Genomic DNA, 115,343 nt, shown 5'->3' with positions numbered 1-115,343 from the left:
CAGTGGGCGCGCGAGGCCGTGCCGCTCGGCACCATCCTGCGCGCCTACCACGAGGGCCTGCGGATCGCGTTCGGCCTGGTCACGGCCGGTGCGAAGGCCGACGACGTGGGTGAGGTCATCGTGGCCACCGACCTGATGCTGGAACTGCTCGAGGTGATCACCGCCGCGGTGTCCGACGCGTACGTGGACGAGCAGCATCTGGTGGCCCGCGAGCACCAGACCGCCGCGCAGACGCTGGCCTCGGCGCTGCTCAGCGGGCGCGGCAGCTCCGCCCTGGCCCGGCAGGCGGGGATCCCGGTCGCCGACACCTACCAGGTGGTGGCGCTGAGCGTCCCCGAGCACGCCGACGAGCGCGACCCGCGGGTGGACACGCACGTCGCGGCCCGGCGCAAACTGCGCCGCCTCCAGTCCGCGCTCGCCACCACCTTCCGCTCCCGCGCGCTCGCCCTGCTCTCCACCAAGGGCGGCACGCTGCTGCTGCCGCTCACCGAGGGCGTCCCCGCGCTCACCCCGGACCTGCTCGGCGAACTCGCCACCGCCGCCGAGGTGCCGCTCACCGCCACCGTGATCACCGGCGACACCGACCGCATCCCCGAATCCGCCGACCAGGCCCACGAACTGCTCAACCTGGTCCGCGTCGCCGGACGCGCCCCCGGCCTCTACGAGATGGCCGACCTGGCGGTCGAATACCAGCTCACCCGCGGCGGCCCCGCCACCCGGCGCCTGGCGACCCTGCTGGACCCGCTGGACGCGCACACCGAACTCTTCGACACCATGCGCGCCTACCTCGCCAACGATATGAATCGCCAGCTCACCGCCCGTCAGCTCTACGTGCACCCCAACACCGTGGACTACCGGTTGCGCCGCATCGCCCAGCTCACCGGCATCGACCTGGCCACCTCCGCCGGCATATCCCAAGCGGCCATCGCGCTGCTGGCCCGGGACCTGGACCGGACCGTCGCACGCCGCCTGTAACGCCGACCGATGCGGATTCGTGCTGGTCACGAGACCGCGAACTTGCGATCCTGGAACCCCGTGAGTTCTGGATGGTGAAAAGTATGCGAATCGCGGAGATCTTGCGCAGTAAGGGCAGCGACGTCGCCACGGTCGCGCCCGAGACAACGGTGCGGGCCCTGTTGGCCGTGCTCGCCGAACACAACATCGGCGCGGTGGTCGTGTCCCCGGACGGCACCACGATCGCCGGGATCGTCTCCGAGCGCGATGTCGTGCGCAGCCTGCACCGGCACGGCGCCGCGCTGTTCGACACCCCGGTCGCGGAGATCATGACCGCCGAGGTGCGCACCTGCGACCTCGACGACCACGTCGACAGGTTGCGTCGCGTCATGACCGAACACCGCGTCCGGCACCTGCCCGTGGTGCACGGGGGCGCGCTGGTCGGCATCGTCAGCATCGGCGACGTCGTCAAGAGCGCCATCGCCGAACTGGCCACCGAACGCCAGCACCTCGTCGACTACGTGCAGGGCCGGTACTGATCCTCAGCCCAGATCGGCCGAGATCCACCGCCGCGGGCGGGCGTGCACGGTGACCATCGGGCCGAAGCCCTCGGCCTGCACCAAGTACGGCTCGACCGCCTCGGGCGGCAGGTACCGCGCGGCCATCACCCGGTGCTCGTCCACGGTCATCGGCGTGATCCCGGTGACCTCGACCTCCACCCCGACATAGCGGATGGTGGGTTCGACGCGCTGCACCAACAGGCTGAAACGGCCGGACGCGCGGATGTGGCGCAGCTTCACCGAATCCTCGGGCGTGACCACCCAGACGTCGTCGGCATCGGGCTCGTACTCGTACCAGATGGGCACGTTCAGCGGGGCGCGCTCGGCCCCCGCGGCCACCGCGAGCGCGGCGACGTGGGGCTGCGCGAGGAATTCCTGTTTCTCTTCCTTGGTCAATGGCATGCGGGCAGCGTATCCCCGGGGTCCGACAAGTTGGCGCGGCCGCGAAACACGTTGTCCACGTGAAAGCTTCGATCGCGCCCGGAAAAGTGCGTATCGTTGATCGATGTTCCGAGCGCATCCGCGTGAAGGGAGCGTCACTTGGGGTCACCCGCACCGGGCCCGCCCGCCCTCCGGCGCTCGGCCGCGCGCCCGAACCCCTACGCACCACCCCCGCCCGGCAGCGTCCGCGCCCTGTTCCCGGCGCTGGCCGAGGGACCCGAGGTCTATCTCGACAGCGCCTCCACCACCCAGAAACCGCGACCTGTCATCGAGGCCGTGCACCGGTACCACTCGTCGCGCACCGCCAACGCCGGGCGCGGCACCTACCGGTGGGCGACCGGGCTGACCACCCGGATCGCCGAAGTGCGTGCGCACACCGCGGAATTCCTCGGCGCGGCCCACGCCGACGAGATCGTCTTCGCCTCGGGCGCCACCGCCGCCCTCAACGCCGTGGCCCTGTCGTGGGGACTGGCGAATCTCGCCGACGGCGACGAAATCCTCTACAACCCGCGCGATCACGCCGCCAACGTGCACCCCTGGTTCCATCTGCGCGACCTGCTCGCCCGCTTCGGCCGTCGCATCACGCTGATCCCCTACGCCACCACGGCGCTCGGCGAGGCCGACACCGCCGATATCCTCGCCAAGACCACGCCGCACACCCGCCTGCTCACCGCCTCGCACCTGCACCACGTCTACGGCGGGCTCACCACGCTCGAGGAGTTGCGCGGCCGCCTCGACCCCGGCGTCCTGGTGTGCCTGGATTGCAGTCAGAGCGGCGGGCATCTGCCGGTCGATGTCACCGCGCTCGGCGCGGATTTCGCGGTCTTCGCCGCGCACAAGATGTTCGGCGCGCCCGGCACCGGGATCCTGTTCTGCCGCCGGGCAATCCACGATCGGCTGCTGCCGTTCCTGCCCGGCGGCAACTCCGGCGTGACGCTCACCGACGCCGGTCTGGTCCCCGGGAAGATGCCGGAGCTGCTCGAGGGCGGCACCCACAACATCCCCGGCATTCTCGCGCTGGGCGCCGCGCTCGAGGTGCTGGAGTCGTTCGGCCTGGACGAGATCGCCGAGCACGACCGCGTGCTCACGCGCCGGCTGATCGACGGCCTGCGCGACGCTCCCGGCCTCGAATTCCTGCCCGGCCCCGCGTACGCGCCGTGCGCGACGGGACACGGCATCGTGTCGTTCACCCTCGCCGGAATCAGCGCGGCCGACCTGGGTTTCGTGCTCGGGGAGGCGGGCTTCCTGGTCCGCACAGGACTGCACTGCGCGCCGGGCGCCGATCCCGATCCGGATTCGGTGCGGGTGAGCACCCACCTCTACACCACCCTCGACGAGATCGACCGGTTCACCGACTGCGTCACGACGATTGCCGAGGAGGTCACGTGACCATCGATACCCCGCGTTACGACCGGAGGGCGGCCTCCCGCATTCTGGCGACCCTCGCCCGCGACGGCCTGTTCGACGGCGAGACCACTCCGCCCGCGCCGCGCGTGCTCGAATACTCCTGCGCCACCATGCGTCCGGAGCCCGGCAGCCATCTGAACTACTCGCAGCGGCTGTATCTGGAGCGGTTCATGCGGCCGTGCCAGCCGTACCAGGTCACCACGGCGACGCACCGGATGGCGTGGACCGACAGCGACGGGGTGCCCAACACCGGGCACTACCGCGCCGACGGACTCGGCCCGGTCGTGCCGATCGCGGCGCGGGAAACCGTGCTGGCGCTGTGGCATTCGCTGCGCGACAACGCCGACCTGGCCGAGCGGGCGGCCGCGCTCGGGTCGCGGGATCGCGCGGTCCTCGAGGGCACCACCACCGACCACGAACCCTTGGAGATCTTCCGTGTAGGCCTCGAGGCCACCGGCCGGGCCCTGGCCCAGCACGCCCTGCTGGCGCGCCAGACCCCGTATCGCGAACCCGTCGAATTCGCCAAGGGGATGGCTGATTCCGGCATCTTCGCCGCCGTGGCGACCCGGTGGTTCTGGGAGTTGCAGGCCTCCACCTACCGGCGCGGCATGATCCCGGTGACGCTGGCGACCCAGCCCGACGGCACGGTGCGCTACACCGCCGAATCGGTCGCGACGCTGCGGGCCATGAAGGACGCCACCATCGCCGAGGCGCACACCGTGATGCGGCGCGCCACCACGGTGGAAGGGCTCGACGTGGCGGCCGCCCTCGCCAAGTATCACGAGGATCTGGACCTCATCTCCCGCCAGTACGCCCTGCTGCCGCCGAGCACCCGGCCCGCGTGCCTGGCCGCCATGCCGCACCGGCTCGACGGCGAGCACTACAGCATCCTGCCCGAGGTGGTGGACCGATTCGTGGCGGTGTTCGCGGCCGTCGTCGCGGCGGTGCGGGTGCGCGAGATTCCCGTCGAGCAGCAGCCGAACGCCGACGCGCCGGGCGCGGCGGCGGACGAGGTGTTCTACGTCCCCGACATGAACTGCAAGCACTGCGTGCGCACCATCACCGGCATCCTCACCGGCATGGGCCTCGACGTGCTCGACATCGACCTGCTGAGCAAGCGGGTGGTGACCGAGTTCCGCAGCCCGCGCAACCGGGCCCGCGCATTCGAGGCGTTGCGCGACGGCGGCTACAACCCGGTGGCGGAGCGTCCCGACCCGGCCGCCGCGGAAGCCGAAGTCCCGCAAGCGGAATCCGCGGTATGACGGCGCCGCACCCGGCGCTCCCCGCGAAGATCCATCCGCTGGTGCGCGCCTTCCTGGATTCGCGCGACGACGTCGACCGGGCGGTGCGGCGCGCGGGCACACCGACCCACCTGGTGTTCCCGCAGGTGTTCGCCGAGAACGTGGCCCGGCTGCGCGACGTGCTCACGCCGAGATCACCGCGCTACCGGATCTGCTACGCGCACAAGGTGAATCGTTCGCGCGCGTTCGTCGCGGCGGCGCACGCGGCGGGGATCGGGATCGATGTGGCCTCACCGTGGGAACTCCACGGCGCGCTGGCGGCGGGATTCGCGCCCTCCCGCATCGAGGTGACCGGACCGAAAGGCGAAGCGTTCCTGCGGGAGTTGGTGCGGTGCGGCGTCACCGTCAACGTGGACAATATGTGGGAGCTCACCCGCCTCACGGAATTGGCGGAGGACGGCGCGCAGGTGCCGGTCCTGTTGCGGATCTCCGGATTCGCGAGCACTCCGGTCAGCCGGTTCGGCATCCCGGTCGACCACGCGGCCGACGCGCTGAACCTGGCGGCCACGCACCGCGGCCGGATCACCTTCCGCGGCTTCGCCTTCCACCTCGACTCCGGTGAGATCGCCGAACGGGTGCGCGCGATCGACGCCTGCCTCACGCTGGTGGAATCCGCCTACGCGGCGGGTCTGTCCCCCACGGTGTTGAACATCGGCGGCGGGTTGCGTCAGGTGTTCACCGCCGATGCCGACCGTTTCGACGCCTACGTCCACGCGCTGCGCGACTCCCTGCTCGGCCGGGGCGAGCGAATGAGCTGGGCCGACAACACCTTCGGCTATCACGTGGACGACGCGGCGGTGCACGGCACGCCCGTGTTCCACAAGTACGCGAACACCGTGCCCGCCGACCGCATGCTCGCCGACCTGCTCGACGCGCCCTTGGACCGGCACGCCGGCCGCCCGGTGGCGGCCGTCGCCGCCGACAACCTCCTGGACCTGTGGCTCGAACCGGGCAAGGCGCTGGTCGACCACGCGGGAATCACGGTGGCGCGCGTGGAATTCACCAAGGAGCTCGCCGACGGCACTGTCCTCGTCCACGTCGACCTCAGCCGCGACGCGGTCACCCCGGCCGATCAGGAGGTGATGGTCGACCCGCTGCTGCTCGCCACCGCACCCGCCGACCCCGGGCCGGTGGGAGTGTTCCTCGCCGGACGGCTCTGCCTCGAACGCGATCTGATCACCCAGCGCAAGGTGTGGTTGCCGCATCGACCAGGCCCGGGTGACCTGCTGGTCTTCCCGAACACCGCCGCCTACCACTCGGACCTGTCGGCCGCCTCGGCCTCCCGGTGGCCCGCCGCCGCGAAGTTCGCCGTCGTCCACCGCGGCGGCGAATTCGAGATCTGCCCCGACGACGAGTACTCCCCTGTCGCGGCCCGCAACGGCGCCGAGGTGATGTGATGCGCTACGACCACATCACCGACCTCATCGGCAACACGCCGCTGCTGCGCCTCGACCCGCGCGGGCACGGGCTGGCGGGGGTGGAACTGTACGCGAAGCTGGAGTCGCACAACCCTTTCGGCTCGGTCAAGGACCGGGTGGCGTGGGGCATGATCCGCGACGAGATCGACGGGCTCGCCGCCGAAGGACGCACGCTCATCGAGGCGTCCAGCGGCAACACCGCCAAGGCGCTGCGTGTGCTCGGCGGGTTGTCGGGGGTCGGGTTGCGGGCGGTGACCAATCGCATCAAGGTCACCGAGGTCCGGGATCTGCTCCACCTGCTCGGCACCGACATCGTCGAACTGCCCGGCCTGTCCGAATGCCCCGACCCCACCACCCCCAACGACGTGTACGCGGTCATCGAGCAGACGATGGCGAAAGATCCTGGCGCCTACCACCATCCGTCGCAGTACACGAACGAGAAGAACGTCGAGGCGCACTATCTCGGCACCGGGCGCGAGATCCACGACGATCTCGCCGCCGACGGCATCACCCGGGTGGACTACCTGATCGGGGGCCTCGGCACCACCGGCTCCACGCGCGGCGCGGCCACCTATCTCCGCAAACACAATCCGGAGTTGCGCACGGTGGCCGTGGTGTCGGAGCGGTCCGACTTCATCCCCGGCATCCGGTCGGAGACCGAGATGTGGGACGTCGGGCTGTTCCAGCCGGAGTTCTACGACCGCATCGTCACCGTCGATTCCGGCGCCGCCGTGGACGCGACCCTGCGCCTGGCCACCGGCTTCGGCGTCCTCGCCGGGCCCACCAGCGGCGCGGCTTACGCCGCCGCACTGGAAACCCTTGGCGCGCTGGAACGTTCGCGCAGCGACGATCCGATCGTCGCGGTGATCATCGTGTGCGACCGCCTCGAGCCATACCTCTCCTACATCAAGAAGCGCCGACCCGAACTGTTCGGCAAACCCGGCCGCCACCGGCCCACCGAGGCCGAGCTCGCCGCCACCCCGCGCCTGTCTCCCGCCGAACTCACCGAGCTCGACCGCGACGCCCGCCCCACCATCGTGGACACGCGCGGCGCGATGGCCTACCGCATCGGCCACGTCCCCGGCGCGATCAACCTCCGCGACGACCAGCTCGACGACATGCTCACCCACGGCATACCGTTCCCCCGCTCCCGGCCCGTCGTGTTCGTCTGCCCCGTCGGGGAGATCTCGCTGCGGTTCGCCGCGCTGGCCCGCCGCGTCGGCCACGACGCCGCGAGCCTGGACGGCGGGGTCGTCGCGTGGCGCGATGCCGGTCAGCCCTTGGAAAGCAGCGCCTGACCCGGTGCCGCGCGGGCTCGGACGCGGCACGAATTAAGGTGGTTCGGTGCAGACAGGGCAGGAAGCAGGGGACGGTGTGCCCCGGATCTGGGGTGGAACGACGCTCACCGAGCGCCGCGAGGCGCGCCGCGTCGCCCTGCTCGAGGCCGCCCTCGACCTCATCGGTGAGGCGGGCGCCGCGGGGGTCACCATGCGCGCGGTGTGCCGCCGCGCCGGTCTCACCGACCGCTACTTCTACGAGAGCTTCGCCAGCCGCGACGAATTGCTCGACGTGCTGTACCGGCAGATCGCCGACGAATTCCTGGAGCCGATGACCGCGTTCGCCGCGGGCGACGACCCCTCGCGCGACCGCGCCCTCGCCGAGATCCTGGTGGACAAGGTGCTCGAGGACCCGCGCAAATCGCGGTTGTTCCTCGTCGAGCCGTATTCGAGCACCGGGCTCGGCCAGACCACCATCGCGGTGATGCCCGCGTTCACCCGCCTCATCCAGGACCACCTGTTCACCCACATCCAGGACCCGGTGCGGCGCAGGCTGGCCGCGCTCACCATGGCCAGCGGCAACGCGGGCATGTTCTCGGCCTGGCTGAACGGCTCGCTGCGGGCCACGCGCGAACAGATCGTCGACCACTGCGTCGCCACGCTCACCGCCTACCGCACCATCTACCGCGACTGACCCCGCGCGGGTGTGCTCGGCCACAACCCGGTTGCCCCCGGTATGTCCGCGGGGTTTACTGGCTGGCGCACGGGTGCCGAATCGTGCGGCTCAGCCGCGTTCAGCACCGACGATCTCCACGATGCGAAGGAGGTGAGCCGGATGCCCGGCGGTAACAGTCCGATATCCCTGTCAGCCGACCATTCGTCCAGCGACACCTCCCCCGCCGGACCGGTGGCCCCGCGTCCCCGGTGAACCGGCCCTCGACGGTGCGCTGACCTTTCCGTGAGGAGTGCGCCATGTCGATGGTGGAAATGATCCTGCGGCTGCTCACCGGCGTCGGTCTCGGCGCGGTGATCGGTTTCGAACGTCAGTACCGGGCCCGCATGGCGGGTCTGCGCACCAACGCCCTCGTGGCGGCCGGCGCGACGCTGTTCGTGCTGTTGTCCGCCAACGGTTTCGAGGGCGCCGTGGCCGACCCCACCCGGGTGGCCGCCCAAATCGTCTCCGGCATCGGGTTTCTCGGCGCCGGTGTCATCATCCGCGACGGGTTGAGCGTGCGCGGGCTCAATACCGCGGCGACACTGTGGTGTTCGGCCGCCGTCGGGGCGCTCGCCGGCGCGGGGATGTTCGCCACCGCGCTGGCGGGCACCGTCGCCATCGTGACGGTGAACATCGCGCTGCGGGCGGTCGGGCGCGCCGTCGACCGCCGCCCCGAGGCGCGCGACGAGGAGCCGGTCGGCTACGAACTCGCCGCCGTCACCGACGACGCGCACGAGGCGCACGTGCGCGCGCTGCTGGTGCAGGCGCTGACCCGCTCGGACTTCCGGCTGGTCGCGGTGTCCAGCGCCGACACCGGCGACGGCCGCGTGCAGGTGCGCGCCGATCTGCTCGGCGACCAGCGCGACGACCGGCAGATGGAATCCGCCGTCAGCCGGATCGGGCTGGAGCCCTCGGTCACCAGCGTCGGCTGGCGGGTCGCCGCCCCCGATCCGGCCGGCGCCTGACAGCGTCGCGAACTCGTTACCGAAAAACGATCGGGCGCAAGTAAGCTGACCACGCCCGACGACGACCGGAGGAGTTCCGAGGCGATGACCGATCCCGTGCAGGGTTTGACGGGGACGATCAGCACGCCCATCCGCGGCGCCGGGGCACTGGGAGAGGTGTTGGTCGCGATTCGCGGGGGGACGGAGTTGTATATCGCGCGGGCCACCGAGCCGATCGAGGTGGGCGCCACCGTATTGATCGTCGCGGTGCATCCCGGGCGCATCGTCGACGTCGTGCCTTGGATTCCGCTGACATCGGAATAGTCGCCAGAACATTTCCGAACGAACGAAAAAGGGAGACACCCGTGCTGGGTTATCACGTGCCGAGGCCGGACGAAGCGATGCTGGTGAGCGGCGGATCGGCGAAGGACAACGCGCCGTTCCGCGTCATCATCGGCCGCGGCGCCTGGGTGGTGCCGTTCTTCCGCAAGGTCAGCTACCTGTCGCTGGCCATGTACGAGGCCGAGATCCGGGAGCGCTGCGTCACCAAACAGGCCATCCAGCTCGACGTGCGCGCGGTGATCGCCTTCAAGATCGCCAACGATACCGCCTCGATCGTGAACGCGGCGCAGCGCTTCCTCTCCGAGCAGGAGCAGGAGATGTCGATCCTGACCGGGCGCATCTTCTCCGGCCACCTGCGCTCCATCGTCGGCTCGATGACGGTCGAGGAGATCATCCGCGAACGCCAGCGCCTGGCCGACGAGGTCCTGCTGGCCTCGAAGGTGGAGATGGGCAATATCGGTCTCTCGGTCGACTCGTTCCAGATCCAGTCCATCGACGACGGCGACCTCGGCTACATCAACGCGCTCGCCGCCCCGCACAACGCGGCCGTGCAGCGCGACGCGCAGATCGCGCAGGCCCAGGCCGCGCAGCGTGCCGCCGAGGCCGAACAGGAATCACTGCGCAAGCAGGCCGAATACCAGCGCGAGACCGCGGTGCTCACCGCGCAGTACCAGCACGATATCGACAAGGCGAATGCCGAAGCGGCACAAGCCGGCCCGCTCGCCGAGGCGATCGCCAAACAGGAAGTGCTCACCGCGCAGGCCGAACAGGCGCGCAAGGAGGCCGACCTGCGCGAGCAGCAGTTGCAGTCCGAGGTGGTGAAACCCGCTCAGGCCGAAGCGGATCGGGTGCGCATCCTGGCCGAGGCCGAGGCCGACCGCACCAGGATCCAGGCCGAGGCCGCGGCCTCGCACAACCGGATCGCGTTGGACCAGCTGCTGATCGAACAGCTGCCCGAAATCGTCAAGCAGGCCTCCCAAGGCCTGCACGGCGCCAATCTCACCGTGCTGAACGGACCCGAAGGCGTCGGTGAATTGGTGAACGGAATGGTGGGACAGGGTTTGACGGTGTTCAACTCGCTTCAGAAGGCGCTTTCGAACAACACGGACGATAATGCGGGCTAAAGTGGCCGAGGTAGCGACGGCGGCGAGGAGCGGGTGTTGGTGTCCATCGGAAAATTGGTGTCGTTCGACAGTTCCCGGGGGTTCGGATTCATTCGCCCGGAGGACGGCGGACCGGATGTGTTCGTCCACGTGAACGACATCGGGCTCGACGAGGACGAACTGCGCCAGGGCCGGGTATTCGAGTTCGACGTCACCGAGGGTGATCGCGGCCCGAAAGCTGTCAATCTCAGCGCCGTCGGCGGCGCGCCCGTCGCGGCGCCGCGCGCCAAGAAGGAACGATCCGGCACCGGCCAGCTCACCGCCGAGGAGCACCGCCGCCTGATCACCGAACTGCTGCTCGACGCCAGTCCCGCGCTCACCGCGGGCGAGATCCTCACCATCCGGGAACGTCTCACCGCCTTCGCCGACCAGCGCGGCTGGCTGGACTGACCTCCGCGCGGCGCGCCCGCCGCTGTCGGTGGGCGCGCATACCATCGGTGCGACGCCGTCTCGCGTCCGGACCGATGAAATCCGCGCGCTCGCGGCGTCGGTACGGGTGTGGGTACCGACGACCCGAGGAGGACCGCGTGGACCTACCGGTGATGCCGCCCGTGCCGCCGATGCTCGCCAAAGCGGTGCACGAGGTGCCGCGCGATCCCGGGCTCGCCTACGAGCCGAAGTGGGACGGCTTCCGCTGCGTGGTGTTCCGCGACGGCGACGAGGTGGAGCTCGGCTCCCGCAACGACCGCCCACTCACCCGCTACTTCCCCGAGGTCGCCGACCTGCTGCGCGCCGCGCTGCCGCCGCGCTGCGTGGTGGACGGCGAGATCGTGGTGGTCACCGAGCACGGGCTGGATTTCGACACGCTCCAGAACCGGCTGCACCCGGCCGCCTCGCGGGTGAACAAGCTGGCGGTGGAGACGCCCGCCAGTTTCGTGGCGTTCGACCTGCTCGCCCTCGGCGACGAGGACCTCACCGGGGAGCCGTTCGCCGAGCGCAGGCGCCGGCTCGAGGCCATTCTCGACACCGCGCTCGCGCGCGTGCACCTCACCCCGCTCACCCGTGATCCGGATGTCGCGCACGACTGGTTCACCCGGTTCGAGGGCGCCGGGTTCGACGGCGTGATGGTCAAGGCCGACGCCGAGCCGTACCGGCAGGACAAACGGGTGATGCTCAAGGTCAAACACGAGCGCACCGCCGACTGCGTGGTGGCCGGATTCCGCTGGCACAAGGACGGCGAGGGCGTCGGCTCGCTGCTGCTCGGGCTCTACGACGACGAGGGCCACCTGCATCACGTGGGCGTGGCCAGCAGCTTCACCGCGGCCCGGCGCAAGGAGCTGGTCGAGGAGCTGAAACCGTTGCGCGAGAACGCCCTCGAGCACCACCCGTGGCGGGAGTGGGCCGACGCCGCCGCGCAGGCCTCGGCCGAGGGCAAGATGCCGGGCGGGCTGAGCCGCTGGTCCGGCGGCAAGGACCTCTCGTGGGAGGCGGTGCGCACCGAACTGGTCGCCGAGGTGCGCTACGAGCACGTGCAGTCGGGGCGGTTGCGCCACGGCGGCAGGCTGGTGCGGTTCCGCCCGGACCGCACCCCCGAATCCTGTACGTACGCGCAGTTGGACGAGGCGCCGCCCGCCGAGTTGAGCGCGATCTTCGCCGAGGCGGAGGGCGCGCGGTGAGCGAGTCGGTGGAGGTCGAGACCGACGGGCGCACGGTCACCATCAGCAATCCCGGCAAGGTGTACTTCACCAAGCGGGGTGAGACCAAGCTCGATCTGGTGCGCTACTACCAAGCGGTGGCCGAGCCGTTTCTCGGCGTGGTGCGCGACCGGCCGCTGTTGCTCGAGCGCTACCCCGACGGCGCGTCGGGCAAGTCCTGGTTCCAGAAGCGGGTGCCCAAGTCCGCGCCGGACTGGCTGCACACCGTCGAGGTGTCCACGCCCAACGGCACCACCAGCGACGCGCTGGTCGCCCACGACCTGGCGCACATCCTGTGGGCGGTCAACCAGGGCTGCCTCGGCTTCCACGTATGGCCCAACCACGTCGGCGATCTGCGCATCGCCGACGAGCTGCGCATCGACCTCGATCCCTCGCCCGGCATCACCTTCGAGGACCTGAAGCAGGCCGCCGTGCTCACCCGCGACCTGTGCGCCGAACTCGGCATCGACTCGCGCGTGAAGACCTCCGGTTCGCGCGGCCTGCACATCTACGTGGCGCTGCGCGAGGAGTGGGACGGGTACCAGGTCCGGGCCGCGGCCGTGGCGCTGGCCAGGGAGCTGGAGCGCAGGCACCCCGACCTGATCACCGCGCACTGGTGGAAGGAGGAGCGCGGACAGCGGGTGTTCATCGACTACAACCAGAACGCCCCGCACAAGACCGTGTTCGGCGCGTGGTGCGTGCGCCCGAAGGTGGGCGCGCAGGTCTCGACGCCGATCTCCTGGAACGAACTCGACACCGTCGTGCCCGACGAGCTCACCCTCGCCACCGTGCCCGCCCGGCTCGCCGAACGCGGCGACCCGTGGGCCGACCGGGAGCCGCAGTCGATCGCGCCGCTGCTGGAGATGTCCGAGCGCGATATGGCCGCGGGACTCATGGACGCGCCCTGGCCGCCGCAGTACCCGAAGATGCCGAACGAACCGCCGCGCGTGCAGCCCAGCCGGGCCCGCAAGACCGCCGACTAGGACGTCCACTCCGTCCAGGTCTGCCCGCCGGTCCCGGATTCGCAGACCAGCGCGCGGTTCTCCGCCGTGCGGCCGGTCCTGGCGATCGACGGATCGCAGCGCTCGCCGGGCTCGAACAAGCCGGTGCCCACGTGGTATGGGCCCGACCACTGGTAGCCGCCCCGCGCGCCGGAGGTCTCCAGGCACAGCAAGGTGCCACCGTCCTCGGCCGTGCCGATGGCGCCCACATCGTCGGCGTCGCAGCTCGCGCCCTTGCGTACGGTGGGCACGGCGGCGGTGGGTGCGGGGGCCGCGGGCGGCGCCGCCGTGGGAGTCGCCGTCACGACGGACGTGACGACCACCGTCGAAGGCGGCGGCGGCGTCGAACCGCCGGACAGGAAGTCCGTCTCGGGCAGCAGCGAGCCCGGCAGCAGGAAGAACGCCGCGACGGCCGCGACCTGCGCCGCGCCGAGCAACAGGGCGAAGGTCGCCATCACCCGCCCGCGCGGATGGCTGAACGCGATCAACCCGAACACCAGGGCGACCGGGAACACCAGTAGCAGCGCCGCCACCAGCGCGATCACCGCGTACGGGTTCACGATCGGCCGCGCGGGGCCGTGGTCCTCCTGGTAGTAGTACTCCTCCCCCTCCTGCTCCTCCGGCCATGCGTGCGGCCAACGCTCGCGTTCCTGCCCTTGCGTGCGTGCCATCCAGGTCCCTCTCGCATCCAACTCTCGCGCAGGCCCCGGTAACCCGATCCCGCCCCGATAACGCCACCGCACGGCCGGGCCACGCGGGCCCGATCGGGCGGCTTCGACACCCGCCCGGACAGCACATCCCGCGGCGGCGCACTGTCACCGCGGAGGGCCCCGGACGGGCGAAATCAGCTACAGAATACGGAGGAAACCGCTGCGCACCACCTGTTTGTCCGATCGGCCGCCGGATAACGAACTCGGCACAACGCTCGCGATCACGCGGGCGCGAGGCGCATGCTGGGCACCAGATGGCGTCGCTGATCGTGCGCTGACGAGGTCAGGAGGAATGTGATGCTCGGACAGAACGAGTCACCGGCCGCGGACGACCGGCCCTGGCACGCCCAAGCGGGTGATCTGCTGGGAGATAACTACAACATGCCCGGCATCGTGCTCTGCGCCGTCGGGGTGGCCGCGATGGCCTGCACCCTGACCGCCGCCGGGTACGGCTTCACCGGGTGGGCGCAGGTCGGGGCGGTCGTCACCGCCCTGCTGTGGATCCTCGGCATCGGCGCGCTGGTCGTCGAGCACCGGCGCGAGGAAGTGATCGAACGCAAGTACGGCCGCCACGGGCACGCGCCCGGCCACGTGGGCACCGTGCGCTACAGCATGGAACCCGTGCGGTCGGACACCCCGCCGCAGCTGCCCGCCTGACCGGGATCAGCGCTTCCGGCCGACCTTCGGCATGGTCTCGGTGACCAGCGTCAGCAGGGCGTCGGCCAGCAGCTCGTGCACCTGCTCACGGGTGAGGTTGCCGCGGGTGATCCATTCGCGTCCGGCCACTTTCACCATGCCGCCGTAGGCGCGGACCATCGCGCGCAACTCCGCTTGATGCGCGGAACCGGCGAGCCCGATCATCAGCAGCGTGCGCTCGGCGGCGGCGTCATCGGCCTCGTCCAGGATCTGCTGCACCTCCGGATCGTCGCCGACCCCTTCGTGCGAGGTGACCTTCACCCAGGTGCTGCCGTGTTCGGCGATGGTGTCCAGCAGCCAGGCGACGCTGGCGTCGACGCGTTCGCGGTCGGTGCCCGTGGGCACGGTCATATCGGCGAGCTTGGGCAGCGTCACCATGCGGCGCACCACCGCGAGGTAGAGATCGCGCTTGTTGCCGAAATAGTGGTTGATCAGACCGCGCGCCACCCCGGCGCGCTGCGCCAGCTCGGCCGTGGAGACCGCCGCGTACGGGCGTTCGCCGAACATATCGATGGCGCACGCCAGGATCTGGGCGCGCCGTTCGTCCGGTTCCAGGCGACGACGGCGGGGCGAGCCGTCGGACGGCGCCGCCCCGTTCTCGGGTCGGGTGTCAGAGAGACCGCGCAATGAGATCCTTCATCACCTCGTTGCTGCCCGCGAGGATGCGCAGGACGCGGGCACCGGTGTAGAGCTGGGAAATCGGGTACTCCGTCATGTAGCCGTAGCCGCCGAACAGTTGCAGGCAGCGATCCACCACGATACCCAGCTGGTCGGTGATCCAGTACTTCGACATGGCGGCGGTGCGGATGTCGAGTTCGCCGCGCAGGTGCTTGACGATCGCGTCGTCGAGGAAGGTGCGGCACACTTGGGCCAGCGTGGCGCATTCGGCCAGCTCGAATTTGGTGTTCTGCATCGCGAACAGCGGTTTGCCGAACGCCTCGCGGCCCTTGGTGTAGTCGACGGTCAGCTCGACCGCCTTCTCCATCATGGCGGTGGCGATCACGGCGGTGACCAGCCGCTCCTGCGCCAGCAGCCGCATCATCTGGTAGAAGCCCTGGCCCTCGGCCTCGCCGAGGAGATTCGACGCGGGCACGCGCAGCCCGTCGAAGAACAGTTCGGCGGTGTCCTGGGCCTTGCCGCCGATCTTGTTCAGGATGCGGCCGCGGGTGAAGCCGGGGGTGTCGTCGGAGACCTCGGCGAAGATCAGCGAGACGCCCGCCGCGCCCTTGGTGGGGTCGGTCTTGACGGCCAGGATGATGCCGTCACAGAGCCAGCCGTTGGTGATGAAGATCTTCGAGCCGGTGATCACGTACTCGTCGCCCTCGCGCACCGCGCGGGTCTTGATGTTCTGCAGGTCCGAGCCGGTGCCGGGTTCGGTCATGCCGATGGAGAGCACCATCTCGCCCGACGCGGCCTTGGGCAGCACCCGGCGCTTGAGCTCCTCGGAGCCGAACTCCGCGAGGTAGGGCGCGATGATCGCGCTGTGCACCGACATGCCGAGCGAGCCGTCGCCGGCGAACGCCTGCTCCTCGATGATCGCCGCCTCGTGGGCGAAAGTGCCGCCGCCCCCGCCGTATTCGGCGGGAATGGCCGCACAGAGCAGCCCCAGCTCCCCGGCCCGGTTGTACAGGGGGCGGTCGGGGTGGCCCTGCGCGACGAACTTCTCCTCGTGCGGGACCACCTCCTTCTCGAAGAAGGTCCTCGCGAGTTCGCGTACCGCCTCGACCTCGTCGTCACTCCACGCCGCGCGCGCCATGTCACCGATCCTTCGTTCCCGGCCGGCCTCGGCGCCGGTCCGTGGCACCAGGGTCCAGCACTATTGGCACGATGTCAACAATGCGGGCCCGGCGGTGTCCCGATCGGGCGAACGAGAGCGCTCAGTCGGCGGGGCGGTCGGCCTCGACGGCCGCGAGCGTGGTGAAGATGGGCGTGTCCGGATCGGCGTCGATCCCCTGGCGGCGCAGGAATCCGTCGATCAGCCCCCACACGAATTCGGTGGCCTGGTCGACGAATTCGGCGGTGCGTTCCGGATCGGGCCGGCCCGAGTCCCCCAGCCACAGATCGGTGACCGCCACGACCACGCCGACCACGGCGCGCGCCAGGTAGTCGATGCCGTCGGCCTCGATGGGCAGCGCGTCGACGATCGCGCGCGCTTGCTTGGCGAAACGTCCGGCGGCGGCGCGGCCCAGATCGAACTGCAATACCGAACCGTCGGCCTGCTGGCTGACCTGCGCCTGCCCCAGGAAGCGAAAGACGTTGGGGTGCGCCAGGATACTGTCGGCGTATCCGGTCAGCACGCGGTGCAGCGCGGCACGCGGCGGTTGCAGGACCAGCGTGAGGTCGTTGCCCGCGGCGGCGGCCGCCGAGCGCGCCATCCGGTCGCCGATCTCGGTGTAGAGGTCGGCCTTGTCGGCGAACTGCCGGTACAGGCGGGGTTTGGTGATGCGCGCCTCGCGGGCGATGTCGTCCATGCTCGGGCGGGGACCGTCGCGGTCGATCACCCGGATCGCGGCGTCGACGATCTCCTCGCGGGTGATCGTCGTGCGCGCGGGGCGGACATTGGTGCGGGCCACGCCGGAGAGCATACATGTACCGGCGGTACGGTCACTGCCGTCGATCGGCGGCAAATGTCACGGAGGGTGACTCAGTTCATACCTGTCCGAGACGGCCGGACCATTGCCAGCGGCGTGACGTACTGTCAGTATCGTTGAACGTACCGACAGTACGATCCGGGTACCTCCGATCAGCCAGGGACCGACCGAGGCGAGCAGATGACCGATTCCTCCGACACCACCGACTCCGCCGGCGCGCGCAGGCCGGTCCGCAGCCGCCGCGTCGCGGGCCCCGGCGGCGATCTGGCCGTCTACGAGTGGGGCGAGCCCGCCGCGCCGCCGTTCGTGCTGGTGCACGGACTCACCGACACCCACCGGGCGTGGGCCGAGGTGGCCGTGCTGCTGGCCGACGGCTTCCGCGTGATCGCCTACGACGTGCGCGGTCACGGCGGCTCCCGGGTGCGCGCCACCGCGGACCTGCGCCTCGAGAGCCTGGCCGACGATCTGTTCACCGTGCTCGACGCCGTCAGCCCACACACTCCCGCGCACATCTGCGGGCACGGCTGGGGCGCGACCCAGGTGTGGGAGGCGTTGAGCGATCCGCGGGCCAACACCAGGATCGCGTCGTTCACAGCGATCTCCGGTCCCAACCTCGACCACCTCGGCGCGCAACTGCGCGAGCTGGCGCTGCGCCCGCGGCTGCTCGCGCGACTCGTGACAGATCGGAAGTTCTTGCGCCACAGCGCCGAATCCGTGCGCACCGCCGCCGGACGCGTCGTCTACCCGCCGCGCGTGCGCACGCTGCTGATCGAACGACTCGGCGGCATCGCGCCCGCCCGCGCCGCGTGCGCGCCCACCTGGCGCCGTGACCTGCGCACCGGCGCGCGCATCGCCGCAGCCAACCTGCCGCGCAGACTGCTGCGCCCGCGTCCGCGCACCACCGCCGTGCCCGTGCAGTTGCTGGTCGATACCACCGACGTGCTGGTGCCGCCGTTCCTCTACTACGGCAGCGGCCGCTGGGTGGACCGGCTGTGGCGCTGCGCCGTCCCCGGCGACCACTGGCTGCCGGTGACCGAACCGCTGCTGGTGGCCGAGGCGCTGGCGAACTTCGCCGAGGACCTGGCCGCCACCGACCCCAGCATCCCGCGCGGATGACCGACCGAGACAGAGCGCCCATGTCCGACGCCGCCACCACGCTGAGCCGCACGCTCGGCGCGCCCCTGCCCGAGGAGTTCACCGCGCTCCCCGAGGCCGACCTGGCCGAGTTGGACCGGTTGCTGCGCACCGCTCTCCACGGCCGCGCCGAACGGCTCGGCGCGGCCGTGGAATCGTCGCTGGGCCTGATCCCCCGGCTCCTGCGCCCGGCCGTGAAGAAGGTGCTCGGCCTGTGACCACCCACCTGCTCACGCGCGCCGAGATCACGAAACTCGCTCGGCTGCTGGAGATTCCGGACGAATCCGCGCTCGACTTCCTGAGTGCGCTCTCCCCCGAGGCCCTGCGCGCCTTCCGGGAGCGCGCCACCGATCTGCTCTTCGACCGGGATTCGAAACGCCTGCAACGCGTCGCCGCCGCCTCGGCACTCGTGCCGACCGCGATCAGCGCGAAGGCCGCCGAGCGGGCGTTCGGACCGGTGCTGTGCGCGGCCGTCGCGGGGTCGGTCGAGCCGGAGCGCGCGGTGGCGATCGCGCGGGCGCTGCCCGCGCCGTTCCTCGGTGCCGCCGCCGCGCAACTGGATCCGCGCCGCACCGGACCGCTGCTGGCCGCGGTGCCCGCGTCGCTGGCCGCCGAGGTGGCGCGGGTGCTGATCCGCGCGGGCGATCACGTCACGCTCAGCCGTTTCGTCGGCGCGGTGCCGGAGCAGGTGCTGCGCGCGGCGCTGCCGCTCGCCGAGGACACCGATCTGCTGCGCGTCGGGTTCCTGCTCGAGGACAAGTCCGGCACCGACCGGCTGGTGGACCTCGTCGCCGACCGAATCCCCGGCCTCGTGCGCGCGGCCGCCGACCACGGGCTGTGGGCCGAGGCGATCGACCTGCTCGACACCGTCTCGCCCGCCAACCGGGCCCGGATCGGCGATATCGCCGCCGGGCTCGGGCCCGAGGTCCTCGACGGTCTGCTCGCCGCCGTCCACGCCCTCGACGCGTGGGCCACGCTGCTGCCCGTGACGGCCGGGATGAGCCCGGACGGGTTGCGCGCCTTGGCCGCTCGGCCCGGCGTGCACGATCCGGCCGCGCTGGGCGCCGTCATGGACGCCGCGCTGGACGGCGGGCTCTGGCTCGAATTGCTGCCCCTGGCCGAACATCTCGACGACGAGCAGCGCGCCTTCCTGGCCGCGCGGCTCGCGGCGAAACCGGACGGCGAACTCGCCGACCTGGTCCGCCGGGCCGACGAGGCGGGGCTGTGGGCGGCCATGCTGCCGATCGCGCTGGCCATGGACGCCGGTGATCGGGCGCGCGTCGCGGCGCTGCCCGTGCTGCACGAACGGCCCGTGCTACGGACCGTCCTCGGGGTGATCGCCGAACACGACCTGTGGGGGCAGGGTTTCGCGCTGGTGGGCGCGTTACCCGAAGCGGCGCAGCGCATTCTGGCCTCCTGCCTGGGAGAGCTGACCCGCGGGCAGCTGCTGGCCGCCATCCGGGCCGCGGCGGCGAGCGAACACATCGACACGCTGGTCGCCGTCGCGCTCGCCCAGGACGCCGACGGGCGCGCCCGCGTCCTCGACATCCTCGACGGCCTGGACGATCTGGACGAATTCCTCGCCGCCCTCACCGCGGACACCGCGCCCGTGGTGTGGGACGCGCTGGTGGAGGTGCGCGAGGAGATCCCACCCGTCCTGCGCGCCCGCCTCGCCGATCGTGCCGATGCGTGCGGACATCCCGAGACCGCCGCCGGGCTGCGCCCGGCGGACGCCGTCGGGGCGGCGTGATATTTTGCCGCCATGACAACACCGGGGGAGAATCAGCCGCGTCCGTCCGCCGACGACTGGTGGACGAATCAGTCGAATCAGCAGCATCCCGCGCCGCCGTATCCGGCGACGGATCCGACCGTGCTGGGCGCGCAGACACCCGTGGCGCCCGCCGATCCCACCGTGCTCGGGCAGCCGGGCGGGTTCGGCGCGCCGTCGCAGCCGAGCCTTCCGCAGGCCGGCCCGCCGGCGGGTAGTTCGGCGCTGGATCTCCCCGGGCAGGCGTCCTCGCCGGGGCAGCCGACCGCCGGGGTTCCGTTCAACGCCGGTGGTCCCGGGTACGGGAGTGCGCCGAATCCTGTTCCGGCGCAAGAGAGTTACGGGCAGCCGCCGCAGTCCGGACAGGGTCCCGGTTTCCCGGTGGACGGACCTGGGGCGCAGCCGGGATTCGCAGCGGCCGGGCAGCCCGGTTTCGGGCCGGGCGCTCAGCCCGGCGCGGGTTCCGGGTTCGCCGGTTACGCGCAACCGGGCCAGCCGGGCGGGCCGTCCGCGTACGCGCAGCCAGGCGCTCCGCAGGCCGGGCAGCCCCCACAGCCGGCGCAGTCCGGCTACGGCCCCCAACCCGGCTTTCCTCCCGCGGGCCAGCAGTCGTTCGGCCAGCCCCAGGGTCCCGCCGGTCAGCAGTTCGCCCCGCAGGGTCCGGGCGGCCAGCCGCCGTTCGGTCCCGGTGCGCCCGCGTCGTCGGGTGGCGGCGGCAAAGGCTGGTTGTGGGCCGTCGGCGCGGCTGCGGTCACCTCGGCCGTGTGGGCGGTCGGCGTGTTCGCGTTCGGCGGGTCCGGCGGGAACGGCGGCGCGAGTGCCGACGCCGATCTGCGTGGATACTCGGCCGTAGACGATCTGTGCGCGGAGACCGACACGTCTTCGTTCACCGACGACGGATTCAAGAAGGCGACCACCGACTCGTCCGGGAACAAGTACCCGAAGAGCGAGGTCCGCAAGCACGCCGTGATCGACGAGATGGGCTGCACCATCCGCTTCGAGGTGCCCGGCTCCACCGAGAAGTACGAGTACGCGGCGATCTACACCAGCCTGACCGTGCACAAGAGCACCGACCCCGGACCCGAGTTCACCGCCACCTACGAGACGTGGCAGCAGTCCGAGTACGGCAAGGACGCCACCGTCGACAAGGTGAGCGGGCTCGGCGATGTGGCGTTCCTGATCACCGACAAGCCCGCGTCCGACGACCCCGCCGCCGACGTCTCGCTCGCGGTGCGCGACGGCTGGGTGACCTACCACATCAGCTGGTCGCAGTACGTGACGGACTCGAGCCGCTCGGCGAAGGTCCCCTCGGCCACCGAGGTCGCCGAGATGCTGAAGGAGACGGCGAAACAGACGATGGCGAACGTGCGCGGGTAGCGACCGGGCGGCAACCGCCCGGCGCGCGTTTGCGACAATGGGTCGTTCGATCGCCCAGTTCACGAAGGATGTCGCCGCACCCGATGGCCGAGAGCAGTATCGACCCCGACGAGCTGGCCACCTGTCTGCGGGTCCTCGACCAGGCAGGCCGGCTGGACAAGGAACACCCCGATTCGGTGGCCGTGCAGCGCGCCGTCGGGCACATGTTCAAGAAGCTCAAGCAGCGCCGCCGCGTGGAGGCCCGCGACCGCGTGGCCTCGGCCGACCGCGCCGTGGTCGCCGCCACCGCCACCGGCTCCCCCACGCGCATCGACGACGAGACCGCGGGCATCCCGATCTCCTCGTCGGCCGAGGGCGCGAGCGCGGGCACGCTGATCCGGGCGCGGCCCTGCTACATCTGCAAGCAGCGCTACACCCGGGTGGACGCGTTCTACCACCAGCTGTGCCCCGAGTGCGCGGCGAGCAGCCACGCCAAACGCGACGCGCGCACCGACCTCACCGGCCGCCGCGCGCTGCTCACCGGCGGGCGCGCCAAGATCGGCATGTACATCGCGCTGCGCCTGCTGCGCGACGGCGCGCACACCACCCTCACCACCCGCTTCCCGAACGACGCGATCCGCCGGTTCAGCGCGATGGAGGACAGCGCCGACTGGCTGCATCGGCTGCGTATCGTCGGCATCGATCTGCGCGATCCGGCCCAGGTGGTGGCGCTGGCCGACGACGTCGCCGCCCACGGCCCGCTCGACATCCTCATCAATAACGCCGCGCAGACCGTCCGCCGCTCGGCGGGCGCCTACAGCGCGCTGGTGGAGGCGGAGTCCGCGCCGCTGCCCGCGGGCGCGCTGCCCGATGTGGTGACGTTCGGCAAGACCATGCAGCAGCACCCCACCGCGCTCACCGCCTCGCTGACGCCCTCGCTCACCGCGGCCGATGTCGCGGAGCTGGCATTGGTCGCGGGATCGGCCACGCCCGAACGCATTTCGCGCGGTGTCGCGATCGACGCGGGCGGTCTGGTGCCCGATCTGGCGCACACCAACAGCTGGGTGCAGACGGTCGGCGAGGTCGATCCGACCGAGCTGCTCGAGGTGCAGCTGTGCAATTCGGTGGCGCCGTTCATCCTGGTGTCGCGGTTGCGCCCGGCCATGGCGGCCGCGCAGGCCCGGCGCAAGTACATCGTCAACGTGTCGGCGATGGAGGGACAGTTCAGCCGCGCCTACAAGGGGGCGGGCCACCCGCACACCAATATGGCCAAGGCCGCGCTGAACATGCTCACCCGCACCTCCGCCAAGGAGATGTTCGACACCGACGGCATCCTCATGACCGCCGTGGACACCGGGTGGATCACCGACGAACGCCCGCACTACACGAAAGTCCGCCTGGCCGAAGAGGGTTTCCACGCCCCGCTGGACCTGGTCGACGGCGCCGCCCGCGTCTACGACCCGATCGTGCAAGGCGAGGACGGCAACGATCTCTACGGCGTCTTCCTGAAGGACTACCGCCCGTCCCCCTGGTAGGGGTTCCCTCGCGCCCGCCGGGGGCGCAGAACGCACGCCATCGGCGGACGCGGATCCCGGAGGGCGCATGGCGGACAGCGGTGACAGGCGACGACTCGGCGCGCGCGTGCGCGACAAGGCGCCGCTCCTGCGATGGTCGACGATCCGGTTCGTGCTCGGCGCGCCCAGCCTGAACCGCACCGGGCGGGTCGGGGACGGTCGCGAGGCGGCGCTGCGCGCGTTCGTGCTGCACGGTCGAGTTGTCAGCTCCCGGAAAGCTTTCCGACGCCGTTCCAGCGGGCCGTGACGAAGGCCGCGACCTTCTCGACGTGATCGTCCAGGTAGAAGTGCCCGCCCGGGAACGTCGCGCGCTCGAACGCGCCGCGCGTGAACTCGCCCCACCTGTCGGCCTGCTCGGGGGTCGTGGTGGGGTCCTCGGTGGAGACGAGGGCGGCGATATCGCAGGGCAGCGGGTCGTCCGAGCGGTGGGTGTAGGTCTCCACGGCCTGGTAATCGGCGCGGACGGCGGGGAGCACCAGGTCGGCCAGGGACGGGTCGGCGCGCAGGATCGCCACCGACGACGGGTCCGTGGCGAGGCGTTCCAGCTCGGTGATGAGCGCGTCGTCCGGGCCCAGGTGCAGGCGGCCCGGTTCGGCGTAATCCGGTGTGGGACGGCCGGAGACGAACAGTGCCGCGACGGGCTGCCCGCCACGCGTCAGCCGCTGCGCCGTCTCGTAGGCCAGGGTGGCGCCCATGCTGTGCCCGAACAGCGCGAGCGGGGTGCGGCGGCGCGTCAGCAACTCCGCGGCGATCGCGTCGGCCATGCGGTGCAGATCGGGTACCTGCGGCTCGCCCAAACGATCTTGTCGACCCGGATACTGCACGGCGAGCACCTCGGCGCCCGGTCCGATCGCCCGCACGAGAGCCCGGTAGGCACCGGCCGAACCGCCGCCGGGCGGGAAACAGACCAGGTAGTGCCGTGGGTCCGGGTCGGTGCGCAGGGTGCGCAGCCAGCCGCCGCCGTCGATCGGTCCCGCCACGTGATCCTCCACTCTCTCCGGTGCCGCTAGTCTCGATCTGGTGAATGCGCACGCACCGCTGGTCCACGACTACGAAGCCGGAATCGGAGTACCCGCTTCCTCCATTACGCACTCGCCCGATCCCGGCAGCAATCTCGCCGCGACGTTGCCGGTCTGGTCGCTGGCCGCCGGGTCGGTGGCCGCCGTGGCCGCGGCGGCGAATCGGTTGCGTGACGCGCATCATCTTGCCCCCGTGCCGCACCGGATCGACCCCGCGCGCGTCACGGCGGCCTTCTCCAGCGACCGCCTGCTGCGCGTGGACGGACGTACCGTACCGACCTTCTCCGACCTGTCCGGATTCTTCCCCACTTTCGACGGCTGGGTGCGCACCCACGCGAACTATCAGCACCACCGGATCCGCCTCTACCAGGCGCTGGGTCTGCCCGACGACGCGCCGCTGGATCTGGCGGTCGCCCAGATCGCCATGAGCCGCGCTTCCGATATCGAGGACAACGCCGCCGCGACCGGCGCGATCGCCGTGCGCGTGCGCACCGAGGAGGAATGGGCCGAGACGCCGCAGGCCGTGGCCGCCGCGTCGGGCCCGCTGGTGGCCGTGGAGCAGCGTGAGGATCGCGCCGGGGTGCAGTTCCGTTCCGATGCGACGCCTTTCCAGCCACTGCGCGGTGTGCGGGTGCTCGACCTCACCCGGGTGATCGCCGGACCGGTCGCCACCAGGACGCTGGCCCTGCTCGGCGCCGAGGTGCTGCGCGTGGATCCGCCGTGGCTACCGGAGATCCCCTGGCAGTACGCCGACACCTGCCAGGGCAAGCACTCCACGCTGCTCGACATCCGGGAGCACTCCCCCGCCTTCCACGAGCTACTGTCCTCCGCCGACGTGCTCGTCACCGGGTACCGGCCCCGCTCGCTCGAATACGCGGGTCTCACCACGGCGGTGCGACCCGGGTTGGTGCACGCGCGGGTGAGCGCGTGGGGCGAGACCGGGCCGTGGGGTTCCCGGCGCGGTTTCGACAGCATCGTTCAAGCGGCGACCGGCATCTCCATCCTGGAGGGCGCGCCCTCGGTGCCGGGCGCGCTGCCCGCCCAGGCGCTCGACCACGCCTCCGGCTACCTCATGGCGGCGGGTGTGATCGACGCCCTCGCGGCCCGCACCGCCGACGGGATCGGCCGCGACGTGCGAGTCTCATTGGCTCGCACCGCGTCCTGGTTGCTCACAGCGCCCGGCCGCACGGCCAAGCACGCCAATCCCACGATTCCCGTCGCCGACGTGACGGTCGCGCACGGCCCGCTGGTGACCGCCGTCCCCGCGCTGGCCGAGTATCCCGACTACGCGTGGCCGGCTCCTCGGCAGGGTTCCGGCGCACCCGCCTGGCCCGTCCGCACCCGCTGACCGGCTCCCGCCGCCCGGTCGGCTGTGGGCAGCGGAAGCCCGGCGCTGGTCGCCGTGCCTCAGCGCTGATCGGCGCGCACTCGGAGCTGCTGGACTCCGGATGCCAGGCGCGGGTCGCTGAGTGCGCTCATCCTTGGGCGAGGTCGGCCGGGTCCGGTATCGAGGTGGACTCCCACCACGGGCGGGGCCTTCGGGGCGAGACTGCAACGCGCGATCGGAGCGCGGCCGTGGTGACCGGAGCTGAATTCGGCCGGGCGCGCGATGAATCCCGTGATCAATCGGACGGTGCGGGGGCAGGCGCTCCTGTCTCGCGTTCCCGGCCCAGCTGCGCTGCGGCGGCCCGCTCTCCGATCGGCTCCGCGCCGGTCAGGGATTCGCCGGTAGCGCGGCGCGGGTGAGGCCGGGGACGACTCGGACGTAGATGACCATCCCGACCAGTTCGACCAAGGTCTGGGTGAGGACGATGACGGGGGTGAGGGCGTAGCCGTCGGGCAGGGCGAGCGCCAGGGGCAGCACGACGAGGGAGTTGCGGGTGGCGCCGGAGAAGAGCAACGCGATACCGGGGCCGGTGCCGAGCCGGGCCAGGCGGGCGACGGCCAGGCCGAGCACCGGCATGACGATCAGGAACGCGGCGTAGATCGGGACGACGCGGGCGACCTGATCGAACTCCCCGGTGATCTTCGGGAACTGGCTCGCCACGACGACCAGGAGCGTCGCCGCCATCAGCGGAACCATCGCGGTGCTCATGGCTCCGGTGAGCACCTCGCCCGCGCGGTGGCGCCGGGCCAGTAGCTGGGTGCCCCAGGCCAGCGCCAAGGGCAGCGCGATCAGCAGGAGGAACGCCTCGAGGAACGGGCCCGCCTCCACGACGTCGGCGAGGTCGGCGCCGACGAACAACCACAGGCACACCGGCAGCAGCAGCATCTGGGCCAGCATCAGCAGCGGCGCGGCGGCCAGCAGGCGCTGACTATCACCGCCCGCCAATCCGCTGAAGACAATGACGTAGTCGATGCACGGCGTCAGCAACGTGAGCAGCACACCGAGCAGCACCGCCTGCGGCAGCGACAGGAACATCGTCAGCACCGCCACCACCGGCGGCACCACGACGAAGTTGACGACGAGCACCGTCGCCAGGAACCGCACATCCCGGAATGCCGCGCCGAACGCGGTGAACGGCACCTGGAGGAACGTCGCGTAGAGCAGGGCGCCGAGCACCGGATAGATGCTCACCTCCAGACCGTGCCCGGCCCCGGGCCACACGAAACCGACGAGCGCTCCGACTGCGAGGGCGGCCGAGTACACCGGAATCTGGTGGCGCTCCAGCCACGCCGTCATCGATGTGCGCACCGGTCCCTCTCCCCGAACGTGCGCTGCCGGTCGGCAACGCCCACGGCGGGCGACCCCGCCGAACACACCTCCGTGCTCCGCCCACGAAGGTCCGCCGCCCAGTCTCACATCGCGAGCCGGCAGCGTGGCGGCGAGGGCGGTGAACGCGGACCCACACCCTGACGTCTCCCGCCGCACTTGCGATGGCGAACCGACAGCGCCCCGTGCACGCACCGCGACGCATTCGGAGCCGGATGAAACCGACGGCTTCCCGCCCTGAGCGTGCTCCGACTCGACGGACAGCGAAACCGACTGCGCCCGTGCCCGCACCACTGTGGCACGAACACGGACGCACCCGTTGTCCCGGAGGGCGTTCCCCCCGCCTACTCCCCGCGCGCGAAGTCCGCGATCACCCCGGGCACGGCGGCGTCGAACCCGGCGACGTCGAGCATGCCCGCGTCGGACGGGTCGGCGATGCTGAACCCGGTGGAGGTCATGCCGACCACCACCAGCTTCGCCTCCGGGTTCACCTCGCGGCGGTAGCGGGCCAGAGCCTGGTGCGGGTGCACCGAACCTGCCCACGTCTCGCTGTCGGTGTACACCGAGAACACGTCCACCTCGAGGCCCTTCTCCAGCGCGTACAGCATCGGCAGCGCGCAGTCGGTGCCGCCGAACGGCAGGTGCTCGATCGTGCGCAGCACGTCGTCGAGCCGCTGCCGCGGGCTGATCGCGAGCGGGGACACGGCGGCGCCCCACCCGCTCCCACCGGTGAAGCCGAGGAGGTGGGGCGAGTCCTCCGTGCTCGCGGTGACCAGCGCCAGCGCCGCGCTCGCCTCCCGCGCCGAGAGCGGCAGACCGGAGATCCGGACGGTCATCGAACCCGACACGTCCAGCGCCAGCAGGTGCCGCTTGCCGGTCGGGTCCACCGCCTCGAACGCCGCGTAGAACGCGGCGTCCAGCGCGTCCACGATCGGCCCCGACGGCGTCCAGGTGCCGTCGCCGCGCACCGACCGCCCCGACGCGTAGGTCCGCAGCGCCAGCAGCACGCTCACCGGGTGCACGCGCGCCTTGCGCAGCCGCGTCCGGTCACCGAGCTGCGCGGTGACCGCGCCGGTGCGCGCGCTCCCCGGCCCGAGCAGACCCAGCCGGGTCAGGCGCGGCAGCTGCCGCAGTAGTGCCGTCTGCGGAAGTCCGTTGTCCAGCAACGCCTCCCACACCGCGGGCGAGTCGACCGCGGCGTCGGGCAGCATCTCCCAGGACAGCCGGTACTCGCGCACCAGCTCCGGGATCCGCGCGAGCGGGGCGCGCTGGGCGCGCTCGTAGCCCTCGACCATCCGCAGCCCGTCGTGGGCGACCTCGCGACCGCAGATCCAGTCGAACAGTCGCTTGCGGTCGGGCTCGACGGTGCCCGGGTGCGCCAGGCGCAGCAGGTCGCGGTGGGTCCAGCCCTCCCGCTGCCGGTACTTCACGGCCTGATACGCCAAGTCGTCGACCGGGGTGCGCAGGTACCAGTCGCCGACCGCGCGCCGCAGCCCGCGACCCCAGCCGCGGAACTGCTCGACGTAACCGGCGAACAGGAACAGGTGCGTCCCCGTGCGCGCCACCAGCGGCAGCGCCGCCAGCGCGGTGCGCCGGCCCTCGACGTCGCCGAGGGAGGCGGCCGCGGCCAGCGCGAACAGCGCGGGGTTCTGCTTCGGCGCGCGGCCCGCCGTGGACACGGCGACGATCTCGGCCACCAGCTCGGCCGTGCGGTGCCGCGCGAAATCCAGGACCACCTCGGCGTTCTCGCGCGTCAGCGCCTGGGCGCGCACGTAGAAGGTGCCGCCCTCGGTGCCGAGGGTGAGAAAGCGGCGCAGCCGCACCAGCGGGGTGACCTCGAAAGTGAATCCCCCGGCATTGTTGCGGACCTGACGCGAGTCGGCGGCGAACCGCTGCGGAGTCGCGCGCGTACCGATGCCCTGCAATGCGTCCATGTCTACCTCGTTTCCGGCCCCCCACCCGGGGCATTCGATGTCCTGGACGCGACCGGCGGGCGATCCTCCTCGTCGGAGAATGCGCCCGCCGCGTGCGTCCGGGTCCGGCGTGCGGGACGGTCGTGGTGTGCCGACCGGAGACACCCCGAAGGGTGTTCAGGAGTCGAACCTGTGGGATACCGATAACCGATCGGCTCCGGCCCGCCCATACGCCGGGCACATCGTGGGAGCGGTCGTGGTGTGCCGACCGATGTAATAGCGCTCTGACCCCTGAGCTACACCGGCTCGCGCCGGTGGCGGGATTCGAACCCGCGACCTCTCCATTAGGAAAGTGGATAACCGACCGACTCCGGCCCGCTCCGTTGATGTGCTGTGAAAGACAGTAGCGAGCCGAATCCGGTGTGCGCCACCGAATTAATTCGCGGCGCGACGCGACATCCGAAAGCCGCGCTGCCGACACGGGTTCCCGGCGTCGGTCTCGGAAAGTCGTGAGCCGACGGCCCGCGCGCCCGAAAAATCCTTTGCGTCCGTCCCCGGCCGAGCGATGAAATGGGGCCTCTCAGGGCGTCAGCACTCGTATGACTGCCATCGACATGGGTATGCCGGAAGGAACTCGCACCGTGGACATCGTCGACGAGGACGCGGGGATCGAGAGCGCGCGGCGGGCCGGGCGCGCCGAATGGGTGGGCCTCGCCGTGCTCGCGCTGGCGTGCCTGGTGTACGCGATGGACCTCACCGTGCTGCACCTCGCGGTGCCGATGATCAGCGCCGATCTGGCGCCGACCGGCGCGCAACTGCTCTGGATCATCGACGTCTACGGGTTCATGGTGGCGGGCCTGCTCATCACCATGGGCACGCTCGGCGACCGGATCGGGCGGCGGCGGATGCTGATGACCGGCGCGGCGCTGTTCGCGCTGGTCTCGGTGCTCGCGGCGTTCGCGCCCACCGCCGAGACGCTGATCCTGTGCCGCGCGCTGCTGGGAATCGCGGGCGCGACCCTGGCCCCGGCCACATTGTCGTTGATCTTCAATATGTTCCGCGACGCGCGGCAACGCTCGCTGGCGGTGGCGGTGTGGGTCGGTGCGTTCTCGGCGGGCGGCGCGATCGGGCCGGTGATCGGCGGTGTGCTGCTGGAGCACTTCTGGTGGGGGTCGGTGTTCCTGCTGGCGGTGCCGGTCATGGTGCTGCTGCTGGTGCTCGGTCCGCGGGTGCTGCCGGAGTTCCGCGATCCCGAGGCGGGCCGGCTCGATCCGGTGAGCGCGGCGCTGTGCGTGGCGACCATGATCACGGTGGTCTTCGGCATGAAGAAGATCGCCCAGGACGGGGTGGGCGGCGCGGCGCTGGCCGGGCTGGCGCTGGGCGCGTTGCTCGGCACGCTGTTCGTGCGCCGCCAGCTCACCGCCGACGATCCGATGCTGGACCTGCGGTTGTTCCGGCTGGGGACCTTCCGCATCGCGCTGCTGGTCAATATCGTCGGCATCTTCGTCGCGTTCGGGTACTTCCTGTTCGTCGCGCAGTACTTCCAGCTGGTGCTGGGCATGTCGCCGCTGATGTCGGGACTGGTGATGGCACCGACGGGCATCGGGTTCATCGTGGGCTCGCAGGCCGCGCCGCGCCTGGTGCGCTACGTCCGGCCCGCCTACCTCATCGGCGGCGGTCTCGGGGTCGCCGGCGTGGGGTTGCTGATGATGACCCAGCTCGAGGCGGGCGGCGGATACGGGCTGGCGCTGGTGGCGTCGCTGATCATCTCGCTGGGACTGGCGCCGGTCTTCGGCATCACCACCGAGATCGTCGTCGGTTCGGCCCCGCCCGAACAGGCGGGCGCGGCCTCCGGCGTCTCGGAGACCGGCGCGGAACTGGGTGGCGCGCTGGGCATCTCGATCCTGGGCAGCATCAGCATCGCCCTGTATCGCGGCGACCTCACCACCACCCTGCCCGACGGCCTGAGCGACGCCGACGCAGTCTCGGTGCGCGACACCCTGGGCGGCGCCGTGCACGTCGCGGGCCAATTGCCCACGGCCACCGGCGAAGCCGTGCTCGAGGCGGCACGCGCCGCGTTCCTGCACGGCGTGCACGTCACGGCCGGGATCGCGGGCATCGCCGCCCTGCTCATCGCCGTGGTCGCCACCCGCAGGTTGCACCGCATCCCGGCGGGGCCGCTGTCCAGCGACCACTGAGTGGGTGGATTCCACAGTGCTGGAGGATGATTCGACCTCCGTATGACATCCGATGCACTGCCGCATCGGATGCGGTCAGCCGGCCGCGAAGGGGATGCGCGGCCCGCCGGCGCGATTCTCCGATCGGGCAGATGACCGGCCGAATGGACCGGCGATCGGACGCCGCGCGATTGCCGACGGCCCGCCGCGGCAATGGCGGCGGGCGCGCTTGGGCTGTCCGCGTCGGGTCTGTTCGTGGCGCTCCCCGGGCACGGCGTCGTTCTTCCGCTGCGTCTTCAGGCTTCCCCCTGCTCCGGGTCGAGGTGGGCTCGGCGCTGCTGCTGACGCCCGTCGGCGCGCTCGCGCTCGGCGCGGCGGTCCACACCCTCGGCTGGGCAAGCGCTCGGCTGCGCGCTGATCCTCGGCAGCGCCTATCCGATCACCGTGGGCCGGGCGCGCTCCGCCTGAGGGGCCACCGGGCCGAGAATGGATGCCGGGTGGTCGCTAGGCTCGGGGCGTGCGGCAGAAGATGATCGTGGATGTCGATACCGGGATCGACGATTCGCTGGCGCTGCTGTATCTGCTCGCCTCGCCGGAGGCCGAGATCCTGGGGATCGCGGCGACGGCGGGGAATGTGGGGGCGGCGCAGGTCGCGGCGAACAATCTCGCGTGGCTGGACGTGTGCCGGGTGCCGGAGATCGAAGTGGCGCTGGGGGCGGCGCAACCGTTGGCGATCCCGCTGCGCACCACCGAGGACACGCACGGGCCGCAGGGCATCGGCTACGCGGAGCTGCCCGTCTCGGCGCGGGCGCTCTCCCCGCGCACGGCCGCCCGCCTGTGGGTGGATCTCGCGCGGGAGCATCCCGGTGAGATCGTCGGACTCTGCACCGGTCCCCTCACCAATCTCGCGCTGGCGCTGCGCGCGGAACCCGCGCTGCCGCGTCTACTGCGCCGCCTGGTGATCATGGGTGGCGCGTTCAACCACCCCGGCAACACCACACCCACCAACGAGTGGAACGTGCACGTCGACCCCGAGGCCGCCAAGGAGGTGTTCGACGCGTTCTCCGCCGCCCCGCCCGACCGCAGGCCGCTGGTGTGCGCACTCGACATCACCGAGACGATCGAGATGCGCCCCGGCCACTTGGCGCTGCTCGCCGACCGGGCGGGCAGCGTGCCCGCCGAGGCGGTCGCCGCCGACGATCCGCGCGGGAAGCGTTCGACGGCCTCGAATCCGATCGTGCGGCACCTGTCCGACGCGGTGCGCTTCTACTTCGAGTTCCATCAGGACTACGACCAGGGTTTCCTCGCGCACATGCACGACCCGTTCGCGGCGGCGGTGGCGCTGGATCCCACGCTGGCCCGCACCCGGCCCGCGACGGTGGACGTGGAACTCACCGGCACCCTCACCCGCGCCACCACGGTCGCCGACTGGGCGGGCATGTGGGGCCGGGAACCCAACGCGGACATCGTGATCGGCACCGATCCCGCCCTGTTCTTCGACCGGTTGATCGCGCGGGTGGCCGATTTCGCCGCCGCCCGCTACCCGTCACCCGCGCCCGCGACGTGACGGCCGAGGACAGGAGCCGCCGTTGATCGACGACGACAACGCCTATCTCACGGAGTTCCGCACCCGCCTGGGACTGCCCGGAATCATCGACGTGCACACCCACTTCATGCCGCACCAGGTGCTGCGCAAGGTGTGGGCGTACTTCGACTCGGCCGGGCCGCTGGTCGGACGGGAGTGGCCGATCACCTACCGTGCGGACGAGCAGGTCCGGCTCGAGACGTTGCGCGACTTCGGGGTTCGCGCGTTCACCTCCCTCGTCTACCCGCACAAGCCGGGGATGGGGGCGTGGCTGAACGAGTGGACCGCCGAGTTCGCCGCCCGCACACCGGATTGCCTGCACACAGCCACCTTCTACCCGGAACCGGAGGCCCCCGGCTACGTGGCCGACGCGGTGGCGGCGGGAGCGCGAGTGTTCAAGGTGCACATCCAAGTCGGTGACTTTCCGCCCGGCGACCCGCTGCTCGATCCGGTGTGGGGCCTGCTCGAGGACGCGGGCGTGCCCGTGCTCATCCACTGCGGATCCGGGCCCGCCACCGGCCGTTTCACCGGCCCCGGCCCCATGGACGAAGTGCTGCGACGGTTTCCGCGCCTGCGCGTGATCATCGCCCACATGGGCACCCCCGAGTATTCGCAGTTCCTCGACCTCGCCGAGAAGTACGAGGGCGTCGTGCTCGACACCACGATGGTGTGGACCGACTTCAGCGAGGCGGACGCGCCCTTCCCGAAACACGAGTGCCCGCGCGTGCGCGACCTGGGCGACAAGATCCTGTTCGGCAGCGACTTCCCCAACATCCCCTACACCTACGGCCACGCCATCGAGGCCCTGGAACGCCTCGATCTCGGCGACGACTGGTTGCGCGCCGTCACCTACGACAACGCCGCCGGGTACTTCGGACTGCGCTGACGCACGATTTGTGTCCTCTCACCGAGAACAGCACGAAAACCCTTGGCGAGCATCCCGATTCGGCCCGCGCAACCCTGTGCTTCCTGGGCTTGCCCGCTGCGGCGCGGCACCGAAACGATGTGGGGCGAGAGAAAGGTACGCCCATGAACATCTCCACCCGGGCGCGACGCGCCGCCGTCGTCTGCCTCACCGCGACCGCCCTCGTAGCCGCACCGGCGGCGGCCTCGCCCGCGGGCCCGGTCGCCCCGACCCCAGCCTCCGGATCGTTCAGCGGATCGGCTCAGCAAGCCGAACTGATCTTCGACCTGCTCGCGTGCTGGGCCAGGATCATCATCACCCAGCCGCCCCACCCGTACTGCCACTGAGCCTCACCGGTGCGCGCCGCGGGACAATCCGCTGGCGCGCAGGACGCGGCGGGAGATGGCGGCGCGGATGGATTCGTCGGTGCCGATGATGCGGACGTGGCCGCGCGCCCTGGTGATCGCGGTGTAGAGCAGTTCCCTGGTGAGCAGCGTGGATTCGGGTTCGGGCAGGACCACCGACACCGTGTCGTACTGGCTGCCCTGGCTGCGGTGGATGGTCATCGCGAAAACCGTGACCACGGCGGGGAATTGGGTCGGATGCACGAGATACGGTTCGCTGCCGCGCTGGAGTGCGGCGCGCAATGAACCGTCCTCCTGGCGGACGATCACGCCGGTGTCGCCGTTGTAGATCCGCGCCTCGTGATCGTTCGCGGTGACGAGCAGGGGTTGGCCGGGATACCAAGGGGCGGAGTAACTCTCGGGCCCCGCTCCCCCGGCGGCCGCCCACTCCGCCGCCATGCGGTCCCAGCGCTCCACGCCGAACGGGCCCTGGCGGTGGGCGCAGAGCAGGCGATGCGATTCCAGCGCGGTGAGCGCGCGGGCCGCCTCGCCCGCCTCCGCCGCCTCGGTCACCGCCAGGGCCGCGCGCACCACGTCGACGCGGACGGCGGCGTTGTCCTCGGGCGCGCACAGGGACAGTTCCGGCCCGCCCGCGCGCAACAGGTCCAGCGCCGCCTCGGCGTCGCCCGCGCGGACCGCGACGGCGAGATCGGCGATCCGGCCACCGAAACGGCGGCCCCGGGTGAGCCGGACGATGCCGCCCCGCAAGCGCTTTCGCTCCAGCGGCGTGAGCGCGTTCACGCCCGTCTCGGCGAATTCGGGGCCGAGGATGTCGTCCAGCACGGGGTTGGGGGTGCTCGCCACGGGGCCGGCCACCAGGTCGGCGAGCACCGCGCCCGCGTCGACGGACGCGAGCTGGTCCGGGTCGCCGACCAGCACCAGGCGGGTGTCGGGGCGCAGTGCGGCGAGCAGGCTGCTCATCATCGTGAGCGAGACCATGGAAGTCTCGTCCACGACGATCACGTCGTAGGGCAACCGGTTGAATTCGTGGTGGCGGAACCGCGTGCCGCGCCCCCGCTGCCAGCCGAGCAGGCGGTGCAGAGTCGCGGCGGTGAGGTCGGGCAACCCGAGCGCGGCGGCCTGTTCGCGCACGGCCTCCTGGAGCCGGGCGGCGGCCTTGCCGGTGGGCGCGGCCAGCGCGATGCGCAGCGCGGCGGCCTTCGGGTCCGCGCGGCGGTGCGCCTCGAGCAGGGCGATGATGCGGGCGATGGTGTGGGTCTTGCCCGTGCCGGGGCCGCCGGCGACGACGGTCGTCCAATGCGTCGCGGCCAGCGCAGCCGCCAGACGCTGACGGTCGGGGCCCGCGCCCAGCGGGTTGTCGAAGAGGCGGTCCAGTTCGGTGCGCACCACCTGCGCGTTCACCTTCGGGTGGTGCTGCGCGCGGTCGGTGAGCACCCGCCGAATGGTCTGTTCCTGCTGGTAGTAGCGGTCGAGGTAGAGCAGCGGGCCGCCGTCGTCGCCGTCGGGCGGGTCGACCAGCCGCAGCGGGCGCAGCGGTCCGGCCGGTCCGCCGCACACCAGCGGGCTCACCCGCAGCGCCGCCACCACGGAGTGGATCTCGGGCCACGGCAGGGTCGCCGGATCGATGCCCTCGCCCGCGTCCCAGTCCTCGTCGGCGTCGATGCCGATCTCGCGCATCCGGAACAGCTCCAGGCACACCGAGCCCGACCGCACCGCGCGCACCGCCAGCGCCGCCGCGAACAGCACGTCCTCGGACTCCTCCCGCCCGAGCCGCCCCAGCCGCAGGGCCACGTGCACGTCGGCGGCGCTCAGCACACCGGCTTCGTTGAAGGTGCGCAGCAACCCGGTTCCCCGCTGCGCCACTTGGATCGAGGTCATCACACTTCACCCGCCAGCAGGTCCGACAGGGCGACCACGAGCCCCGCCGGCGGCTGCCAGTCGAAAACCCCTCGCCCCGAGGGAGTTCCGGGCCCGATCATGCCGCGTACGAACAGGTAGCGGCAGCCGCCGAGGTGCCGGGCGGGGTCGTACCCGGGCAGCCGCCAGCGCAGGTAGCGGTGCAGGGCCACCGAATAGAGCAGGGCTTGGAGCGGATAATGAGAGCGCATCATCTCGGCGGTCATGCGGTCGCGGGTGTAGTGCTCGACGGTGAGTTCGCCGGTGCCGAGGCTGTTGGTCTTGTAGTCCACCACCACGAAACGCGGTGTCCCCCTGGGATCGGTGACGCGCAGGACGGCGTCGATGCTGCCGGTCAGGTAGCCGCGTAGATGCACGTCGTCGAGGGCGGCCAGCTGGTCGGCGTAGGGCGCTAGGTCGTCGGTGGCGGGCAGGTGGGCGCGCACCAGCTCCGCGATGGCCCGCAGCGTCGCCGCGCGACCGGAGGGTGTGTCACCGCCCGCGAGCGGCAGCTCGAATTCCAGCTCGCACAGGCGATCCCGAGTGGCGATATCGGCCAGCGCGCCGAACCCGAGCGGTGTCCGCAGCACCGCGAGCAGCGCGACGCCCAGCACGGCCGGGTCCATCTCGGACATGACCTCCTCGACGGCCTCGCGGCAGCGCGTGTGCACCTCGGTCTCGAGATCGGCCGCGTCGGTGTCGATGCGCTCCAGCACCCCGTGCACGAGGGTGCCGAACTCCGCGCCGTAGGGCAGGCCGTTCATGAGCGACGGCGCGGCGGCTTCGACAGGGTCGGCCGTGTCCACCGGCGGAGCGGCGGGTTCGTCGCCGGGCCCGCGTTCGTCCTCCGGCTCTGTCTCCGTGGGCATCTCGTGCGCGCCCGCCGTGAGCGCCGAGTAGGAGGTGCGCCGCCACTGGTGGTCCAGCACGCGGTCGAATCGCGCGGCCGCCAGCGCACCGCCGAACGGTTCGGGGCGTGCCCGCTTCGCCCGCACGTCGTCGGCCGCACTCACCGCCGTCACCGAAATCGCTTCCGCCGCACCCGAAGCCCACGTGGTCAAGGTGTCGACCACGGCCTTGTCGGCGGGAACCTGCGCCCTGGCAGGCACCTGCGTCCCGCCCTCGCGCCTGCCGAAGATCATCCGGTGCAACGGCGCCGCCGGGGTACTCGCGGACGGGGCCCACCACGCCACCACCTGGCACATGGCGCGGGTCAGCGCGACGTAGAGCAGGCGCAGCTCCTCCCCCGCCTCCTCTGCCTCGCAGCGGTTCTTGCGCTGCTGGTAGCCGGGCGCCTCCGGCCCGCCGACGTCGAGCACGCGGGCGCCGTCGTCGTCGTGGAACAGCAGGGTCGCCGGATACGGGTTCTTCGCGTTGTCCCACGCGAAAGGCAGGTAGACGAGCGGGAATTCGAGCCCTTTGCTGGCGTGGACGGTGGCGATCTGCACCGCCGCCGCGTCGCGATCCAACCGGCGCGAGCGGTCGCCCGCCGTGCCCGCCGCCGGGTCCCGGATCTGGTCGCCGAGCCAGCGGGTGAGCGCGGTCAGCCCGAGCCCTTCGGCCGCCGCCACCTGATCGAGCAGCTGCGCGACGTGGCGCAGATCGGTGAGTTCGCGCTCCCCGTTCTCCACCGACAGCAGGCGGCGGGCGAGATCGGCTTCCGCGGAGAGCTTTTCGAAGACGGCCGCGAAGCCCGCGCGCGCGAACAACCGGGCCGCGTCACGCAGCTGGGCGCTGACCCGGCCGACGAGATCGGCGCCGCCACTGTCGATCTCGGCCGCCGTCCGCCCCAGGATCGGGGTGCACGCGGCGAGCCGCACGCGGTCGGAGCGATGCGGCTGCTCCAGCGCGCGCAGTACCCACAGCCAGTCGGTTGCGGCGGGAGTCCCGAAGACGCTCACGCCGCCCGCCAGCACCGAGGCGATGCCCGCGCGGTCCAGCGCGGCCCGCACGACGTCGATCTGGGTGCGGGTGCGCACCAGCACCGCGATGTCGCCCGGATCGACCGGACGGTGCACCGACTCCCCCGCGCCCGCCTTGGCCGACGAGACATCCAGGCGCACATCGGATTCCAGGACGCGCACGATATCGGCGGCGAGATCGTCGGCGACCCTGGCGCGTTGCCTGCCGACGGTCGGGAAGCCCGACCGGTTGAGCGGGCCCGCCCCCGAGCGCGGCAGACACCGCAGGCGCAGCGGCGTGGTGAGGTCGGCCGGTCCCGACAGCCGCGACCAGCCGCGTGTCGCGGCGACCGGATAGACCGTGATCTCCGGGTGGCCCAGGGCCGCACCACCCTGCACGTGGTCCAGTGCGGCGAGCAGTCCCGCGTCGCTGCGCCAGTTGACCGTGAGTTCCCGGCGCCGGTCGGCGTGCGCGACGGCGTCGAGATAGCTGAGCACCTCCGCGCCCCGGAACGCGTAGATGGCCTGTTTCGGGTCGCCGACCAGCACCAACGTGGCGTGGCCGTGAAAGGCGTGGCGCAGGATGTTCCACTGCAACGGGTCGGTGTCCTGGAACTCGTCCACCAGCGCCACCCGGTAGCGCTCGCGGATGCGGGCACGGGCGCGCGGGCCGTGCTCGGGATCGGCGAGGACGTCGTGCAGCAGCACGAGCAGGTCGTCGAAATCGCGCAGACCGGCGAGGCGTTTGCGGCGCTCGGTCTCGGCGCGCGCGGCGGTGGCGAAGGCGACGCGCTCGCCGGCTTCGCCGCCGTCGTCGGGGACCAAGCGCGCGTGGCGGTCCTGCACGGCGGCCAGCGCCAGCGCGTGGGCGTCCTTGGTGCGGAACGGCGGTTCGCCCCGCGCGTAGCGGCGCAGGTAGAGATCGTCGGCGACGGTGCGCACCACCTCGTCCACGGATTCCACCAGCCGGGCCGCCGGATCGTGCTCCCCGGCCAGGCCGAGTTCGTCCAGCATGCGCTGGCAGAAGCTGTGCGTGGTGGCGATGGTGCCCGCGTCGAAATCGGCCAGCGCCGCCACCAGGCGCGCCCGCCGCAGCCCCACCTCGTCCGCCTCGGCGCGCGCCAGGTGCCGCACGAGGTCGTCGGCGTGCCCGGCCGCCGCCTCCGGATCGGCCAGCGCCGCCGCCACCGCGACGAACCGGTCGCGGGCCCGTTCCCGCAGTTCCTGGGTCGCGGCGCGGCTGAACGTCACGAGCAGCAGTTCGTCGATCCCGACCCCGGCTTCGGCTACGTAGCGCACGGCGAGTCCGACGATCGCGTGCGTCTTGCCGGTGCCCGCGCTCGCTTCGAGCACCGTGGTCCCGGTGGGCAGCGGACCGTAGGGGTCGAACCGGTCGCCGGTGTCGGAGGTGAAGGCGAGCGCGTTGTCAACGGTCATGCGGCCCAACCCTTTCCGCGCTGCACAGGACCGGGGCTCATGGCTGCCCCAGGTTCTCGGCGGCCAGCAGCGGCGCCCACAGGCGGCGGGCCAGGGCGCCGAAACGGGTGGTCTCGCCCGGTTCACCGTCGGGTGCGGGGGCCGCGAGCAAGTCGTCCAGGCGCGGTGCCGGTCCCCAGATGTAGCGGAGGTGGCGGTCGGTGTGGTCGCCGAATTTGTTGGCACCCGCTGTGTCGCCGCCGAATTCGTGCTCGGCCGCCGCGATCGCGTCGTCGATGCCGCCGCCGCGGAAGCGCCGATCGGCGTAGGCGGCGGTGGCCGTCGGCGCGACGGGGAGGGGTTCGGTGCGGCCGAGATCGCGCAGGCGCACCAGTTCGCGCAGGATCGCCACGGCCGCCGGGGCGTCGGGCGCGGTGAGCGTGGAACGCCAAGCGGGACGGTGGAATTGGCCGCGCCCGGTGGTCACGGCGCGCCACGGGCGGTCCTCGGTGGCCGCCAGCGCCAACAGCGAAACCCACGCCGCCATGCGATGTTTCGGCGCGAGCCGGGAGAACGTGGTGCGCACCAGCGTGTCGGCGCGGACCTCGGGCACGGTGCCGGTGAGCATGCGTCCGCCGCCGAGGTCGATCGCGATGTCCACCGCCCGCGCTTCACCCTCGTAGTCGGGTTGCGAGGCGCGGACCAGCCGGTCCACCGTGTGCTCGACCTCGTCCAGCACCGCCGCGCCGAGCGCGAACGGCGGCAGCGTGCCGCGCCGCCATTCCGCCGCCCGCAGCACCGCCGGATCGGCACCGGTGAGCCGCGCCGCCAGCAGGCGTTCGCCCAGCTCCCATTTCGCGAGGCCGTCCAGTTCGATGGGCAGCCGGTCGGCGATGTCCTCCTCGTGGTCGGGCACGCGCAATCCCAGCCGCTGCCAGAGGAATCCACGCACGGGATGTTCGGCGAAGGCGATCAGATCAGCCAGGGCGACATCGCCCTGATCCGGCATCGGCAGCGGTTCGGCGAGGAACGGCGGACGCGGCGCGGGCGCAGCGCCGGCGGCCACCGCGCCCGCGAGGGCGACCTCGTCGAAGCTGAACGGGTTGTCCGCCAGGAAGTTCCGCCGATCGAACCCTTGCAGGGGATGACGGGTCACGATCTCGCGCATGCCCGCCGCGCCCACGTGCGCCCGCACCGCGTCGAGGACCTCGGCGACCGGGATGGCGGGCGGGCGGTGCGCGCCGGTGATCGGGTCCGCGCCGGTGTGGAAGATCAGCAGCTTCTCCCGCGCCGCGAGCACCGCGTCCAGCAGCAGCTGGCGGTCTTCCGCGCGCGGATCGCGTTCGCCCAGCAGCGGATCGCGGGCCAGCACGTCGTCGCCGTCCACGCCGCCGGTGCGCGGGAAGACGTCGTCGTCCATGCCCAGCAGCACCACCACGCGATGCGGCACCGAGCGCATCGGCACCAGCGTGCACACGGTCAGCTCGCCGGTGCGGAAGTTCGCGCGGGTGGGCCGCGCCGCCAGCCTGCTCGACAGCAGCACCGTCACGTCGGCCAGCCGCAGCGGCGTGTCCCCCGCGTGCTCGGTGGCGGCGGCGATCTCGCGGCGCGCCTCCGTGCGCATCCAGGACTGGCTGTCGGGCACGTCGGTCAGCAGGTCCAGCGCGCGGGCGAGCACGGCCGCCCACTCGTGCGCGGGTCGCGGGCCGCGCAGATCGCGCAGGCACACCGCGAGGCGGTCCACGAATTCGGCGAAGCGGCCGGCCAGGTCCACGTCGTTGCTGTCCACGTCGTCCAGCGGCAGCGCGAGATCGAGCCAGTCCTCGGCGGATTCGTCGGCCGTGACGCCCAGCAGGATACGGTCCACCGCGCCGTTGAGGGTGTTCTGCCCGAAGTCGGCGAGCCCGAACGCCTGGCGCTGGCGCTGCCCGATCCCCCAGCGCGCCCCCGATTCGGCCGCCCACTCGCGCAGCCGCTCGATCGCGTCCTCGTCGAAACCACAACGGCGGCGCACGGTTTCGGCCGCGGCCAGATCCAGCACCTGGGTCACGGTGACCCGCCCGTCGGCCAGTTCGAGCAGCACGGCGATCACGGCCAGCAGCGGATTGGTGACCGACCGATCCCGGTCCGCCAGCCGCACGCGCAGCTGGTGCGCGGGATGCGTTGCCTCCTGCGGACTCTCACCCCCGGAGCGCGCGCCGAACGCCGCGCGCACGAGCGGGGCGTAGGTCTCCACGTCGGGGCACATGATCAGCACGTCGCGTGGTTCGAGGGCGGTGTCGGCGGCGAAGAGCCCGAGCAGGCACTCCCGCAGCACCTCCACCTGTCGCGACGGACCGTGGCAGACGTGCACGCGCACACTGTCGTCGGCGGGGATCGCGGGCGGCGGCCAGGCGTCGTCCCGGATTCCGGCCTGCAACGCCGACAGCAGGGTCGAATGATCTGGTGGCGCAGGGTGATTCGCGTGCTCCACGCTGTCATCCTCGGCAGCCGCCGGGGACGCATTCGGATACCACTCCGGCCCAGCCAGGTTCGCTGCCGACGGGATGTGTTCGTCCGTCGACACCGCCGTCAGGGAGGCGAGGCGCTGCTGAGTCTCTCGAACGTCGCGCGCCAGACCCGACAATAGGGGGTGCTGGACCAGCGCCGCGGTCTCGTCGTCGGCGCGGGCGATCGCGGGGCGCGCGCCCGACAGGGCCGACCACATGACCGGGCTCGGGTGGGTGAGCCACAGGTGGACGTCGCGGGTGACGGCGAGCGCGTCCAGCACGGCCAGCTGATCGGTGGGCAGCCGCGTCACGCCGAACAGCGAAAGCCGTTGCGGCAGTTCGACCAGATCGGGTTCGGCGCGCAGCCGGGCGCAGGCCGCGTCGAGCCGCTCGGCCGGGCTGGGCGCGTCGAGCTCGCCGCGCAGCCGCCGCCACAGCTGCGGCTGCCAGGCCAGGTCGCCGGGGATCGGATGCCCCGCGCCGTCGGTGTCGGCCCCGGACGCCCATTCGGTGATCAGCCGGGGCCGCTGCGCGCCGTAGCCCTCGAACAGGCCCGCCAGGTGCGCGGCGGTGGCGTAGCGCCTGCCGAGCCGGTGCTCCCCGCGCGGCGGATCGCCCGCGCCGAGGTGCCGGGCCAGCACCGCGGCCCACGGTTCGGCGGCGGCCGCGTCGACGACCCGCAGCAGCGCCCACACCGCGCGTTCGTGCGCCCACGGATCATCCTGTGCCGCCACGCCGGAACTCGCCGCCAGCACCTCCGCGACCAGCGCGGCAGGCGAGGGGAAACGGATGTTCGCGGCGATGCCGTCGCGGCCGCCGCCCGAGACGCCGAGCACCGCCGACAGATGCTGGGTGAGCCACCGTTCGATGCCCTTCGCGGGCACCGCCACCACCTCCGCCGCGAACGGATCGGGCGGCGGCACGGCCAGCAGCGCCGCGAGCGCGTCCGCCAGGGCGTCGGCGCGCTCGGCCCGGTGGATGTGCAGCGGCATGGCACGTTTATACGCCAGCGACCGGCGCGCAACCCCGCCGCCCCGCCGCCCGAGGCGTGAGCTGGACCACACACCCGCGCGGCGCACGGCCGTGTCGCCGCGATTCTGTCGGACCCCTGTGCCAGAGTGCTCCGCGGGGAGGAAAGGCTGAGCTGCACCGAAAGGCTGGTTCGCGTCATGGATGCGAAGGTGATCCCCCTCGTCCCCACCGGCGGGTTCACGGTCCGCCGCGTAGGCGACCGCTGGGAGTTGGTGAACACGCGTCACTACGGCACCGCCGTCCTGCACACCTGGCCGCGCGAGGAGCACGCCGAAGCCTTCGCCCACTGCTACCGCCTCAACGGCCGCACCGTCGAAGACCTCCGCGCCGCCTTCCGCTGACCGGGGCGCCCTGGGCCCTGTCGCCCATCCAACCGCGTCGACGTCCCCCGCGGGGGGCGCACCAGAGGCCGTTTCCGCCGCCCACACCGAGTCCCACGCCCACGAATTGTCCTGGGACCCACGCCAACGGTGCCCAGGCCTTGCCCAGCCGGCGAGCCGTAGAACTTCCGCCGTACGCGGCGAAACCCCCTGTGGTGCAAGCACGTATCGACCTGGCAATTCGCGGCCATCGGGACTCGAGACGTGCGTCGCGCGCGGCGATGTGCGATCGTCTTCCCTCGTGCGTTACCCCATGGCCGCCACCCGCACCGTTCCGCGCGTGGCCGCATCCGCCTGTGTCCTGGCCGCCGCGGCGATTCTGATCCCGAGCGCGCCCCTCCTGCTGCCCCCCGCCGCGGCCCCCCACGCGCACGCCGCGCCGGGCTGCCGCGACGGTTTCGACTGCGATCTGAGCAACCGGATCGCCAAGGCCGACGCCTACCTGAACTCGCGGCCCGGCGTCACCGGCTACGTGCTGCGCGACCGGGTGACCGGCGGTGTCTACGCCAACCAGCACGCCGAGAATTCGGTGTGGACGGCCTCCACCATCAAGCTGGCCATCGCCGCCGACCTGCTCAACCGGGCGCGCGTCGGCGCCGTCGTGCTCGGCCCCGAGGATCGCGAGCGGATCGAGGCCATGCTGGCCACGTCCAACGACGCCGCCGCCGACTTGCTGTGGAACAAGTACGCGGGCTTCGACCGGATGGCGTTCAACAACGCCTTCCGCGCCAACGGCATGGTCTCGCTCATCCCGCAGCCCACCACCACCGCGATGTTCCCGGACTGGTCCTTCCAGAAGTGCACGGCCGCCGATCTGGACCGGCTGATGGACCACGTCCTCTCCGTCATGCACCCCGACGACCGCAACTACCTGCTGGACCGGATGCGCAACGTCGACTCCAACCAGCACTGGGGCGTCTGGGGCGCGGGCGCGCGGCTGCGCCCGGGCCTCAAGAACGGCTGGTCCGCCGAACAGGGCGGCTGGGTGGTGAACTCGGTCGGCTTCGCGGGCCCCGGCGAGCGCTATACCCTGGCGATCATGACCTCCCTCGGCGGCGAGGGCGGCTACACCGAGGGCGCCGACACCGACACCCGCCTGGCCGAGATCCTGCTCGCGGGCCGCTGACGGACGGGACCCGCCCCGGTCACCGCGCGACCGGGGCGGCTCACTCCGCCGCCGGGCCCGCGGTGAGCGACGACCGCGCAACACACCGCCGACACCGATCTCGTCGTGACGCTGCGGGAACGGCAGACTACGGTTGAGGCTTGTCGGTAACCGTTCACGGGGGACGCACCCCGGACCTTCGAGGAGCAGGGCGATGAGCACTCAGTCTGTCGAGAACCGTCGTCACAAGGTGGTGGTGATCGGTTCGGGCTTCGGCGGCCTGTTCGGCACCAAGCATCTCAAGCGCGCCGACGTGGACGTCACCCTCATCTCCAAGACCTCCACCCACCTGTTCCAGCCGCTGCTGTACCAGGTCGCCACCGGCATCCTCTCGGTCGGCGAGATCGCCCCCGCGACCCGCCTGGTGCTGCGCAAACAGAAGAACGCCCAGGTGCTCATGGGCGAGGTCGTCGACATCGACCTGGAGCACAACACGGTCACCTCACGGTTGCTGAACCAGGACACCGTCACCCCGTTCGACAGCCTCATCGTCGCCACCGGCGCCCAGCAGTCCTACTTCGGCAACGACCACTTCGCCACCTACGCGCCGGGCATGAAGACCATCGACGACGCGCTCGAGCTGCGCGGCCGCATCCTCGGCGCGTTCGAGAGCGCCGAGCTGGCCACCACCCAGGAGATGCGCGACCGGCTGCTCACCTTCGTGGTGGTCGGCGCGGGCCCCACCGGCGTGGAGCTGGCGGGGCAGATCGCCGAGCTGTCCGACCGCACGCTGGAGGGGACCTTCCACAACATCGATCCGCGCGACGCGCGGGTCATCCTCATCGAGGGCGCGGGCGCGGTGCTCGGCCCGATGGGCCCGAAGCTGGGCGGCAAGGCGCAGCGCAGGCTGGAGAAGATGGGCGTGGAGATCCAGCTCAACGCGATGGTCACCGATATCGACGCGCACGGCGTGACGGTGAAGGACGCCGACGGCACCCTGCGGCGCATCGAGTCCTCCTGCAAGGTGTGGTCGGCGGGCGTGCAGGCCAGCCCGCTGGGCAAGATGCTGGCCGAGCGTTCCGAGGGCACCGAGGTGGACCGCGCCGGGCGCGTGATCGTCGAACCCGACCTCACCATCAAGGGTCACCCGAACGTCTTCGTGGTCGGCGATCTGATGTCGGTGCCCGACGTGCCGGGTCAGGCGCAGGGCGCGATCCAGGGCGCCACCTACGCCGCCAAGCAGATCAAGGCCGGGCTCAAGGGCCAGACGCCCGAGCAGCGCAAGCCGTTCAAGTACTTCAACAAGGGCAGCATGGCCACGGTGTCGCGGTTCAGCGCCGTGTGCCAGGTGGGCAAGCTGGAGTTCGGCGGGTTCATCGCCTGGCTGGCCTGGCTGGCGCTGCACCTGTACTACCTGGTGGGCTACCGCAGCCGGATCATCACGGTGATCCAGTGGTTCGTCACCTTCCTCGGGCGCACCCGCGGCCAGATGGCCGCCACCGAGCAGTGGGTGTTCGCGCGCCTGGCGCTGGAACAGGTCGCCGAGGACCAGGAGGACGCCGACGAACTCGCCGCCGCCCTCGGCGCGCCGCCCGCGGGCAACGGGCGCGCCCCCGGCAAGGCCGCACCCGATCGCGCCGTCTCCTGATTTAGCTATCTACCAGCAATTATTCCTCTCGCCCACGCCACCAATCCGGGTGCGGCTCGGGTCCGAATGTCGGACGTCGAGCAAGTCCCCCGGAAGAAAGGTGAGTATGGGCACCGGTAAGCACAGAGCTCCCAGCGCACAGCGCCAAAAGGTGGGCTCGATGGTGGCGGTGGGCGCGGTCCCGCTGGTGCTGGCGTTGGTCGGCACCGGCACCGCGAACGCCGAGCCCGCCCGGTCGGCCACCGTCAACCAGCCCGAACGGGAAGCCTCCTGGCCGCCGGCCGAGGCCCCCAACGTCCGGCCGTACGAAGGACTGCGGATCCCGGACAACACGCACAGCTCGCTCCAGTGGTCGCGACCCGCCCCGGACAAGAGCTACCTGGCTCCGGTCGGCGTGCTGCACCCGCCGGTGCCGGTGGCCCCGGTGCCGCCGATCGCGCCGCCGCCGGGACAGTTCCGGTTCGGCGACGTCACGCTGCCCGCGCCGGATTGGATCGACCGCGAGCAGGCCATCCAGATCAACGACAACGCCGCGATGGCCGAGGCCAACCTGGCGACGTTCCTGGACTCCATCGGGATGGAGCGCAGCCGGTCCGACCGCATAGCGGGACAGACCATCGGCACCGCGGCCCAGGGTGCCGTCGTGGGTGCGGCGGCCGCCGCGCCGCTCGCGCTCACCGGCGCCATGGTGGGCGGCGTGGCCGGACTCGTGGCGGGGTTGCCGCTGCTGCCCGTCGGCCTGGTCGCGGGCCCGATGCTGGGTGCCGCGGTGGGCGCCGCCGTCGTCACGGTTCCGGCCGCCGCGGTCGGGGCGGCGGCCGGAGCGGCCGTCGGCGCGGTCTCCGCGTTCAACGCACCTTCGCGGGTTGTCGACGCCTGAGCGCTGGATTCCGGTGCTCAGCGGTGACCTCCGGGACGCGGGCGGGTGGCCGGCGATCACGCCGGGCGCCCGCCCGCGTTCTCGAAGCAGGGCAATCGGCCGGCTACCCGAGCGGGCCGGTAGGTAGTTCTACCCGCGCCGCCGCGTAGAAGCACAGCGGCGCAGGACTTTTCGATACGGCACGATAGGGCGATGGCAACACCCCCGACCCGGCCGGTCTCCCCCGTCGAATGGATCGCGCGGATCGTCGCGCTCGTCGTCCTCGTGCCCTTGCGCGTGCTCTGGGAAGGGCTGCGGTTGGTCGGCCGCGGCGCGGCCGCCGCCGTCGTCTACTTCGTCGCGGAGCTGTTGATCCCGGTCGCGCGGTTCTTCTGGTACTGGATGATCCGCCCGCTCTGGTTGTTCCTCAAGGATTTCGTGTGGGGGTGGCTGCTACAGCAGGTGCTGTGGGGGTTGGTGCTGACGCCCCTGATCGCCCTGCTGCTCGACTTCGTCCTGCGGCCTCTGCGCCGCGCCGTCGAGGAATGGCTGTGGCGGCGCGTGCTGCGTCCCGCGCTCACCTGGGTGTGGACGACGGTGCTGTGGCCCACGCTGCAGGTGCTCGCCTTGGTCGCGGCGTGGTTGGCCGACCAGCTGATCGTCCGGCCGCTCACCGCGTTGTGGCGCTGGGTGATTCAGCCGCTGTGGCGACTGCTGCGCACCGTGCTGACCTACGCGTGGGAGGTCGCGACCGTCATCGTCGGGATCCTCGTCGTCACGCCGTGCCGGGCGCTCTACCGGTATGTGTTGCGCCCGGTGCTGGCGGCGTTCGCGGCCGTGTGGGTCGCGGTGGTGGTGCGCCCGCTGCGCTGGGTCCACGCGCATGTCCTGTCGCCCGTGAACAAATGGGCGGCCGAGATCCTCAACACCGTCTTCGCGCGCTGAGGACCCGCCTCAGTCCGCGGCCGCCGAAACCTTCTGCGCCCCTTCGACCTCGGCAGACTCCACGACACCGGGCGCGCGGCGGGTCGACACCCACGCGGCCGCGGCCATGAGCAGGAGCAGGCCCGCGCCCACCGTGGTCGCGACGTGCATGCCGTCGACGAACGACTGCCGCGCGCTGTGCACCAGAACCTCGTCGCCGCTCGCGCGCTGCAAGGTCTCGCCCAGCGTCGGCGCGTAGTCGCCGCCGGAGCGGAAGATCAGGGCGGCCAGCGAGCCGAGCAGCGCCAGGCCGAGCGCGTTGCCCAGTTCGAAACTCGTCTCGGAGATGCTCACCGCCGACCCGGCACGCGCGGGCGGCACCGAGGACACGGCGACCTCCGAGACCAGGGTGAACACCACGCCGTAGCCGATGCCGGCGATGGTCGAGCCGGCCACGTACCAGCCGATGCCGCCGTCCACGCCCACGCCGAGCAGCAGCATGTTGCCCAGCGCGGCCGCCAGCAGGGCCAGCACGAACGTCGCGCGGGTGCCCAGCGCCGCGGCCACCCGCGCGCCGCCCATGGAGAACACGAACACCGCCACGGCCATCGGGATCCCGAGCAGCGCCGCGGCCAGCGGGTCGCGCCCGGTGACCGACTGCAAGTAGACGCTGGTGAGGTAGCTCAGCGCGGCCAGCGAGATCATGCCGACGAGGCTGGACCCGATGGCGACGCGGAACTGCGGGCGGGCGAACAGCTTCAGATCCAGCAGCGGATCGTCGAGCACGCGCTGCCTGCGCACGAACGCCACCAGCACCGCGACGCCGAGCGCGCCGACGACGATGCCCTCGGCGTCCAGGCCGACCGACGCGGCGTGCTTCACCGCGTACACCACCGGCAGGATGCCGCCGATCGACAGGGCGACGCTGGGCAGGTCGAGCGGGCCGCGCGCCCCCGCGCGGTGCTCGGGCAGCAGCAGCGGGCCGAACACGAGCAGGATCAGCAGTACCGGCAGGTTGATGAGAAACACCGAGCCCCACCAGAAGTGGTGCAGCAGGAACCCACCGAGGATCGGGCCCACGGCCGAACCGCCCGCGAAGAACGCCGTCCACACGCCGATCGCCGCGGCGCGCCGGCGGGTGTCGGTGAAAAGGTTGGAGATGAGGGCGAGGCTGGAGGGCAGCAGGGTCGCACCGCCCACGCCCATCAGGGCGCGCGCGGCGATCAGCACGGGCGCGCTCGGCGCGAACGCGGCCAGCACCGACGCGATGCCGAACAGCGTGGCGCCCGCCAGCAGGATATTGCGCCTGCCGATGCGGTCGCCCAGGTTGCCCATGGTGATGAGCAAGCCCGCGATGAGGAAGCCGTAGATGTCGAGAATCCAGAGTTGTTGCGCGGCCGAGGGATCCAGGTCGACGGTGAGCGTCGGCATGGCCAGGAACAGCACCGACATGTCCATCGAGACCAGCAACACCGGCAGCACCAGCACCGCGAGTCCCAGCCAGGCCCGCCGCGAGCCCGCCTCCACTGCGTTCATCTGTGTTCCGAATCCTCTCCCGTGTCCCGCGTACGGCGTACGCATGCGCCGGGGTACAGTGTACGCATCCGGGCCCGGAATCGAAAGTGAGTCATGGGATGACCGAGCCGAAGCTGCACCGCGCGGCGATCGTGGACACCGCGATCGCCCTCGCCGACACCGAGGGGCTGGACGCGCTGTCCATGCGCCGCATCGCCGACCGCCTGGGCGTGGGCGCCATGTCGCTGTACCGCCACCTGGCCAACAAGGACGAGCTCATCGCCGCGATGACCGACGAGATCACGCGCAGGCACCCCTACCCCGATCCGGCCGGCACCGGCTGGACCTGGCGCGACCGGGTGCGCATCGCCGCCGAGGTGGACTGGGCGCTGTACCGCGAACACCCGTGGGTGCTGCTCACGTTCGCCATGCCCCGCTACAGCTTCGGCCCCTACTCCATGGACGCGCTGGCCTGGCTGGTCGAGGGTTTCCGCGAGTTGGACGTGTCCCCGCGCGAGGCCATGCAGATGGCGTTCACCGTGTGGAACTACATCTCCGGCGCCACGCTGCCGTACGTCAGCTCGTCGCTGGTCACCAGCAAAGGCATCCAGCCCGACGGGCACAACGGGCTGCGCGCGCTGCTCGACGGCACCCCGCTCAACCCGGTGCCGCCCGCGCTGGCCGAACTCGAGGGCGCGGGGGTGAGCGATCTCACCTCCGAGGACCTGCTGTTTTCCGGGCTGGAGGCGCTGTGCGACGGGTTCGCCGCGCGGGTTGCCGCGCGCACCCGCTGATCGGCCGAAATTCGGTGGAGCGCGGTCGTCGCGGCCGCCTACGCTGCGCCCCATGACCGAACACACCGGACTGCTGAACGTGGTCGACGTCGAGGCCACGTGCTGGGACGGGCCGGTGCCCGCGGGCGCCGCGCACGAGATCATCGAAATCGGGCTCACCGTGGTCGATCTCGGCGCGGGCGCGCGAATCGCCAAGCACCGCATCCTGGTTCGGCCCGAACGCAGCGCGGTGAGCGAGTTCTGCACCGAGCTCACGGGACTCACGCAGGACGAGGTCGACGGCGGGGTGCCCTTCGCCGAGGCCTGCCGAATTCTCGCCGCCGACCACGACGCCGGCGCGCGGCCCTGGGCCAGCTGGGGCGATTACGACCGCAAGCAGTTCACGGCGCAGTGCGCCACGACCGGCACCGCCTACCCGTTCGGCGCCCGGCACACCAACGCCAAACTCGTGTTCACCGAGGCGCACGGGCTGCGCCGCCGCCCGGGGATGGCGCAAGCGCTCGAGATCGCCGGGCTGCCGCTGGAGGGCCGCCACCACCGCGGCGAGGACGACGCGTGGAACATCGCCGCGCTCGTGCTGCGGCTGCGCGAGCGCGGCGCGTGGCGGGTGACTTCCGACGGCGTGCGCTAGCCGGACACCACCGCGAAAGCGAAACCGTCCCAGCCCTTCTGGCCGACGGTCTGCACCACCGTCGCGTCCAGCCGCGGTTCGGCGGCGAGCAGTTCCACGAGCTCCCGGCTGGCTCGCACGGCCGGGTCCGCCGAGGCCGGATCGGCCACCGCGCCGCCGCGCACCACGTTGTCCACCACGATCACCGCGCCGGGACGGGTGAGCCGCAGCGCCCAGTTCACGTAGTTGGAGTTGTTGACCTTGTCGGCGTCGATGAACACCAGGTCGAACGGTTCACCGCCCTCGGCCTCCAGCACGGGCAGGCTGTCCAGCGCCGCGCCGACCCGGACGTCGACCCGCTCGCCCACGCCGGCGCGGTCCAGGTTCTCGCGCGCGACTTTCGCGTGCTCGGGTTGGAATTCGAGCGTCACCACCCGGCCGGACGGGCCGACCGCCCGCGCCAGCCAGAGGGTGCTGAATCCGCCGAGGGTGCCGATCTCGAGCACCCGGCGCGCACCGGTCGAGCGCGCCAGCAGCGACAGGAACTTGCCCTGTGCCGCGGACACATCGATCGCGGGCAGGCCCGCGGCGGCATTGGCCGCCAGCGCGGCGGCGGTGTCGGGATCGCGCACCAGGTGGTCCACCAGGTAGCTGTCCACGTCGGCCCAGTCAGGTGTCGTCATATTCCGCAGTCTGCCACCGGTGGCGCGGCCCGGCCCCGATCACGCGGTCGCCGAGACCTGCTCGATCTGCACGATCGCCGCGATGGCCTGCGTGGCAGCCGAACCCAGCGATTTCAGATCGAAGATCGCCGAAAACAGCTTGCGCAACAGATTCGACACCTGGAGGCTGGCCGCGCTGATGCCGAAGGTCGCCCGCGCCGCCGCCGCGAAGGATCCGGTGCCGACCGTCGCCAGGATGATGATGGTGACCTCCACCAGCAGCCCGGCCAGCGCCGAGAGGATGTCGACGATCGCGCCGCGCACCGCCTCGACCAGCTTGCCCATCTTCTCGTTCAGCGTCCCCAGCACCGCGGCGAGCGCGGCCAGGCCGCCGATCGAGTTCATGTACTCGCCCGCGCGGGTGCGGTAGGCCAGCGCGGTCTCCCCCGTCCAGCCCGCGGTGCCCGACGCGACCTCGGCGTCCCAGGCGCTCGCCACCTCCTTCAGGCGCTCGGCGATGTTCTCCCAGGACTTCGAATACGCCTCGACCATGCCGGGATTGCCCGCCAGCGAGTCCAGCGCCTTGCGCATCGGCTCCACGTGCTCGAGCATCCAGCCCATCAGCTGGCCGCCCAGGAAGTTGAAGGGATCCAGGTACTTGCCGCCTGCGATCGATTCAGCCAGGCTCACCGCCGAGGACGCGACCGAGAACGCCTTGAACACACCGTCGAGCTGCTCGCCGCTGGTGAACAGATGGAACGCCTCGAAACTGTCGCCGAGGACGGTGCCGGACAGGATGCCCGCGTTCGCGTCGTCCTCGCCCTGGGCGCCGGTGGGCTTGCCCAGGTTGCTGTGCAGGAACGCCCGCTCCTGGTAGTACTCCTCGCGGAAGTCGGTGCTCTCCTCCAGCAACTCGTTGTCGGGGCGTTCGGCGTCGTCGAACAGCAGATTGGGCACGCTGATCGGCGCCTCGTTGAGGAACCGGCCGACGGGGGTCTGCTCGCTCACGCCGCACCGCCGATCTGAGCGCGCTGCTTGTCCAGGGCGCCCTTGCGCGCCGCGTCCTGCTCCTCGAACACGTCGGCGGCCTGGCGCAGCTTCTGCGGCAGCGCCGCGACCGCGGCGCTGTAGTGGCGCAGGCCCGCGACGATGTCCTCGTGCTTCGGGTTCAGGATCGACTGCGCGTAGGGGCGGACGAGCAGGCCGTACCCGTCGTCGGCCTGTGCCAGATAGGCGGCGGCCTCCAGCGCCTGCGCCAACCCCTCGCTGATGGTCTCCACCCGTTTCGCGTGCTCGCGCGCCCGCTCGGGGTCGACGTTCACCTCGGCCATCGCCACGGACGATCACCCTCCTCGTTCCCGGAACGCCGCCGCGGCGGCGCGGTCGCCGACGACGACCTATGAACTTGGACGCCGCCGAGTCGAATCCGGTTCCCTCGAATTCGAGGCGATCACTCCAGCCAGGATTTGCGGCGGTAGTAGAGGTCGTCGTCGTCCGGCTCGTCCGGGGTGACGGTGTGGTCCCGGTCGGGCTTGCGGGTGCCGGGGGCCGGCGCGGCCGGGGGCGGCGGCGTGAACGCGGCGGGCGGGGTGTATTCCGGTTCGGGCGGGGTGGGCGGCGCGGCCGGGGCCTCCGGTGCCACATCGGGGAACCGCTCGGCGTACTGGCCGACGATGCTCTGGCCCGCGGCGTCGTCGCCGACCGCCGCGTGCACCATATCGGTCACCTGGACGCGCAACTTGGCCTGCGCGCGCTTGGTGCACGCCATGAGTTCGCTCGCCACCGCCGCCGGGTCCATCCCGCGGGTCGCGGGGGCCAGCGAGATGGCGGTGGTCACGCCGTTGGCGTCCACCGTGACACTGATCCGGTTGTCGGCGGAGGTCTCGGTGACCGACACGGCCGCCATCCGGCCGTGCAGTTCCTGGTACTTCTCGGCCGTGCGCTGCAGATTCTCGGCCCACCGGGCCAGATCGTCGGCGGCCTGGGCCGGATCGTTGCTCAGCATTCGCGTCCCCTTCCACGCTTGCGACAGCGGTGTCGTCCCGGAAAGCGATGCGCCGCCCCCGAGTTCGCCGGAACTTTACCGGCCGCGCGGCTCGCCGGGACGCACGGGTCAGTCCCGCTCGGGCAGGTTCTGCAACCGCACCTGGCCGCGCGCCACGACGCGCTGCTGCTCGTCGGTGATCACGACCTGCCACAGCTGCTGGGTGCGGCCCTGGTGCACCGGGACGGCCTCGCCGGTGAGGGTGCCCTCGCGCACGGCGCGCAGGAAGTCGGTGTTGTTGTTGACGCCGACGACGGTGCCGCGCTCGCCGTACCAGATGCCGCCGCCGATGCTGGCCAGCGTCTCGATGACGGTGCAGTAGACGCCGCCGTTCTGGATGCCCGCGGGCTGGTAGAGATGCGGCTTCACGACCCATTCACCGCGCACCCGGTCCGGTGCGAGTTCGGTGTAGCGCAGTCCGATCAGATCGGCGAAGGTGCCCTCGCTGACCTTGTTCATGAGCTCCGGGGTGAGGTCGGCCATCGAGCGCACGTCGCCGTTGTCGTGTTCCGTCATGGGTCCAGCTTTACACCCGACGAACCGGATCGCCGCGCCGACCCTGGCGTGGGCGGCCGAACCGGCGGACCGCGGTCGGGAAACACCGCGTGCATGTCTCCGATCCCGTTGGTGAACAAGGGTTTCCGGTGTGGCATCCGCGTGCCACGGCGCCGCACGCACGGCCCGACACGCCGTCCGATCCGACCTGTTGCCAACTTAGGTAAGCCTGACCTATACTCAGAATCGGCGTCAGGATCGAGCGAGGTCCCGAGGGCTGCGGCGACCCCGGTCCACTGCCGCGGAGGGCTCCACCACGGTGGGGCCCTCCGCTTTCTTTTCTCCCTCCGCTCCCTCTCGATCGGCTGATGGCGACCGCTCCGCGCACGCCGGCACCTTCGCGCCGATGCCGAACGGCGAGCGCATCGGCCCCGGCGCCACCATCTCGCGGAACGGTGGGCACGCGATCATCTCACGCGCGCCGGCCCGCCGAGGGAGCCGAACGTGTCGCGTAGGCCTCCGGCACCGTCGCCTCGGGCGTCAGACGCCCGAGGGCCAGGCTCCCCGACAACGGGTCCCCGGCGGCAACGCGTTCGCCGGAGCGCGTCGACCGCTCCGCACTCGACCGGCGCTTCATGCCCCAGCTACGAGGGGCAGCCGCAGCACGAACCGCGCGCCGCCGCCGGGACGCCCCCGGCACTCGATCCTCCCCCGATGCGCCGCAACGGTTTCCGCGACGAGCGCGAGTCCGATGCCGGTGCCCGACGCGGTCCCGCGTCCGGTGCGGACGGTCGCGAAACGCTCGAAGATCCGGGTGCGGTCGGCGGCGGGTACGCCCGGACCGGCGTCGTCCACGGTGATCACCGCGTGCTCGCCGTCGCGCGCGGCGTACACGGCCACCACGCCCGCCCCGTGCCGCACCGCGTTGTCGACCAAATTGCTCACGGCGCGTTCCAATTCCAGTTTCCGGCCCTCGACCACCACATCGTCGATCACGTGCAGCAGCGCGGCGTCCAGGCCCCGGACGGCCAGGGTGTGGGTGAGCAGCTCGCGCAGCGCCAGCGGTTCCACGTCGGAGCGATGGATGCCCGCCTCGGCGCGCGCCAGCGCGAGCAGATCCTCCAGCAATTGGCGCAGGTGATCCACCTCGGCGGTGACGAGATCCAGTGCCCGGCGGGGACGTTCGGGCAGATCGTCCGCGTGGCGGGCGAGCACCGCCACGCTCGCGGTCAACGTCGTGAGCGGCGTGCGCAATTCGTGGCCGATGTCGGAGACCAGCCTGCGCTCGCGCCGGATCCGGTCCTGCAGGTCGTCCACCATGGCGTTGAACGCGTCCACGGTGACCGACAGGTCCCGGTCGTCGGTGGCGGGCAGCCGGATCTCGTGCTCACCCGAGGAGATGCGCGCGGCCGTGCGCGCCACCTGGCGCAGCGGGTCCAGCGCGTGCCTGCTGACCCACATGCCCAGCGCCGCACCGATTCCCGCCGCCACCAGACCGCAGATCAGCAGGTAGTCGCGCCCGGCCAGCAGCATGGTGACCACCAGCACCAGCGCCACCAGGCACGCGCTCAGCGCGAACGCGAACACCACCCGCCCGCGCAGACTGCGCGGCCGCCAGACCGGGCGTGCCCGCCCGACCTCACCGCCGCCCGATTCCGGCGCGTTCACGCCTGGACATCGAGCCGGTAGCCGAGCCCGCGCACGGTGACGACCAGCCGTGGATCCGAGGGGTCCTGTTCGATCTTGGTGCGCAGGCGGCGCAGGTGCACGTCGACGATGCGCTCGTCGCCGAAGAAGCCGCGATCCCACACTCGTTCCAGCAGCACCGGGCGGCTCAGCACGAAGCCGGGGTTCTCGGCGAGTTCGGACAGCAGCCGGAACTCCGTCAGAGTCAGGTGCAGATCCTCGCCCGCCAGCTGGACGGCACCGCGCTGCGGCGAGAGCACCAGGTGCCGCGCGGCGTCCAGCACGACATCCTGCGAGGCCTCGCGCTCGGCGGTCAGGCCGGCGCGCCTGCGCAGGGCCCGCATGCGCGCGGTGATCTCCTTGACCTCGAACGGCTTGGTGACGAAGTCGTCGGCACCCGCCTCCAGGGCGGCCACCACGTCGTGGGTGTCGTCGCGCGCGCTGACCACGATGATCGGCACCTCGTGGTCGCGGCGGATCTCCCGGATGCAGGTGAAGCCGTCCATCCCGTCGAGCACCAGGTCGATGATCATCAGATCGGGCGCCCCGTGGTCACGCACGTGATCCAGGGCGCTCTCCGCGGCCTCGGCCTCGGTCACGTCGTAGCCTTCGTCCTCCATGGCCAGCCGCAGCGCGGCCCGCACCCGGTCGTCGTCCTCCACGATCAGCAACCGCGTGGTCATCGCCCTCCTCGCTCGCACGCCGAGCACCCGCGGCCACCCTCGCGGTGGCCCGGGCTCGGCGCCGGGCGCCGGGCTCGGCCGTTTCAGCCAGCGCGCAGGGTACCCGGCCGGGGTGAACGGGACACGTCCAGCGACACCACGTTCGCGGCGCGGCGCACGGGCAGACCGCGCTCCTCCATCGCGAGCAGCAGGCCTTGGCCGCGGCGGGCGCCGTCCTCGCGGTCGGTGCGCGCGAGCTCGGGCACGTAGGTGGCGGCACCGACGAGGGATTCGCCGACCAGCGACCAGAACCGGCGCGCGCTCAGCCCCGAGCACCGGCTCAGGCCGTGCTGGATGAGCGAGAGCGAAGGCTCGCAGCGGTGTGCCAGCCACACGAACATCGCGCGCTCGCAGGGCAGGGTCACCACACCGGGTTCACCGGCGAGGTGGTCGCCGTCGATCACGCGGATCGCGGTGTCCTCCAGGCCCGCCCAGTCGATGCCGCCGTCGTTGTCGTTGTGGATCCAGAGATTCTCCAGGCCCGGATCCCAGGCCTTGCCCTCCGCGACCAGCAGCGCCGCGACGCGGCCGACCACGGCGTGGATCAGCGCGGTCGCCACCACCTCGGCGGCCGTGTCGGCCCGGATCATCTCGGCGGCGTGCCTGCGGTACATCAATTCGATGCGACCCTCGCGCAGCCCTTCGGACAGCTTCCACCAGCGGCGTTTGCCCTGCTCGTTCATCGGCGCGACGGCGTAGACCCGGGGGTGGTCGGGTTGCAGCGCGCGCAGCCGGTTACCGGCGCGCGTGAACGCCACATCGGTCGTGCGGACCGAACGGGTGGGTAGTGGCTCGAGCATCGAACCTCCTCGGGTGCGCTCATGGGGTCCGTTCGCAAGATAGGTTAGCCTTACCCAACCTAGCAACCCGAGCCGGGAGTAACTTCGTCGCCGTGAATTCGATTGGCACCGTGCGGCGGCGACGTCTGACCGGCCTCCTGCTGCTGTTCGCCTTCCTGGCGGTGGCGACCGTGGCAAGCATCGCGCTCGGCACCCGCGCGATCTCCCCCGCCGTGGTGTTCGAATCGCTGGACCACGCCCTGAGCTGCTCCGACGGGATGTTCACCTGTCCGGCGGTGACGACCGAGGAACAGATCGTGCGCTCGCTGCGCCTGCCGCGCACCGTCCTCGCGCTGGTCACGGGCATGGCGCTGGGCATCACCGGCGCGCTCATCCAGGGCTACACCCGCAATCCGCTGGCCGACGCGGGCCTGCTCGGCCTCAACTCCGGCGCGGCGTTCCTGGCGGCGCTGAGCATGTACCTGTTCGCGTTCACCTCGCCCGAGCAGTACATCTGGTTCGCCTTCGCGGGCGCGCTGCTGGCCGGGCTCGCGGTGTTCGCGGCGTCGAGTATCGGCGGCGGTAAGGCGAGTCCGCTGAGCCTGGTGCTGGCGGGCGCCGCCATGACGGCGTTTCTGCAGGCCTTGACGAACGCCATCATCATCACCGACGCGACCGCGCTGGACACCTACCGCTTCTGGGTGGTCGGCAGCGTCGCCGGACGCGACGCGCAGGTGTTCTGGCAGGTGCTGCCCTTCCTCGGACTCGGCCTGCTGCTCGCCGTCGCCGCCGCGCCCGGCCTGAACCTGCTCAGCCTCGGCGACGACGTGGCCCGCGGGCTCGGCGTCAATATCGGCCGCAGCCGCGCGCTGGGCTTCACGGCCGTGGTGCTGCTGTGCGGGGCGGCCACCGCCGCGGTCGGGCCCATCGCCTTCCTCGGCCTGATCGTGCCGCACATCGCCCGGATGATCACCGGGCCCGATTTCCGCTGGCTGGTCCCGTACTCCGGGCTCATCGGCGGGTTGCTGCTGATCCTGGCCGATACGCTGGGGCGGTTGGTCGCCCGCCCGGGCGAACTCCAGGTCGGCGTGATGCTCGCCGCCCTCGGCGCGCCTTTCTTCCTCGCGCTCGTGCGCCGTCGAAAGCTGGTGAACCTGTGAGATTCCGAACACACGGCCGCGCCGGGGAGCGAGGCGCGCGGTGAGCATTCTGGTGAAGACCGGGCCCGAGGATTCGGCCGCCGTGCGACGAGTGCGCCCCGCCCTGCGCATCGGTCCGGTGTCGCTGGTGCTGCGGCCGACCATGTTTTCGATCACACTCGCGCTCGTCGGGGTGGTGTTCCTGCTGTTCTGCGTGGACATCGCCGTCGGCGAGACGCACATCCCGCTCGGGCGCGTGCTGGACGTGCTCGGTGGCGGCGGCTCGCGCGCGCAGCGGTTCATCATCGTGGAGTCGCGGCTGCCCCGCGCGCTCACCGCCGTCGTCGTCGGCGCGGCGCTCGGGCTCGCGGGCGCGATCACCCAGTCGATCCTGCACAACCCGCTGGCCAGCCCCGACATGCTCGGCATCACCTCCGGCGCCAGCCTGGGCGCGGTCGCGGTGCTGGTGCTCAGCGGCGGCGCCACCACCGGTTTCGCCGCGAGCATCGGCGCACCGCTGGCCGCGCTGCTTGGCGGCCTGCTCACCGCCGCGCTGATCTACGTCCTGGCGTGGGGGCGGACCGTGTCCGGCGCGCGGGGCACCACCGGACTGCGGCTGATCCTCATCGGCGTCGGCGTGAACGCCCTCGCCCTGGCCGGCATCAACTGGGTCCTCACCCGCGCCACCTGGCAGGACGCCGCCCGCGCCCAGCTCTGGCTGAACGGGTCGCTGAATTCGGCGGGCGCCACGCAGCTGGTGCCCGCCGCGATCGCGCTGGCGGTCGTGGCCGCCGTCGCCATCGGCTCGGCCCGCCAGCTCGCCGCGCTGCGCCTCGGCGACGAGACCACCCGCGTGCTGGGCGTGCGCATCCAGACCCAGCAGGGCATCCTCATCGGCTCGTCGGTGATCGCGGCCTCGGTGGCGACGGCGGCCGCCGGGCCCATCGCGTTCGTCGCGCTGGCCGCGCCGCAGATCGCGCGCCGCGTACTGCGCACCCCGGGCGAACCGCTGATCGGCTCGGCGCTGATCGGCGCCATCCTGGTGGTCGGGGCCGATGCCGCCGCGCGCACCCTCTTCCCGGCGGCGCTGCCCGTCGGCATCGTCACCGCCGTGATGGGCGGACCGTTCCTGCTGTATCTGCTCGTGCGTCTGAACCGGAAGGCGACCCTGTCATGACCGTCACCACCCCCGCCGCCGCGCATCAGCTCACCGCGCAGAACGTCACCCTCGGCTACGGCGAGCGCGTCATCGTCGACGGGCTCAGCGTCGACATCACCCCGGGCGTGATCACCACCGTCATCGGGCCCAACGGCTGCGGCAAATCCACCATGCTGCGCTCGCTCGGCCGGCTGCTGCGCCCCAGGGAGGGCTCGGTCGTGCTGGACGGCAAGGCGATCTCGTCGATGAAGACCAAAGAGGTGGCGCGCGTCATCGGCATGCTGCCGCAGACTCCGGCGGCCCCCGAAGGTCTCACCGTCGCCGACCTGGTGGCGCGCGGGCGCCACCCGCACCAGTCGTGGTTGCGGCAATGGTCGGACTCCGACGAGTCCGAGGTCACCGAGGCGCTCACCCAGACCGGCATCGCCGACCTGGCCGACCGCGCGCTGGACGAACTGTCCGGCGGGCAGCGCCAGCGCGCCTGGATCTCCATGGCGCTGGCCCAGGGCACCGACATCCTGCTGCTGGACGAGCCGACCACCTATTTGGACCTGGCGCATTCGCTCGAGGTGCTCGACCTGGTCGACCGGCTGCACGCGGATCTCGGCCGCACCGTCGTGATGGTGCTGCACGATCTGAACCTCGCCATCCGCTACAGCGACGAGCTCATCGTCATGCGCGACGGCCGGATCGTCGCCAAGGGCGGCCCGGCCGACATCGTCAGCGCCGAACTGCTGCTGGAGGTGTTCGGGCTGGAGGCCACCGTGCTCGAGGACCCGATGTCCGGGCGGCCCATGATCGTGCCCATCGGCGCACGGCATGTGCGCGACCGGCCGGGCGGGCCCGATACCGCCGCGACCCCGGGTATGACGAACGCCACACAGCTACCGGACAGTTACGACAAGGTGTAGTACGCATTTGTGTCGTTGGGTCCGTAAGCTTGAGGGATGGCAGGACTCGGTGAACTCGAGAAAGCGGTCATGGACCAGTTGTGGTCGAGCGACGAACCGCAGACCGTCCGGCAGGTGCACGAAGCACTCGCCGCACGCCGCGAACTCGCGTACACCACGGTGATGACCGTGTTGCAACGGCTGGCCAAGAAGAACCTCGTGGTCCAGCGGCGCGACGACCGCGCGCATCGCTACGCGCCCGTGCACACCCGCGACGAGCTGGTGGCCTCGCTCATGTTCGACGCGCTGCAACAGGCGGAGGAGAAGGGCAGCCGCGCCGCGGCCCTGGTGCATTTCGTGGAGCAGGTCGGACCCGACGAAGCGGACGCGCTACGCGAGGCACTCGCCAAGCTCGAGGCGTCCGACGGCGACCAGCCGCCGCCCAAGTAGTATCGGGGGCGGCCAGGACGGCCCCCGGGGTCTCACAGAGCCGTGAGGCACCGGTCCCACAACGCAGTGAGCTGAGTCGATGAACGCAACAGCGCCGGTCTTCGCCGGTCTCGCGCTGCTTCTCGCGGGGCCCGCACCCGCGTTGCTCAGCCGTGCCGAATGGCCGTACCGGACCCCCCGCGCCGCCCTCGTGCTGTGGCAGGCCATCGCGCTCGCCGCCGTGCTGAGCGCCTTCGGTTCCGGATTGGCCATCGCCTCGCTGCTGCTGGTCCCCGGCCCCGACGGACGGCCGACCACCTCCCCCACCAGCGAGATCGACGCACTCGGCCTCCCGCTCTGGATCGCCTACGTCACGGTCTTCGCGCTCACCCTGTTCATCGGCGCGCGCCTGATCTTCTCGGTGATCCGCGTCGGCGTGCACACCCGCCGCCGCCGCGCCCGCCACCGCATGCTGGTCGACCTGCTGGACCAGAGCGGCCCGCGCAGGCGCGCCAACGACATCCGCGTGCTGGCGGCCACCGAACCCATCGCCTACTGCCTGCCCGGGCTGCGCCAGCGCGTCGTGCTCAGCGAGGGCACGCTCACCAATCTGGACGACGCCGAGATCACCGCCATCGTCAGCCACGAGCGCTCGCATCTGCGCGCCCGCCACGACCTCGTGCTCGAGGCGTTCACCGCCGTGCACGAGGCGTTCCCGCGCGTGGTCCGCAGCAAGGCGGCGCTCGGTTCGGTGAAATTGCTCATAGAACTGCTCGCCGACGATTCGGCCGTCAAGGTCACCGGACCCAAGCCGCTGGCCCGCGCCCTGGTAGCGTGTGCCAAGTCGACAGCGCCGCAGGGTGCGCTCGCCGCGGGCGGGCCGACCACCCTGATCCGTATCCAGCGTCTCAGCGGACGCGTCGGTGATATCCGCATCGCGGCGGCCGCGTATCTCGGTTCGGTCGCCATCCTGGTGGTTCCGACCCTCGCTGTCGCGGTACCCTGGCTGGTCGAACTCAGTCGGCTGTTCCGCCACTACTGACCCGGCGTCGCCGCCGGGCACCCGTTCGGGCGCTTCTTCGCTCGACCCCGCCTCGGGGTTGCCGCGCAGGGATGCGCGCACCTCGTCGAAAGGCACCACTTGACCTCCTCGCCCACCGTCACCTTCGCGGATCTGGGTCTGCCCGTCCCCCTCGTCCAGGCCTTGCGCAACGCGGGCATCGACGCCCCGTTCCCGATCCAGGCCGCGACCGTGCCGGACGCCCTCGCGGGCAAGGACGTGCTCGGCCGCGGTCCGACCGGGTCCGGGAAGACCCTCGCTTTCGGGCTGCCCATGCTGGTGCGCCTCGCGGGCAATCCCGCCAAGCCGCGGCGCCCCCGCGGGCTGGTGCTCGTGCCCACCCGCGAACTGGCCACCCAGATCGAGCGCGCGCTCGACGAGCCCGCGCTGGCCCTCGGGCTGCGCGTGGCCTCGGTGGTGGGCGGTGCGCCGATCAAGCGCCAGGCCGACCGCCTGGCGCGCGGCGTCGACCTGCTCATCGCCACCCCGGGCCGCCTCCAGGACCTGATCCTGCAAGGCAGCGCCGACCTCAGCGACGTGCGGATCACCGCCCTCGACGAGGCCGATCACATGGCCGATATGGGCTTCCTGCCCCAGGTCGTCAAACTGCTCGACCGCACGCCCAAAGACGGTCAGCGCCTGCTGTTCTCGGCCACGCTGGACGGCGAGGTCGACAAGCTCGTCAAGCGCTACCTGCGTTCGCCGGTCACCCACTCCACCGCGCCGCCCTCGGCCTCGGTGTCGACCATGACCCACCACCTGCTGTTCGTCCGCAAGGCCGACAAGCGGGCCGTGCTGGAGCGGATCGCGGCGCGCGACGGGCTGACGATCCTGTTCGTGCGCACCAAGCACGGCGCCGACCGGCTCGCCAAGCAGTTGCGCGCCTCCGGTGTGGCCGCGGGCGCGCTGCACGGCGGCAAGGCGCAGAACAACCGCACCCGCACGCTGGCCGCGTTCGCCGACGGCTCGGTCCCCGTGCTGGTCACCACCGACGTCGCGGCGCGCGGGATCCACGTCGACGGCATCTCCCTCGTGGTGCACGCCGACCCGCCCGCCGAATCCAAGGCCTACCTGCACCGCGCCGGTCGCACCGCGCGCGCCGGTGAGGACGGCGTGGTCGTCACTCTGGTCACCGAGGACGAGCGCGCCGACGTGGAGAAGATGACGCGCAAGGCGGGCGTCGACATCTCCGGTGTCGACATCCGGCCCGGCGATCCCCGGCTCGCCGCGATCACCGGCGCGCGGGAACCGTCCGGCCTCGCGGTCCCGGCCCCCACCGCACCCGCGCCCACCGCGCCGTCGCGCACCCAGACCCCCGGCCGCAGCGGTGGTCGCGGGCGTGGTCCGCGTTCGGCGCAGCGCGCCGCCGAATCCACCCGTCACGCAACGGATTCCCCGCGCAGGCGCGAATCCGGCCGGCGCACCGAGGGCGCGGCGGGAACCCGCACCCGCTCCGAGACGGCCACGTCCCGCGACGGCGCGCACGCCGCGTCTCCCGCCCGTCGCTCCGCTCGCCGGGCCGAGGGTGCGCCGGGCGCCTCGCGTGTGGCGTCGCGCGATGGGGGCGGTAGGCGCCACACCGCCTCGGCGTCCCGCCGTCGCGCGAGCTGAGTTCGGGCAGCAGCTGGGTCCCAACTGTGCGGGCCGTGTCCGGGCCACGCGATCTGGGCCAGCCGCTCGAGCTGAGTCCGGGCAGCACGAGCTGAGCTGGGGCCCAGCCTCCCGGGCTGGGTCCCCACCGCGCGGGCCGGGGCCGTGCAGTCCGGGTCCGCGCCGCGCGAGCCGAGTCCAGCCACTCGGGCTGAGTCCAGGCCGCACGAGCTGAGCTCGGCACAACCTCGCGGGCCCAGTCCAAGCCACACGAACTGAGCTGGAGGCCAACCGCTCGGGGCCCGGTCCAGCCGCAGGAGCTGACCCGCGATCGATATGCGCCCGCCGGCAGCGAGTTGGAATCGACGTGTGGGGCCTGGCCGGTGTCGTTCCGAGGCCGAGACGAACACCTGGACCACGGCGCTGCGGGGCTCCGGGTCGTATCCGACCGGGGCAAGTGGACCACCGAGGCGAGTCCGCGAGGGTCCGGACGCGGACCACCGCGGCGCGCGAAACGGGGCACCTTTGCGCGGACCGTTCGGCGCATTGGGTGTCCGAATCAGCACCGGCTCTCCGTGGTCCGCGGGTATCACGGTGGGTACTCCGCGGCGCGGCCGACAATGGGCGGCCACCTCCTCCGCACTCCCCCGCAGCGTGATCCGGCGCTCGTGCGGGGCCGTGCCGCACTCCAGGTGCGCCCCGCCGCCTTCGCGACACGCCCGGGATGCACGGTAGGAGTCCGTGTTCGGCGCGCGGCGTGTCGCGGGGGCGCTATCCGGTAGCAAACTGATGCACGTGCCGCACGATCCCGCTCTCGCCGTCGTGTTCGCCCTGCTGGCCGCGGCGCTGTTCGCGGTCGCGTCGGTGACGCAGCAGCGGGCGGCCGCGGCCGTGCCGGGCGAGGCGTCGCTGGTGCGGGGGCTGCTGCGCAGTCCGCGGTGGTGGGCGGGCATCGTCGGGGACGCCGGCGGCTACGGCATGCAGGTCGCGGCGCTCGCCTTCGGAACCGTGCTGCTCGTGCAGCCGATCCTGGTGAGCGCCTTGGTTTTCGCGCTGCCGCTCGCCGCCTGGCTCAACGGCACCCGCATCGACGCGCGCACCTGGGCCGCCGCGCTGGCGCTGGTCGCGGCGCTGGTGTGCTTCCTCGTGGTGGGCAACCCGTCGGCGGGTGAGACCACGGCGGCGGCCGCGCACTGGATCGTTCCCTTCACCGTGCTGCTGGCGCTGGTCGCGGCGGCGACAGTCCTGGCCCGCACGTCCGCCGCGCCGGGCCGCAAGGCGCTGCTGCTCGGCGCGGCGAGCGGTGCGCTCTTCGGCATCGCCGCCGCCCTCACCACCCACGTCACCGACCTGTTCACCGAGGGCATCGGCACCGTCGTCACCAGCTGGCAGACCTGGGCGCTGGTGCTCGCCGGCGCCGTCGGCCTCTACCTCAGCCAGCGCGCCTACCAGGCGGGCCCCCTCGCCTCCTCCCTGCCGGCCGCCACCATCGCCGAACCCATGGCCGCCGCCTTCCTAGGCCTCACCGTCCTCGGCGAACACCTCCGCACCGACACCCTCGGGCTCGCGATCACCGTCAGCGCCGTAATCATCATGTGCGCCACCACAATCCGCCTCTCCCGCGCCCAAGCCGAGGAGTGAGCGCACCCGCCCTCACCGCTGGACCGCCGCCAGGAGTGCCGAGCCGGCGAGGGGCAGTAGCGTCCGGCGCCGGGATCTGGTTGGAAGGCCATGCCAGCCAAGTCGACGATAGATGCGGACGGCCACCCGGTGGCGCAGGTCTGGTCCACGACAGGCGGCATTCACCCAGGGGTTCTTGCCGCGCGGCGACACCGCCCGATCGCCACGGTCGACAGGCAGCCGTCTAGGACCCACCTCGTCCCCACGCCCGCTCGGACGCCGCGCCCCCGACAAGCTGCACCGCGCCGACCGGGCCGCACTCACCTGCCGCCCAGGCCGGCGCCGACGGCGGGCGTGCCGATCTGGACCGACCCGTCGGCCGCTCGTCCGCGGAGATTTCTCGATCGCCACACCGCCGACTGCTCGGCACACGGTTGTCCATGCCCCGCACCGCACGGCTCGACTGCCTCGCCCCCACCCGGAATCCCACACCACTCCCACCGACCGGTTAGCATGGGTCAAGTGCAGTTTCTCCCCGGACATCAGCCGCCGTACGACCTGACCTACGACGACCTCTTCCTCGTCCCGAATCGGACGGATGTGGCGTCGCGGTTCGACGTCGATCTGTCGACCGTCGATGGTTCCGGCACCACCATTCCGATCGTCGTGGCCAATATGACCGCCGTCGCGGGCCGGCGCATGGCCGAGACCGTGGCGCGTCGCGGCGGCATCGTGGTGCTCCCCCAGGATCTGCCGATCAGCGCGGCCGCCGACACCATCGCCTTCGTCAAGAGCCGCTCGCTCACCGCCGACACCCCCGTCACGCTGGACCCGGAGCGTTCGGTGTCCGAGGCCGTCGCGCTCATGCACAAGCGCGCGCACGGCGCGGTGGTCGTGGTGGAGGCGGGTAAGCCGGTCGGTGTGGTCACCGAGGCCGCCTGCGCCGACGTCGACCGCTTCGCCCGTCTGCGCGACGTGGCCGCCGCCGATTTCGTCACCGCACCCGCCACCACCTCGCCGCGCGAGCTGTTCGACCTGCTCGAGGCCGCGCACGCGCACCTGGCCGTGCTCACCGACGCCGACGGTGCGCTGGCCGGCGTGATGACCCGCACCGGCGCCATCCGCGCGGGCATCTACCAGCCCAACGTCGACGCGGGCGGCAAGCTGCGCGTCGCCACCGCCGTCGGCATCAACGGCGACGTGGCCGCCAAGGCCAAGTCCCTGGTCGACGCGGGCGCCGACCTGCTCGTCATCGACACCGCGCACGGCCACCAGGCGAAGATGCTGGAGGCCCTGCGCGCCGTCGCCGATCTCGGCTTGGGCGTGCCGCTCGCGGCGGGCAACGTGGTGTCCGCGCAGGGCACCCGCGACCTGGTGGCGGCGGGCGCCGACATCATCAAGGTCGGCGTGGGCCCCGGCGCCATGTGCACCACCCGCATGATGACCGGCGTGGGCCGCCCCCAGTTCTCCGCGGTGGCCGAATGCTCCGCCGCCGCAAAGGAACTCGGCAAACACGTGTGGGCCGACGGCGGCGTGCGCCACCCCCGCGACGTGGCGCTGGCGCTGGCGGCGGGCGCGTCCAACGTGATGATCGGCTCCTGGTTCGCCGGCACCTACGAATCGCCCGGCGACCTGCGCGTCGACCGCGACGGCAACGCCTACAAGGAGAGCTTCGGCATGGCGTCCAAGCGCGCCGTCGCCGCCCGCACCGCCTCCGACAGCGGTTTCGACCGCGCCCGCAAGGCGCTGTTCGAGGAGGGCATCTCCAGCTCGCGGATGCGGCTGGACCCCGAACGCCCCGGCGTCGAGGACCTCATCGACCACATCTGCTCCGGCGTCCGCAGCGCGTGCACCTACGCGGGCGCGCGCACGCTCACCGAGTTCCATGACAAGGCCGTGCTGGGCGTGCAGTCCGCAGCCGGATTCGCCGAAGGGCGCCCGCTGCCCGGCGGGTGGTGAGCGCGCCACCGGCCCGCGCGAGCGAGTGCGCGGGCCGGTAACATGACGGTTGCCGGCGGTGTCCGGCAACCGTTCCCGCACGCCGAAAGGACCCCGTTGTCACCCGCGTCCGAGGGCGCCGCTCAGGAGGGCTCCTCTACCGAGCCGGGTGACCGACCCGGCGCCTTCCTTCTCGCCGCGCGCCGCCGCCGTTGTGGCTCTCCCTGTGCGATTCAGGGGCGGTGACCGGCGTGTCCACCGTCCTCACCGTGCTCAGCCTGGTCGGCTTCGTCGCGCTCACTGCGGGCACCGCGCTGTTCGTGGCGGCCGAATTCTCGCTCACCGCACTGGAACGCAGCACCGTCGAGGCGCACGCCCGCGAGGGCGACGTGCGCGCCCGCATGGTGCGCCGCGCGCACCGCACGCTCTCGTTCCAGCTCTCCGGCGCCCAACTCGGCATCACCATCACCACGCTGATCACCGGCTATATCGCCGAACCCGTGCTCGCGCGCCTGTTCACCCCGCCGCTGGCGGCCGTCGGGCTGGGCACGGGCGCCGCCACCGGCGTGGCGCTGGCGCTGGCGCTCGTACTGGCCACCTCGCTGTCGATGATCTACGGCGAACTGGTGCCCAAGAACATCGCGATCGCCGAGCCGATGGCGACCGCACGCACCACGGCGGGCCCGATGGTCGCGTTCTCGGTGGTGTTCAAAGGGATGATCCACTTCCTCAACGGCACCGCGAACTGGGCGGTGCGCCGACTGGGCGTGGAACCCACCGAGGAGCTGCGTTCGGCGCGCTCCCCGCAGGAACTCGGCTCGCTGGTGCGCACCTCCGCGCAGCGCGGCGCGCTCGACCAGCGCACCGCGCTGATCGTGGACCGGTCCTTGCAGTTCGGCGAGCGCACCGCCGAGGAGCTCATGACACCGCGGGTGAAGATCGAAGCCCTCGACCGGTCCGACACCATCGGCGACCTGCTCGCCGCCGCGAGTCGCACCGGTTTCTCCCGGTTCCCCGTTATCGACGGCGATCTGGACAACACGCTCGGCGTGGTGCACGTCAAACAGGCATTCACCCATCCGGCGGCGGTGCGCCGGCGCGTGCCCCTGCATTTTCTGGCCAAACCGGTGCCGATCGTGCCGGCCAGCCTGGACGGCGACGCGGTGCTCGAGCGCGTGCGCGCCGACGGCATGCAGGTCGCGCTGGTGGTGGACGAATACGGCGGCACCGCCGGGATGCTCACCATGGAGGACATCATCGAGGAGATCCTCGGCGACGTGCGCGACGAGCACGACGAGGAGGAGCGGGACGTGCGCCGCGTCGCCGACGGCTGGGACTGCTCCGGCCTGCTGCGCGTCGACGAGGTGTCGCGCGCCACCGGCTACGACGCGCCCGAGGGCGAGTACGAGACGCTCGGCGGCCTGGTGCTCACCCAGCTCGGCCGCATCCCCGGCCTCGGCGACGAGGTGCTGCTGCCCGAGCCCGCCCACCACGAGGGCGACGGCGCGGGCGGGTGGATCGCGCGGGTCGAACGCATGGACGGCCGCCGCATCGACCGCGTGCGGCTGATCCCGGTCTCGCCCGCGGAGCTGGCCGTGCGCACCGGCGGGGAGCCCCGCCATGGGTGATCTGTTCGGCGTGCTGCTCACGGTGGTGTTGCTGGCGGGCAACGCGTTCTTCGTCGGCGCGGAGTTCGCGCTCATCTCCGCGCGCCGCGACCGCCTGGAAGCGCTTGCGGCACAAGGCAAACGCAACGCGACCACGGTGATCAAGGCGGGCGAGAACCTGTCGATGATGCTGGCGGCCGCGCAGCTCGGCATCACCATCTGCTCGATCCTGCTGGGCCGGGTCGGCGAGCCCGCGGTCGCGCACCTGCTGGAGCAGCCGTTCGCCCTGGTCGGACTGCCCGATCAGCTGCTGCATCCGGTGTCGTTCGCGATCGCGCTGACCATCGTGGTGATCCTGCACATCCTGCTCGGCGAGATGATCCCGAAGAACATCGCGCTGGCCGGTCCGGAGCGCACCGCGCTGCTGCTGGTGCCGGCGCACCTGGTGTGGTTGCGGCTGGCGCGCCCGCTGATCGCGTTCTACAACCTGGCGGCGAACCTGACCTTGCGGATGCTGCGCATCGAGCCCAAGGACGAGCTCGAGGCCACGGTCTCCAGCGTGGAACTGGCGGAGATGATCGGCGAATCCCGGTCCGAGGGACTGCTGGACGAGGAGGAGCACCGCCGCCTCACCCAGGCGCTGGGCACCTCCGATCGCGTGGTCGCCGACGTGATGGTGCCGCTGGCCGTCACCCGCTCGGTGCCGCTGCGCGGCGACGGCACCACCCTCGGCGATATCGAGACCGCCGTCTCCGAGACCGGCTTCTCCCGGTACCCGGTGCGCGCGAGCGACGGCTCACTGGTCGGCTACCTGCATGTGAAAGACGTGCTCGACAAGGTCGCCGACGAATCCGCCGGGCCGCGAACCCCCGTCCCCCGCACCGACATCCGCCCCTTGCCCACGCTCAGCGCGAGCGCCGAGCTGTTCGAGGCGCTCGCCCGGTTGCGCCGCACCAGCAGCCATCTCGGGCGGGTCGTGGACCCGCGCGGCACGACGATCGGGATCGTCGCTTTGGAGGACCTGGTCGAGGAGTTCGTCGGCACGGTGCGCGACACCACCCACCGCAACGCGGAGTAGTCGAAACCGCCTCCGCGCGGTCGCGCGCAACTCAGCCGGCGAGCTTGCCGAGGATGTCGCGCAACACCGCCCGCTCACGACCGCTGAGCTGCCCGAAGAACTCATCGGCTTCCTTCGCCCTGGCCTCGGACAAGGTGCCCAGTGTCCGCCCACCCCTCTCGGTCACCGCGACGAGCGTCGCGCGACGGTCCGTCGGATCGGGCCTGCGCGTGACCAATCCGGCCACCTCCAGCGCGTCCACCACCTCCGTCGCCGACCGAGGGCTGATGCGCAACGCCTCGGCGATCGCGGACAGCCGCACCCCGTCGTGCTCACCGATCACCCGCATCGCGCGGGCCTGGTGCGGGGTCAACCCCAGCGGCGCGTATGCCGCCGCCCAGCGCCGGCGCAGCGTCCTGGCCACCTGCATCAGGAGCTCGCTCTCGGTGTCGGGCACAAATCCGCCTCTCCGTTTGTTTACCTAACCGGATATTGAGGTAACCTCAGCATAACGCACAACCCGAGGGGGTTTGCCTGTGAACGACAACGAATCTCCCCGCGGCGGCCGTGCCCGCCGCCTCGACCCGGCCGACCGCGCGCAGCTGCGCGAGTCGCCCGTCTCCCTGCGCCGGATCGCCGCGCTCTTCGCGCCCTACACACTTCAGCTCACGGTGCTGACCGTCCTGATCGTCGCGGCGTCGACGATCAGCCTGGCCTCACCGTTCCTGCTGCGCTTGGTGATCGACGACGCGCTGCCCCACCAGAACGTCACGCTGCTGCTCTGGGCGGTGGGCGGCATCCTCGCCGTCACCGTGATCACCGCGGTGCTCGGCGTCGTCCAGACGTTGATCTCCACCACCGTCGGCCAGCAGGTCATGCACACCTTGCGCACCGACGTGTTCCGCCACCTGCAGCGGCAGTCGACGGCGTTCTTCACCCGTACCCGCGGCGGCGAAGTCCAATCGCGCCTGATCAACGACGTGGGCGGCATGCAGTCGGTGGTCACCACCACCGCGACCACCTTCGCCGGCAATATCACCACCGTCGCGGGCACCGCCGTGGCGATGGCCGTCCTGTCCTGGCGGCTGTCGCTGCTGTCGCTCGTCGTGCTGCCGCCGGCGATCTGGCTGACCCGGCGCGTGGCCGTACTGCGCCGCGACCTCACCGCCGCACGCCAGCGCCGCCTCGCCGACCTGCACGGCCAGGTCGAGGAGGGACTGTCGGTGAGCGGCGTGCTGCTGGGCAAGACACTCGGCACCGGCCCGCTCACCGGCGCCCACTTCGAGAAGACCTCGCGCGACCTGGTCGGCCTCGAGGTGCGCTCGCGCCTCGCGGGCCGCTGGCGGATGGCCACCATGAACATCGTCTTCGCGGCGATCCCCGCCCTCATCTACCTCGCCGCCGGATTCCCCGCGACCAGCGGCGGCATGACGATCGGCACCCTGGTCGCCTTCACCACCCTGCAATCCGCGCTGTTCCGGCCGCTGATGGGCCTGCTCGACGTGGGTGTCGAGGTCACCAGCTCGATGGCGCTGTTCAGCCGGATCTTCGGCTACCTCGACCTCCCGGTCGAGATCGACGAGCCCGCCCGGCCGGTCCACCTCGACCCGCGCGACGTCACGGGCGAAGTCCAGTTCGAGGACGTCAGCTTCCGCTACGACCCCACCGGCCCCGATGTGCTCGACGGCGTATCGCTCGTCGTCCCTCCCGGTTCGACGCTGGCACTGGTCGGCGAGACCGGGTCGGGCAAGACCACCCTCGCCTCACTGGTCGCGCGGCTGCACGACACCACCGGCGGCCGGGTGACCATCGACGGCGTCGACGTCCGCGACCTGCCGTCGGCCACCCTCGCCCGCATCGTCGGCGTGGTCTCGCAGGAGTCCTATCTGCTGCACACCACCATCCGCGAGAACCTCCGCTACGCCGAGCCCGGCGCCACCGACGCCGAGATCGAACGCGCGGCCCGCGCCGCCCAGATCCACGACCTGATCACCGCCCTCCCCCAGGGCTACGACACCGTGGTCGGCGCCCGCGGCCACCGATTCTCCGGCGGCGAGAAGCAACGCATCGCCCTGGCCCGCACCCTCTTACGCGACCCGCGCGTCCTGGTCCTCGACGAGGCCACCAGCGCCCTCGACAACGAGACCGAGCGCGCGGTGCAGGCCGCCATCGACGTGGTGGCGCGGGGCCGCACGGTCATCACGATCGCCCACCGGCTCAGCACCATCCGCGACGCCGACCAGATCGCCGTCCTGCACGGTGGGCGCGTGGTCGAACGCGGCGACCACGCGTCGCTGATCGCCGAAGGAGGACGGTACGCCCGGCTCGAGGGGGCGGCCGAGGCCGTGGCGGCCTGAGTACCGATGCCACCGGACCAGCTCGACCCCGGCACACGCCTTCGTTGTGCCCGGCCCCTGCGATACGAATTCGCCAGTGCGTCGGGCAGTTCCGCCGGGCCGAACACCGAGGTCCGGGGGCAGAGCGGCCACCCGAGGCCGGTGCGGGAGAATGGTCCGGTGAGCACGCACGACGATCCCGGACACGACCCGCGAGTACTCTCGCCGGTCGAGTGGCGGGCCGCGGCGGCCGCGTACCGGGAGCGGTTCGATCGGCTCGCCGGGCCGTATCTCGAGCGGCGGGCGGCGGGGACCACCCACCCGGTGATCGACTTCCTGTTCACCTACTACGGCCACAAGCCCGCGCAGCTGCGGCGCTGGCATCCGGGTATCGGGAACGCGCTCGCGGAGGCGCGGGAGTACGACGGCACGCGCGGGTACCACCGAGTGGGCGAGCCCGATGTGTTCGCGCCCGACCCGGAGTACCTGGAACGCCGCGCGGGCACTCTCGAATTCATCGCGAAACTGTTGCGCGCCACCGCATCCCGCCCACCCCGGTTGTCCTGCTTCGGACTCCACGAGTGGGCGATGGTCTACCACACCGACGAGGTCCGCCACCGCACAGTGCCGCTCCGCCTCGGCCGCGCGGGCACCGACGCGGTAGTCGAATCAATGGCGTTGCGCTGCACCCACTTCGACGCCTACCGCTTCTTCACCCCCGACGCCGTCGGCCGCAACGCCACCCCCCTCACCCGCGAAAACCAGGTCGCCACCGAACAACCCGGCTGCCTCCACGCCAACATGGACTTGTACAAGTGGACCTTCAAACTGGTCCCCCTGATCCCCTCGAACTTCCTCCTCGACTGCTTCGACCTAGCCTGCGCCGCTCGCGAACTCGACATGCGCGCCAGCCCCTACGACCTCACCGCCTACGGCTACACCCCGGTCCCCATCGAAACCCCCACCGGCCGAGCCGAATACGTCCGCACGCAATCCGAGCTCGCCGACCGCGCGGCGGAATTGCGCGCGCAGCTGCTCGCTCACTGCGAACACCTCCTCACCCACCTCCCAGCCCACTCGCGCTGAGCGCCAGCGCACACCCACGTACACCGAACCGATCGCGCGCGAGCGTCCCGAATCGACAGGAGCGACGGGTGCCGGTCGCGCCTGTGGCTATCGCGGCCGGCGTGAGCCCGCGTGTCCGCTCATTCGCGTATCGCCTCGTAACGCAGGAGAACTGTCCCGCCGGGGAAGGTGCGGTTCTCCAGCAGTCGCAGGGGGATCCACGACGGCAGGGTCGGTAGGAACGGTATGCCGCCGCCCACCGCCGTGGGTGCGATCACGATCCGGAACTCGTCCACCAGTCCGGCCCGCACGATCGGTGCGGCCAGCGTCGCACCCGCCACCTCCAATTGGCCGTCGGTCTCGGCTTTCAGCCTCCGCACCACCTCCACCGGGTCGCCGCGTTCCAGGCGGGAGTTCCAGTCGACCGACTCCAAGGTGCGTGAGAACACGACCTTGGGCATGTCGCGCCAGATTCGGGCGAAGTCGACGATCAGCGGCGTGGCGTCCGGAGCTTGGTCGGCGGTCGGCCAGTACGCGGACATCAGGTCGTAGAGCCGCCGCCCGTAGAACGACAGCGCGGTCTCCCGCTCGAAGTCGTTCCAGTACTGGTGGAGCTCGTCGCTCGGATCGGACCAGTCGATACTGCCCCGCGCGTCCGCGATGTACCCGTCGACCGAGACGGTGAAGCCATAGATGAGTCTGCCCATATAGACCAGACTGCGCCCGAGCGCGGAATTCATCGCGACGCCACGCGAACTACGGCCGGCCGGGGGTGACACCTTCGTCGAATACTCCGTACCTGGCCGACCCCGTCACCCGCGCCACCGGCAATCTCCCGTGACAACGCGGCCCGCTGCCGGCCACTCCCACCGCACGGGCACGCCACCCATGGTCGGGGGAGCATCGCGGGCCGGTCATACGATTGGGCCAGCGGTTCCCATCGCCGGCTCCCGATCGTGGCTGCGGGGCATCACCCCGGCTTCCTTGGCCCGGTTGTCAGTGCAGGTCGCGGTCGAGTGCCGCTGGATCGGTCGCCGCCGCGCGCAGGCGGTTCGCGATGATCCGCCGGGCTCGGTCGTATCGCGGGTAGTCGTCGAGCAAAGCGGCGTCCTCGGCGGCGATACGGGCGATCGCGTCGAGTTCGAAGGCCAGGTCGGCCGCCTCGATGCCGGGGTGTATCTCGCTCAGTTGCTGGGCCTCGGTGACAGTGGTCGTGTAGAGGGTGTGCCAGTCGCGGCGGGCCGCGGCCAGAGCGTCGCGGACTCGTCCGGGGCGGGTGTCGAATTCGGGCGCCACCGAGATGAAGAAGCAGCCGCCTTCGAATACAGGCTGTCGCGCGTAGTCCATCCATGATTCGGACAGCGCCCTGACCCGCCGGATCCCGGCGGGCACCCTCATGGCCGGGCGGATCACCCGGGCGGAGAACACATCGATCGCGGCCCGCACCGTCGCCAGTTGCAGCTCCTCCTTGGACCCGAACTGCGCGAAGACACCACTCTTGCTGATCTCGAGTTCAGTGGCCAGGCGCCGCACGGACAGGCTTTCCAGTCCTTCCACCGAGGCGATGTTCATCGCCCGGTCCAGAATGATCTGTCGCGATCGAAGTCCGCGCTGCACCCTCTTGTCCATGCGGACAGGCTACTAGGACAGCTGTCCGGGGATTTCAGGCTCGGCGCGACCGGGCGGTGTCGCGCCAGGCGGCGAACCGCGCCGCCGCCGCATCGGTCGACAGGCCGAGTTGTTCGCACATCTGGTGGAAGTCGAAGAAGAACCGCTCCCGCGCGATCAGGCCGTCGCGGACACGCCAGTGACAGGCGAACGGCAGCGCGAAGCGGCGGTCGGTCGGTTCGATACCGGCCAGCGGGCCGACCATGGTGGCGTGGATGGTCCCGGCACCGACCACGAGATCACCGGTTTCGTGCAGGTATTCGAGCTTGACCGAGTAGTCGGGGAAGGCGCGGAAGAATCCGTTCAGATGCCCGGTCGCCTCGGTCCTGCTACGGCTGACGACCCGGAACGGAACGGTTTCCAGCATCGCGTCGTCGTGGCAGGTCGACAGTGCGGCCTCGACATCGGCGCGCGACTTGGCTTTCGCGTAGATCCGCACCGTCTCGATTGGGGTTCTCGTCATGGCAGCTCTCCGGTTTCCTCGAGGAAGTAGTTGGACAGTCGGACAGTCGATCCGTGGGCGATGATCGCTCCTGACAGTAAAACCTGCTGTACAGAGTGGGTCAACTAATAGTACGGTCGTCCATGTACATTCCCTGTACTTTTCTGAGTGATCGTGGAGGATTCGTCGTGCTGGCAGTGCTGCAGGAACAATGGGGAAGCCTGGACAACATGCGGGTGGCCGAGATCGACCGGCCGACACCCGTATTCGGTGAGGTCCTTGTGGAAGTGGTTGCGGCCGGAGTGAATCCGGTCGATGCCTATACCGCCCAGGGCTCCGCCTACAACCGGATCCTCGAACTGCCGTTCATCCACGGCTGGGACCTTGCCGGTGTAGTCGCCGAGGTCGGATACGGCACCACCCGGTTCCAGCCCGGCGATCGGGTATTCGGGATGCCGTGGTTCCCCCGGCAGGCGGGTGCCTACGCGGAGTATGTCACCGCGCCCGCCCGTCACTTCGCGCCGATGCCGCGCAAGTCGACCTTCGCGGAGGCGGCCGCGCTACCGCTGGCCGGACTCACCGCATGGCAGATGCTGGTCGATGTGGCCCAAGTAGGTCCCGGGCAGCGGGTACTGGTCACAGCGGCCGCCGGCGGAGTCGGGCATCTGGCGGTGCAGATCGCCAAGTCGTTGGGGGCCTATGTGATCGGCACCGCGAGCGCCGCCAAACATTCCTTCGTCCAGGGACTGGGGGCCGACGAGGTGGTGGACTACACCACCACCGATGTCGCCACCGCGGTCGGCGATATCGATGCGGTGATCCAGATGTTCGGCGGTGATGGCGCCCTCGGCGCGCTGCGGTGCCTGCGCCCCGGCGGAATCATGGTCAACGCGCAGAGTGCGTGGACTCCCGGAATGACCGCTCGGGCGGCCGAACTGGGGGTGCGCGCCGCCGGATTCCTGGTCGAACCCGACCATGCGGGTTTGGCCGCGCTGGCACGGCTCGTGGACGAGGACCGGCTGAGCGTGCATATCGACAGCGAGTTGCCGCTGGCGCGCGCGGCGGAGGCCAATCAGCTGGTCGGGCGCGGGCACACCACCGGCAAGATCGTACTGACCGTCGCCGGTCCCGGTCGTTTCGATACGACGGCACCGCGCAGCGCCCGGTAGTCGCTCGTGGGAAGCACAGTGAAGATCGGCTATCTGCTGCCGACACGGGATCAGGCCGTGCTGGGCGCGCACGACATGACGGCCTTCGTCGACCTGGCCCGATGCGCTGAGAGATGCGGATTCGACTCGGTATGGGCAGGCGACAGCCCGGTCACCAGACCACGCGCGGATCCGCTCATGGTGCTGGCCGCGGTCGCCCAGGCCACCACCCGTCCGACGCTCGGCACGGCCGTGTTGCTGCCCGCGCTACGTCATCCGATCCTGCTGGCCCATCAGCTGGCAACCCTCGACCGGTTGTCGGAGGGGCGGCTGATCGCGGGTATGGGCATCGGGTTCCCGACCCCCGGCACCCGTGCCCAATACGCTGCCATGGGAATCGATTTCCGAACCCGCGCCGACCGCCTGGCGGAAACGATCGACATTCTGCGGCACCTGTGGTCCAGCACGGAGGTCACGCACGAAGGAGCGCACTTCGCCTTCCAGGACGTGCGGCTCCTGCCTCCACCCACGCGGCCGGCGGGTCCGCCGATCTGGCTGGCCGGAAGCGGCGGACCCGCGCTGCGGCGCGTCGCCCACCTCGCCGACGGTTGGCTCCCCTACCCGGTGACGGCCGGTGACTACACGAGCGAATACAAGATCATCGAGCACACCGCGACCCGGCCGGTCCTGCCCGCGCTCTACGCGACGTTGTGCATCGACGATGACCCCGAGCTGGCGCGACAACGCCTGCGGCACAGCATCGAACGCTACTACCGCGCTCCCCTCGAGGCGATCGCTTCCCTACAGGCACTGTTCTCCGGCACACCCGCCGCGGCCGCCGCGTGGCTGAACGACTACCTGTCCGCCGGTGCCCAGCACCTGGTGATCCGCCTTGTCGCCGACGACCCCGGCACCGAGCTCACCGAATTCGCCGATCGCGTAATGCCCCTGCTTCCGAGACGGACCCGCGCATGACCACATACGTTCTCGTCCACGGTGCCTGGCACGACCCTCGGGCCTGGGGGGCGGTGGCGCCGATCCTGCACGCAGCGGGAGCGCACACCCGTATCCCCGACCTCGGCGCCGACCCCCGCCATGGACTGCACGACCAGGTCGCGGCAGTCGTCGCAACCCTCGACGCGGTACCCCGCACGGAGGCGCTGGTGCTGGTCGGGCACAGCTACGCGGGGCTGGTGGTCCGCGAAGCCGCCGACCTGCGGCTCGATCACGTGGACCACATCGTATTGGTCGACGGATGGGCCGGTGGCGACAGAGCCAGCATGTTCACCCTGGCTCCCCCCGCATTCGTCCAAGCGGTTCGTACCGCTGCTGTGGGACAACAGATTCCGGCCCCGCCTCCCGCTGCGTTCGGCATCACCGATGCTGCCGTCGCAGCCCGTCTCAGGACGCAGCTGCGACCGCAACCTCTGCGAACTTTCACCGAGCCGACTCACTTGACCGGCGCCGTCGACCGAATTCCCGGAACCGCCATCTACTGCCGGCCTCAGACCTACGCTTTCGACCACTTCGGCGCGGCCCTCGGATATCGCACCCAGGCCGTCGACGGCCCGCACGACATCATGCTCACGGATCCAGAACAGCTGTCGCATCTGCTTCTGACGGTCCGGCCTCGGCAACGCGGAGCGCACGGTAGCCGTTGGCGCTGAGCTATCGGTGCCGCATCGCCGCCCGTGCCGCCCGGTCCGGCTCGTCAGCGATGGCTTCGACGTTTCTGATGATGGCATGCCGAAGGTCGTGCGGCCGGCATGGCGAATCGGAGATCATCGAACGGGCCCTCCGGGCGACCACCGCGCGGATCCGGGAATCGTGGACGACTCGTGACGGCATCGAGTCCTGCGCCGCGCGGCCATCCCCTGGCAACCGTTCCGAGCTCAGCGACGCTGGGGCGGGTTCACCTGTCCCAGTCGATTCGCCCAGTAACCGCGTTCTCCTGCATCAGCTCACCCTGACCGACCGCCAACCACGAAACAAGTACCTACCTGAACCGATGCGCCGTGCGCTCCCGCACCCCCGAATCGGCACTACTTACCAGATCAATCCCCCGTAGATTCCCTCGAATCGCTTCCGTAAGTTACTCACGGTTACTACCATGCAGTCAGCTGCGTCACTGTCTCGGTAGGTGACGCCTCACCGTGCTCGAGAAAGCCGAGGGACCGCGACGATGCGCTCTCAGCCGCCACTGCGCCGCCCCAGATCCTGGGCGGCACTGCTCACCGTCGGCGCGCTGGTCGCGCTGATGCCGCCGGGCAGTGCGTCCGCCGATCCGCAGTCCGATATCGCGACTGCCGTTCAGGAATTCTTCGATGTGGGCCGGGAGTCGGTACCGCGGGCGGACTGCGGGCCGGGCGCGATGCCCGAACCCGGTCTCCAGGGCGATGTGCCCGCCGCCGACCGGGACAGCGGCCGCAGCACCCAGGGCTATCGCTGCAACCTGTCGATGGTGGGCCAGTTCGCCGGGCGAGGCGCGGGCATCACCTCCACCAGCTTCGAGCACTGCGCCTACATGGGTTCCTTCTTCCCGGGTAATCTGCTGGGCGAGGGCCGGGGCGTGCAGGTGCTCGACGTGTCGGATCCGGCGAATCCGCGCCCCACCGCCACCCTCACCGAACCGGCGATGCTGGCGGGCACGTGGGAGAGCCTGAAGGTCAACGCCGAACGCAAGCTGCTCGTGGGCACCGGCGTGCCGGTCGGCACCGGCGTCGGCTACCTGTCGGTCTACGACATCTCCGACTGCGCCCACCCGCGCCTGCTCAACCCAGGCCCGGGCACGAATCTGCTGATGCCGCTGCCGATCACGACGCACGAGGGCGGCTTCTCCCCCGACGGGCGCACCTATTGGGCCTCCGGAATCGCGCCGGGCTTCGTGAGCGCGGTCGACCTGACCGATCCCGCCAACCCGCGGGTGGTGTGGCAGGGACTCACCGGCATCGAGGCGCACGGCTTCGGGATCAGTCCCGACGGCAACCGCATGTATCTGTCCGCGCTGGGCGGGTTCACCGTGCTCGACATCAGCGCCGTGCAGCGCCGCGACCCGAACCCGCAGGTGCACCACATCGGCCGCACCTTCTGGACCGACGGCTGGGCCACCCAGCACAGCGTGCCGGTCACCTACGGCGACAAGGACTTTCTGTTCACCGTGGACGAAGGTGGTTCGGGCGGTGTGAAACTCGTCGACGTCTCCGACGACACGCGGCCGAAGGTGGTGAACAAGCTCAAGCTGGAGATCAACCTGCCCCAGCACATCGACGCGAATATCGGTTCGTCCATGGGTGGTTCGGCGTTCGCCTACGAATCGCACTACTGCGCGGCCGACCGGCAGCACAACCCGACGGCGCTGGCGTGCGGCTGGATCTCCTCGGGCATCCGGGTGTTCGATGTGCGCGACCCGTTCGCGGTGCGCGAGATCGCGTACTTCAACCCGCCCGCCCGCACCGGACGCAATCTGGAACTGTGGAATTCACCGCACGCGCTGGCGTCGATCATCGGCGTGCCGCTCATGAGCGCCCCGCCGGCGGTGCGCGCGGTGCTGGAAGGGCAGTTCAACCCGGCCGACGCGCTCACCCCGCGCACCGGCAAGCTCGCGTTCGGCGACGTGTCGACCGACTGGTGCTTCTCGCCGCCGGAGTGGCGCGGCAACGAACTGTATGTCGCCTGTTCCGACAACGGATTCATGGTGCTGCGCTTGGAGAACGGGGTGTATACGCCGCCCGCCGATCAGCGGTCCGTGGTCGGATCATGAGCGACATCCCGGCATCCGAAGCCCCTGGGCATAGCGGCGCGGAACACCCACCCGCGCGAGTTCACCGCGACGAACCGGCGAGCGCGGAGCAGGCAGACCGGGACGGTGAATCACGAAACACCAAGAGCCCCAACTGGATCGCGTCACGCCCGCTGCGCCTGGCCGCGTACGCGTCGCTGGCACTCACGCTGCTGGTTCTCGGCGCGGCGCTGCGCCCGCTGTTTCTGCCCGAGAAGCATTCGGCCGCACCGGTTCTCACTGCCGTCGAGACCGGCTTCGCCCAGGACATGACAGCGCACCACCAGCAGGCGCTGTTCATGACCCAGCGCCTCGACCCGGCCGCGAACCCCACGGTCCGCCGCTTGGCCGATCAGCTCGCCGACACCCAGCGCCTGGAGATCGGCACCATGCTCGGCTGGTTGCGCCTGGCAGGGGCATCACCACTCTCGCCCAACCCGATGGCGTGGATGGGCGCGGCGCACCATCACGCGGAGGCGCCCCAGGCCGCCATGCCCGGCATGGCGACGCAGGCCGAACTGGACGAGCTGGCGGCGGCGCGCGGCCGCGACGCCGAGGTGCTGTTCCTGCGCCTGATGATCCGTCACCACCAGGGCGGCGTCGAGATGGCGCGGGCCGTGGACGCGATGCTCGAGGGCGGCCCGGTGAAGGAACTGGCCCGATCCATGGTGCAGACGCAGGGCCAGGAGATCGGGGTGATGATCGTCCTGCTCACCGAACTCGGCGGCGCACCACTGTGAGGGCGTGTCCGTAACCGCCGGTATGGTCGGGGACGGTATGACGGTGGCGGGAGAGGTGTTGCGCCGGATGATCGAGGTCGATGAACTGACCGTGCCCGACCACGTGCACGGGTATCCGCAGGTGGCGTTCGGCGGGTACGTCGCCGGGGTGCTCGCGGCGCGGTGCACCGCTGCGACCGTGCGCGTCGATTTCCGGGCGAAGGTCCCGGTGGGCGAGCCGCTGAACCTCTCCGCCACCGAATCGGGCGGCGCGGCGATGCGCCTCCCGTCGGGCACTCTGCTGGCGGAGGCCAACCCCGCGACCTTGTCCGTGGACGTCCCGCCCACCCCGTCCTGGGACGACGCGCTGGCGGTGACCGAAGCGGCCCTCGCCTCCGGGAAGCGTCCCGTCACGGACTGCTACGGCTGCGGCGAGTCCTGCGCGACCGGCGAGGGTCTGCGCCTGTTCCCGTGGGTGCTGCCCGAGAGCGAGCTGATCACGGGCGGCTGGGTGCCCGACGAGACCCTGGCCGGCCTGGACGGCATCTTGGCCCCGCACGACGTGTGGTCCGCCCTCGACTGCCCCGGCGGCCTCGCGGGCTTCGTCCGCCTCGGCATGCGGCGCGGCGCCGTGACCGCCGCGCTCACCGCCACCGTGCTGCGCCCGGTTCGCGCCGGCGAACCGCACATCACCCACGCCTGGCCGATCGCCGCGCAGGGCCGCAAATACACGGTGGGCGTGGCACTTTCGACCGCCGCGGGCGAACTGTGCGCGGTGGCCGAAGCGCTGTGGATCGAACCGCGCGACCTGGCCTGAGACCTCCCCGGATAGCAGAAACCCCCGGTCGCGAGACCGGGGGTTCATATCGGCATTACCTCACAGCGGAGGAAAGCCCGCCGATCCGGTGGCCATCCAGTTCCAGAAGGCCGCGGCGCGGTTGGTGACCAGGGCGACGATGTCGAGAACAGTACTTCCCATACTTCCTAACCTCTCACGATCCTCAGTGCGGGCACCAGCGTAACGGATTGATATAGGGCCCGGCGGCACGCACCCCGGCCCGCCCGGATCACCCCAGCGCCGCCGCGATCCGGGGCCGCAGCCGCTGCGCCGACACGATCTCGTCGACCGAGCCGACCTCGACCGCGCGGCGGATGCTGTGGACGCGGTCGAACTCGGCGCCGAGTTCGGAGAGCTTCTCGGCGCGCACGGCGGTGCGCAGGTCGGCCAGTTCGGTCAGCAGTTCGACCCGCTTGGCCGGGTCGGCGGTGGCGGCGACGCGTTCGCCGAGCAGTCGCACGCGGGGGTCGGCGGCGGTGCGGTCGGCGACCGTGCGGGCGAAGACCACGGCGGCGGCCGGTGCGCCGCCGATCACCGAGGCGAACGAGCCGTCGACGGCCAGCACGGTCATCTCCGGGTTGAGCGCCTTGGAGAACACCACGAACGCGCCGCCGTGGTAGCGGGAGATGACGCAGAAGACGAACCGGCCCTCGAAATTCACCACGGCGCGGCCGATTTCGGCGCCGTACTCCAATTGCAGCCGCCGCATGGACTCCGGCGAGCCGTCGAAGCCCGAGAGGTTGGCCAGCACGACCACCGGGCGGTTGCCGCTCGCGGCGTTGATGGCCCGCGCCACCTTCTTCGACGACAGCGGGAAAAGTGTTCCCGCCGTGAAGGATTCGGGTCCGTCGGCGGGCGGGAACCCGTGCCGGGGCACCGGGACGGATTCGATGCCGATCAGGCAGACGGAGGTCCCGGCGATGCGGGCGTCGGTGACGACGGCCGTCTCGGCTTCGGCCATATCGGCCCAGCGCTCCAGAAGCAGGTGGTCGGTGTCCGACACCGCGCGCAGCACGGCCCGGATCGAGAACGGCTTCTTGCGGTCGGGGTTGGTGTCCGCGCCGAAGATCTCACCGACCGTAATGAATTCGCTGCCGGGATGGCTGTGCGGGAACGCGGTCACGTCGCGATCCACCGGATCGGCGGTGACGGCGCGGCGGGGCGACGTTTCCCCGCGCGCGATGTAGGTGTGGCCGTAGTGCGACATCAGGATGTCTTGCGCCGCAGCCAGATCCGGCGCGAAGTACTGGGCCTGACCGTTGGGGCCCATCACGCGGGCGTAGCCGCCGATGCCGAAGTTGTCCTCGGCCGACACGCCGCCGGAGAAGTCCAGCGACTGCTTGCCGGTGAGCACCATCGCGCTCGCGGGCGTCATCACGAGGATGCCCTTGGTGTGCATGAGCATGGTGGCCTCGGCGTTCCAGTACGGCTGCGCGCCGACGTTGATGCCCGCCACCACGATATTGATCTCGCCGCCCGCCTGGGTGAAGCGCACGATCCGGCGCAGCACCCGCGCCACCCAGTCCATGTTCTCGGTGCCAGAGTCCATCGCGATCCGCGCACCGGCGGACAGGGCGAACCACTCCACCGGAATGCCTTCGCGCTCCGCGAGATCCAGGGCGGCGTCGATGCGCGCGCATTCGGCCTCGCCCAGTGCGCCGAGTTCGCGCAGCGGATCGCCGAACAGCACGACGCGGCGGATGCCCTCCGGATGCAGCGGGGTCGGCGTGGACACCGAGCCCACGACGATGCCGCAGGTGTTCTCACCGCGCGGCCGGTCCACCTCAACCAGACCGTGGCCATCGGCGTCCAGGTCGAGTTCGGTGAACGCGCCGTCGCGGCCGCGCACGGTGTCGATCAGTTCGTACGGGTACACCGCGCCGCGACGACGGGCCCGCAGCACCTTCTGGTCGTAGTCGCGCAGCGGCGCGATCGGCGCGGTCGGCGCGGGGTCCACTTCCACGCCGCCGCCCGCCGCCGCGTGATGCTCGAGGCGCACCGTGCGCACCTCATACGCACCGCCCGAGCCGCGAAAACGCCCGTGCACGTATACTTCTCGGATTCCGGAGAGCAGCACCCGCCGCGACGCGGTCCGCAACCACTCGGCCAGTGCCGCGGGGTCGGCGTCGATCACGGGCCGCACGTCGAGCCACACGTGGTTGAGGTCCGGTCCGCCGGCGCCGAGATCGCGGCGCGCTCGCGCCACCACCTCCGCGCAGGCGTCCAGCGCCGCGTCGGCGCCGCGCACGGTGACGATCGCGCCGTCCTCGCGGCGCACCGGTTCGAAGGTGCGCACCTGGGCGAGCGCGACCAGGCGCTGGTCGGCCGAATTCTCCTTCGCCACCGCGCGATAGGCCACCACGTCGACGGGCGCGGGCAGCCGGTGCAGGTCGAAGTTGCGCAGCCGCCACAGGTGCAGGCGGCGGCCCATGAGCGGGTGCACGCCGCGCACCACCGTGTCTTCGACCAGTTCGCCGCCGCGCACCCGGAAGGTGAAGTGCTCGAGGTGCGACCCGTCGGGCGGCGCCACCGCGACGGTCACGCGCCGCACGTGCGCCGCCAGCCCCGTGCCGCGCAGCGCGTCCAGCAGCGCCGCCGCCCGCGCGTCCACCGTGTCGGGAGCGTCGGCCCAGCGCAACAGCAGATCCACCACCGGCACCCGTCCGGGTTCGGTCGCGTCGAGTTGTCCGGCGAGCGCCGCGACGACGGGACTGCCGGACCGCAGCTCGCCCATCGCCGCCACTACCGCGACGCAGGTGGTCGGCACCGCTTCGTCGGGGCGCAGCTCGAGTTCGTAGTCGCAGGCCGCGAAGACGAACCCGGCGCGCGCGACGGTCCGCACCTCGCGCAGCCGCTGCTCGCGATAACGCCTGCGGCACAACACTTCCAGCAGCGGCGTGTCCAGTGCGCCCGCCTCGGCGCGCAGCCGGGCCCCGATCACACCGTCGAGCGATTCGGCGAGCTCGGCGAGAGCGTCGAGGCGGCGGTCGCGGTCCGGCCCCGCGGTCTCGGCGGCGAGCAGGGCCAGTTCCGCGGGCACCCCGGCCAGCGCGGCCGCCTGCGCGGCGTCGGCCGACGGCGCCACGAACCAGTGGAATCCGACGCTGCGCGCCAGCTCCGCCAAGACGGGGTCGCGCACCTCGGTTGCCCGGCTCAGTCGTTCCAGCGTGGCGCGGATGCCGTCGTCCTCGTCCGGGCGCGGCCCGGCCAGCCAGCTCTTCACCAGCTCGCCGGCGACCTTGGCGAGCGGATCGAACCGCTTGCCCGCCAAGACGATTCGGTAGAGGGCCGCTTCGAGTTCCGGTGTGCGCTCGGTCCCCGGCACGCCGTAGTGGGCCAGCGCGGCGGTGAGCGCCGCCTCGAAGTCCGCGGACAGGCCGCCCCGCCGCACATCGAGGCTGTGCAGGTAGACGTGCAGTTGTTCGCGGTGGCTGCGATGGGATTCGCGCGCGGGCGCCGGGTCGAACAGGTCGGCCAGATCGCAGAACGCGTCCAGCAGCGCCGCTTCGGCGGCGGGCGGCGCGCCCAGGGCCGCCACCACGGGCTCGCGCTCGCGCAGATGACGGGCGAGCGCGTCGTCGGCGCCATCGATCGAGTCGTAGCCCAGCAGCAGGGCGTGCAGTTCGGCCAGGGCGGGCAGCGCGTCCGGGACGTCGGCCGCGACATCGGGCGGCAGCATCAGGTCCACGGGCTCGGCCGCTTCCGGCGCGGCCTCCTCCCCCACCGGGTCCAGCTGCGCGAGCAGCGTTCCGGTGACGACCTGGCTGCCCACGGAGACGGCGAGATTGCGGATCCGGCCGTCGAACGGAGCGGGCAGCACCGTCTCCATCTTCATGCTCTCCAGCACGATCACCGGGTCGCCCGCCGCCACCTCGCCACCCACCGGCACCGGGGTCGCGACCACCAGGGCCGGAGCCGGCGCGCGCACCGCGCCGCCTTCGGCCCGGCTCACCCGGTGCGCGACGCCGTCCACCTCGACCACGTGCACGGTGCCCTGCACGGCGGTGACGGTGTCGTAGGCGCGGCCGCGCACGGTGAGCGTGGCGAGGTACCGGCCGCGCCGCTCGATCGCGGCGTCGAAGGTCTCGTCCTCGATCCGGATGCGGTAGCGGTCCGCGTCGACGCGGGCCGTCACGACGCGGAACACCCGCCCCGACAGTTCCACCTCGGCGGTCGCGACGGTGTCGTCGAGCACCTGCGGCCGGCCGCCGCGCCCGTTCTCCCACAGGCGGATCCGCCGAGCGCGCTCGTCCTCTTCGTAGCTCTCGATCGCGGCGGCGGCCAGCGCGATCCCGGGGCGCTGCGGCGGCGTGACGCGGCCCGCTGCGGCCATCCGGTCCACCCAGCGGGTGTCGGCGGACGCGTCGATCACGTCCGGTGCGGCCAGCAGCCACAGCAGCAGGCTCTTGTTGGTGACGCCGCCGTCGATCACCACCGTGGTCTCGGCCACCGCGCGCCGCAGCCGGGCCAGCGCCTCGTCGCGATCGCGGCCGTAGGCGATGACCTTGGCGATCATCGAATCGAAGTCCGGCGGGATCTCGTCGCCTTCCACGATCCCGGTGTCGATGCGCACGCCCGGTCCCACCGGCCAGCGGGTGAACGCGATGCGGCCCGGTGCGGGCGCGAAGTCACGTTCGGCGTCCTCGGCATTGAGGCGCACCTCGATCGCGTGGCCACGCTCCACGGGGCGGTCGTCACCGAGCGGCAGCCCGGAGGCCACCGCCAATTGCGCCTTCACCAGGTCGAATCCGGTGGTGAGTTCGGTGACCGGGTGCTCCACCTGCAAGCGGGTGTTCACCTCGAGGAACGCGAACACCCGCTCACGCGGCTCGTAGAGGAATTCCACGGTGGCGGCGCCGCAGTAGCCCACGGCCGCGACCAGCCGTTCCGCCGATGCTTTGATCAACGCGATCTGGTCGGCGTCGAGCACGGGCGAGGCCGACTCCTCGACGATCTTCTGATTGCGCCGCTGCACCGAGCAGTCGCGCACGCCCAGCGCCCACGCGGTGCCCGCGCTGTCGGCGATCACCTGCACCTCGATGTGGCGGGCGCCGGAGATCAACCGTTCCAGGAAGACCGAGTCGTCGCCGAACGCGCGCAGTGCCTCCGCGCGGGTGCGATCGTAGGCGTCCTCGAGCTCCGCCCGCGAGGTGAGCATCCGGATGCCGCGCCCGCCGCCGCCCGCGGCCGCCTTCAGCATCAGCGGGTAGCCGATGCGCTCGGCCTGCGCGGCCGCGTCCGCGAGCGAGGTCACCGGTCCGCGACTCCAGTCCGCCACCGGCACGCCGACCTGTTCAGCCAGCCGTTTGGCGCCGATCTTGTCGCCGAGCGCGCGCATCGCCGCCCCGCTCGGCCCCACGAAACGCACGCCGATCCGGTCGCAGAGGTCCACGAACGCCGGGTCCTCGGCGACGAAACCCCATCCGGCCCAGGCCGCGTCGGCCCCGGTCGCCAGCAGCGCCCGTTCCAGCACGGCGTGGTCCAGGTACGGGCGGGCCGACGCGGGCCCCAGCGCGTACGCCTCGTCGGCGGCGCGGACGAATCCGGCGTGCCGCTCGCCGTCGGTGTGGAGCGCGATGGTCCGGATCGGGGGCAGGCCGGGGCGGCCCGCGTTGAGTTCCCGGACGGCGTGGATCAGGCGACGGGCCGCCTCACCTCGGTTGACGATCGCGATGCGGGTGAACATGGCAACTCCTCCAGGGCGGATCTCTGTCCGGAGACGAACGCGCGCGTCCGGCCCGGCCCGATCGCGCGGGGACTGCCGTCGCTGCGCCGAGAGGGCGACCACCGCGATACCTCGACCCTACGATTTCCGGGTCGCTGCCGGGAAGCGCGACGAAGGACGTAGGCCGTGTGTCTTCCGATACATTGAGCGCGGCGAAACATCGTGCGGCGCAATAGTGTTCATTGTGTGTTCGGGGGTATGACGCCCGCGTGAACGCGAGGTTCCAAGTGGCGGTCGACGACCTCAGCCATACGCAGGCTCGAACTCGCGGCCGCCCGGAACCCCGCGCGCACGCTGACCGTCACGGAGGCCGTCGCGGTGCTGGCCGACCTCGCGGAGGTCGCCTCCGATCCGCGCACCGACCGCCGCGTCGGCATCCTGCCGTGACGCGCTCGCCGAGTTCGAGCCCCGGCGGCGCCGGGCGCGCCGCGCTCAGCTGGATCCTCGACCGCGAGCGCGATATCGACGTGGTACGCGAGGCACCTGCGCAACACCTTGGACGAACTCGGCGCGACCTCGCGGTGGGCCATGGTCGCCCACGCGGCCGCCGCGACCCCCTCTCGCCCTACCGGCAGTCCTGAAACCCGCCGGGAGAACGGGGAATCCCCCGGCGGGCCAGTGCCCAACCGGGGGATTCGATTGCCGCTCAGTACATTCAGACTCGAGTCAGGGCCTTGGCCTCGCGACGGCGGCGGTGCAGGATGGGCTCGGTGTAGCCGTTGGGCTGCTTGGTGCCCTCCAGGATGAGTTCCTTGGCGGCCTGGAAGGCGATGCTGCCCGCGAAGTCCGGCGCCAGCGGCCGGTAGTTCGGGTCGCCCGCGTTCTGGCGGTCCACCACGGGCGCCATCCGCTCCAGGCTGGCCACCACCTCGTCGGCGGTGACGATGCCGTGGCGCAGCCAGTTGGCCATGAGCTGGCTGGAGATGCGCAGGGTCGCGCGGTCCTCCATCAGGCCGACGTCCTTGATGTCGGGCACCTTGGAGCAGCCCACGCCCTGGTCGATCCAGCGCACCACGTAGCCCAGGATGGACTGCGAGTTGTTGTCCAGCTCCTGCTGCTTGTCCTCGGCGGTCCAGTTCGGGTCCGCGGCCAGCGGGATCTCGAGGATCTGGTCGACGGTGGCGCGACGGCCGCCCTTGGCGATCTCGGCCTGCCGCTTGAACACGTCCACCAGGTGGTAGTGGGTGGCGTGCAGGGTGGCGGCGGTCGGCGAGGGCACCCACGCGGTGTTGGCGCCTGCCTTCGGGTGACCGACCTTCTGCACCAGCATGTCGGCCATCAGGTCCGGCATGGCCCACATGCCCTTGCCGATCTGCGCCTTGCCGGGCAGGCCCGCGGCCAGACCGGTGTCGACGTTCCAGTCCTCGTAGGACAGGATCCACTGCTGGGCCTTCATATCGGCCTTGCGGACCATCGGCCCGGCCTCCATGGAGGTGTGGATCTCATCGCCCGTGCGGTCCAGGAAGCCGGTGTTGATGAACACCACCCGCTCCTTGGCGGCGGCGATGGACGCCTTCAGGTTCACCGTGGTGCGGCGCTCCTCGTCCATGATGCCGACCTTGAGGGTGTTGCGCTCCAGGCCGATCACGTCCTCGACGCGGCCGAACAGCTCGTTGGTGAACGCGACCTCGTCGGGGCCGTGCATCTTCGGCTTCACGATGTAGACCGAGCCGGTGCGGCTGTTCTTCAGCTTCGTATCACCGTTCAGCGAATGCTTGGCGATCAGCGAGGTGATCAGGCCGTCGAGAATGCCCTCGGGCACCTCGTTGCCGTCCTTGTCGAGGATGGCGTCGGAGGTCATCAGGTGACCCACGTTGCGCACGAACAGCAGCGAACGGCCGTGCAGCACCAGCTCCGACCCGTCCAGCGCGGTGTAGACGCGGTCCGGGTTCATGGTGCGGGTGAATGTCTTGCCGCCCTTGCTCACCTCTTCGGCCAGGTCGCCCTTCATCAGGCCCAGCCAGTTGTGGTAGCAGAGGACCTTGTCCTCGGCGTCGACGGCGGCGACCGAGTCCTCGAAGTCCATGATCGTGGTGACCGCGGACTCCAGCACCACGTCCTTCACACCGGCGGTGTCGGTGCTGCCGATCGGCGAGGACGGGTCGATCTGGATCTCGATGTGCAGGCCGTTGTGCTTCAGCAGCACCGAACTCGGCGACGCCGGATCACCGATGTAGCCGACCAGTTGACCCGGATCGGCCAGGCCGATCTCGGTGCCGTCCTCCAGGCCGACCTCGAGCTCACCGTCGACGATCTTGTAGGAGGTGGAGCCGATGTGCGAGCCGGTGATCAGCGTGACGGCGTCGTCGAGGAAGTTGCGCGCCCACTCGATGACCTTGTCACCGCGCACCTTGTTGTAGCCCGAACCCTTCTCCGCGCCACCGGTCTCCGGAATCGCATCCGTGCCGTACAGCGCGTCGTAGAGCGACCCCCAGCGCGCGTTGGCGGCGTTGATCGCGAAGCGCGCGTTCATCACCGGCACCACCAGCTGCGGACCCGCGGTCGAGGCGATCTCGGCGTCGACGTTCTGGGTCTCGATCTGGAAATCGGCCGGCTCCTCGCGCAGGTAGCCGATATCGGTGAGGAACTTCTTGTAGGCGGCCTTGTCGTAGTTCGCGCCGGGGTTCTCGGCGTGCCAGGCGTCGAGCTTGCCCTGGATCTCGTCGCGTTCGGCCAGCAAGGCGCGGTTGCGCGGAGCCAGATCGTTGATCACCTGCTCGGCACCGGCCCAGAACGCGGCGGAATCTACGCCGGTACCGGGAAGCGCCTCGTTCTCGACGAACTCGTGGAGAACGCTGGCCACCTGGAGCCCGCCGACCTGAATCCGCTCTGTCATCTACTGCCTCACTTCTGAGAAAGCCTGGTGGGAAAAGACGGTCATATGTTACCCGCCGGTAAAGCCCTCACCTGCGCGAGGGCCGTGCGCGTCGAGTGCGTCGGGTCAAACGCCTCGGCTGCCGAATCTGTTCCGCCGCGCCCGCGAAGCCTGGTCGGTCGCACAGCGCGTCACCCGCTGCCGGCGGTCGGCCGGACAACCCCTTGATCGTAACCGCCCGCGCAATTAATGTACTGACCGGAACATTTCCCTATGGAGGGAGCCCCGGTGACGCTCGACGGCAAGGTGGCGCTGGTCACAGGCGGTAGCCGCGGCCTCGGCAGGCGGATGGTGCTGGCGTTCGCGGAGGCGGGCGCCGACGTCGTGATCGCGAGCAGGCAGTTCGACGGGTGCGCCGCCCTGGCGCGCGAGGTGCGCGAGACCTACGGCAGGCGCGCCCTGCCGGTCTCCTGCAATGTGAGCGACTGGGATCGCTGCGACGAGCTGGTGGCGACGGCCTACGCCGAATTCGGGCGGGTCGACGTGCTGGTCAACAACGCGGGAATGTCGCTGCTGTACCCGAGCCTGGATCTGGTCGGCGAGGCGATGTTCGACAAGGTGATCGCCGTCAACCTCAAGGGGCCGTTCCGGCTGTCGGCTCTCGTCGCGCCCCGGATGGCGGCGGCCGGGGGCGGCAGCATCCTCAACATCTCCTCCATCGAGGCCGCCCGGCCCGAGCCGATGGCCATTCCCTACGCCGCCGCGAAGGCCGGGCTCAACGCCCTCACCGCGGGCATGGCGCAGGCCTACGGGCCGTCGGTGCGCGTCAACGCCATCCAGTGCGGCGCGTTCGCCACCGACATCTCCAAGGCCTGGCCCGAGGAGCTGTGCAGCCACCTCACCTCCGCCAACGCCCTCGGCCGTGTCGGCGAGCCCGACGAGATCGTCGGCGCGGCACTGTATTTCGCCACCGACGCGTCGGCATTCTGCACCGGTGCGACACTGGCGCTGGACGGCGGCTGGAAGTGAACACCTCCGGCGGCCACGACACGACGAGCGAAGGACGGCGATGAAAGCGCTGGTGTACGCGGGCCCGGGGCAGATCGAGTTCGCCGAGTGCACGGCACTGCCCGGCCCCGACGGCGCGATCGTGCGCGTCACGGCGGCGGGCGTCTGCGGCAGCGATCTGCCCCTGGCGCAGGTAAACGAGTTGGAGTTCCACATCGGCCTGTGCTCGATCCAGTGCGAGCTGCCCGCCCTGCTGCGCCTCACCGCGGCGAACCGTCTGCGCCCCGAAGCGGTTGTCTCCCATACGCTTCCGCTGTCCGACCGTGCGCGATCCTACCGCATGTTCGCCGACCGCGCGGACAACGTATGCAAGACCGTGCTGGACGCGTCGCGATGAGAACGCTCGACGACACGGCGAGCTCGCTCGAACATCGTTGCCGGGCAAGCAGACTTCGTCGTACTCGGGCCGCGAGCGCTACCCGCGTTCTCGGCACCTGTCGCGTTCGCGATCACCGAGAAGCCGTTGCCGCTGGACACTGGCACGTTCCGAGCGGAGCGCGGCGGTGAGCGGCCCCGCGCCCGTCCGGCGCCGGGGACGGCCACCCGGCTCGGCGGCCGGTGCGGGCGACACCAGGGCGCGCATCCTCGACGCGGCCCTGGAACTGTTCGCGGAGCGGGGTTTCCACGGCACCGGCGTCGCCGAGATCGGCGACCGCGCCGACGTCCAGCGCGGCGCGCTCTACTACCACATCGGCTCCAAAGAGGAACTGCTCTGGCAGATCCTGCGCGACTACACGGTCCTGGTGCTCGATGACGCCGAGCGCATCGCGGACGGCCCCGGCGACCCGGTCGACAAGCTGCGTGCGCTGATCCGCAGCCACGTGCGCCTCATCATCAGGCACCGGCGCGAAGTGGCTGTCCAACTGCGCGATGTGGGCGCGCTCACCGGGGAACGCGCCGCCGAACTCCAGGACCTGCGCGACCGGGTGCAGCGCGCCTGGCAGCGCGTCCTCGACGCGGGCCACGCGGCGGGCGTGCTGCGCACCGCCGACCACGTCGTCACCAACAGCCTGCTCGGCATGCTGAATTCGGTGACCCTCTGGTATCGGCCGCACGGGGGCCGCACCCCCGACGAGATCGCCGACATCCTCCTCGCCACCGTCCTCGACGGTGTCGCGACCGACCGCACGACGAAAGGCTGACCATGGCTTGGGATTTCGAGACCGACCCGGAGTTCCAGTCCAAGCTGGACTGGGCCGCGGAGTTCGTCCGCACCGAGGTCGAACCCCTCGACCTGCTCTACCCGAATCCCTACGACCGCACCGACTCCGAGGCCATGGCGCTGATGCGCCCGCTCAAGGAGAAGGTGAAGGAGCAGGGGCTGTGGGCCTGCCATCTGGGCCCCGAACTCGGCGGCCCCGGCTACGGGCAGATGAAGCTGGCGCTGCTCAACGAGGTGCTCGGCACGTCGATCTGGGCGCCGTCCGTCTTCGGTTGCCAGGCACCGGATTCCGGTAACGCCGAGATCCTCGCCCATTACGGCACGCAGGCACAGAAGGACGAGTATCTGGCGCCGCTGCTGGCCGGGGAGATCGGCTCCTGTTACGTGATGACCGAACCCACGGGCGGCTCCGATCCCACCTTGTTCCGCACCCGTGCGGTCCGCGACGGCGACCACTGGGTGATCAACGGCGAGAAGTGGTTCAACTCCAACGCGCAGTTCGCCGCCTTCCACATCGTCATGGTGGTGACGAACCCCGAAGTGAGCCCGTACCAGGGCATGTCGATGTTCATCGTGCCCGCCGGCACCCCCGGCCTCGAGATCGTGAAGAACTTCCACGTGCGCGGGTTCAGCGAACACGAGGGCCACCTGCGATTCACCGACGTCCGGGTGCCCGCCGACCACCTGCTGGGCGAGGAGGGGCAGGGCTTCCTCGTCGCGCAGACCCGCCTCGGCGGCGGGCGCGTGCACCACGCCATGCGCACGGTCGCGTTGGTGCGCAAGGCATTCGACATGATGTGCGAGCGCGCGGTGTCGCGTCAGATGCGCAAAGGCCCGCTGGGCGGGCTCCAGATGACCCAGGAGCGCATCGCCGACAGCTGGATCGAGATGGAGCAGTTCCGGCTGCTGGTCCTGCGCACCGCCTGGCGCATCGACAAGGAACAGGACTACCTGAAGGTGCGCAAGGACATCGCCGCCATCAAGGTGGCCATGCCCAAGGTCATGCACGACATCGCCCAGCGCGCCCTGCACCTGCACGGCGCGATCGGCGTCAGCGACGACCTGCCGTTCGTCGACATGATGAACTACGCCGAGGTGATGGGCCTGGCCGACGGGCCCACCGAGGTCCACAAGATCACCCTCGCCAAGGAGGTGCTGAAGACCTACGCCCCCGCAGATCCCGTGTATCCCAGCGGATATCGCCCCGCCCTGCGCGAGCAGGCCCGGGCCCTGGTCGCCGAACGCCTGGAACACATCGTCGGCAACCTCTGACCGTCACGCGGGCGGTTGAGCATTCGAACGTGAGTCGGGGTCGCGGCGGGCTCGAGCACGTCGTCGGCAACCCGTGACCGTCACCCGGGGCGGATGAGTGGGCGTTCGAACGCGGGTCGGGTGTCGCGCCGGGGCGGTGTCGCAGGGAAATCCCCACTGGCAGCGGCCTTTCCGCGACTCCGGCCCGAGCATCCGGTCGGCCACGAGTTTGTCAGTGGCCCTCGACAACGCCGCCCGCGGCCTCGTTCGCGTGCCACAATTCTCTTCTCGCACAGATCGATCCGGACGAGGGGAACGCTCGTGAGGCGTGGCACGCTGTCTCTCGCGGGTGCTGCCGTCGCGGGCGCGCTCGTCGCGGCCGGGTGCACCGGAGACGCCGACCCGCCCGCCACACCGACCACTGTCGCGAGCACCACCGCAACCTTGGCGACCACCGCGCCGACGGCGGTTCCCTATACGGGAATTCTGCCGAGCACGGCGCCCACGTTGCGGCGCACCACGACCGGTGTCAGCACCATCGGCCCACCCTCCACGACGCCCACGGCCAACGGCACGCCGGTCTTCCCGACGACGACCGACACCGATCCGACCACCATCGACCCGACCACCACCGCGGTGATCCCGCCGCCGGACACCACACCGACGCCGTGACCGGTTCCGCCGAGCACGGCACGCCCGCCGCCGTGCTCGGGCTGCTCGGCGCCCTCGCCTCACAGGTCGCGTTCGTGACGGCCGTGCTCTACTACTTCGGCTGGGCCCACCACCGCGCCTTCTACGGCCACTTCGGCGTGCCCGCCGCGATGCTCGGTTTCACCACCCAGGACTACGTGCTCGCCAGCCTCTCGTCGATGTTCGTCCCGGTCCTGGTCACGCTGCTGACCGCGCTGGCGCTGCTGCCCCTGCACCGCGCGCCCGCCGCGCACGCGCGCCGGACCGCGCGGCCGCGCCGCACGCTGCGCGGCTGGATTCTCGGGCTCGCGGTGATGGGCGGGAGCCTCACGATGCTCGTCGCCGTCGCCGCCTTGGTGCCCACCCCGCTGGCCGCGCCGCTCGCTACGCCGGGCCCGGTGCTGCTGGTGGCGGGCGCGGCGCTTTCGGCCTGCGCGCTCGGATTGCGCTGGCGCCACCGGTTCCTGATCGGCAGCGCCCACGCGAGCCGGGTGGCGACGCGGGCGGGCGTCCTCGCGCTGGTGTCGGTCGCCGTGATCGGCTACATCTGGGCTGTCGCCGCCTACGGCGAACGCAAGGGCGCCCGCGAAGCCGCGCACGCCGAGGCCGCGCACTTCATCGACCGCCCGACCGTACTGGTGTTCAGCACCGAGCGCCTGGCCCTCGAAGGAGCGGGCACGCAGGTCGGTGAGATCACCGCGCCCGGCGAGAAGTACCGCTACGTCTACAGCGGCCTGTGGCTGCTGGCCCGCGCGGACGACCGCTGGTATCTGCTGCCGCAACAGTGGCAGCGCGGCCGCGACCGCGTCTTCCTGCTCGACGACGACGAATCCGTGCGCGTCGACCTCGGCCGGAATCCGTGAAAGAGGCTCGCGCGCAATCGCTCTCGGTGCGTGGCGCCGCGCCCGCTACGCCGAGCGCACGGTCGGTCCCGCCATGGAGGCGACGGGGCTGAGGCGCAGGACCTCGCTCATCCGTCGGGTGAGCGCGGGCGGGCCCGCGAACTCGACGCGCCCGGTGCGCTGGGCGTGGGCGAGGGTGATGCGGCCGAGCCAGACCTGGTAGAGGGCGGCGACCTCGGCGCGGATGGTCACGTCGACCGGGAAGCCCGGATCGGCCGAGCACACCGACGGCGTCCCGTGTTCCACCACGATCCAATACCGGCGCGGATCGTCGTGGAACAGCAGGTTCAGCACGTGCCGGGCGCCGGGGAACGACGAGGTGTCCAGGCGGGTGTGCATCCACCACACCAGCAGATCGGCGTCCAGTTCGTGCGGATCGGGCTCGCCGAACGTCCACCGCGCACCCCATTCCCCCAGGCCGAACAGGATCGGCTCGAGCTCGCGTCCCGAATCGGTGAGCAGGTAGCGACCGCCGGTCCTGTGCACCAGCCCGGCCCGTTCGAACTGGCGCAGCCGCTTCGTGAGCAGACTGCGCGACAGCCCCGGCAGCCCGCGCGCCAGGTCGTTGAACCGGGTGCTCCCGACCAGCAGATCGCGCAGGATCAGCAGCGACCACCGGTCGCCGAGCACGTCGAGCGCCCGCGAGATCGGGCAGTACTGGCCGTAGCTCACCGTGTCTGTCGTCACGCCACACCTCGCGGATCGCCGGTCCACATCCAGGACCGGGAGGGTTCACTTTCTGGACTATTCGGTTATCGCGGCCGTTCGTAGCTTCGAAACATGAACACCACAGCAACCCTCCCCGGCACCGCCGACCTGGCCGCCACAGCCCGTGAGATCGGCGAATCCCTGCGCGACGGAGTCGCCGAGCGCGACCGCACCGGCGAGATCTCCCTCGCCGCCTTCGACCGGTTGCGCGAGGCGGGTCTCGCCGCCGCCCTGGTGCCCGCCGAGTTCGGCGGCGGCGGGGCGACCCACCGCGAGCTGGGTGCGGTGCTGCGCGCACTCGGCAGGCACGACCCGTCAACCGCCGTCACCTTCGCCATGCACACGCACCTGGTCGCCACCCAGGTGTGGCGGCACCGCCACGGCGCGGACGCGAGCGCCGTCTTCGGCAAGGTGGTGGGCGGCGCGCTGCTCGTCAGCACCGGCGCCGCCGACTGGGTGGCCTCCTCGGGCCGCGCCGAACGCGTCGACGGCGGCTACCGGGTGCACGCCCGCAAAGCGCCCGCCAGCGGCTGCGAAGCCGGCACCGTCCTGGTCACCAGCGTCCGCCACGACGGCGACCCCGCCGGCCCCCAGGTGCTGCACTGCGCGATCCCGCTCTCCGCGCCCGGGGTGCGGATCGAAAAGACCTGGGACACCATGGGTTTGCGCGCCACCGGCTCACACACCGTGCTACTCGAGGACGTGTTCGTCCCCGACGCCGCGGTGTCGCTCGTGCGCCCCGCCGACCGGTGGCCGCCGCTGCTGAACGCGGTGATCGGCGCCGCCATCCCCCTGATCCTCTCGGCCTACCTCGGCATCGCCGACGGCGCGGTCGACGCGGCGCTCGCGCTGGTCGCCGGCCGTCCCGATCCGCACCTCCCGGGGCAGGTGGGCGAACTCGCCAACGCGCACACCACCGCCGACGACCTGATCGAGGCCATGTTCGCCGCCTCCGACGACCTCGGTTTCGACGCCACCGACGCCCACGCCGCCCGCATCCTGAGCCGCAAGACGGTCGCCGCCGAAGCCCTCATCGGCACCGTCCGCCGCGCGGCCGAACTCGCCGGCGGCGCGGGCTACTCCCGCACGCACGACCTCGAAATGCGCCTGCGCGACATCCACGGCTGCGTCTACCACCCGCTCCCGCGCGCCAAGCAGACCGCGTTCACCGGCCACGTCCTGCTCGGCCACGGCCCGCTCGGCTGAACCCTGGGGCCTCGCGGGTCGTGTTATATGGGAACGCATGCCCCCGTGCCGAAAGGACCGCACCCGATGATCGCGCGCCTCGCCCGTTCCCCGATCACCTGGCTCGCCGTCGCGGTTCTCGTCGCCGCGACGGCGATCGGAGCGGTGTGGTTCCAGCCGTGGCGGCTGTTCACCGATGTCACGGTGTCCGAGGCGCCGCCCACCGCGGCCGCCGATCCGGCCGCTCCCGAGCCCGCCGCGCCCCGGGTGCTCGCGCGCGGGACGTTCCTCTCCCACGAGCACGCCACGTCGGGCACCGTGGCCGTGCTGGCGCTCCCGGACGGGAGCCGCGTGCTCCGGATCGAGGATCTGGACACGTCCGACGGCCCCGATCTGCACGTGTGGCTCAGCGATGCGCCGGTCATCGACGGGGTGTCCGGCTGGGGCGTTTTCGATGACGGGCGCTACGCCGATCTCGGCGGATTGAAGGGCAACAAGGGCGACCAGAACTACCCGGTACCCGCCACCGTGGATCTGTCGGTCCTCACCAGCGTCTCGATCTGGTGCGACCGGTTCAATGTTTCGTTCGGAGCCGCCGAACTGCACCCCGTCTGATCGGCCCGAGGTCCGGTAGACCCGAGCGCGGTCCAACGGCATGCCCGGGATGAACGCCGACGCCAGCCGGGCGAAATACCTTGCCGGACAACGCATCGTGCGGCAATCCCCCGCCGTAGCGGGCACGATGGGCCCCTCGGGGCGGCGATCGGCGCACACCCGCGAAAATGGGCCGACAACGCCGGGTTCGGTGTGCCACCATGTGTTTCCACGAGGACCGCGCCGACCGGCGGTGCGGTCCGCCGACATCCAGGAAGGAGGAAGTGGCCCGTGCGCGATCCGTATCTGGACTCCAAGCCTCACGAAGCCGGGCGGCGACAGCCGAACCCGAGCGCGCCCGGTCGACAGTCGCTCGGCGACGTCACCGCGATCGGCCACTTCCCCGCCGATCGCTGATCCGGCGCCCGCCGCATCCCTCGCATCCCTTTCCGCGTCGTCTCGAACATGGTGAGCCCCATGATATTCCGCCGTGCCGCGAACTCCGCGGCGTTGACCGTCGACAACTGGATACACAGCGGCGTTCTCGTGCTCAACGCCTCCTACGAGGCGCTGGACGAGATCGCCGCCGACCGCGCCGTCGTGCTGGTGCTCAGCGGGGCCGCCGAGTCGGTCGCGGATCGGGAGCCGTACTTCCCCATCCGTTCCCGGCACGTCGAGATAGCGCTGCCCGAGACCATCCGCCTGCTGCGCTACGTCTACATCGAGCACACCGCGCTGGTGCACGACGAGAGCCGCGCCACGCTCGCGGGCGTGCTGCGGCGCGACGCGCACCGCTGCGGCTACTGCGCCGGGTGGGCGCGCACCGTCGACCACATCCGCCCCCGCAGCCGGGGCGGGCCGAACACCTGGAGCAACCTCGTCGCGGCCTGCGCACCGTGCAACACGCGCAAGGCCGACCGCACCCCGGAGGAGGCCGGGATGCGGTTGCTGTGGGAGCCGAAGGCGCCCAACCACCTGGCCAAGCGGCAACGCCGGATCTGGAAGCACCTGGCCACCACCTGAACACCGGGAGAGGAGTGAATCATGACCGCCCGTACCACCTCGACAGCCGTCGAGCCGCTGCTGACCGATCTGCTGCCGCTCTCGGACGCGCGCGGCTGGCACCGCGCCGCGTGCCGGGGCGACCCGAACCACGAGGCGTGGTTCCCGTACCCGTCGCAGGACTTCGCGTACGCCCGCACCGTGTGCGGTGGCTGCCCCATCCGGGCGGAGTGCGCCGACTTCGCCGCCGCCACCGGACAGTCCGGGGTGTGGGGCGGGCACGAGTTCGATCGGGGACGCGTGATCCGCGAGTAGGACCGGGCGCGGACCGCCGGACACGGCGGTCCGCGCCGTTCGGCGCAAGTGGACGCGCCCGGCGTGCCCCGGCGGCGGGACCATACACTGATCGCCGTGGGCACTCATCGCAGCGGAACCCGGTCCCGGGGCGTCAGCAAAGGTCCGGTTATCGCAGTGGTCGCGATCCTGCTGCTGGGAGCCGCGATCTTCGGCTGGTTCCAGTTGCGCGACCGGGCCGCCGACCGCGACAGCGCCGCGGCCGCCGACTGCGTGGAGGGCGAGGTCACGCTCTTCGTCACCGTCGACCCCGGACTGGAGGGCCCGGTCCGCGCGATCGCCGACAAGTACAACGCCACCGCGCCGGTGGTGCGCGACCACTGCGCGCAGGTGACCGTCACCGGCCGTCCCTCGGCCGATATCGCCGCGGGGTTCCGGGACAGCGGTGTGTGGAACGGCACCCTCGGCCCGCAGCCCGCGCTGTGGATTCCCGATTCCTCGCGCGCCGTCGAGTCGATGCGGGTGCCCGGACTCATCGCCGGCGACCCACTTCCGTTGGCGGGCACGCCGATCGCGCTCGGCGTGCCGGAGGCGCTGCGCGCCGCGCTCACCGAGGCCCAGGTCGCGTGGGGCGATCTGCCGCGCCTGCAACAGGGTTCGCTCGCCGAGATCGGCCTGCCGGGGTGGGGTGGGCTGCGGCTCGCGCTGCCGCCGGGCGACGCGACGCTGGGCGTGGCCGTCGCGACCGGTGCGGCGATCGCGGGTGAGGAACCGCTCTCCGAGGCGGGCGCCGCGACGGGCCAGGTGGTGACCGCCGTGTCCGGGCTCGCGGCGGGCGCGCCCGAGGCCGCCGACACCGCCGCCGCGCTGGCCGCGATCGCCGACGCGGCACACGGACCGGACTCGACCATTCACGCCGTTGCCGCAACCGAACAGCAAATCGCGCGGCAGCCGGGTGTGGCGGTGTATCGCCCGGTGGGCACGGCGCCGACCTCGGACCATCCCGTCGCGATCATGTCGGGACCGTGGGTCGATCAGACGCAGAACCTGGTCGCGGGGATCTTCGCCGACTACCTGCGAGACAGCGCCAACGCCGGCTTCTTCACCGCCGAAGGCTTCACCGCCGTGCCGCCGCCGACCGGTCCCGGCGCGACACGCGCCGCGCTGGAGAAGGTTTCGGCCACCCTCGCCGACCCGGTGCTGGGCGTGCGGGCCACGGCGCTGGTGGACGTGTCGGCGTCCATGTCGACTCCGGAGGGCGTGAGCACCCGCCTCGGCACCGTCACCGGCGCGCTGCTGTCGACCATGAACGTGATGCCGCCCGATTACGCGCTCGGCATCTGGGCGTTCGGCAAGAACCTCGAGGGCACCACGCCCTACCGGGTCGAGACGCCGACCGGTCCGCTCACCGACAGCCAGCGCTCGACGCTCACCAGCACCCTGAACAGCTTGCGCGCCACCGATATTCGCGCCGACCAGGCCTACCCCTCGCTGATCGCCGCCTACGCGGCCGCGATCGAGGACTACACGCCGGGCCGCACCAACTCGGTCCTGCTCATCACCGACGGCCCCGACGACGACTCCTCGGTGACCGGCGCGCAACTGCTGGCCGACCTCGCCGCGGCCGCCGACCCCGACCGCCCGGTGCGCATCGACGTCATCGTCATCGGCGGCACGGGCACCGAAACCCTCCAGGCCGCCGCCGAGAACACCGGCGGCACCTACACCCGATTGCCGACCACCAACGACATCAGCTTCGGCACCGCCGTGGTGGAGGCGCTGACCACCACCTGACCGGTCGCGGGGAGATACGCTCGCCCGCAACCGACCTCGGGAGGTCCACACTCGGGCAGCTCAGTGGGCCGGAGCGACGTTCACCAGCGCGCCGGATTCCATTGCCACCCAGAGTGTTCCATCCGGCGCGGCGGCGATTCCGTGCGGTTCCGCACCGGGCAGGTCGGTCACCGTGATGTCGCCCTCCACCGTGCAGCGACCCAGACGCGATGTTCCCCACTCCGTGAACCACAGCGCCCCATGACTTCCCGTGACGATCGCGTGCGGACGCGCCGCGCGGTCCGGTAGCGGGAATTCGATGATCGCGCCGTCCGTCGTGATCCGGCCGAGCTGCCCCGCCCCGATCTCCACGAACCACAGCGCACCGTCGGGTCCCGCCGTGATGCCGATCGGCCCCGCCTGCTCGGTGGGCAAGGCGAAGGTGGTGAGCGCCCCGTCCACGGTGAGCCTGCCGATCGCGTTGCCCTGGTTGAGCGTGCACCACAGCGCCCCATCGGATCCCGGGACGATCATCGACGGCATTCCCGGCGCGGCGAACCGCGTGAGGGCACCGTCCGCGTCGAGCCGACCGATGTGACCGGTCCCCGGCTCCGTGAACCACAGCGCCCCGTCGGGTCCGACGCACAGCCCGTACGGACCGTCGGCCTTCACGAACGACAGCTCCCCGTCGTGGTCGATACGACCGAGGCGGTTCCCGCGAAACTCGGTGAACCACAATGCATCCCCCGGCCCCGCGACGATCACCGTGGGCTGCCCGTCCGCCGGATCGAGCGGAAAGACCTCCACCTGATCACCCGTCAGCCGCCCGATCGCCCCCTTGTCCACCATGGTGAACCACACGCCGCCGTGCGCGTCCACGGTTACCCCGTAGGGCGAGCCGGGCGTCTCGACCGTACGAATATCAGCCAATCTCGTTCACCTCCAAGTGTTCACCCGCGAACCGCCGACGCAGCGCGCGGTCGTGGGATACGACGACGACCGCGCCCGGGCACTCGGTGAGCGCTTCCTCCAGCTCCTCCACCAGCGTCAGCGACAGGTGGTTGGTCGGCTCGTCCAGCAGCAGCAGGTCGTGCGGCTCGCTCAGCAACCGCGCCAGCGCCAGCCGCCGCCGCTGCCCTTCCGACAGCGCGCCCACGGGCAGGTCCAACGCCGAGCGCTTGAACAACCCGGTCCCCATGAGCCGGTCGCGCCCGAAACCATAGGTCTGCACGACGGTCGGCTCCGGATCGAACGCCACCTCCTGTCGCAGATAGCCGATCCGCCCGGACGACTCGGCGTAGATCCGTTCCAGCAGTGTCGTTTTCCCCGAGCCGTTCGGCCCGTGGATGAGCAGCCGGTCCTGCGGGCCCAAGGTCACCGAGCCGAGGCGGAACGACTTTTCGTCCGCCGCAGTGAATCCCCCGCGGAACCGCAGCGGCTTCGGCGGCTCCGGCACCGGGTCGTCGGTGAGCCGGCGGATCCGTTCGGCCGTCCGCCGCACCCGCGACGACACCGAACTCTGCACGCGGCCCGCGTTACGGTCGTAGGCCATCTTGTTCTTGTCCTTGCGTTCCCGGCCCGGCGCGACGCTATGCGCGGTGCTCGCCGCGAACTGCTCCAGCTCGCGGATCTCGGCGCGCCAGTCCGCGAACGCCTGCTCCCAGCGCTGCCGCGCCGCGGCCTTCTCGGCGAGGAAACCCGAGTAGCCGCCACCGAACCGGGTGAGTCCGCCGTGGTCGACCTCCACGATCGCGGTGGCGACGCGGTCCAGGAACACCCGGTCGTGCGACACCACCACGACGGTGCCGCGATGCGCCCGCAGCCGGTCCTCCAGCCACGAAAGTGCCGCCTCGTCCAGATGATTCGTCGGCTCGTCCAGCAGTAGGATCTCCGGTGAGGCGGCCAGCAGGCAGGCCAGCGCCAGCCGAGCCCGTTCGCCACCCGACAGCGACGGCAGCGGCCGTTCCCGGCCGACGCCCGCCAGACCGAGTCCGTGCATCGCCTTGTCGACCCGGCTGTCGGCTTCGTACCCGTCGCGCGCCTCGAAGGCCGTGAGCAGTTCACCGTAAGCGTCCATGTCCTGCGCCTCGGCGGCGCGCTCCATGGCGTCCCGGAGTGCGCGCAGCTCGGCCAGGGCCAGATCGATCGCCTCCCCGACGGTCGCGCCCGCCACGGTCTGGGCGAGATGACCGGCACCGCCCGCCGCCGTCACGGTGACCGCGCCGTCGTCGACGGGCTCGAGCCCGGCCAGCACGCGCAGCAACGTCGATTTGCCCGAACCGTTCTCGCCCGCGCCGCCGACGCGGCCGCCACCCTGGCCCGCGCGGGCTTCTGAACTCCGGCAGCAACCCTATTCCGCGTACGCCTCCAGCGGCGGGCAGGAGCACACCAGGTTCCGGTCGCCGAACGCGCCGTCGATGCGCCGCACCGGCGGCCACACCTTGGCCCGCGCGTGCGCGAGACCCCTTGGGTAGACCGCGATCTCGCGGCTGTACGGGTGGTTCCAGTCGCCCACCAGGCTGGCCGCGGTGTGGGGCGCGCCGCGCAGCGGGTTGTCCTCCACCGGCCACTCCCCCGCGCCGACGCGGTCGATCTCGGCGCGGATGGCGATCATGGCCTCCACGAAATCGTCCAGCTCGGCCAGGTTCTCGCTCTCGGTGGGCTCCACCATCAGCGTGCCCGCCACCGGGAAACTCATGGTCGGCGCATGGAAACCGTAGTCCGCCAGGCGTTTCGCGACATCGTCCACGGTGACGCCGGTGCGCTTGGTGATCTCGCGCAGATCGAGGATGCACTCGTGGGCGACCATTCCGTTCTCACCGGTGTAGAGCACCGGGAAGTACTCGTCGAGGCGGCGCGCCAGGTAGTTGGCCGACGCGATCGCCGACAGCGTCGCCCGGCGCAACCCGGCAGGGCCCATCATCCGGATGTAGGCCCAGGTGATCGGCAGGATCGACGCGGAACCGTACTTCGCCGCCGATACCGCGTGCGACCCGCGCTCCAGCGGGTCACCGGGCAGGTACTTCGCCAGGTGCTCGCGCACCGCGACCGGACCCACGCCGGGACCGCCGCCGCCGTGCGGGATGCAGAACGTCTTGTGCAGGTTCAGGTGACTCACGTCGCCGCCGAACCGCCCCGGCCGCGCCAGTCCGACCAGCGCGTTCAGATTCGCGCCGTCCACGTACACCTGGCCGCCCGCGTCGTGCACCAGCGCGCACAGCTCGGCCACCTCGTGCTCGTACACCCCGTGCGTGGACGGGTAGGTGATCATGATGCAGGCCAGCCGGTCGGCGTGGTCGGCGATCTTCGCGCGCAGATCGTCCAGGTCCACGTCGCCGTTCTCGCGGCACTTCACCACCTCGACGCGCAAGCCCACCATGGCCGCCGACGCCGCGTTGGTGCCGTGCGCGCTGGACGGGATCAGGCAGGTGTCGCGGTGCGTGTCGCCCCGGTCCAGGTGGTAGCGGCGGATGGCCAGTAGCCCGGCGTACTCGCCCTGGCTGCCCGCGTTCGGTTGCAGGCTCACCCGGTCGTACCCGGTGATCTCCGACAGCCAGCCCTCCAGGTCGGCGATCAGCCGCAGCAGTCCGGGCGCGTCCTCCACCGGCGCGTACGGGTGCACCCGGGCGAATCCGGGCCAGGTGATCGGCTCCATCTCGGCGGTCGCGTTCAGCTTCATCGTGCAGGAGCCGAGCGGAATCATGCTGCGGTCCAAGGCGATGTCCTTGTCGGACAGCCGGCGCAGGTAGCGCAGCATGGCGGTCTCGGTGTGGTAGCTGGTGAACGCCGGATGCGTCAGGTACGCCGAGGTGCGGGTCTCGATCGGCGCGGCCACGGTGGCCGTGTTCTCGGAAGACAATGCGGTGCCGAAGGATTCGAGCACGGCCGCGACGTGCGCGTCGGTGGTCGCCTCGTCGCAGGCGATGGCCACGTGGTCGGCGTCCACCGGCCGCAGGTTGATGCCGCGCGACTTCGCCTTGGCCACAACGGCTTCCGCGCCGCCCGGCACGTGCGCGAGCACGGTGTCGAAGAAGGTGTCGTGCACGACGGCGCCGTCCAGTCCCGCCGCGAGCGCCGCCGCGTGCCCGTGCACGCGCCGCGCGATGGCGCGCAGGCCGTCGGCGCCGTGGTAGCTCGCGTACATGGCGGCCACGATCGCCAGCAGCACCTGCGCGGTACAGATGTTGGAGGTGGCCTTCTCGCGGCGGATGTGCTGTTCGCGGGTCTGCAACGCCAGGCGGTAGGCGCGGTCGCCGTCGGCGTCGACCGAGACGCCCACCAGCCGGCCCGGCAGCTGCCGCGCGTGCGCGGTGCGCACCGCCAGGTAGCCGGCGTGCGGACCGCCGAACCCGAGCGGCACCCCGAAACGCTGTGTGGTGCCGAAGCACACGTCGGCGCCCTGCTCCCCGGGCGGCGTCACCAGCGTGAGCGCGAGCAGATCCGCGCCCGCGGCCACCAGCGCGCCGCGCTCGTGCGCGGCGGTGATCACCGGGGTCCAGTCCACGATCCGGCCCGACGCGCCCGGCGTCTGCACCAGCACGCCGAAGAAGTCGCCCTCGGGCAGCTCACCGCCGGACAGGTCCGCTTCGACGATCTCGATGCCGAGCGGCTCGGCGCGGGTCTCGAGGACGGTCCTGGTCTGCGGGAACAGATCGGCGTCGACCAGCAGGCGCGACGAGGAGGACCGGCCCGCGCGGCGCAGCAGCGTCATCGCCTCGGCCGCGGCGGTGGCCTCGTCCAGCATGGACGCGTTCGCCACGTCCATGCCGGTGAGGTCGGAGACCATGGTCTGGAAGTTGAGCAGCGCCTCGAGCCTGCCCTGGCTGATCTCGGGCTGGTAGGGCGTGTAGGCGGTGTACCAGGCGGGGTTCTCGAGCAGGTTGCGCACCAGCACCGGCGGGGTGAGGGTGTCGTAGTACCCGAGGCCGATCATGGACGTGGCGACCGTGTTGCTGTGTGCGAGGGCGGCCAGCTCGGTCAGCGCCTCGTGTTCGGAGAGGGCGGGCGGCAGGGCGGCGAGCGCGCCCTCGGCGGAGTCGTCGAGGATGCTCGCGGGCAGGGCCGCGGTGGCCAGGTCGTCGAGCGAGCCGACGCCCACGACGGCCAGCATGCGGTCGAGTTCGCTCCGGTCGGGTCCGATGTGGCGGTCGGCGAAGGATCGAGTCACGGCAGCTCCAAGGTCGGGCGGGTCGACCGGAGTCGACGGCGGGCCCTCCCCCTCTGTCGTGGTGCCTGAGAGATTCGGGGACCGCGATGGCGGGCTCCCTTTCCCCATGGGCGGGCGGCTCGGAGCCACCGCTTTCCAGAGGCGTCGATGCCCGCACGGTCCCTGTTGCCTGAGAGATTGACGGGGAGGTGCTGCTCCTTCGGCGCCCGGGCGGATGTGCCCGGGACTCTCCCGCACGGCGGCGACGCACCGCCAGTTTATGCCGCGCTCGCGCGGATCGCCGTCTCGGGCGGAGTGTCGCGCTCGTCACTCCGCCCCGGCGCGGTCGTGCGCGCTAGCCGGTGGCCCGGTTCATCCGCGCCTTGCGGCGGTAGGCCAGCTCGTCCTCCGGGCGCTCGGTGGCGCTGGTGGCGCGCTCGGCCGGGAAGTTGGCGATGACACCCGTGAGCTCGCGCATCGCGCCGCTGACCGCGATGCCGAAGACGCCCTGGCCGCCCTGCAGTAAATCCACCACTTCCTCGGGCGAGGTGCACTCGTACACCGACGTGCCGTCGGAGAACAGCGTGATGCCGGCCAGATCCTGCACGCCGCGGCTGCGCAGATGGTCGACCGCGATGCGGATGTTCTGCAGCGAGATGCCCGCGTCCAGCAGCCGCTTCACGATCTTGAGGACCAGGATGTCCTTGAACGAGTACAGCCGCTGGCTGCCCGACCCCGCCGCGCCCCGGATGGACGGCACGACCAGACCGGTCCTGGCCCAGTAGTCCAGTTGCCGATAAGTGATGCCCGCTACTTGGCACGCGCTCGGGACGCGGTAGCCGACCAGATCATCGGGGACGGAATCGTCCGGGAAGAGGCCTGGCTGCACCTCGGAGTCCCCGGTCGGACTCACGCCCGGCCGCCGCACATCCTGCGATTGCTCTGCCACTGACCGCTCCCTTGCTCCGCCGACGCCTAGCCTCATCGATGACCCGGCTCCGTGTATGACCGACAACCCGTCATTCCGGACGTGGTCCAACTATCGAGATTACTCCCGTCGATTGTCTCGGGAGCGGCATCGTGAGACCAAACGCGACGCGCGGTAAAAGTCTCCAGCTGTACTTCAGGTCTAGAAGTTTCTCGCCGTTCTCAGCTGTCGGTGGCCTTGAAATCGTCCGGGGAGACCGATTCCAGGAACTCCTTGAACTTCTCGACCTCGTCCTCGCGCTCGTCGGGCATCACCAGACCGGCCTCCTCGAGCACCGCCTCCTCGGCGTAGATCGGGCAGCCGACGCGCAGGGCGATGGCCACCGAGTCCGACGGCCGCGCCGAGATCTTCAGCTCGTTGTCGAACACCAGATCCGCGTAGAAGGTGCCCTCCTGCAGATCCACGATCCGGACCTCTTTGAGGGTGTGCCCGAGCTCGGTGATCAGGATCTTGATCAGATCGTGGGTCAACGGCCGGATCGGGGTCACCCCCTCCTGCTCGAGCACGATGGCGGTGGCCTCGGCCTGGCCGATCCAGATCGGCAGATACCGATCCCCCGACACCTCGCGGAGCAACAGCACGGGCTGATTCTGTGGCTGCTCGACACGGATGCCGATCACGCGCATTTCACTCATGCCTCCGCCTCCCACTGTCTTCCGGCCGCCCGGCTGGACCTCCGCAGAGCTCGCCGTATCACGAGTCTATGCGAACTTCCGGCGGCGCAGCGATCGGTGCGCACAGCCGAAATCGGTGTGTTGCCGGTGTGGAACCCGCGCGCGGAATCAGTTGCCGAGCGCGCCGCGCACCGCGGACTTCACCAGGCTGGTGTGCAGGGTCAGCGAGAGCGCCGCCAGTTCGCGGACGGTCTCCTCGGCCCTGGCCCGCGCGCCGGCGTCGCGGCTCTTGGCGATGGGCGCCGCGATCTGGGCCAGCAGCGCCGCCTCGCGGTCGGCGGCCAGTTTGAACGCGCGCAGATGCCGTGCTTCCAAGCCGAATTCGGCCATCGCGCGCGCGGTGCGCGCCACCGTGACGGCCTCGGCGTCGAAATAGCCCCCCGCGCCCGGTGTGATCAGATTCGCCCGGATCAGATCGGTGAGGAACTTCTCATCGATCTCGGCCTTGGCGAGCAGATCCCCTCGGGTGAGGCGGATTTCGTGATCGAAGCGCAACTCGTCGGGCGACACCTCGCCCGGCACCACGCCCAGGCGGCGGGGTGCCGCGGGCGGTGTGGCGCGCCCGTCGCGAGCCGCCGAGTCGCCGTCGGACGCGGAGGCAGGCCCCGCCTGCGCACCACCCCGCGCGGAGTGCGCCCGCGCGCGGGCCTCCCGCACGCCGAGGGTCGCCGCACCGCTGTCGATCGCTTCCAGTTGCTCCTTGATCACCTTCAACGGCAGGTACTGGTCGCGCTGCGCGGTGAGCACGAAACGCAGCCGCTCGCAGTCGGCGACCGAGAACCTGCGGTAGCCGGACGGCGTGCGCTCCGGCCGGATCAGCCCCTCGGATTCGAGGAAGCGGATCTTGGAAATGGTGACATCGGGAAAATCAGGGCGCAGCAGGTCCAGCACGGAGCCGATCGACATCCCTCCGCGCGCCCACTGCGCCGCACCCGTCACAGCACCGAGCCTTTCGATCTCGCCGGCGCCGGCGCGCTCATAGGCTGCCCGCACCCGCTGACGACTCGTTCACCGACGCCCGCGGCCCGGTCAGGAACACGAGCCGGAACTTGCCGATCTGGACCTCGTCCCCGTTCTGCAACTCCGAGGAGTCCACGGGCTCCCGGTTCACGTAGGTGCCGTTCAGGCTGCCCACGTCGACCACCTGGTAGGTGTCGTCGTCCTGCCGGAACTCGGCGTGACGACGGCTGACGGTGACATCGTCCAGGAAGATGTCACTGTCGGGATGGCGACCCGCCGACGTGGTCGGCTGGTCCAGGAGGAATCGCGATCCGGCGTTCGGACCGCGCTTGACGACCAGAAGGGCCGCGCCCGCGGGCAGGCCCTCCACCCCTTGCACCGGCTGTTCGCCGGTCGGCTCACCGGAGCGCGACGCGTCGACCTCGTTCAGGAAGTCCGCGCGGAAGACCGACGTCGTCTCGGCCGCGGTCTCCTGGTAACCCGGGTCTTTGTTCTCGCTCACCGTTTCTCTCCTCCTCGAACCTGATTATCCATGCAAGCAGGTGATGCTTCGTCGACACAACCGATCGTGTCGTCAGAACACCGGCATTCGGTTGCCGGCACATCCGTTGGCTCTGACCGTACCCTGCCGGGGCGTGCCCGTGCAGGGAGAACCGGTAAGGCCGGGTCAGCCTCCGATAACTCCTTGATAACCTGCCGCATCCAGCAGTTCACCGAGGGTGACGTCCAGTCCCGCGGGGTCGGCGACCTCGAGTTCGAACAGCCATCCGTCACCGTAGGGATCGCTGTTGAGCAGTTCGGGCTGTGCGTCCAGTTCCCCGTTCACCGCAACGACTTTCGCGGCCAGCGGAGCATAGATGTCGGACACGCTCTTGGTCGACTCCACCTCCGCGATGCTCTCCCCCGCGGTCGCCTCCCGGTCCACGTCGGGCAACTGCACGAACACGACGTCGCCGAGCTGGGTCTGCGCGTAGTCGGTGATGCCGACCCGCACCCGATTGGGGCCGATCCGGTTCACCCATTCGTGCTCTTCGGTGTAGCGCAGTTCCTCGGGGGTATGGGCCACTGGGCGTCCTTTCGTCGTGAACGGTGCACGCAACCTTATCGGTTATGGGTGACGATGCCCCACAGCCGGTATCGCTCGCGCCACGGCGATCGCGCGCCCCGCGTAGAGCGCGCCCGTCCAGAGATACACCGCGGTGCCCCAGATGAGGAAGGCCCAGCCGAAGGCACGGCCGAAACCGTCCAGCGCCCAATCCATCTGCCCGGCCAGCAGCCACGGCAGCGCCGACATGAGCGCGAACGTGGCGGCTTTGCCCAGGTAGATCACCTCGGGCGGGTCCATCTCGCGACGCCGGTACACCGAGAGGGTGAGGGTCAGCACCAGATCGCGCCCGACCAGCAGCACCGCGATCCACCAGGGCAGCAACCCGCGGATCACGAAGGCCAGCAAGGTCGTCACCAGGAAGAGCCGGTCCACGAACGGATCCAGCAGCGCACCCAGGCGCGAGCTCTGGTCCAGCAGCCGGGCGAGTTTGCCGTCCAGGAAGTCGGTCACCCCGCTGGCGACCAGCAGGGCGAAGGCCCAGCCGTCGGCCCGTTCGACCAGCAACAGCCACAGGAACAGCGGCACGCCGATCAGCCGCAGCACGCTCAGGACGTTGGGCACCGTGAGGATGCGGTCGTCCAGGATGCCGCGCAGGCCGGGGCGGCCGTCGGGTTCGGTGGTTCCCGGTTCCATAGTCACACGCCGTGCATACCGCACCGGCCCCCGGCACCGCCATCCGGGCACCTCCCGGCGAGCGGCGACACGGGCGGAACGCGCGAGAACCGGAGCGGGCGCGCTAGCGTGATCCGTTGTGTCGGACAGTGGTATGGATCTGCGCTCCTATGTTCCCGCCGAGGAGGTCAGGGCCAGGGGGCGGGCCCTGCGCGAGACCACCCCGGTGACGGTGCGCGATCGCCAGGCGCGCGGCGAGCGGCGCCCCGAGGTGCTCGACTACATCGAGGCGACCCACCGCGACCGCCTGCCGCACCTGGTGCCATTGCGGGTGGGCCGCATGATGTCGGACCCGTTCACGTTCTATCGCGGCGCGGCCGGGCTGATGGCGGCGGATCTGGCGGGCGGACCGGTCAGCGGGCTCGACGCCCAGCTCTGCGGCGACGCGCACGCCGCCAACTTCGGCCTCTACGGCACCGCGCGCGGCGAAATCGTCATGGACATCAACGATTTCGACGAAACCATCACCGGGCCGTGGGAGTGGGATCTGGAGCGCCTGGCCGCCAGCCTGGTGTTGGCCGGGCGCGTCTCGGGCGCGAGCGAGGACGACTGCCGCCGCGCCGCGCGCGACGCCGCCCGCTCCTACCGCGTGGCCGTGGACCAGCTGGCGGATCTGCCGTTCATGCAATCCTGGAGCGCGCTGCCCGACGAGTCGGTGCTCGACCGTGCCCAGGCGCACGACCTGATCGACGACTTCGAGAAGGCGGCCAAGAAGGCGCGCAAGAACACCAGCGCCAAGGTGGCCGCCAAGTGGACCCGCCACCTCGACGATCACGAAACCGACGTGCGCAAGCACGAATTCGTGAGCGACCCGCCGGTGCTGACCCCGGTGGCCGAGGACATCGAGTCCGAGGTCGTCGACGGGCTCGAGCGCTACGCCGACACGCTGCGCGAGTCGCGGCGCAATCTGCTGGCGCGATTCGCGTTGTCCGACATCGCTTTTCGCATCGTCGGCACCGGCAGCGTCGGCCTGCACAGCTATGTGGCGCTGCTGCACGGCAACGAGGGCGAGGTGCTGGTGCTGCAACTCAAGCAGTCCATCCCCTCGGCGCTCGCGCCGTATCTGCCCGCGCCACCCGTGCGCCACGAGGGTGAGCGAATCGTGCGGGGCGCCAGGCTCGTTCAGGCCGACACCGACATTCTGCTCGGCTGGACGACGTTGCGGCTGGGCGGACGCGAACTGCCGTTCATCGTGCGCCAGTTCCGCAATCTGAAGGGCAGCATCGACCCGGCCGGGCTGTCGGCCGACGATCTCGACGACTACGGCAGGCTCGCGGGCGCGCTGCTCGCGCGGGCGCATTCGCGCTCCCTGGACCCGCGCCTGCTCGCCGGCTACCTGGACGGGGACGAGCGTTTCGACGACGCCGTCACCGCGTTCGCGGTGCGCTACGCCGACCGCACCGAGGCCGACCACGAGGAGCTGGTGCGGGCCGTGCGCGCGGGCCGCCTGGCCGCCGAGATCCCCGAGTGAGGCGACCGACACGCCGTAGGTCGGCCCGAGCCGCGCGCGCCACGCGCGCGGGCTCGTATCCTGTCCCCTGTCGAGTGACGACGTGAAGGGCGGTCGCGAATGCTCGTACGAGTGCAGAACCCGGCAGGCACCAATGCCGAACGGGCGCTGATCGACTGGCTGCGCACCTGGAAGGATCCGGCCAGCCCGCACGGCGTCGCCACCATCAACTGCAGCCTCTTCCACGAGAACCGGCTGCACCAGTTCGACGCCGTCGTGTGGACGCCCACCAGCTGCGTGGTGATCGAGGCCGAGGCGCTCACCGCCCGCCAGGACGGCGTGCTCGACATCCCGCTCAACGGGCCGTGGGTGATCGACGGTGAGCCCGTGGTGCTGGAAGGGCGCGACCGCCGCACGCCGCTGGAGCGGTCGCGCGAGCACACGCACGCGTTGCAGGACTGGCTCGCGGCGCGCGGTCTCGGCCAGCGCGCCGTGCACGGCGTCGCGCTCGTCGTCCCGCTGCGCGGCACCGAGCTGAGCATCGAACAGGCCTGGAGCGACCCGAGTTTCGACGTCATCCTGGGCAACGACCCGGCCCGGCTGCGGCACTACTTCGACACGCTGGCGCAGAGCGAGAAACACCTGTGGACGGTGAACGACATCGCCATCGCCTTCCGCGGCCTGGGCATCCTGCCCTATCTGCCCGCCCCGCAGGAACTGCTCAACGAGGGCTTCCTCGGCCCGGTGGAGATCTCGCTGTGGCACGGCGGCCCGAACCAGGCCCAGGCCGAGGCGTACGCCGAGGAGCTGGCGCAGGCCGAAAAAGAGGCGCACCGACCGGTTTTCGCCGTCGAAGCGCCCTGGTACAGCCCGTGGAAGCTGTACCCGCCCGAACGCGGTGACATCGATATGGGCCGGGCCCTCATGCGCGCCGTGCTCACGGTCGGCATGCTCGTCGCGTTCGCGTGGGCGCTGTGGTTCGTCATCACGGCGATCCTCACCTACGGCCCGGGGTAAGCCAACGCCTTCGGCGAATTGCTCGGCATCCAGTGCCGTTGCAACAGGTGTGGGCCTTGGTCGCGAAGTCCCAGAAGTTTGCTTTGTGGACCGGGCCGGTGTCCGATGGTGGTGGGGCTGGCTCAGGCTTGATAGACCGGGCAGGGTTTGTTGAGCTGGGCTCGGGTTCGAGGAGGAGCATTATGGTCGAGGTGGAGGTCACCCGCCGTACCGTCACCTTCCGGGTGGTCGGCAGTCACCGGTTGTGGGCGCTGCGGCGCACGATCACGGTGCCCTCCGACGCCATCGGCGAGGTCGCTCGCGCCGAGCCCGAGTTGCGCCCGCCCTGGTTGCGGGCGCCCGGCACTTACCTGCCCAAGGTGATCGCGGCCGGTACCTATCGGGATGGCAAGGGCCGCAAGGAGTTCTGGGACACCACCTTCCGCGGCAAGGCGATCCGCGTCGACCTGGCGTCCGGGCCGTTCACCCGCCTCGTCGTGGACGTCGACAACCCCGACGCCACCATCCGCAAACTCATCCGCGGCCGCGAAAGCTAACGCCTTCGGCGTATTGCTCGGCATCCAGTGCCGTTGCAACAGGTGTAGGCCTTGGTCGCGAGGTTCGAATAGGTTGCCTTGTGGACGGGGCCGGTACGCGATGGCACCGGCCCCGCGGGGAGAAGTGCTAGGCGCGTTCGTAAACGCTGGCGTCGTCCAGCATTGCCGCGCGCAGCATGTTTTCCGGCACGCCCAGCCCTTCCACCAGCGTCAGCGCCTGGGGGCGCAGGCGGTCCACGAGCTGGTTCACGCCGCGCCGCACCGCCTTGGCGCGTTCCACCGACATGAATCGGTGCATGATGAACCAGGCGGAGTTCTCCTCCAGCAGCGAGTACACGAACAGGTCGCAGACGTCGTCGGCCAGCGCCTTGGCCTCCGGGTCCTGGATGTCGGCGATGCCCTCGATGAACGCCTCCAGCACCAGGCGGTCGATGTGGGCGGTGCCGGCGGCGAGGATGTGGTCCTGGGCGTTATTGAACGCCTCGAACGGCCCGGTGTCCTTGGCCCGGGCGCGCAGCCGGTGGGCGGCGGTGCGCACCAGGTAGTCCTCGCGGTCGGCCAGCAGCTGCAGCTGCACCGCCCGGCGGGACAGGTCGCCCTCGTCGACGTTCTCGTCGCTGCGGTCGCGCAACGTCTGGATCAGCTGGCGCACGCCGGTCTGCTTGCGCACCACGTCGCCGGCCATGGTGGCGGCGAAGCGCACCCAGCCCAGCGCGTCGAGGTCGCGCACCTCGTCGGAGTAAGCGGTCAGCAGTTCCTTGGCGACCAGCTGGGTGAGCACCACGTTGTCGCCCTCGAACGTGGTGAACACGTCGGTGTCGCCCTTCAGCGTCACCAGGCGGTTCTCGGTGAGATAGCCCGCGCCGCCGCACGCCTCGCGGCACTCCTGGATGGCGCGGGTGGCGTGCCTGGTCTGGGCGACCTTGAGGCCCGCGGCGCGCTTCTCCAGCGCCCGCTGCGCGCCCGGCGCCAGATCCTGGCCGGTCTGCACCAGGTGCATGCGGCGCACCAGATCGTTCTGTGCGAAGGCGTAGGCGTAGGACTTCGCGACCAGCGGCAGCAGCCTGCGCTGGTGGCTGCGGTAGTCCAGCAGCACCGTCTCCGCGCCGGTGTCCGGATCGGAGAACTGGCGCCGCTTCAGCGCGTAGCGCACCGCGATGCTCAACGCCACCCGGGCGCCCGCCGCGGCCGCGCCGCCCACGCTGACCCGCCCGCGCACCAGCGTGCCCAGGGTGGTGAAGAAGCGGCGGCTGGGGTTGTCGATCTCCGAGGAGTAGGTGCCGTCCTCGGCCACGTCGGCGTAGCGGTTGAGCAGGTTCTCGCGCGGCACGCGCACGTTGTCGAAGACGATGCGCCCGTTGTCGACACCGAGCAGGCCGCCCTTGAGCCCGTCGTCGGAGGTGGTGACGCCGGGCAGATCCGCGCCGTGCTCGTCGCGGATCGGCACCAGCAGGCAGTGCACGCCGCGGTTCTCGCCGCCGGTGATCAGCTGCGCGAACACCGCCGCCATGGTGGCGTGCTCGGCCGCGCCGCCGATGTAATCCTTGCGTGCGGACGGGGTCGGCGAATGGATCACGAACTCTCGGGTGTCCGGATCGTAGGTGGCCGTGGTCTCGAGGCTGGCCACGTCGCTGCCGTGCCCGGATTCGGTCATCGCGAAACAGCCGAGCAGGTCCAGGCTGATGAGCCGCTCGATGTAGGGGCGGTGCCGTTCGGTGCCCAGGTTCTCCACCGCGCCGCCGAACAGTCCCCATTGCACGCCGGACTTCACCCACAGCGAGAGATCGGCGTAGGCGAGCATCTCCAGACCGGTCACCGCCGCACCGGGCTCGCCGGTGCCGCCGTTCTCCCGGCGGAATCCACGTTCGGCCAGACCGAGTTTCGTGATGGCGCGCATCTGGTCGAGCACGCGGGCGCGCGCCGCCTTGTAGTCGAGATACGGGTCTCCGGTGAATTCCTCCCCTGCCAGTTGGATCCTGGCCTCCTCGCGAACCGCGCCCCACGGTCCGTCGAGTGCCGCGCGTAGGTGATCTGCCGTCGTCGAGCTACCGGTAGCCATGTACCCGACCATAGCCGCCGCCGGTGTCGGGTGGTCGACGCAAAACCCTTGCCGATCCGATTGAACGAGTGTTTAATTTATTGAACACGCGTTCAACGAGAGGGGACCCATGACGAAGGCGGCCGACGCGGACCTCACCACCGCGGCCCGCATCCGGGACACGGCGATCGAGGTGTTCGGCGCGCGGGGATTCCAGGTCGGAGTCCGCGCCATCGCCGCCGCCGCGGGCGTCTCCCCCGGTCTGGTCAATCACCACTTCGGGTCCAAGGAGGGGCTGCGCACCGCTTGTGACAACCGCGTGCTCGAGCTGGTCCGCAGCCAGAAGCTGCGAACCCTCACCTCATCGGACACGGCCAAGGGCATCCTCGCCGCCATGGCCGAGATCGACGCCTACGGTCCGCTGCTCGCCTATCTGGTGCGCAGCTTGCAGGCCGGCGGCCCGGTCGCCGAATCGCTGTTCGA

The 115,343-nt window shown here is 71.1% G+C and carries 102 protein-coding genes, 1 pseudogene and 1 riboswitch (2 of these 104 running past the window's edge); of the genes and pseudogenes, 65 read left to right on the top strand and 38 right to left on the bottom strand.

The annotated features are described in order from the left end of the window. Together OHB21_RS28315 and OHB21_RS28310 are read left to right on the top strand one after the other, a co-directional pair. A protein-coding gene (locus tag OHB21_RS28315; RefSeq protein WP_067501958.1) for a PucR family transcriptional regulator crosses the window boundary here: on the top strand, positions 1 to 975 show its 3' portion. Its footprint begins 282 nt before the window's first position; the window shows 975 of its 1,257 coding nt (coding positions 283-1,257); its start codon lies off the left edge, out of view; the stop codon is at positions 973 to 975. Between the two features lie 83 nt (positions 976 to 1,058). After that, positions 1,059 to 1,493, top strand: coding sequence for a CBS domain-containing protein (locus OHB21_RS28310; RefSeq protein ID WP_067501961.1), 435 nt, complete (start codon positions 1,059 to 1,061; stop codon positions 1,491 to 1,493). Positions 1,494 to 1,496: 3 nt separating this feature from the next. Here the strand turns inward: OHB21_RS28310 and OHB21_RS28305 are convergent, their stop codons facing one another. Beyond that, complete coding sequence (locus OHB21_RS28305) at positions 1,497 to 1,916, bottom strand: pyridoxamine 5'-phosphate oxidase family protein (RefSeq protein ID WP_067501964.1); 420 nt, start codon at positions 1,914 to 1,916, stop codon at positions 1,497 to 1,499. Positions 1,917 to 2,054: 138 nt separating this feature from the next. Here OHB21_RS28305 and OHB21_RS28300 point away from each other — a divergent pair, with 138 nt between their 5' ends. From OHB21_RS28300 to ligD, 11 genes are all read left to right on the top strand, one after another. Beyond that, positions 2,055 to 3,344, top strand: coding sequence for an aminotransferase class V-fold PLP-dependent enzyme (locus tag OHB21_RS28300; protein ID WP_228788442.1), 1,290 nt, complete (start codon positions 2,055 to 2,057; stop codon positions 3,342 to 3,344). After that, on the top strand, positions 3,341 to 4,624 hold the full coding sequence (locus OHB21_RS28295; RefSeq protein WP_067501967.1) for a heavy-metal-associated domain-containing protein: 1,284 nt from the start codon (positions 3,341 to 3,343) through the stop codon (positions 4,622 to 4,624). Before OHB21_RS28300 ends, OHB21_RS28295 begins: the two co-directional genes overlap by 4 nt. Then, positions 4,621 to 6,060 carry an alanine racemase gene (locus OHB21_RS28290; protein ID WP_067501970.1) on the top strand — a complete coding sequence of 480 codons (1,440 nt, stop codon included), beginning with the start codon at positions 4,621 to 4,623 and terminating at the stop codon, positions 6,058 to 6,060. Before OHB21_RS28295 ends, OHB21_RS28290 begins: the two co-directional genes overlap by 4 nt. Then, the gene (locus OHB21_RS28285; RefSeq protein ID WP_195124185.1) at positions 6,060 to 7,379 is read left to right on the top strand and encodes a pyridoxal-phosphate dependent enzyme; all 1,320 of its coding nucleotides are present in this window, start codon (positions 6,060 to 6,062) and stop codon (positions 7,377 to 7,379) included. Before OHB21_RS28290 ends, OHB21_RS28285 begins: the two co-directional genes overlap by 1 nt. Before the next feature lie 46 nt (positions 7,380 to 7,425). After that, positions 7,426 to 8,052 (top strand): TetR/AcrR family transcriptional regulator, encoded by a 627-nt coding sequence (locus OHB21_RS28280; protein WP_195124184.1) that lies wholly within the window; start codon positions 7,426 to 7,428, stop codon positions 8,050 to 8,052. Between the two features lie 278 nt (positions 8,053 to 8,330). Further along, positions 8,331 to 9,038 carry an MgtC/SapB family protein gene (locus OHB21_RS28275; protein WP_067501979.1) on the top strand — a complete coding sequence of 236 codons (708 nt, stop codon included), beginning with the start codon at positions 8,331 to 8,333 and terminating at the stop codon, positions 9,036 to 9,038. Between the two features lie 84 nt (positions 9,039 to 9,122). After that, complete coding sequence (locus OHB21_RS28270; RefSeq protein ID WP_067501982.1) at positions 9,123 to 9,341, top strand: hypothetical protein; 219 nt, start codon at positions 9,123 to 9,125, stop codon at positions 9,339 to 9,341. 41 nt (positions 9,342 to 9,382) lie between these two features. Beyond that, positions 9,383 to 10,483: an SPFH domain-containing protein gene (locus tag OHB21_RS28265; RefSeq protein ID WP_067501985.1), complete on the top strand. Its 1,101-nt coding sequence runs from the start codon at positions 9,383 to 9,385 to the stop codon at positions 10,481 to 10,483. Positions 10,484 to 10,516: 33 nt separating this feature from the next. Continuing rightward, complete coding sequence (locus OHB21_RS28260; RefSeq protein WP_067501988.1) at positions 10,517 to 10,912, top strand: cold-shock protein; 396 nt, start codon at positions 10,517 to 10,519, stop codon at positions 10,910 to 10,912. A gap of 137 nt (positions 10,913 to 11,049) precedes the next feature. Next, entirely contained in the window at positions 11,050 to 12,138 is a 1,089-nt protein-coding gene (locus tag OHB21_RS28255; protein WP_195124183.1) for an ATP-dependent DNA ligase, read from the top strand. After that, complete coding sequence (ligD, locus tag OHB21_RS28250) at positions 12,135 to 13,139, top strand: non-homologous end-joining DNA ligase (RefSeq protein WP_067501991.1); 1,005 nt, start codon at positions 12,135 to 12,137, stop codon at positions 13,137 to 13,139. Before OHB21_RS28255 ends, ligD begins: the two co-directional genes overlap by 4 nt. On the opposite strand, the gene OHB21_RS28245 is transcribed toward ligD, so the two are convergent. Beyond that, positions 13,136 to 13,828, bottom strand: a complete 693-nt coding sequence (locus OHB21_RS28245) for a hypothetical protein (RefSeq protein WP_067501994.1) — start codon at positions 13,826 to 13,828, stop codon at positions 13,136 to 13,138. The two genes, ligD and OHB21_RS28245, sit on opposite strands and share 4 nt — an antisense overlap. 336 nt (positions 13,829 to 14,164) lie before the next feature. On the opposite strand from OHB21_RS28245, the gene OHB21_RS28240 reads away from it, so the two are divergent. Further along, positions 14,165 to 14,524: a hypothetical protein gene (locus OHB21_RS28240; RefSeq protein WP_067501997.1), complete on the top strand. Its 360-nt coding sequence runs from the start codon at positions 14,165 to 14,167 to the stop codon at positions 14,522 to 14,524. 6 nt (positions 14,525 to 14,530) lie between these two features. Here OHB21_RS28240 and OHB21_RS28235 read toward each other — a convergent pair whose 3' ends face one another. The 3 genes from OHB21_RS28235 to OHB21_RS28225 all read right to left on the bottom strand — a co-directional run bounded on the left by OHB21_RS28235 (position 14,531) and on the right by OHB21_RS28225 (position 17,136). Further along, positions 14,531 to 15,190: a TetR/AcrR family transcriptional regulator gene (locus tag OHB21_RS28235; protein WP_067502000.1), complete on the bottom strand. Its 660-nt coding sequence runs from the start codon at positions 15,188 to 15,190 to the stop codon at positions 14,531 to 14,533. After that, positions 15,174 to 16,319 (bottom strand): acyl-CoA dehydrogenase family protein, encoded by a 1,146-nt coding sequence (locus OHB21_RS28230; RefSeq protein WP_067502003.1) that lies wholly within the window; start codon positions 16,317 to 16,319, stop codon positions 15,174 to 15,176. The genes OHB21_RS28235 and OHB21_RS28230 overlap by 17 nt, the downstream gene beginning before the upstream one ends. A gap of 121 nt (positions 16,320 to 16,440) precedes the next feature. Then, positions 16,441 to 17,136 (bottom strand): TetR/AcrR family transcriptional regulator, encoded by a 696-nt coding sequence (locus tag OHB21_RS28225; RefSeq protein WP_232331584.1) that lies wholly within the window; start codon positions 17,134 to 17,136, stop codon positions 16,441 to 16,443. Between the two features lie 198 nt (positions 17,137 to 17,334). On the opposite strand from OHB21_RS28225, the gene OHB21_RS28220 reads away from it, so the two are divergent. From OHB21_RS28220 to OHB21_RS28200, 5 genes are all read left to right on the top strand, one after another. Continuing rightward, complete coding sequence (locus OHB21_RS28220; protein WP_195124182.1) at positions 17,335 to 18,270, top strand: alpha/beta fold hydrolase; 936 nt, start codon at positions 17,335 to 17,337, stop codon at positions 18,268 to 18,270. A gap of 20 nt (positions 18,271 to 18,290) precedes the next feature. Then, positions 18,291 to 18,506 (top strand): hypothetical protein, encoded by a 216-nt coding sequence (locus OHB21_RS28215; protein WP_067502011.1) that lies wholly within the window; start codon positions 18,291 to 18,293, stop codon positions 18,504 to 18,506. Further along, positions 18,503 to 20,038 carry a hypothetical protein gene (locus tag OHB21_RS28210; RefSeq protein ID WP_195124181.1) on the top strand — a complete coding sequence of 512 codons (1,536 nt, stop codon included), beginning with the start codon at positions 18,503 to 18,505 and terminating at the stop codon, positions 20,036 to 20,038. Before OHB21_RS28215 ends, OHB21_RS28210 begins: the two co-directional genes overlap by 4 nt. 12 nt (positions 20,039 to 20,050) lie before the next feature. Further along, on the top strand, positions 20,051 to 21,433 hold the full coding sequence (locus tag OHB21_RS28205; RefSeq protein WP_195124180.1) for a hypothetical protein: 1,383 nt from the start codon (positions 20,051 to 20,053) through the stop codon (positions 21,431 to 21,433). Positions 21,434 to 21,516: 83 nt separating this feature from the next. Continuing rightward, complete coding sequence (locus OHB21_RS28200; protein ID WP_067502017.1) at positions 21,517 to 22,947, top strand: SDR family oxidoreductase; 1,431 nt, start codon at positions 21,517 to 21,519, stop codon at positions 22,945 to 22,947. Positions 22,948 to 23,189: 242 nt separating this feature from the next. On the opposite strand, the gene OHB21_RS28195 is transcribed toward OHB21_RS28200, so the two are convergent. Then, on the bottom strand, positions 23,190 to 23,966 hold the full coding sequence (locus OHB21_RS28195; protein WP_195124179.1) for a thioesterase II family protein: 777 nt from the start codon (positions 23,964 to 23,966) through the stop codon (positions 23,190 to 23,192). A 40-nt stretch (positions 23,967 to 24,006) separates the two neighbouring features. Between OHB21_RS28195 and OHB21_RS28190 the strand changes: the two genes are divergently transcribed. Further along, complete coding sequence (locus OHB21_RS28190; RefSeq protein WP_084537233.1) at positions 24,007 to 25,353, top strand: CoA transferase; 1,347 nt, start codon at positions 24,007 to 24,009, stop codon at positions 25,351 to 25,353. A gap of 366 nt (positions 25,354 to 25,719) precedes the next feature. On the opposite strand, the gene OHB21_RS28185 is transcribed toward OHB21_RS28190, so the two are convergent. Both OHB21_RS28185 and OHB21_RS28180 read right to left on the bottom strand, forming a co-directional pair. Beyond that, positions 25,720 to 26,688, bottom strand: a complete 969-nt coding sequence (locus tag OHB21_RS28185) for an arsenic resistance protein (RefSeq protein WP_195124506.1) — start codon at positions 26,686 to 26,688, stop codon at positions 25,720 to 25,722. Between the two features lie 374 nt (positions 26,689 to 27,062). Beyond that, positions 27,063 to 28,652, bottom strand: coding sequence for a TROVE domain-containing protein (locus OHB21_RS28180; RefSeq protein WP_067502023.1), 1,590 nt, complete (start codon positions 28,650 to 28,652; stop codon positions 27,063 to 27,065). Between the two features lie 599 nt (positions 28,653 to 29,251). On the opposite strand from OHB21_RS28180, the gene OHB21_RS28175 reads away from it, so the two are divergent. The 4 genes from OHB21_RS28175 to OHB21_RS28160 all read left to right on the top strand — a co-directional run bounded on the left by OHB21_RS28175 (position 29,252) and on the right by OHB21_RS28160 (position 33,644). After that, the gene (locus OHB21_RS28175; protein ID WP_407675263.1) at positions 29,252 to 30,829 is read left to right on the top strand and encodes an MFS transporter; all 1,578 of its coding nucleotides are present in this window, start codon (positions 29,252 to 29,254) and stop codon (positions 30,827 to 30,829) included. Positions 30,830 to 31,337: 508 nt separating this feature from the next. Then, on the top strand, positions 31,338 to 32,375 hold the full coding sequence (locus tag OHB21_RS28170) for a nucleoside hydrolase (protein WP_067502194.1): 1,038 nt from the start codon (positions 31,338 to 31,340) through the stop codon (positions 32,373 to 32,375). A gap of 22 nt (positions 32,376 to 32,397) precedes the next feature. Then, positions 32,398 to 33,279, top strand: a complete 882-nt coding sequence (locus OHB21_RS28165; RefSeq protein ID WP_067502024.1) for an amidohydrolase family protein — start codon at positions 32,398 to 32,400, stop codon at positions 33,277 to 33,279. Between the two features lie 143 nt (positions 33,280 to 33,422). After that, complete coding sequence (locus OHB21_RS28160; RefSeq protein WP_067502026.1) at positions 33,423 to 33,644, top strand: hypothetical protein; 222 nt, start codon at positions 33,423 to 33,425, stop codon at positions 33,642 to 33,644. Positions 33,645 to 33,647: 3 nt separating this feature from the next. Here OHB21_RS28160 and recD read toward each other — a convergent pair whose 3' ends face one another. The 3 genes from recD to recC are packed head-to-tail and all read right to left on the bottom strand — an operon-like array spanning position 33,648 to position 42,356. After that, the gene (gene recD, locus OHB21_RS28155; RefSeq protein WP_067502028.1) at positions 33,648 to 35,540 is read right to left on the bottom strand and encodes an exodeoxyribonuclease V subunit alpha; all 1,893 of its coding nucleotides are present in this window, start codon (positions 35,538 to 35,540) and stop codon (positions 33,648 to 33,650) included. Further along, positions 35,540 to 38,896 (bottom strand): UvrD-helicase domain-containing protein, encoded by a 3,357-nt coding sequence (locus tag OHB21_RS28150; protein ID WP_195124177.1) that lies wholly within the window; start codon positions 38,894 to 38,896, stop codon positions 35,540 to 35,542. The genes recD and OHB21_RS28150 overlap by 1 nt, the downstream gene beginning before the upstream one ends. A gap of 37 nt (positions 38,897 to 38,933) precedes the next feature. Next, the gene (gene recC / locus OHB21_RS28145) at positions 38,934 to 42,356 is read right to left on the bottom strand and encodes an exodeoxyribonuclease V subunit gamma (protein ID WP_195124176.1); all 3,423 of its coding nucleotides are present in this window, start codon (positions 42,354 to 42,356) and stop codon (positions 38,934 to 38,936) included. A 177-nt stretch (positions 42,357 to 42,533) separates the two neighbouring features. On the opposite strand from recC, the gene OHB21_RS28140 reads away from it, so the two are divergent. From OHB21_RS28140 to OHB21_RS28120, 5 genes are all read left to right on the top strand, one after another. Then, positions 42,534 to 42,737, top strand: a complete 204-nt coding sequence (locus OHB21_RS28140; protein ID WP_067502197.1) for a hypothetical protein — start codon at positions 42,534 to 42,536, stop codon at positions 42,735 to 42,737. Positions 42,738 to 43,029: 292 nt separating this feature from the next. Continuing rightward, on the top strand, positions 43,030 to 43,902 hold the full coding sequence (locus OHB21_RS28135) for a serine hydrolase (RefSeq protein ID WP_195126507.1): 873 nt from the start codon (positions 43,030 to 43,032) through the stop codon (positions 43,900 to 43,902). A gap of 193 nt (positions 43,903 to 44,095) precedes the next feature. Then, the gene (locus tag OHB21_RS28130) at positions 44,096 to 45,529 is read left to right on the top strand and encodes an NAD(P)/FAD-dependent oxidoreductase (protein ID WP_067502200.1); all 1,434 of its coding nucleotides are present in this window, start codon (positions 44,096 to 44,098) and stop codon (positions 45,527 to 45,529) included. A gap of 160 nt (positions 45,530 to 45,689) precedes the next feature. After that, positions 45,690 to 46,409, top strand: a complete 720-nt coding sequence (locus tag OHB21_RS28125; protein WP_084537253.1) for a hypothetical protein — start codon at positions 45,690 to 45,692, stop codon at positions 46,407 to 46,409. A gap of 192 nt (positions 46,410 to 46,601) precedes the next feature. Then, positions 46,602 to 47,333 (top strand): hypothetical protein, encoded by a 732-nt coding sequence (locus OHB21_RS28120; RefSeq protein ID WP_195124175.1) that lies wholly within the window; start codon positions 46,602 to 46,604, stop codon positions 47,331 to 47,333. A 9-nt stretch (positions 47,334 to 47,342) separates the two neighbouring features. Here OHB21_RS28120 and OHB21_RS28115 read toward each other — a convergent pair whose 3' ends face one another. After that, the gene (locus OHB21_RS28115) at positions 47,343 to 48,848 is read right to left on the bottom strand and encodes an MFS transporter (RefSeq protein ID WP_195124174.1); all 1,506 of its coding nucleotides are present in this window, start codon (positions 48,846 to 48,848) and stop codon (positions 47,343 to 47,345) included. Between the two features lie 98 nt (positions 48,849 to 48,946). Between OHB21_RS28115 and OHB21_RS28110 the strand changes: the two genes are divergently transcribed. Together OHB21_RS28110 and OHB21_RS28105 are read left to right on the top strand one after the other, a co-directional pair. Beyond that, positions 48,947 to 49,621, top strand: coding sequence for a TetR/AcrR family transcriptional regulator (locus OHB21_RS28110; RefSeq protein WP_067502218.1), 675 nt, complete (start codon positions 48,947 to 48,949; stop codon positions 49,619 to 49,621). A gap of 52 nt (positions 49,622 to 49,673) precedes the next feature. Further along, the gene (locus OHB21_RS28105; protein WP_067502220.1) at positions 49,674 to 50,252 is read left to right on the top strand and encodes a 3'-5' exonuclease; all 579 of its coding nucleotides are present in this window, start codon (positions 49,674 to 49,676) and stop codon (positions 50,250 to 50,252) included. Here the strand turns inward: OHB21_RS28105 and OHB21_RS28100 are convergent. From OHB21_RS28100 to OHB21_RS28065, 8 genes are all read right to left on the bottom strand, one after another. After that, complete coding sequence (locus OHB21_RS28100) at positions 50,249 to 50,914, bottom strand: O-methyltransferase (protein ID WP_195124173.1); 666 nt, start codon at positions 50,912 to 50,914, stop codon at positions 50,249 to 50,251. The genes OHB21_RS28105 and OHB21_RS28100 overlap by 4 nt on opposite strands. A gap of 39 nt (positions 50,915 to 50,953) precedes the next feature. Continuing rightward, on the bottom strand, positions 50,954 to 51,901 hold the full coding sequence (locus OHB21_RS28095; RefSeq protein WP_195124172.1) for a WXG100 family type VII secretion target: 948 nt from the start codon (positions 51,899 to 51,901) through the stop codon (positions 50,954 to 50,956). Further along, complete coding sequence (locus tag OHB21_RS28090) at positions 51,898 to 52,224, bottom strand: type VII secretion target (protein WP_113974993.1); 327 nt, start codon at positions 52,222 to 52,224, stop codon at positions 51,898 to 51,900. The genes OHB21_RS28095 and OHB21_RS28090 overlap by 4 nt, the downstream gene beginning before the upstream one ends. A gap of 119 nt (positions 52,225 to 52,343) precedes the next feature. Then, positions 52,344 to 52,898, bottom strand: a complete 555-nt coding sequence (locus OHB21_RS28085) for a YbaB/EbfC family nucleoid-associated protein (protein WP_067502236.1) — start codon at positions 52,896 to 52,898, stop codon at positions 52,344 to 52,346. Between the two features lie 108 nt (positions 52,899 to 53,006). After that, positions 53,007 to 53,453 carry a PaaI family thioesterase gene (locus OHB21_RS28080; RefSeq protein ID WP_228788440.1) on the bottom strand — a complete coding sequence of 149 codons (447 nt, stop codon included), beginning with the start codon at positions 53,451 to 53,453 and terminating at the stop codon, positions 53,007 to 53,009. 612 nt (positions 53,454 to 54,065) lie between these two features. Next, entirely contained in the window at positions 54,066 to 55,100 is a 1,035-nt protein-coding gene (locus tag OHB21_RS28075) for a sensor histidine kinase (RefSeq protein WP_324191950.1), read from the bottom strand. After that, positions 55,097 to 55,801, bottom strand: a complete 705-nt coding sequence (locus OHB21_RS28070; RefSeq protein ID WP_067502242.1) for a response regulator transcription factor — start codon at positions 55,799 to 55,801, stop codon at positions 55,097 to 55,099. Before OHB21_RS28070 ends, OHB21_RS28075 begins: the two co-directional genes overlap by 4 nt. Before the next feature lie 83 nt (positions 55,802 to 55,884). Beyond that, entirely contained in the window at positions 55,885 to 56,640 is a 756-nt protein-coding gene (locus OHB21_RS28065) for a hypothetical protein (RefSeq protein WP_067502244.1), read from the bottom strand. A 92-nt stretch (positions 56,641 to 56,732) separates the two neighbouring features. On the opposite strand from OHB21_RS28065, the gene OHB21_RS28060 reads away from it, so the two are divergent. The 10 genes from OHB21_RS28060 to OHB21_RS28015 all read left to right on the top strand — a co-directional run bounded on the left by OHB21_RS28060 (position 56,733) and on the right by OHB21_RS28015 (position 69,129). Beyond that, a complete protein-coding gene (locus OHB21_RS28060; RefSeq protein ID WP_195124171.1) occupies positions 56,733 to 57,779 on the top strand; it encodes a FecCD family ABC transporter permease in 1,047 nt (348 codons plus the stop codon). 40 nt (positions 57,780 to 57,819) lie between these two features. Continuing rightward, positions 57,820 to 58,935, top strand: coding sequence for a FecCD family ABC transporter permease (locus OHB21_RS28055; protein ID WP_407675032.1), 1,116 nt, complete (start codon positions 57,820 to 57,822; stop codon positions 58,933 to 58,935). Next, the gene (locus tag OHB21_RS28050; protein ID WP_195124170.1) at positions 58,932 to 59,828 is read left to right on the top strand and encodes an ABC transporter ATP-binding protein; all 897 of its coding nucleotides are present in this window, start codon (positions 58,932 to 58,934) and stop codon (positions 59,826 to 59,828) included. Before OHB21_RS28055 ends, OHB21_RS28050 begins: the two co-directional genes overlap by 4 nt. A gap of 36 nt (positions 59,829 to 59,864) precedes the next feature. Then, entirely contained in the window at positions 59,865 to 60,257 is a 393-nt protein-coding gene (locus OHB21_RS28045; RefSeq protein WP_067502256.1) for a BlaI/MecI/CopY family transcriptional regulator, read from the top strand. Positions 60,258 to 60,336: 79 nt separating this feature from the next. Then, the gene (locus OHB21_RS28040; protein WP_067502259.1) at positions 60,337 to 61,278 is read left to right on the top strand and encodes a M56 family metallopeptidase; all 942 of its coding nucleotides are present in this window, start codon (positions 60,337 to 60,339) and stop codon (positions 61,276 to 61,278) included. 99 nt (positions 61,279 to 61,377) lie between these two features. Continuing rightward, positions 61,378 to 62,907, top strand: coding sequence for a DEAD/DEAH box helicase (locus tag OHB21_RS28035; RefSeq protein WP_195124169.1), 1,530 nt, complete (start codon positions 61,378 to 61,380; stop codon positions 62,905 to 62,907). A gap of 774 nt (positions 62,908 to 63,681) precedes the next feature. Next, a complete protein-coding gene (locus OHB21_RS28030; protein ID WP_067502326.1) occupies positions 63,682 to 64,527 on the top strand; it encodes a DMT family transporter in 846 nt (281 codons plus the stop codon). Positions 64,528 to 65,028: 501 nt separating this feature from the next. Continuing rightward, a complete protein-coding gene (locus OHB21_RS28025; protein ID WP_067502263.1) occupies positions 65,029 to 66,465 on the top strand; it encodes a GuaB1 family IMP dehydrogenase-related protein in 1,437 nt (478 codons plus the stop codon). Between the two features lie 230 nt (positions 66,466 to 66,695). Continuing rightward, positions 66,696 to 68,072: a hemolysin family protein gene (locus OHB21_RS28020; RefSeq protein WP_067502329.1), complete on the top strand. Its 1,377-nt coding sequence runs from the start codon at positions 66,696 to 66,698 to the stop codon at positions 68,070 to 68,072. After that, entirely contained in the window at positions 68,065 to 69,129 is a 1,065-nt protein-coding gene (locus tag OHB21_RS28015) for a hemolysin family protein (RefSeq protein ID WP_067502265.1), read from the top strand. The genes OHB21_RS28020 and OHB21_RS28015 overlap by 8 nt, the downstream gene beginning before the upstream one ends. Positions 69,130 to 69,160: 31 nt before the next feature. On the opposite strand, the gene OHB21_RS28010 is transcribed toward OHB21_RS28015, so the two are convergent. Then, positions 69,161 to 69,565 carry a MarR family winged helix-turn-helix transcriptional regulator gene (locus tag OHB21_RS28010; RefSeq protein WP_232331593.1) on the bottom strand — a complete coding sequence of 135 codons (405 nt, stop codon included), beginning with the start codon at positions 69,563 to 69,565 and terminating at the stop codon, positions 69,161 to 69,163. A 79-nt stretch (positions 69,566 to 69,644) separates the two neighbouring features. Here OHB21_RS28010 and OHB21_RS28005 point away from each other — a divergent pair, with 79 nt between their 5' ends. Beyond that, a complete protein-coding gene (locus tag OHB21_RS28005; protein ID WP_195124167.1) occupies positions 69,645 to 71,465 on the top strand; it encodes an ABC transporter ATP-binding protein in 1,821 nt (606 codons plus the stop codon). A gap of 159 nt (positions 71,466 to 71,624) precedes the next feature. Beyond that, a complete protein-coding gene (locus OHB21_RS28000) occupies positions 71,625 to 72,530 on the top strand; it encodes a 3-methyladenine DNA glycosylase (protein WP_067502340.1) in 906 nt (301 codons plus the stop codon). A 119-nt stretch (positions 72,531 to 72,649) separates the two neighbouring features. On the opposite strand, the gene OHB21_RS27995 is transcribed toward OHB21_RS28000, so the two are convergent. From OHB21_RS27995 to OHB21_RS27985, 3 genes are all read right to left on the bottom strand, one after another. Beyond that, the gene (locus OHB21_RS27995) at positions 72,650 to 73,216 is read right to left on the bottom strand and encodes a dihydrofolate reductase family protein (RefSeq protein WP_067502342.1); all 567 of its coding nucleotides are present in this window, start codon (positions 73,214 to 73,216) and stop codon (positions 72,650 to 72,652) included. Positions 73,217 to 73,505: 289 nt separating this feature from the next. After that, entirely contained in the window at positions 73,506 to 74,138 is a 633-nt protein-coding gene (locus OHB21_RS27990; RefSeq protein WP_067502277.1) for a TetR/AcrR family transcriptional regulator, read from the bottom strand. A gap of 34 nt (positions 74,139 to 74,172) precedes the next feature. Continuing rightward, positions 74,173 to 74,640 carry an ester cyclase gene (locus tag OHB21_RS27985; protein WP_067502283.1) on the bottom strand — a complete coding sequence of 156 codons (468 nt, stop codon included), beginning with the start codon at positions 74,638 to 74,640 and terminating at the stop codon, positions 74,173 to 74,175. A 167-nt stretch (positions 74,641 to 74,807) separates the two neighbouring features. On the opposite strand from OHB21_RS27985, the gene OHB21_RS27980 reads away from it, so the two are divergent. The 6 genes from OHB21_RS27980 to OHB21_RS27955 all read left to right on the top strand — a co-directional run bounded on the left by OHB21_RS27980 (position 74,808) and on the right by OHB21_RS27955 (position 81,081). Next, on the top strand, positions 74,808 to 75,788 hold the full coding sequence (locus OHB21_RS27980) for an NADP-dependent oxidoreductase (RefSeq protein ID WP_067502286.1): 981 nt from the start codon (positions 74,808 to 74,810) through the stop codon (positions 75,786 to 75,788). 6 nt (positions 75,789 to 75,794) lie between these two features. After that, a complete protein-coding gene (locus OHB21_RS27975) occupies positions 75,795 to 76,742 on the top strand; it encodes an LLM class flavin-dependent oxidoreductase (protein WP_195124165.1) in 948 nt (315 codons plus the stop codon). Then, positions 76,739 to 77,434 (top strand): esterase/lipase family protein, encoded by a 696-nt coding sequence (locus OHB21_RS27970; protein WP_195124164.1) that lies wholly within the window; start codon positions 76,739 to 76,741, stop codon positions 77,432 to 77,434. The genes OHB21_RS27975 and OHB21_RS27970 overlap by 4 nt, the downstream gene beginning before the upstream one ends. Before the next feature lie 515 nt (positions 77,435 to 77,949). Further along, entirely contained in the window at positions 77,950 to 79,527 is a 1,578-nt protein-coding gene (locus tag OHB21_RS27965) for an LVIVD repeat-containing protein (RefSeq protein ID WP_195124163.1), read from the top strand. Continuing rightward, the gene (locus OHB21_RS27960; RefSeq protein ID WP_195124162.1) at positions 79,524 to 80,285 is read left to right on the top strand and encodes a DUF305 domain-containing protein; all 762 of its coding nucleotides are present in this window, start codon (positions 79,524 to 79,526) and stop codon (positions 80,283 to 80,285) included. The genes OHB21_RS27965 and OHB21_RS27960 overlap by 4 nt, the downstream gene beginning before the upstream one ends. Before the next feature lie 4 nt (positions 80,286 to 80,289). Continuing rightward, entirely contained in the window at positions 80,290 to 81,081 is a 792-nt protein-coding gene (locus OHB21_RS27955; protein WP_328436194.1) for a PaaI family thioesterase, read from the top strand. 250 nt (positions 81,082 to 81,331) lie between these two features. On the opposite strand, the gene OHB21_RS27950 is transcribed toward OHB21_RS27955, so the two are convergent. Beyond that, a complete protein-coding gene (locus tag OHB21_RS27950) occupies positions 81,332 to 86,788 on the bottom strand; it encodes an ATP-binding protein (protein ID WP_195124161.1) in 5,457 nt (1,818 codons plus the stop codon). 694 nt (positions 86,789 to 87,482) lie between these two features. Beyond that, positions 87,483 to 89,663: a malate synthase G gene (locus OHB21_RS27945; RefSeq protein WP_067502301.1), complete on the bottom strand. Its 2,181-nt coding sequence runs from the start codon at positions 89,661 to 89,663 to the stop codon at positions 87,483 to 87,485. A gap of 252 nt (positions 89,664 to 89,915) precedes the next feature. On the opposite strand from OHB21_RS27945, the gene OHB21_RS27940 reads away from it, so the two are divergent. The 6 genes from OHB21_RS27940 (at position 89,916) to OHB21_RS27915 (ending at position 94,676) form a co-directional block, all read left to right on the top strand. Then, entirely contained in the window at positions 89,916 to 90,671 is a 756-nt protein-coding gene (locus OHB21_RS27940; RefSeq protein ID WP_067502304.1) for an SDR family NAD(P)-dependent oxidoreductase, read from the top strand. Positions 90,672 to 90,711: 40 nt separating this feature from the next. After that, a complete protein-coding gene (locus OHB21_RS27935; RefSeq protein ID WP_067502307.1) occupies positions 90,712 to 91,047 on the top strand; it encodes a hypothetical protein in 336 nt (111 codons plus the stop codon). Between the two features lie 166 nt (positions 91,048 to 91,213). Next, complete coding sequence (locus OHB21_RS27930) at positions 91,214 to 91,852, top strand: TetR/AcrR family transcriptional regulator (RefSeq protein WP_067502311.1); 639 nt, start codon at positions 91,214 to 91,216, stop codon at positions 91,850 to 91,852. Between the two features lie 2 nt (positions 91,853 to 91,854). Next, entirely contained in the window at positions 91,855 to 93,144 is a 1,290-nt protein-coding gene (locus tag OHB21_RS27925; RefSeq protein WP_067502315.1) for an acyl-CoA dehydrogenase family protein, read from the top strand. 300 nt (positions 93,145 to 93,444) lie between these two features. Further along, positions 93,445 to 93,795, top strand: a complete 351-nt coding sequence (locus tag OHB21_RS27920) for a hypothetical protein (protein ID WP_113974991.1) — start codon at positions 93,445 to 93,447, stop codon at positions 93,793 to 93,795. Continuing rightward, the gene (locus tag OHB21_RS27915; protein ID WP_113974990.1) at positions 93,792 to 94,676 is read left to right on the top strand and encodes a hypothetical protein; all 885 of its coding nucleotides are present in this window, start codon (positions 93,792 to 93,794) and stop codon (positions 94,674 to 94,676) included. Before OHB21_RS27920 ends, OHB21_RS27915 begins: the two co-directional genes overlap by 4 nt. Before the next feature lie 45 nt (positions 94,677 to 94,721). On the opposite strand, the gene OHB21_RS27910 is transcribed toward OHB21_RS27915, so the two are convergent. After that, on the bottom strand, positions 94,722 to 95,402 hold the full coding sequence (locus OHB21_RS27910) for a winged helix-turn-helix transcriptional regulator (protein WP_067502351.1): 681 nt from the start codon (positions 95,400 to 95,402) through the stop codon (positions 94,722 to 94,724). A gap of 93 nt (positions 95,403 to 95,495) precedes the next feature. Here OHB21_RS27910 and OHB21_RS27905 point away from each other — a divergent pair, with 93 nt between their 5' ends. The 6 genes from OHB21_RS27905 to OHB21_RS27880 all read left to right on the top strand — a co-directional run bounded on the left by OHB21_RS27905 (position 95,496) and on the right by OHB21_RS27880 (position 100,292). Further along, the gene (locus OHB21_RS27905) at positions 95,496 to 96,629 is read left to right on the top strand and encodes an acyl-CoA dehydrogenase family protein (protein ID WP_067502354.1); all 1,134 of its coding nucleotides are present in this window, start codon (positions 95,496 to 95,498) and stop codon (positions 96,627 to 96,629) included. Positions 96,630 to 96,695: 66 nt separating this feature from the next. Beyond that, complete coding sequence (locus OHB21_RS27900; RefSeq protein WP_067502357.1) at positions 96,696 to 97,223, top strand: DM13 domain-containing protein; 528 nt, start codon at positions 96,696 to 96,698, stop codon at positions 97,221 to 97,223. A 270-nt stretch (positions 97,224 to 97,493) separates the two neighbouring features. Further along, complete coding sequence (locus tag OHB21_RS27895; RefSeq protein ID WP_328436193.1) at positions 97,494 to 97,619, top strand: hypothetical protein; 126 nt, start codon at positions 97,494 to 97,496, stop codon at positions 97,617 to 97,619. A 60-nt stretch (positions 97,620 to 97,679) separates the two neighbouring features. Beyond that, the gene (locus OHB21_RS27890) at positions 97,680 to 98,225 is read left to right on the top strand and encodes an HNH endonuclease (RefSeq protein WP_067502360.1); all 546 of its coding nucleotides are present in this window, start codon (positions 97,680 to 97,682) and stop codon (positions 98,223 to 98,225) included. A 21-nt stretch (positions 98,226 to 98,246) separates the two neighbouring features. Further along, positions 98,247 to 98,519, top strand: a complete 273-nt coding sequence (locus OHB21_RS27885) for a WhiB family transcriptional regulator (RefSeq protein WP_067502363.1) — start codon at positions 98,247 to 98,249, stop codon at positions 98,517 to 98,519. Positions 98,520 to 98,675: 156 nt separating this feature from the next. Next, positions 98,676 to 100,292 (top strand): VWA domain-containing protein, encoded by a 1,617-nt coding sequence (locus OHB21_RS27880; RefSeq protein ID WP_067502366.1) that lies wholly within the window; start codon positions 98,676 to 98,678, stop codon positions 100,290 to 100,292. A gap of 60 nt (positions 100,293 to 100,352) precedes the next feature. Here OHB21_RS27880 and OHB21_RS27875 read toward each other — a convergent pair whose 3' ends face one another. The 10 genes and pseudogenes from OHB21_RS27875 to OHB21_RS27830 form a co-directional block, all read right to left on the bottom strand. Then, entirely contained in the window at positions 100,353 to 101,201 is an 849-nt protein-coding gene (locus OHB21_RS27875) for a Vgb family protein (protein WP_067502367.1), read from the bottom strand. Beyond that, positions 101,194 to 102,018 carry an ATP-binding cassette domain-containing protein gene (locus OHB21_RS27870; RefSeq protein ID WP_407675262.1) on the bottom strand — a complete coding sequence of 275 codons (825 nt, stop codon included), beginning with the start codon at positions 102,016 to 102,018 and terminating at the stop codon, positions 101,194 to 101,196. The genes OHB21_RS27875 and OHB21_RS27870 overlap by 8 nt, the downstream gene beginning before the upstream one ends. A gap of 84 nt (positions 102,019 to 102,102) precedes the next feature. After that, positions 102,103 to 102,582: pseudogene (locus tag OHB21_RS27865) on the bottom strand (ATP-binding cassette domain-containing protein); the annotation flags it as partial. Positions 102,583 to 102,621: 39 nt separating this feature from the next. Beyond that, positions 102,622 to 105,438: an aminomethyl-transferring glycine dehydrogenase gene (gene gcvP, locus OHB21_RS27860; protein ID WP_195124158.1), complete on the bottom strand. Its 2,817-nt coding sequence runs from the start codon at positions 105,436 to 105,438 to the stop codon at positions 102,622 to 102,624. Positions 105,439 to 105,584: 146 nt separating this feature from the next. Further along, positions 105,585 to 105,682, bottom strand: a riboswitch (glycine riboswitch). 90 nt (positions 105,683 to 105,772) lie between these two features. Further along, a complete protein-coding gene (locus tag OHB21_RS27855; RefSeq protein ID WP_067502374.1) occupies positions 105,773 to 106,366 on the bottom strand; it encodes a MerR family transcriptional regulator in 594 nt (197 codons plus the stop codon). Positions 106,367 to 106,566: 200 nt separating this feature from the next. Continuing rightward, on the bottom strand, positions 106,567 to 107,040 hold the full coding sequence (locus OHB21_RS27850) for a bifunctional nuclease family protein (protein WP_067502377.1): 474 nt from the start codon (positions 107,038 to 107,040) through the stop codon (positions 106,567 to 106,569). Positions 107,041 to 107,187: 147 nt separating this feature from the next. After that, complete coding sequence (ftsR, locus tag OHB21_RS27845; RefSeq protein WP_113975034.1) at positions 107,188 to 107,985, bottom strand: transcriptional regulator FtsR; 798 nt, start codon at positions 107,983 to 107,985, stop codon at positions 107,188 to 107,190. A gap of 70 nt (positions 107,986 to 108,055) precedes the next feature. Further along, on the bottom strand, positions 108,056 to 108,541 hold the full coding sequence (garA, locus tag OHB21_RS27840) for a glycogen accumulation regulator GarA (protein ID WP_067502383.1): 486 nt from the start codon (positions 108,539 to 108,541) through the stop codon (positions 108,056 to 108,058). Between the two features lie 165 nt (positions 108,542 to 108,706). After that, on the bottom strand, positions 108,707 to 109,105 hold the full coding sequence (gene gcvH, locus OHB21_RS27835; RefSeq protein ID WP_067502386.1) for a glycine cleavage system protein GcvH: 399 nt from the start codon (positions 109,103 to 109,105) through the stop codon (positions 108,707 to 108,709). Between the two features lie 42 nt (positions 109,106 to 109,147). After that, entirely contained in the window at positions 109,148 to 109,780 is a 633-nt protein-coding gene (locus tag OHB21_RS27830) for a CDP-alcohol phosphatidyltransferase family protein (protein ID WP_067502388.1), read from the bottom strand. A 133-nt stretch (positions 109,781 to 109,913) separates the two neighbouring features. Between OHB21_RS27830 and OHB21_RS27825 the strand changes: the two genes are divergently transcribed. The 3 genes from OHB21_RS27825 (at position 109,914) to OHB21_RS27815 (ending at position 112,822) form a co-directional block, all read left to right on the top strand. Beyond that, on the top strand, positions 109,914 to 111,290 hold the full coding sequence (locus OHB21_RS27825) for a DUF2252 domain-containing protein (RefSeq protein WP_195124502.1): 1,377 nt from the start codon (positions 109,914 to 109,916) through the stop codon (positions 111,288 to 111,290). A 111-nt stretch (positions 111,291 to 111,401) separates the two neighbouring features. Continuing rightward, positions 111,402 to 112,286: a nuclease-related domain-containing protein gene (locus tag OHB21_RS27820; protein ID WP_324191948.1), complete on the top strand. Its 885-nt coding sequence runs from the start codon at positions 111,402 to 111,404 to the stop codon at positions 112,284 to 112,286. A gap of 182 nt (positions 112,287 to 112,468) precedes the next feature. Beyond that, complete coding sequence (locus OHB21_RS27815; RefSeq protein ID WP_067502405.1) at positions 112,469 to 112,822, top strand: hypothetical protein; 354 nt, start codon at positions 112,469 to 112,471, stop codon at positions 112,820 to 112,822. 127 nt (positions 112,823 to 112,949) lie between these two features. Here the strand turns inward: OHB21_RS27815 and OHB21_RS27810 are convergent, their stop codons facing one another. After that, positions 112,950 to 114,881, bottom strand: coding sequence for an acyl-CoA dehydrogenase family protein (locus OHB21_RS27810; RefSeq protein WP_067502591.1), 1,932 nt, complete (start codon positions 114,879 to 114,881; stop codon positions 112,950 to 112,952). Between the two features lie 109 nt (positions 114,882 to 114,990). On the opposite strand from OHB21_RS27810, the gene OHB21_RS27805 reads away from it, so the two are divergent. Next, positions 114,991 to 115,343, top strand: the 5' portion of a protein-coding gene (locus OHB21_RS27805) for a TetR/AcrR family transcriptional regulator (RefSeq protein ID WP_195124156.1). Its footprint extends 283 nt past the window's final position; only the first 353 of its 636 coding nucleotides appear in the window; its start codon is at positions 114,991 to 114,993; its stop codon lies beyond the right edge, outside the window.

This window comes from Nocardia puris, from assembly GCF_036051655.1.
GTDB lineage: Bacteria > Actinomycetota > Actinomycetes > Mycobacteriales > Mycobacteriaceae > Nocardia > Nocardia puris.
The sequence above is the reverse complement of the archived record's forward strand: the minus strand, read 5'-3'. Positions and strand labels throughout refer to the sequence as shown.

Bases quoted from the DNA above. Each gene is read 5' to 3' on its own strand.
- OHB21_RS28310 (WP_067501961.1), top strand. From the start codon at position 1,059: ATGCGAATCGCGGAGATCTTGCGCAGTAAGGGCAGCGACGTCGCCACG.
- OHB21_RS28305 (WP_067501964.1), bottom strand. From the start codon at position 1,916: ATGCCATTGACCAAGGAAGAGAAACAGGAATTCCTCGCGCAGCCCCAC.
- OHB21_RS28290 (WP_067501970.1), top strand. From the start codon at position 4,621: ATGACGGCGCCGCACCCGGCGCTCCCCGCGAAGATCCATCCGCTGGTG.
- OHB21_RS28285 (WP_195124185.1), top strand. From the start codon at position 6,060: ATGCGCTACGACCACATCACCGACCTCATCGGCAACACGCCGCTGCTG.
- OHB21_RS28275 (WP_067501979.1), top strand. From the start codon at position 8,331: ATGTCGATGGTGGAAATGATCCTGCGGCTGCTCACCGGCGTCGGTCTC.
- OHB21_RS28270 (WP_067501982.1), top strand. From the start codon at position 9,123: ATGACCGATCCCGTGCAGGGTTTGACGGGGACGATCAGCACGCCCATC.
- OHB21_RS28245 (WP_067501994.1), bottom strand. From the start codon at position 13,828: ATGGCACGCACGCAAGGGCAGGAACGCGAGCGTTGGCCGCACGCATGG.
- OHB21_RS28240 (WP_067501997.1), top strand. From the start codon at position 14,165: ATGCTCGGACAGAACGAGTCACCGGCCGCGGACGACCGGCCCTGGCAC.
- OHB21_RS28230 (WP_067502003.1), bottom strand. From the start codon at position 16,319: ATGGCGCGCGCGGCGTGGAGTGACGACGAGGTCGAGGCGGTACGCGAA.
- OHB21_RS28220 (WP_195124182.1), top strand. From the start codon at position 17,335: ATGACCGATTCCTCCGACACCACCGACTCCGCCGGCGCGCGCAGGCCG.
- OHB21_RS28215 (WP_067502011.1), top strand. From the start codon at position 18,291: ATGTCCGACGCCGCCACCACGCTGAGCCGCACGCTCGGCGCGCCCCTG.
- OHB21_RS28205 (WP_195124180.1), top strand. From the start codon at position 20,051: ATGACAACACCGGGGGAGAATCAGCCGCGTCCGTCCGCCGACGACTGG.
- OHB21_RS28200 (WP_067502017.1), top strand. From the start codon at position 21,517: ATGGCCGAGAGCAGTATCGACCCCGACGAGCTGGCCACCTGTCTGCGG.
- OHB21_RS28185 (WP_195124506.1), bottom strand. From the start codon at position 26,688: ATGACGGCGTGGCTGGAGCGCCACCAGATTCCGGTGTACTCGGCCGCC.
- OHB21_RS28180 (WP_067502023.1), bottom strand. From the start codon at position 28,652: ATGGACGCATTGCAGGGCATCGGTACGCGCGCGACTCCGCAGCGGTTC.
- OHB21_RS28175 (WP_407675263.1), top strand. From the start codon at position 29,252: ATGCCGGAAGGAACTCGCACCGTGGACATCGTCGACGAGGACGCGGGG.
- OHB21_RS28170 (WP_067502194.1), top strand. From the start codon at position 31,338: ATGATCGTGGATGTCGATACCGGGATCGACGATTCGCTGGCGCTGCTG.
- OHB21_RS28160 (WP_067502026.1), top strand. From the start codon at position 33,423: ATGAACATCTCCACCCGGGCGCGACGCGCCGCCGTCGTCTGCCTCACC.
- recD (WP_067502028.1), bottom strand. From the start codon at position 35,540: ATGACCTCGATCCAAGTGGCGCAGCGGGGAACCGGGTTGCTGCGCACC.
- OHB21_RS28150 (WP_195124177.1), bottom strand. From the start codon at position 38,896: ATGACCGTTGACAACGCGCTCGCCTTCACCTCCGACACCGGCGACCGG.
- recC (WP_195124176.1), bottom strand. From the start codon at position 42,356: ATGCCGCTGCACATCCACCGGGCCGAGCGCGCCGACGCCCTGGCGGAC.
- OHB21_RS28140 (WP_067502197.1), top strand. From the start codon at position 42,534: ATGGATGCGAAGGTGATCCCCCTCGTCCCCACCGGCGGGTTCACGGTC.
- OHB21_RS28135 (WP_195126507.1), top strand. From the start codon at position 43,030: ATGGCCGCCACCCGCACCGTTCCGCGCGTGGCCGCATCCGCCTGTGTC.
- OHB21_RS28130 (WP_067502200.1), top strand. From the start codon at position 44,096: ATGAGCACTCAGTCTGTCGAGAACCGTCGTCACAAGGTGGTGGTGATC.
- OHB21_RS28125 (WP_084537253.1), top strand. From the start codon at position 45,690: ATGGTGGCGGTGGGCGCGGTCCCGCTGGTGCTGGCGTTGGTCGGCACC.
- OHB21_RS28120 (WP_195124175.1), top strand. From the start codon at position 46,602: ATGGCAACACCCCCGACCCGGCCGGTCTCCCCCGTCGAATGGATCGCG.
- OHB21_RS28115 (WP_195124174.1), bottom strand. From the start codon at position 48,848: ATGAACGCAGTGGAGGCGGGCTCGCGGCGGGCCTGGCTGGGACTCGCG.
- OHB21_RS28110 (WP_067502218.1), top strand. From the start codon at position 48,947: ATGACCGAGCCGAAGCTGCACCGCGCGGCGATCGTGGACACCGCGATC.
- OHB21_RS28105 (WP_067502220.1), top strand. From the start codon at position 49,674: ATGACCGAACACACCGGACTGCTGAACGTGGTCGACGTCGAGGCCACG.
- OHB21_RS28100 (WP_195124173.1), bottom strand. From the start codon at position 50,914: ATGACGACACCTGACTGGGCCGACGTGGACAGCTACCTGGTGGACCAC.
- OHB21_RS28090 (WP_113974993.1), bottom strand. From the start codon at position 52,224: ATGGCCGAGGTGAACGTCGACCCCGAGCGGGCGCGCGAGCACGCGAAA.
- OHB21_RS28085 (WP_067502236.1), bottom strand. From the start codon at position 52,898: ATGCTGAGCAACGATCCGGCCCAGGCCGCCGACGATCTGGCCCGGTGG.
- OHB21_RS28080 (WP_228788440.1), bottom strand. From the start codon at position 53,453: ATGACGGAACACGACAACGGCGACGTGCGCTCGATGGCCGACCTCACC.
- OHB21_RS28070 (WP_067502242.1), bottom strand. From the start codon at position 55,801: ATGACCACGCGGTTGCTGATCGTGGAGGACGACGACCGGGTGCGGGCC.
- OHB21_RS28065 (WP_067502244.1), bottom strand. From the start codon at position 56,640: ATGCTCGAGCCACTACCCACCCGTTCGGTCCGCACGACCGATGTGGCG.
- OHB21_RS28050 (WP_195124170.1), top strand. From the start codon at position 58,932: ATGACCGTCACCACCCCCGCCGCCGCGCATCAGCTCACCGCGCAGAAC.
- OHB21_RS28045 (WP_067502256.1), top strand. From the start codon at position 59,865: ATGGCAGGACTCGGTGAACTCGAGAAAGCGGTCATGGACCAGTTGTGG.
- OHB21_RS28040 (WP_067502259.1), top strand. From the start codon at position 60,337: ATGAACGCAACAGCGCCGGTCTTCGCCGGTCTCGCGCTGCTTCTCGCG.
- OHB21_RS28015 (WP_067502265.1), top strand. From the start codon at position 68,065: ATGGGTGATCTGTTCGGCGTGCTGCTCACGGTGGTGTTGCTGGCGGGC.
- OHB21_RS27995 (WP_067502342.1), bottom strand. From the start codon at position 73,216: ATGGGCAGACTCATCTATGGCTTCACCGTCTCGGTCGACGGGTACATC.
- OHB21_RS27990 (WP_067502277.1), bottom strand. From the start codon at position 74,138: ATGGACAAGAGGGTGCAGCGCGGACTTCGATCGCGACAGATCATTCTG.
- OHB21_RS27985 (WP_067502283.1), bottom strand. From the start codon at position 74,640: ATGACGAGAACCCCAATCGAGACGGTGCGGATCTACGCGAAAGCCAAG.
- OHB21_RS27970 (WP_195124164.1), top strand. From the start codon at position 76,739: ATGACCACATACGTTCTCGTCCACGGTGCCTGGCACGACCCTCGGGCC.
- OHB21_RS27965 (WP_195124163.1), top strand. From the start codon at position 77,950: ATGCGCTCTCAGCCGCCACTGCGCCGCCCCAGATCCTGGGCGGCACTG.
- OHB21_RS27960 (WP_195124162.1), top strand. From the start codon at position 79,524: ATGAGCGACATCCCGGCATCCGAAGCCCCTGGGCATAGCGGCGCGGAA.
- OHB21_RS27950 (WP_195124161.1), bottom strand. From the start codon at position 86,788: ATGTTCACCCGCATCGCGATCGTCAACCGAGGTGAGGCGGCCCGTCGC.
- OHB21_RS27945 (WP_067502301.1), bottom strand. From the start codon at position 89,663: ATGACAGAGCGGATTCAGGTCGGCGGGCTCCAGGTGGCCAGCGTTCTC.
- OHB21_RS27940 (WP_067502304.1), top strand. From the start codon at position 89,916: ATGGAGGGAGCCCCGGTGACGCTCGACGGCAAGGTGGCGCTGGTCACA.
- OHB21_RS27935 (WP_067502307.1), top strand. From the start codon at position 90,712: ATGAAAGCGCTGGTGTACGCGGGCCCGGGGCAGATCGAGTTCGCCGAG.
- OHB21_RS27925 (WP_067502315.1), top strand. From the start codon at position 91,855: ATGGCTTGGGATTTCGAGACCGACCCGGAGTTCCAGTCCAAGCTGGAC.
- OHB21_RS27905 (WP_067502354.1), top strand. From the start codon at position 95,496: ATGAACACCACAGCAACCCTCCCCGGCACCGCCGACCTGGCCGCCACA.
- OHB21_RS27900 (WP_067502357.1), top strand. From the start codon at position 96,696: ATGATCGCGCGCCTCGCCCGTTCCCCGATCACCTGGCTCGCCGTCGCG.
- OHB21_RS27890 (WP_067502360.1), top strand. From the start codon at position 97,680: ATGATATTCCGCCGTGCCGCGAACTCCGCGGCGTTGACCGTCGACAAC.
- OHB21_RS27885 (WP_067502363.1), top strand. From the start codon at position 98,247: ATGACCGCCCGTACCACCTCGACAGCCGTCGAGCCGCTGCTGACCGAT.
- OHB21_RS27850 (WP_067502377.1), bottom strand. From the start codon at position 107,040: ATGAGTGAAATGCGCGTGATCGGCATCCGTGTCGAGCAGCCACAGAAT.
- ftsR (WP_113975034.1), bottom strand. From the start codon at position 107,985: ATGTCGATCGGCTCCGTGCTGGACCTGCTGCGCCCTGATTTTCCCGAT.
- OHB21_RS27830 (WP_067502388.1), bottom strand. From the start codon at position 109,780: ATGGAACCGGGAACCACCGAACCCGACGGCCGCCCCGGCCTGCGCGGC.
- OHB21_RS27825 (WP_195124502.1), top strand. From the start codon at position 109,914: ATGGATCTGCGCTCCTATGTTCCCGCCGAGGAGGTCAGGGCCAGGGGG.
- OHB21_RS27815 (WP_067502405.1), top strand. From the start codon at position 112,469: ATGGTCGAGGTGGAGGTCACCCGCCGTACCGTCACCTTCCGGGTGGTC.
- OHB21_RS27810 (WP_067502591.1), bottom strand. From the start codon at position 114,881: ATGGCTACCGGTAGCTCGACGACGGCAGATCACCTACGCGCGGCACTC.